Here is a 112975-nt window from a genome sequence, read left to right as displayed (position 1 = left end):
CGCACGGTGCGGATCGGGTCGCGGGCGTTTTCCACCGCAATGGCCTTGCGCAGACGGCGGATGTGGACATCGACCGTGCGCTCCTCGATCTCGCTGCCGGTGCCCCAGACCGCGTCGAGCAACTGGTTGCGGCTGAACACACGGCGCGGGTGTTCCATGAAGAACTTGATCAGGCGGTATTCGGTCGGGCCGATCTGCAACTGGCGGCCGCGTCGTTCCACCCGGTGGGCGACGGGGTCGAGCCTGAGGTCGCCCGCCTCGATCGCCTCGCCGGCCAGGGCAGGGCGCACGCGGCGCAATACGGCCGAAACGCGGGCCAGCAACTCGCGAGGGCTGAAGGGCTTGGTGACATAGTCATCCGCGCCCGTTTCCAGTCCGCGCACCCGGTCATCCTCGCCCTCGCGTGCGGTGAGCATGATGATCGGGACGTGGGCGGTTTCCTTGTTGCGGCGCAGGCGGCGGCAGACCTCGATCCCGCTGATCCCTTCGATCATCCAATCGAGGATGACGAGATCGGGCGTGTCTTCGGCGGCCAGCACCATGGCTTCCTCGCCATCGGGGGTGACGCGCACGTCATAACCCTCGTTCTCGAAGCGGTATTCGAGCAGTTCGGCCAACGCCGTATCATCTTCAACCAGCAGCAGTTTGGGAGCGGACATTCAGCATTTCCTGTCAGGCCGCCGGATTGCGGCTCCTTGGTTCGGCGCTGTCTTATGTCACATTTGCGTCAGGAATGTTTCAACGCTCGATTTCGCTTGGGTAGGAGCCGAGCGCGACGAAGTGGACCATTTCGGCCACGTTGGTGGCATGGTCGCCAATGCGTTCGAGGTTGCGCGCCACGAACAGCAGTTGCGCCGCGCTGCTGATGGTGGCGGGGTTTTCGACCATGTAGCTGACAAGGTTGCGGAAGATGCTGTCGTAGAAGGCATCGACCTTCGCATCCCGCGCGATTACCTCGCGCGCCACGATGGGATCACGCGCGGCATAGGCGGTGAGCACGTCGTGGACCATTTCGGCGGCGACATCGGCCATGGCGGGCAGCAGGGTCAACGGCTCGAACCGGCTGCGGCCCTCGATCCGCCCGGTGCGCTTGGCGATGTTCTTGGCATAGTCGCCGATCCGCTCGACCACGCCGGCGATCTTGAGCGCGGCGATGATTTCGCGCAGGTCATCGGCCATGGGTGCGCGCAGGGCGAGCACGCGGATGGCCATGGCATCGACTTCGGCTTCCAGCGCGTCGAGCTTCTTGTCGCGCTCGACCACTTCACGGGCCAGTTCCTCGTCTCCGGTGACGATGGCCTCCATCGCCTGCTGGATCGCCAGTTCGGCCAGGCCGCCAAGCTCCGCGATCAGGCCGCGCAGGCGGGTGATGTCCTCGTCGAACGCCTTGACCGTATGCTCTGCCATGCCAGTTCCTAACCGTACCTGCCGGTGATGTAATCCTGCGTCCGCTTGAGGCGGGGATTGGTGAATATGTCCGACGTGTGACCATACTCCACCAGGTTGCCGAGGTGGAAGAAGGCCGTCCGCTGCGAAACGCGCGCCGCCTGCTGCATCGAGTGGGTGACGATCACGATGGCATATCTACCACGCAACTCGTCGATTAGTTCCTCGATCTTGGCCGTGGCGATGGGATCGAGCGCCGAACAAGGCTCGTCCATCAGGATGACTTCGGGATCGACCGCGATGGCGCGGGCGATGCAAAGGCGCTGCTGCTGGCCGCCAGACAGGGCCGTGCCTGATTCCTCCAGCCGGTCCTTCACTTCCTCCCACAAGCCCGCGCGGCGCAGGCTTCGCTCGACGATCTCGTCGATTTCGGTCTTGCCCTGGGCCAGGCCGTGGATGCGGGGGCCATAGGCGATGTTGTCGTAAATCGACTTGGGGAAGGGGTTGGGCTTCTGGAACACCATGCCGACCCGCGCGCGCAGTTGCACCACGTCCATGCCCGACTGGTAGATATCCTCGCCGTCCAGCTCGATCACGCCTTCGACCCTGGCCGACGGGATGGTGTCGTTCATGCGGTTGAGAGTACGCAGGAAGGTGGACTTGCCACAACCAGATGGGCCGATGAACGAGGTCACGTGTTCGGCATGGATATCGATCGAGACCTGGTCGATGGCCTTCTTGTCGCCATAGTAGACCGACACGTCGGTTGCCCGGATTTTGGGATCGCTCAGGCCTTCATTGGCGGCGGGGTCGGCCGCGGTCTCGGTCGTCAGCTCTTGCTCGGTCACCATTTCTTCTCGAACCTGTTGCGCAGATAGATGGCGAGGCCATTCATCATGAGGAGGAATACCAATAGCACGATAATCGCCGCGCTGGTGCGTTCAACAAAGCCGCGCGATACCTGGTCGGACCACAGGTAGATCTGCATCGGCAGGACCGTGGCGTTGTCGGTAAAGCCTTCGGGCGGGGAGGAGACAAAGGCGCGCATGCCGATCAGCAGCAGCGGCGCGGTCTCGCCCAGCGCGCGGGCCATGCCGATGATGGTGCCGGTCAGGATGCCGGGCAGTGCCAGTGGCAGGACATGGTGGAATACCACCTGCACCGGCGAGGCACCCACCGCCAACGCACCATCGCGGATCGACGGGGGCACGGCCTTGATGGCGTTGCGGCCGGAAATCACGATCACCGGCATGGTCATCAGCGCCAGGGTCATGCCGCCGATCACCGGCGCTGATCGCAAGCCGGGGAACAGAGTAAGGAACACCGCGAGGCCGAGCAGGCCGAAGATGATCGAAGGCACTGCGGCCAGGTTGTTGATGGACACCTCGATAATGTCGGTCCAGCGGTTCTTGGGCGCGTATTCTTCCAGATAGAGCGCCGCCAGCACCCCGACCGGGAAGGCCAGCAGCAGGGTAACGATCATGGTATAGATCGAGCCCTTGAGCGCCCCCCAGATGCCGACAAGCTGCGAATCGGTGGCGTCGGAGCGGGTGAGGAAGCCCAGGTCCAGCTTGTTCATCAACAGGCCGCGCTGCTCCATTTCGCGGGCCAGCGGTTGCAGGGCGGCCTGCCCGTCGCCCGCAAAGGCCGAGGCGAGGCGGCCGCTGGCGGGCAGGTCGAATGTCGTGCTGGTGCGCAGCAGCGATGGGTCGGCGATGAGCTCGCTCGCCACGTCGCGCCAGGCCAGCGGGTTGACCTGAGCGGCACCTTCCTCGCCAAGCGTCTCTTCGGCAGCGAACTGCACGATTTCGGGCAGGCCCTGGGCCTGCAAGGCCCGCATCTTCGCACCTTCGTTACCGCTGTCGAGCACGGTCAGGCTCATGCGGCTGAAATCGACCGGCACTTCGAACACTGTACGCTGGAAGCCGCCGATCCCGTTCAGCAGCATGGTGCCCAGCAGGAACACCAGCACCAGGATCGAGAAGCCGACCGCGCCGAGGCCCAGCGCCTTGAAACGCCGCTCGGCGGCATAGCGCTTCTTCAAGCGCGCCTCGAACTCGGGGGTGCGGGTGGGGGCGGTTACGGGCTGGGTCATGTCACTCATAAGCCTCCCGGAACCGTTTGACCACGCGGAGCGCAATCACGTTGAGCGCCAGGGTGATGATGAACAGCACGAAGCCGAGGGCAAAGGCGCTGAGCGTGGCGGGTGATTCGAGGCTGGCCTCGCCGGTCAGCATGGCGACGATCTGGAAGGTGACCGTGGTCATTGCCTCGAACGGGTTGGCGGTGAGGTTGGCGGCGGCGCCTGCGGCCATCACCACGATCATCGTTTCGCCGATGGCGCGGCTGACAGCCAGCATGATGCCCGCCACGATGCCGGGCAGGGCGGCGGGGATCAGCACGCGGCGGATCGTCTCGTTCTTGGTGGCGCCCATGGCCAGCGATCCATCGCGCATGGCCTGCGGCACGGCGGTGATCGAATCGTCGGAAATCGAGGAGACCAGCGGGATGATCATGATGCCCATCACCATGCCCGCCGCCAGCGCGCTTTCGGACGAGGCGTTGGAGATGCCGATGGCGACTGCCATGTCGCGGACCGCCGGAGCAACGGTCAGGGCCGCGAAATAGCCGTAAACCACGGTCGGCACGCCAGCCAGGATCTCCAGAGCGGGCTTGACCCACTTGCGCACCTGGGGGTGGGCATACTGGGAAAGGTAGATCGCGCTCATCAGGCCCAGCGGGATGGCCACGATCATGGCGATGATCGCGCCGATGAAGATCGTGCCCCAGAACAGCGGAATCGCGCCGTAGCGGTCTCCGTCCGGGTTCATCGACATCGGATCCGGCCCCCAGTGGGTGCCGAACAGGAAATCTATCGGCGAAACCATGCCGAAGAACCGCACGGTCTCGAACACCAGGGTGAGGAAGATGCCCAGCGTGGTCAGGATCGCCACCAGCGAGGCGACGAACAGCACCGACAACACGCCCTTTTCCACCCGCGAGCGGGCGCCGAAATCGGGCTTCAGGCGCGTGAAGGCCCAGGCTCCGCCGGCCAGGCCAAGCACCAGGGCCACCACCACGCCGATCCAGCCATAGAGCGCCGTCGCCTCGCGGAACGGTTCGACCAGTCCTTGCGCCTCGGGGATCAGCACGCGGTCGGCAAGACCGGCCGCGACATTGCGCGCTTCGTTGATGATCGCATCGCGCTGCATGCCGAATTCCGGCAGCCCGGCAGCTGCAGGGTCCGACAGCACGTGGCTCATGATCAGGTTGCCGGAAATCGCGCTCCAGATGATCGCGAAGACCAGGACCGGCAGGCCGATCCACAGCCCGGCATACCAGGCGTGATAGATCGGTAGCGAGGAGAGCCTGCGCCCGGCAGCATCCTTGCGGAACTGCCAGGCGCGCGCGCGAGCCACCAGCCATCCGGCCAGCCCCAGCCCGATGGCGAGGAGAAGCGGAATGGCTGATGACATGACGGCGGGCTCGGCTCCTATTCGAAATCGGCGGCGGTCATGACCGGAAGCTCGGTCACGGCGGCATTGCTACGCGCCATAACGTCATCCGGATTCACGACAAGGCCGATCTGGGCCAGCGAGCCGTCTCGTCCCCAGCTTTCCGACCAGGCAGCGAGGAATTCACGCAGGCCGGGCACTGCGTCGACATGGGCCTTCTTGACATAGATGAACATCGCCCGCGCACCCGGATAGGCGAACGACGCGAGGTTGTCGTAGGTCGGCTCGATCCCGCCCAGCGGCACGCCGCGCACCCGGTCGAGGTTTTCTTCCAGATAGGAGAAGCCGAACACGCCCACGGCGTTGGGATTGCCCGCGATCTTCTGCACGATCAGGTTGTCCTGCTCGCCCTGGTCGACATAGGGGCCATCGGAGCGCACTTCGGTGCAGACCTGGTCGTGGCGGTCGGCGTCCTGGTCCTTCAAAGTGGCCATCGCCGGATTGGCGTCGCAGCCGGCCATCATGATCAGTTCCTCGAAGCTGTCGCGCGTGCCCGAGGTGGTCGGCGGGCCATAGACGAGGATCGGCAGCGCGGGCAGCGAGGGGTCGACATCAGCCCAGGTGCGCGTCGTCTGTGCCTCGCCATAGGGGTTGGCGGCCATGGCGCGATAGACCATCGCCGGGGTCAGTTGCAGGTCGAGCCCGCCGATGGCCGAGGCCAGCACCACGCCATCCATGCCGATCTGGATTTCGACCACGTCGGTCACGCCATTGGCCTGGCAGCTTTCGAACTCGCTGATCTTCATCCGGCGCGAGGCATTGGCGATGCTGGGCGTCTGCGCGCCGGTGCCGCTGCAGAACAGCGAGATGCCGGCGCCCGTGCCGTTCGATTCGACCAGCGGAGCGGAGAAATCGGGAAAATTGCGGGTGAACGCTTCGGACACCACGGTGGCGAAGGGGTAGACCGTAGACGAACCAACGACATTGATCGTCTGGCTGCCACCGCCACCCGAACCGGAATTGCCGCAAGCGGCCAAAGCCAGAGCGCCGAGAGCGACGGTGGCGAATCTAAGAGCATTGGTCATGGTCGTTTTCCACTTCTCGTATGTGATCGGTAGGGGCGCACTATTACGCAAAGGCGACAGATTGGTGACACGCTCCAGACATCTATCGGTCATAACCGTGTCCGGGGAAAGGGGCAGGGGAAACGCGCGGTCAGAAGTCGATCTGTCCGCGCAGGGCGAGCACGTCGGCCGACCACGAGCGGCTGCCCGAAGGCAGGGGAAGGGCGGCGTCGGCATATTCGAGGTGGCCATAATTGAGTGTCAGCCGGGTATAGTCGGTCGGCACCCAGACAACCGAAGCGAAATAGCCATCCTGGGTACCACCGGTGATCGGCCCGTCGCTGAGGTCGAGATGATCGTAACGCAGGTTAACCTGCCAGGCGCCGGGGCCGCCTTCGTCAATCGGTTTTGCCGGACGGGTGCGATCCCATCTGCCGCCGCGATAGCCGCGCCTGTCACCCGATGTAAGGTAATAGCCAACCTCGACAAAGCCGCCGAAGAATGTGGGATCACCTGTAAACGCTGGAATATCCACGGTCTGCCAGAACGCTTCGCCCGCGGCGTGGAAGCGGCCCGATACCATCGCGGATTCAAGCCCGACGCCGAATTCGCTGTCCGCCGCCATGTTCGGCGTGGCAAGCGGGCGGTGGGGGGTGAAGTTGACCAGCGGACGCTGGCGGTAGCGCACCGTGCCGCCGGTTTCGAGCTGGGCGAGGTGGAGCGATCCGCCGAAATGCAGCTGGGTATCGCCAACCTTTGGCGCAAAAACGACGCGGCCATCGATTGACCAGTTCTTGCCGGGCAGGTCTTCCGAGTTGTCGCTGAAGACGCCCCCCTGCACGATCACATCGCCGCTGCGGTATTGCGCACCAAGGCCCAGGCGTCGCTCGAAGCCGAAAGCATCGGTGAAGGCGGCACGCTCGATGAAGGTGGACCAGCGGCTGCTCGTCAGTTCCTCCATCGACTGGAAATTGTTTTGCTGGCCCGCAGTCAGGGTCAGCCCGCCGTGCTCGTAGCTCAGGATGGCATCGGTAAGCACGGCCGAGTTTCCGGCAAAATCGACCTCGACCTTGTAACCGAAGCCACCGGGAATATCGCCTTCCATGCCGAGCCGGGCGCGCCGGAACGCGCTGCCGAAGCCGTCGGTGCTGGCGATGCCTGCAGGGAAGCTCACCGTGCCGGCATCCATGTTGAGCCGACCGAACGGCTTGAAGGACCAGCCGCCGGATGCCTCAATCTCGGGAGCGCCGTTGAAGCCTATTTCCGCGCTGTCGCCGGAAGCTGCGGGAGCGGGAGCTGGAGTCGCTACCGTTTCCATCCGGTCGAGGCGCGCAGCCATTGCGTCGATCTGCGCCTGCATGGCGGCGATCTGCGCCCGCAAGGCGGCGGCATCGTTGTCTTGCGCCTGGGCGGGAGAAACAATTGCGGTACTGGCGACGAGCGAGGCCAGAAGGAGCTTGTTCATGCGGATAGGTCCGATTCTGTCCTGAATGTGACAACCATTCGACGCCCCTATGACCGCTCCTTTACAGTTTTGTGACGGTATCCACCGTTTTATGACAGCTATGGATGCGCTGGGATCAATCGGCCGGCAGGGCCTAATCTGCCAGGAGGGGAAGCCACACGCTCACCTTGGTGCCAACGCCGGGCTGGCTGGAGATATCCAGCCTGCCGCGATGGCGCTCCACGATATGCTTGACGATGGCGAGGCCAAGCCCGGTCCCGCCAGCCGCGCGGCTGCGACTGGGATCGGTGCGGTAGAACCGCCGGGTGAGATGGGGCAGGTGTTCGGCAGCGATGCCTTCGCCGCGATCCTGCACTGTGAGCAGCGCCATGTCGCGCTCTGCCAGGGATAGCGCCACGGTGACCGGCTTGTCGGCACTGCCGTATTTCAGGGCGTTGTCGACCAGGTTGCGCACCAGCTGTTCCAGCTGGTTCTGGTCCCCGCGCACGATCACTTCGTCGGAAGGTAGTTCGAACTTGACCCGGTTCAGCCGTTCGGCCCCTGCGCCATCGCGCGCCGCCTGGCGCACAGTGTAGCCGAGATCGACCTTCTCGCGTGGCTGGTCGTGCTTCTCCGCCTCGACCCGGCTCAGGCTCATCAGGTCGTCCACCAGCGTTTGCAGCCGCCGCGCTTCACGCAGCACGGTGGCATAGAATTTTTCCGCCTGCTTCGGGGCGATGTCCGAACCGGGCTCGGCCCCCGATTCCACGAGCGTCTCCATATAGCCGATGATCGAGGCCAGCGGGGTGCGCAGCTCGTGGCTGGCATTGGCGACGAAATCTGTATGGGCGCGGCTGACATCGGCTTCCGACGTGCGGTTGATCAGTTCGATCAGGCTGTAGCGCTCGTCGATCCGGTGGCATGACATCTGCCAGTTGCTGCGCGGCCCGGTCAGGCCCTGCACAGTCACGCTGCCACCCTGGGGCCGCGCGAGCAGGTCCACTGCAGCCGGATGGCGCAATGCCACGCGTGCATCCTGCCCCACAACGTGCGCTCCGATCGCCTCGCGTGCGGCCATGTTGGCCACGATGATGCGGTTGCCGTCGGTCATCAGCATGGGCAGGCCCGAATGCTCGATCAGGTCGCGCATGCCCGAACGGGTAAGCTGCACGCCTTCCAGCGCCGGGGTGGCGGGCGGGGGAGGGGCGGGCATGGCAAGCCAGAACGAGGCGCACCATACCAGGGTGACACCGGCGGTGATCGCCAGGTCCACCCCGGAAAGGGCCATCACCAGGCCGGTCACCAGGGCGATGACCAATCCACCGAACGGAATGAAACGCCCCTGCATGGCGCGCAGCCTTAGCCGCAAGATTGCTGCTGCGAAACCGTCAAAAGAAGGTGATTTGAGTTATGGCCGCAGTGTGACCGACCACACGGTGGCTGGTGACCCCTACGGGAATCGAACCCGTGTTTCAGCCGTGAGAGGGCCGCGTCCTGACCGCTAGACGAAGGGGCCGCATGGCCGGCGGCGTGCGCAAAACCGCATGGCCGAATCATTCGCACCGGTGGTGACCCCTACGGGAATCGAACCCGTGTTTCAGCCGTGAAAGGGCCGCGTCCTAACCGCTAGACGAAGGGGCCACTGCGGTGCGAGCGGCGCACTTACGGGCGCTTTGCCAAGCGGTCAAGCCCTGCCGGTACGGGATTTGTGCCGGGACTGCCTACCATCTCCATCAAACCGCCATTAATCGGCCCAGGCGGCGTCTTCCAGGTGCAGCTCCGCGGCAGGGCGCGGGCCCCAGTCGTCGATCTTCGCCCGGCCTGCCAGCCACACCTTGCGGCCACGTGAGCCATGCAGCAGCGCCTGCCCCATGGCGCTCTCTGCCGCGCGAAAGGCGATGGCCTTGAACGAGGCGCCGTCATCGCCCGCCGCGATCAGCCGCAGGTGCGCGTTGCCCACAATATCGGCCTTGACCAGCCGCACCGGCCCCACGGCGATGCGCGGCCCCGGCCAGCCAACGCCGAACGGACCTGCCGCATCGAGCGTCTCGACCAGCGAGGGATTAAGCCCGCGCGGCGCGAGCGACAGGTCGAGCCGCAGCACCTGCCCGGCCGAAGCGCGGGCGACCGGACCGGCGAGGTGGCCTTCAAGCCAGTCCGAAAACGCCTCCAGTTGCGCTTCGTCGATGGTCAGGCCCGCCGCCATGGCATGGCCGCCGCCCGCCACCAGCAGGCCGTTCTCGCGGGCGGCAATGATCGCCGCGCCGAGGTCCACCCCTGCAATCGAGCGGCCTGAGCCTTTGCCTTGGCTAGTCTCGTTATCCAGAGCGATCACCAGCGCCGGCTTGCCGGTCTTTTCCTTGATGCGCCCGGCGACGATGCCGATCACCCCCGGGTGCCAGCCGTGTCCCGCGACGATGTGCACTGCGCGGTTGTGCTGGGCTGCCAGTTGCGCCTCGGCAGCCTCCTGCACTTCGGCCTCGATCGCGCGGCGTTCCTCGTTCAGTTGCGATAGCTGTGCGGCAATGGCCGCTGCCTCGGCGGGATCTTCGGTGGTCAGCAGGCGCACACCCAGCGTCGATTCGCCCACGCGCCCGCCGGCGTTGATGCGCGGCCCCAGGGCAAATCCGCAATCGCTGCAACTCGGCGCACGGGTCAGTCGCGAGGCGTCGATCAGCGCCGACATCCCCACATTGCGGCGGTGCGCCATGACCTTGAGGCCTTGGGCAACGAAGGCGCGGTTGAGCCCGCGGATGGCGGCGACATCGGCCACCGTGCCCAAGGCCACCAGGTCGAGAAGGCTGAACAAGTCAGGTTCTGGCCGGTCGGCAAAAAAGTCCCGCGCCCGCAGCGTCCGCACCACGGCCACGGCGAGCAGGAAGGCCACGCCCACGGCGGCAAGGTGGCCGTGCGATGCGGCAAGGTCGTTCTCGTCGAGTCGGTTGGGATTGACCAGGGCCAGCGCACGCGGAAGTTCGGGCGAACACTTGTGGTGATCGACCACGATCACATCGACCCCGGCATCGTGCGCGGCGGCCAGCGCCTCGTGGGCCATCGCCCCGCAATCGACCGTTACCACGAGGCTGGAACCTTCCTGTCCCAATCTTACGAGTGCCTTACCCGAAGGTCCGTAACCCTCCAGCAACCTGTCTGGTATGTAATGCCCTGCATCATGGCCCAACATTCGCATCAGCCGGATCAGCAGCGCGCTGCTCGTCGCCCCGTCGACATCGTAGTCGCCGTAGATCGTCATCCGTTCGCGGGCGATCACTGCCTGGGCCATGCGCTCGGCGGCCCGGTCCATGTCGCGGAATTCCGACGGGTCGGGCAGGAAACCGCGCAGGCTGGGCTCGCGGTGCAAGGCGAGGTCCGCAGGGGCAACACCGCGCGCCATCAGCAATTGCGCCACGATATCCTCGCCCGAAGCGATTCCGGGGGCGCTGGCGGACAATTCGCCCGATTCGCCAACCCCGGTTGTCAACTGCATATTGCCACCCAGCCACTGCCAGGACTTGCCCGAAAGGGAACAATTGATACCAAGTACAGGGGGGGTGTCGAGCATGACGGAACGATTAGCCGTTGGCGGCGTCTGTGGGAAGGCGTTGCCCGCTCCCTGCGTGATCCGCTACCGGCGGACTGTTCCGAAGTGGTTCCATTTGGAGTGGCCAGCTTGCCTTGTTCGAATTATCGCCTAGGCGGTTATCCAATTGTAAGGAGGACAGGATTTTTCCCGGGACGAGGGGGTATGACGCCATAGGGCTAGCGCATCACCCAGCCGAAAACAGAACGGATCAGATGGTCGTGCTGCTGTTTGCGCCCGGTCACCGTCCCCCCTTGTCTGAAATCCAGTCGCTTTCGGTCGCTCAGGGCCAATTCGCGGTAACGCTGGAAAGCGATGGTCCTGGCCAGGAAATGCGCTGGGCCGAACTTCTGGCGAACGGCCTGACCTTCGATATCGCAGGCCTCGCGCCGGGCAAACCCGGCCCAGGTGTGGCCGATGGACATCTGTTTGGCCTGCCCGAGGGCTTTGATCCGGCAAGCTGCGAGGGCGTGGCCCTGACTCCCGGTCCGCACCTCACCAGCGGCGGCCCGATGGTCCCCGTGCTGCGCTGTCTTGCATGGCTGGCCGCTGAATTGGCCGGGCTGGAGCACCTGCGCGCGATCGTGTGGGGTCCGGCCCGCACGATTTGCGGCCCGGACTATTTCCGCGACGTGGTAACCCGCTGGATCGGCGGCGGAGCGTTTCCCGGGCTCGGCCTCACCGCCCTGCTGCCACAACCCGATGGAGCCATCCTGAGCGAAGGGCTGGCATTGTTCACCGGCCAGGAACTGCGGCTTGAACCGGACCCCGGGCAGGACCAGCAACAGGCGGCCAAGGTAGCCCTGCGTCTGCTCCACTGGCTGGTCGAGAATGGCCGGGTGGACCAGACCATGTCGTTGACCGGACCTAGCGGAGAAACATTGCTACTTGAACCGCGCGCGGAAGCAGGCATTCTCCATGTGTGGAGAGGGTCGCGCTAGCCGGAATTGCCGGCACACCGAAAATCCGGGGCACTGCGCTGCTGCGCGGCAGGTTGCCGTTCCGCTCGGTCAACAAACCGGGCAAGCCCGGCTATCGGACAGGAATGCAGCGTCACCACCTCCTCCCGCGCCAGTTGCTGCTCGATCGCAAGCTGCGCGCGCTGTTCGATGCGGTTGGCTGCGACCTGATCGGGTTCGACGATTTTCGCTGCAACGGCCTGCTGCTGCCCGCGCTGGAGCAGGCAGCGATGGTGCTGGGCCTGCCACTCCACCGCGGGCCGCATCGGCGCTATAACGAGGTCGTGGCCGAGCGCATGGGCCAGATCGAGGCCGGATGGCAGGCGGCGCGCACGCGCTCGCCCGATGTGGCTGCGCAGGAAGTGCTGATGCGAATGCGCCTGCTGCAACGCGCGCTTCGGCGCAGCCTGCTGGCACCGGGCCTTCCGCGAATCAGGCTGAATTCCCGCGATCCGGTGGGCAAGGGCGTGGACTTCAGCGAACTCGACGCCATGGCCGAGACGATCTGGGCAGTAACCGCGCCGCAGGACCCCTAGGCGGCTTCGCGCAGTGCGGTGAAATGGCTCGCCAGTGCCGCGTGCCGGGCATCGCTGTCCATCGTGGCCCGCAACTCGCGTTCGATCCGACGGGCCACATTGCCCAGTTCCGCATCGCCGAAATTGGCCGCCGTGCCGGCCAGCCGGTGGAGGCCGGTTGCGATTGTTTCCCAGTCGGTAAGCGCATCTCGCCTTGCATGTGCGGCTTCGATCAGGTCGAACAGCTCGGCCTTGCGCTGGCGGTAGCGGAAATCGAGCGAATGGATCGTGGCGCTGATGCCTTCGGGCTGGCGCAGCACGTCGCACGGTTCGGGGGTTCGGCTGCCTGGGATGTCAGAGCGCAACTGGTCGGCCAGCACGCGTTCGAGGTCCGCCAGCATAAGCGGCTTGGCCAAGTGGGCCTGCATCCCGGCATCAAGCACCGCAGCGATATCCTCGGGATGGCAGTTGGCGGTCAGTGCGATGATCGCCAGTTTCCCCGGACCAAGGCCGGCCGCCCGCAGCGCCCGCGCCGCCGCAAGTCCGTCCATCATCGGCATCTGCACGTCCATCAGCACCAGTTCGAACGGATGTCCTGCCTCCTGCGCAGCCAGTGCCATATCCACAGCCTCGCGGCCATTGGTTGCAAGCTTCACGTCCAGCCCCAGAGCCCCCGTCATGGCGAGGATCAGTTGCTGGTTGATCGGGTGGTCCTCGGCCACCAGCACCCGGCGGCCGCGTAGCGAGGGTGCCGTTTCGGGCGGGGCAGCGGCTGCAACAGGCGCAGCACTTGCCCGCCCGACATCGCGCAAGGGCAGGCGGATGGCGAACAGGCTGCCTTGTCCGGCAATGGAGTCGACGTCGATCGTGCCGCCCATCAGCCGCACGAGCTGCTGGCAGATTGGCAGGCCCAGGCCGGTCCCGCCATAATGGCGCTCGGCGGTGCCGTGTTCGGGCGGGAAGGGCGTGAACAGGCCTGGCAGGCGCTCGGCAGCGATGCCCCGGCCGGTGTCGCGCACCGTAATCGCCACTTGGTCCGCCGCGAGAGCAAGTCCCACTCTCACATGCCCGCGATCGGTGAATTTGAGAGCATTGCCGATCAGGTTGAGCACAACCTGGCGCAACCGCAGCCGGTCGAGCGCCAGCCGCGCGGGCACCTCGTCCGACAGGTCAAGCGAGAGGTCGAGGCCCTTGGCCGCAGCAATGGGCTGCATCAGGGCGATTGCCTGGCGCAGCTCTTCGGCGAGATCGGTTTCCTCTTCGACCAGCCGGACTTGTCCCGCCTTGATGCGCGAGATGTCGAGCACGTCGTTCAGCAGGCGCAGCATGGCGCGGCCCGAATCGGCGATCAGGCGCACCTGCTGGTGCTGTGATTCGGGCAGGTCAGCCTCCAGCAGCATCTCGGTAAAGCCGATGACCGCGTTCATTGGTGTGCGCAGTTCGTGGCTCATGCCGATCAGGAATGCGCTCCACCGCTCGTCAGCGTCAGCCTCGGCTTGGGGATCGCCGTGGTCCGGTTTCGCGGGCAGCGGGGGCAGGGCAGGGGCCATGCGCGATGCGGTCTGCCGGTGCAGTCGCACCAGCAGCACCGCGAGCACGCCCGCGGTGGCGACAAACAGAAGGTGAAGCGCATAGTGGAGCATAGGGGCCGACCGCAGTTGAAGCTGCCATCGCTGTGCCCCCGATGCCCTTGGTAAAGCGCTTGGCCTGCGCTCCGGAGCTTTACCTATGCAGCAACTACCCGGGCAGACACGCCGTCGGCAGCCGACAGGATTGCCCGCACGCTGGCCGTCGCCACGTCCTCGTCGATCCCCACGCCCCAGGCGCTGCTGCCATCGGGCAGGCGGCATTCGATATAGGCCGCCGCCCGGGCATCTATCCCTGACCCGAGCGCATGTTCGACATAGTCGAGCACTTCGAAATCGAGCGCATAGGCCTCGCGCATGGTCGCCAGGATGGTGGAGAGCAGGCCCTTGCCGCGCCCGGCGATGCGCTGTTCCTCGCCGTCAACCTTGATGGTTCCGGTGAATATGTGCGTCCCGTCGCCCGCCTTGCTTTCCTCGTAATCGACCAGCCGGAAACGCTTCGGCACGTCGCCGATGAAATAGGCCTCGCGGAAGCACCGCCAGATGTCGGCGGCGTTCAACTCGCGCCCCAGGTCATCGGCCATGCGCTGCACGTGGCCGGAAAAATCGGCCTGAAGCTTCTTCGGCAGCTTCAGCCCCTGGTCCTGTTCCAGCACCCAGGCAAAGCCGCCCTTGCCGCTCTGCGAATTGACGCGGATCACAGCCTCGTAGCTGCGCCCCAGGTCGGCCGGATCGATCGGCAGGTAGGGCACGCGCCACAGGTGGTCATTGCGCTGCTGCTGCGCTTCGAAGCCCTTCTTGATTGCGTCCTGGTGGCTGCCCGAAAAGGCCGTGAACACCAGTTCGCCGCCATAGGGGTGGCGCGGGTGGACGGGGATCTGGTTGCAGTATTCGACCGTCTCGATGACCTTGTCGATGTTGCTGAAATCCAGCTCAGGATCCAATCCTTGCGTGTACATGTTCATCGCCATTGTGACGAGGCAGCAGTTGCCGGTGCGTTCGCCATTGCCGAACAGGCAGCCCTCGATCCGGTCTGCGCCAGCCATCAGGCCCAGTTCCGCCGCCGCAACGCCGGTGCCGCGATCGTTGTGGGTGTGGAGCGATATCACCGCCGCCTGCCGGTTGGGCAGGTTGCGGCAGAAATACTCGATCTGGTCGGCATAGATGTTGGGCGTGGCCGCTTCCACCGTGGCCGGCAGGTTGAGGATGATCGGGCTGTCGGCCGTGGGCTGCAACACCTCCATCACCGCTTCGCACACCTCGAGGCTGAAATCGAGCTCGGCGGTGGAGAAGGTTTCCGGACTGTATTCGAACTGCCAGCGGGTGCCGGGGCGCTTGGCCGCTTCGTCACGCAGCAGCTTTGCGCCGGACACGGCGATGGCCTTTACCTCGGCTGGCGTCATGCGGAACACGATTTCGCGCCAGGCGGGGCTCAACGCGTTATAGACGTGGACAATGGCCGAGTGCGCGCCTTCCAGGCTCTCGAAGCTGCGCTTGATCAGGTCTTCGCGCGACTGGGTGAGGACCTGGATTACCACGTCATCAGGCACCTTGCCCGACTGGACGAGGCCGGAGATGAAATCGAATTCGGTCGCGCCCGCGCTGGGGAAACCGACTTCGATCTCCTTTACGCCCACTTCCACCAAGAGGTCGAAGAAGCGGTTTTTCTTCACCCCATCCATCGGGTCGATGATCGACTGGTTGCCATCGCGCAGGTCGGTCGAGAGCCAGCGGGGGGCCTTGGTGATGGTGCGCGAAGGCCATTGCCTATCCTGCAGGGGCACCTGCGGGAAGGCCTGGTATTTTCGGCTCGGATCCTTGAGCATGGACATGGCTTGAAGCCCTTATCGCTTATCGCCCGCGCGGCAAGAGGCGGGCGGAAATTTCAACTGTGGTGCGAAGTGGCCCTTAGGCGGGTTCCGGCGCATTGCCCGCATGGGGCGCGCACGGGAATTGACACGCCTAAGGGCGTGTAAGTCGAAGCAGCGATAGGAGCGCGCGGACTTTCATGGTGGGCACCATATGGGGCCGTGGTTAAGAAAAGTCTAGGCCTGCAAAAAACACGAAGCGCGCGATCTCCGCAGAGACCGCGCGCTCCATTGTCGCATAGCTGAGTGGCGATCAGTTCTTTTCGAAGGCCACGGTGATGTCGAGGGCGATATCATCGCCGATGCCGAAGGGAATGCCCCAGGCCATGTTCCATTCCGAGCGCTTGATCGTGGTCTTGCCGTGGAAGCCCAGGGTTTCCTTCTGGTTCATGCCGTTGGTGCCCATGCCCGACAGTTCGGCCTGGATGGTGACCGGTGCGGTCACACCGTTCAGCGTGAGGTTGCCATCGATGTGCGCGGTGGTCGGTCCGGTCGAGTGGACCGCAGTGGACACGAAGCGGGCGGGCTCGGGGTTGGGGCCGAAGAAATCGGGGGCGCCGCCATCGGCACCGGCGCGATGGAGATGCTCCTTCAGCCCGGCGCTCGGCACGATGACCGAAGCGAGCGGGATGGTCACGTCAACGCTGGACGCGGCAAGGTTGGCGGTGTCGAGCGTGAGGGTGCCCGCCACGTCACCGAAGATGCCGAAATAGTCGTTGAAACCAAGGTGGCTCACGCCCCAGCCGACCATCGAGTGAGCTGCATCGGCGGTATAGGTGCCGCTGGTAGCGTTGGCGGGGTTCAGTGCGGGGGCGGGCGGGCCGCCCTGGGCCTGGAGCGCGCCGACGGAAAGGGTCGCAACGCCGGCTGCTGCGGCGATGGCGAGAAGTGATTTACGCATGTGAGGGGTCTCCCGGTGGTATTGGCTGTGTGTTGACTATGCAAAACTCAGGCGTGCAATGTGGCGATGCACGCAGCCAATGTCCACCGTGAACCGTAATGCCGTGCAGCGGACCGGCGGGGGTAATTGTCGCGAATTGTCGCAACAGCCCCGCCGGTTAGCGCTTAGTTCTTGGCCTGGTCCACCAGCTTGTTGGCCGAAATCCACGGCATCATGGCGCGCAGCTGGGCGCCGGTCTGCTCGATCGGGTGGGCTTCGGCGGCCTTGCGGGCGGCTTTCAGCTCGGGCTGGCCGGCCCGGTTGTCGAGCACGAAGTTCTTCACGAAGCGGCCGCTCTGGATGTCGGCCAGGACGCGCTTCATCTCGGCCTTGGTTTCGGCGGTGATGATGCGCGGGCCGGTGGTGATGTCACCATATTCGGCCGTGTTGCTGATCGAATAGCGCATGTTGGCAATGCCGCCTTCGTACAGCAGGTCCACGATCAGCTTGGTTTCGTGGAGGCACTCGAAATAGGCCATTTCGGGGGCATAACCGGCTTCCACCAGCGTTTCGAACCCGGCCTGGATCAGGTGGGTGATGCCGCCGCACAGCACGGCCTGCTCGCCGAACAGGTCGGTTTCGCACTCTTCCTTGAAATTGGTCTCGATCACGCCCGAACGACCGCCGCCAACGCCGCTGGCATAGGCGAGCGCGATGTCGTGCGCGTTGCCGCTGGCATCCTGGTGGACGGCAATAAGGCAGGGCACGCCGCCACCCTTCACATATTCACCGCGCACCGTGTGGCCGGGGCCCTTGGGGGCGATCATGATCACGTCGATGTCCGATGGCACTTCGATCAGGCCAAAGTGGATGTTGAGGCCGTGGGCAAAGGCGAGCGCCGCGCCCGCCTTCATGTTGCCCTTGATATCGTCGGCCCAAATGGCGGCCTGGTGCTCGTCAGGGGCGAGGATCATGAGGATATCGGCCCAGGCGGCGGCGTCCTTGTTGGACAGTACCTTGAAGCCTGCACCTTCGGCCTTCTTTGCCGAAGCCGAACCGGGACGCAGCGCGATGGCCACTTCCTTCACGCCGCTGTCGCGCAGGTTCTGCGCGTGGGCGTGGCCCTGCGAGCCATAGCCGAGCACGGCAATCTTCTTGTTCACGACCAGGTTCAGGTCGGCATCGGCGTCGTAATACACTTTCATCGGAACGTTCCTGTCTTAAGTTCTCGTCTTCCCCCTTGGCGCGGGGAGTGAAATTCGCGGGGGTGCCTCTAGCGGCATTTACGCCTTGGGGCGAAAATCTTTTTTGAAACTGGTTTACGCGCCCTGCGGCCCGCGCATCATCCCGACCACGCCGGTGCGGCCCACTTCGACCAGCCCCAGTTCGCGCATCAGGGCGACAAAGCTGTCGATCTTCTCGGGCACGCCGGTCAGTTCGAAGATGAAGCTGGAGGTCGTGGTATCGACCACCTTGGCGCGGAACACGTCGGCGATGCGCAGGGCTTCGACGCGGGAATCTCCGGTGCCGGACACCTTGATCAGGGCCAGCTCGCGCTCGACGTGCGGGCCGGACTGGGTGAGGTCGATCACGCGGTGGACGGGCACCAGCCGGTCAAGCTGCGCCTCGATCTGGTCGATCACGTGCGGCGGGCCGTGCGTGACGATGGTGATGCGGCTGACCTTGTGGTTGTCCGATATGTCGGCGACGGTCAGGCTGTCGATATTATAGCCGCGCGCGGTGAACAGCCCGGCGATCTTGGCCAGGATCCCGGCCTCGTTATCGACCGTGATGTTGAGCACGTGGCGCTCGCTCTCGGTTTGCTTGATCTTCATCACACCAGCGCCTTCGCTTCATCATCCAGAGTTCCGGCCACCATGTCGCCGTAGAGCAGCATCTCGGTATGCGCCGCGCCGCTGGGGATCATCGGGAAGCAGTTGGCGTCCTTCGACACCTGGCAATCGACCATAACCGGGCCATCGTGCTCCATCATCGCCTTGATGCCCGCGTCCAGCTCGTCCTCGCAGGTGATGCGGATGCCCTTCCAGCCGTATGCTTCGGCCAGCGCGACGAAATCGGGCAGGCTGTCGGAGTAGGAGTTGGAATAGCGGCTCTCATAGGTCAGTTCCTGCCACTGGCGGACCATGCCCATGTATTCGTTATTGAGGATGAACACCTTGATCGGCAGGCGGAACTGGCTGGCCGTGCCCATCTCCTGGATGTTCATCTGGATCGAGGCTTCGCCTGCAATGTCGATCACCAGCCTGCCGGGATTGCCGAGCTGCGCGCCGATGGCGGCGGGCATGCCATAGCCCATCGTGCCAAGGCCGCCGCTGGTCAGCCAGCGGTTGGGACCGGTGAAGCCGAAATACTGCGCCGCCCACATCTGGTGCTGGCCCACTTCGGTGGTGATGATCGGATCGAGATGGTGCGTCAGCGCGTGGAGCCGCTGGACCGCGTGCTGCGGCATGATCACGCTGTCGCTGGCGGGATAGGCCAGGCTGTCACGCCCGCGCCACTCGCCGATCTGCGCCTTCCAGGCCGAAAGGTCGGCCGCCTTGCGCTTGCCCCATGCCTCGATCAGCTGTTCGAGCACCGTGGCGCAATCGCCGACAATACCCAGATCGACCGGGATCACCTTGTTGATGGAGGAACGGTCGATATCGATGTGGATCTTGGTGGAATGCGGCGAGAACGCATCGAGCCTGCCCGTCACCCGGTCATCGAAACGTGCGCCGATGTTCACCATCACGTCGCACCGGTTCATCGCCATGTTGGCTTCCAGCGTGCCGTGCATCCCCAGCATGCCCAGCCAGTCGTGATGGCCATCGGGGAATGCGCCAAGGCCCATCAGCGTGGAGGTGACGGGCGCGCCCACCAGCGCCTGGAACTGGCGCAGCAGCTCGCTGGCGCGCGGGCCGGAGTTGATGACGCCGCCGCCGGTATAGAAGATCGGGCGCGAGGCACCGGCGATCAGCTCGATTGCTTCGGCGATTTCCTCGGGCGCTGCCACCATGCGCGGGTTGTAGCGGCGCGGACGTTGCACCGGCGCGGCGCTGAACGCGGCCGTGGCGACCTGCACGTTCTTGGGAATGTCGATCACGACCGGGCCGGGGCGGCCGGTGGTGGCGATCTCGAACGCCTCGTCGATGGTCGCGGCAAGGTCGGCCGGGTCTTTCACCAGGTAGTTGTGCTTGCAGCAGTGGCGGGTGATGCCGATGGTGTCGGCTTCCTGGAAGGCATCGGTGCCGATCAGGTTGGTCGCCACCTGACCGGTGATGACCACCATGGGGATCGAATCGAGGAAGGCATCGGCAATGCCGGTGACCGCGTTGGTCGCGCCGGGGCCGCTGGTGACCAGCACCACGCCGGGCTTGCCGGTCGAACGGGCATAGCCTTCGGCCGCATGGGCGGCGCCGGCTTCGTGCCGGACAAGGATGTGGCGCACGCGATCGTCCGAGAACAGCTCGTCATAGATCGGCAGGACCGCTCCGCCCGGATAGCCGAACACGAATTCGACTTCGTGGCGGACCAGCATCTCGCACAATATGGCAGCGCCGCTGCGTTCCCCACTCATTTCCACGCACTCACTTGGCTTACTCCTTCGGAAGGCGGCCCCACTATGAGACAGGATATGTCCTGTCAACCCACAATATCAGAAGAATATTTCAAAGTGAGTGTTGATTGAGACATTTTCTGGCGCGATGCGGAGCCAATCTGCCGGGGGCTGGTGCCGCAGCCAGGTATATTGCCGCTTGGCATAGTTGCGTGTGGCTTGGCTGCCGCTGGCGATACACTCCTCTCTTGACAGTTCCTGGCGCAGCATCGCGGCGATCTCGGCCACCCCGATGGCGCGCATGACAGGGAGGGCGGGGTCGAGATTGCGGGCGAGCAGCGCGGCCACTTCGTCCACCGCGCCCTGATCCAGCATGGCGGCAAACCGCGCGTCGCAGCGGGCATAGAGCGCCTCGCGTTCCGGCAGGAGCACCAGCGGGGCGAGGGTGACCGCGTGGCCGATCCCGCCCTCCAGTTGCTGGTGCCAGTGGCCGAGCGGCTTGCCGGTGGAGCGCACCACTTCCAGCGCGCGAGTGATCCGCTGGCTGTCGGCAGGCGAGAGCAGGGCGGCGCGGTCCGGGTCTTCGGCTTGCAGCGCGGCATAGGCCTGATCGAGGGGCAGGGCGCGCACCTCGGCCCGCACGCCCTCGTCGATGGCGGGCACGGGCGCGATGCCATCGAGCAGCGTGCGGATATAGAGCCCGGTCCCGCCCACGAGGATCGGCACGGCGCCCGTTTCGTGCGCAGCGGCAATTTCCGCCTTGGCCGCCGTGGCCCAGTCCGCCGCCGAGCAGGCCGTGGATCCGTCCCAGGCGCCGAACAGACGATGCGGCATGCCGCGCATTTCTTCCTCGGTCGGGCGGGCGCTCAGCACGGCAAGATCGGCATAGACCTGCGCGCTGTCGGCGTTGATAATCACCGCCTCGCGCCCGACATCGGCCAGCGCCAGCGCCAGCCGCACGGCCAGATCGCTCTTGCCGCTGGCGGTTGGCCCTGCGATGAGCGCCACCTTGTTTTGCGGAGTTCTACCCTTGCTCATTGCCCGCCTGATAGCAGACCCTGCCACACTGGAAACCGCGCTCGAAGCGGCCAGCGCCGAACTTGGTGCTGTAGGCTTGGCCGTAGCCCAGGCCGAGATGCTGGATTTCTGCAGCGACGTGCTCGAACTGTCGATCGTGGGTGATGACATGGCCACCTTGCGCCGCGTGATCGACAGCCATTTCGCCCCGAGCGACGCGATCCTCGCCCGTGCGCCATTCCAGGTGCCGCATGTCTTCGTGTCGGACATGGATTCCACCATGATCGGGCAGGAATGTATCGACGAACTGGCCGACTATGCGGGGATCAAGGACCAGATCGCCGAGATCACCGAACGCGCCATGCAGGGCGAACTCGATTTCGAAAGCGCCTTGCGCGAGCGCGTCGGCCTGCTCGCCGGGCTGGAGGAAGGCGCGATCCGCCGCTGCCTCGATGAACGCATCCGCCCCAATCCCGGCGCGAAAGTGCTGGTCGAAACGCTGAAGAGCCGCGGCTGCAAGACGGTGCTGGTGACCGGCGGATTCCACCACTTCGCCGATGAAGTCGCCGCCCAGATCGGGTTCGAGCGGGTGGCGGGCAACCGGCTTGAGGTCGTTGGCGGCAAGCTGACCGGCGGTCTTGTGGGCGAAGTCTGCGGTAGCGACACCAAGCTGGCCGTCCTGCGCGAAGAACTCGGCCTGCTGGGCGATGAAGCCGTGAGCATGGGCGCGGGCGACGGGGCCAACGATATCCCGATGATCGAGGCGGCCACCTATGGCATTGCCTACTACGCCAAGCCCAAGGCCCGCGCGGCGGCCAATGGCTGGGTGGACCGGGGGAATTTGACCGCGCTGCTCAGGTTGCTGGATGTGCCGGAGAAGGATTGGGTGCGGTAGATAACCCCTCCGCCAGCGCGTGCCGCGCTGCCACCTCCCCATTTGTGCATTCGCAAAAATGGGGAGGAGAAAGTCACCCTTCCATCCACTCCCTGAAGAACGACAGGTTCGCTTCCTTCAACGCATCCAGCTCCACGCCGAACACGCGGGTGCCCCCGGTCGTACCAATCCGCCGCACGCCGCTGGCCGCCGTATCCTCGTTCCGCGTGCCCTTGGCCAATTGGGCCTGGAAGGCCGCCACGTCGGGCACGGTGATGAGATAGCGGCCTTGGTCCTCGCCGAACCACCAGCGGGCGGGGTCATAGTCGGGGTGGTTCTCCACCTCGGCGCCGATGCTGCCCTTCAGCGCCATTTCGGCCAGCGCCACGGCCATGCCGCCGTCGGACACATCGTGCACCGCGTTGACGAGACCCGCCGCGATCAGTTCGCGGATGAATTCGCCGTTGTACTTCTCCAGCGTCAGGTCCACTGGCGGGCAGCGGCCTTCCTCGCGCCCGTGGATCTCGCGCAGCCAGAGCGACCGTCCGACAAGGCTGCGGTGCGGGTTGGGGGTGGCCCACGGTTCCGCGCCGATCAGGTAGATCGCATCGCCCGCCTGCTTGATGCCCATGGTCATCATCTTGGCGTAATCCTCGATTACGCCGACGCCGCCGATGGCGGGGGTGGGGAGGATTGCGCTGCCGCCGCCGGTGGCCTTGCTCTCGTTATACAAACTGACATTGCCCGACACGATCGGGAAGTCGAGCACGCGGCAGGCCTCGCCCATGCCATCCAATGCATGGACCAGCTGGGCCATGATCTCGGGCCGTTGCGGGTTGGCGAAGTTGAGGCAGTTGGTCACCGCCAGCGGTGTTGCACCCACGGCGCAGAGGTTGCGATAGGCTTCGGCAATGGCCTGCATGCCGCCCAGGTACGGATCGGCATAGACGTAGCGCGGGGTGGAATCGGTGGTCATCGCCAGCGCGCGGGTGGTGTCGTGGATGCGCACGACGGCCGCGTCGCCGCCGGTTTGCAGCGTATCGGCGCCCACCTGGCTGTCGTACTGCTCCCAGATCCACTTGCGGCTTGCGAGGTCAGGGCAGGCCATCATCTTGAGCAGGTCCGCGCCGATATCATCGCCGCCGGGGATATTCTCGAGCGGCTTCGTGCCAGCCCAGGCCTTGTATTCTTCACGGCTGAGATAGGGTCGGTCATAGAGCGGCGCATCGGCAGCAAGCGGGCCGAGCGGAATGTCGCACACCACTTCGCCGTTGAACTCCAGCACCATGTGGCCGGTGTCGGTCACTTCGCCGATCACTGCGAAATCGAGCTCCCACTTCCTGAAGATCGCCTCGGCCATGGGTTCCTTGCCGGGCTTCAGCACCATGAGCATCCGCTCCTGGCTTTCGCTCAGCATCATTTCGTATGGCGTCATGCCCTCTTCGCGGCAGGGGACCATGTTCATGTCCAGCCGGATGCCGGCCTTGCCGTTTGTCGCCATCTCAACCGAACTTGAGGTTAACCCCGCAGCGCCCATATCCTGGATCGCCACGATGGCATCGGTCGCCATCAGTTCGAGGCAGGCTTCGATAAGCAGCTTTTCGGTGAACGGATCGCCCACCTGCACGGTGGGGCGCTTGGCATCGGCATCCTCGCCGAAATCGGCGCTGGCCATGGTCGCGCCATGGATCCCGTCGCGCCCGGTCTTGGAGCCGACATAGACGATCGGATTGCCGAGGCCCGTGGCGGCGGAATAAAAGATCTTGTCCTGCTCGGCCACGCCCACGGTCATCGCGTTGACGAGGATATTACCATCGTAAGCGCTGTGGAAATTGGTCTCGCCGCCCACGGTCGGCACGCCCACGCAGTTGCCATAGCCGCCGATGCCCGAAACCACACCCTGCACCAGATGCTTCATCTTGGGATGGTCGGGCCGCCCGAAGCGCAGCGCATTAAGGTTGGCGACAGGCCGCGCGCCCATGGTGAACACGTCGCGCAGGATGCCGCCCACGCCGGTTGCCGCGCCCTGGTAGGGTTCGATGTAGGACGGGTGGTTGTGGCTCTCCATCTTGAAGATGCAGGCGAGCTTCGTGCCGTTCGGCCCTTCGCCGATGTCGATCACGCCGGCGTTCTCGCCCGGACCGCAGATCACCCACGGGGCCTCTGTGGGCAACTTCTTCAGGTGCAGCCGCGATGACTTGTAGCTGCAATGTTCGGACCACATGACCGAGAAGATGCCGAGCTCGACCAGGTTCGGCTCGCGCCCCAGCGCGTGCAGCACGCGGGCATATTCTTCGGAATTGAGGCCGTGCGCCTCGACGACATCGGGTGTGATCTGTGACATGCCCGCCGCCTTAGCGAGGGCGCGCGGGAGTCGCTAGTCCCCCCAGCAGACTGGAGCCTTCACTTTTGCCCCACGCAATTTGGCCATGCTTGACCAAGCGCGCTGGCGCGGCCAAACCGTGCGCCATGAATGAGACGGGGCCAAAAATCGGCGAAATGAGTTTCGAGGACGCCTTGCGTGCGCTCGAGGATGTGGTGCGCAGGCTGGAAAGCGGCGACGTGCCGCTCGACGAATCGATTGCGCTGTACGAGCGCGGCGAGGCGCTGCGGGGCCATTGCCAGGCGCGGCTCGATGCGGCGCAAGCGCGGATCGAGAAGATCGTCGCCGGGCCGGACGGCAAGCCTGCGGGCGCCGTCCCGTTTGACGCGGAATAAGCCGGTGGGACTTGCCCTGGCCGACGACCTGCTTGGCCGCAGCCTGCAACGCGTGCAGCGCGAGGTCGATGCCGCTTTCGATGCCATGCTGCCCGTGCCCGAGGATTCGCGCGCCAAACTGGTCGAGGCCATGCGCTATGCCGCGATCGGCGGCGGCAAGCGGGTGCGGCCGTTCCTGGTGATTACCGTGGCCGAAATGTATGGCTCGTCCCGCAGCGCTGCCGTTCAGGCCGGTTGCGCGATCGAGGCGATCCACGCCTATTCGCTTATCCATGACGACCTGCCGTGCATGGACGATGACCAGATGCGCCACGGCAAGCCCACGGTGCATCTCGCGTTCGGCGAGGCGATTGCCGTGCTGGCGGGCGATTGCCTCCATGCGCTGGCCTTCGACCTGCTCACCAGCCCGGAAGTCGGCAGTGATCCCTTCGTGCGCAGCGAGCTGTGCGGCGCGCTGGCGCGGGCGAGCGGGCACAACGGCATGGCCGGCGGCCAGGTGATGGACATCATGGCGGGCGAGGAAGACTTTGACCTGCGCGCCGTTACCCGCCTGCAGCAGTTGAAAACCGGTGCGCTGCTTATGGCAGCGGTGGAAATGGGCGCGATCCTGGCCAAAGTGCCCGAAGAAGCCCGCGCCCACCTGCGCGCCTTCGCCCGCGACATCGGCCTCGCCTTCCAGATCGCCGACGACCTGCTGGATCATGAAGGCGACGAGGCCAAGGCCGGCAAGGCGCTGCGCAAGGATGCTGAACAGGGCAAGGCGACCTTCGTATCGCTGATGGGTGCCGACAAGGCCCGGGAACAGGCGCGGTTCCTGTCCGAACAGGCCGTGGGCCACCTCGCCAGCCATGGCAAGGAAGCCGACCTGCTGCGCGCGCTGGCGCGGTTTATTGTCGAGCGGGAAGGGTGAGCGTCCAAAGATGACCGACCGCATCGGCCTTTATCCCGGCACCTTCGACCCCTTCACGCTGGGCCATGCCGATATCATGCGGCGCGGGGCCAAGTTGGTGGACCGGCTGATCATCGGCGTGACCACCAATCCCAGCAAGGACCCCATGTTCAGCCATGACGAGCGCATGGCGATGGTGGCGGGCGAAGTGGCGAGGCTTGGGCTGACCAACGTGGAGATCAAGGGCTTCGATGCCCTGCTGATGGACGTGGCCGAGCGCGAGGGCGCAAGCATGATCCTGCGCGGGCTGCGCGCCGTGGCGGACTTTGAATACGAATACCAGATGGCCGGAATGAACCAGCAATTGAATGCCGGGATCGAGACGGTCTTCCTGATGGCCGATATCTCGCTCCAGCCGATCGCCTCAAAGCTGGTTAAGGAAATCGCCTTCTACGGCGGTGACATCGCCCGCTTCGTCAGCCCGCAGGTGCGCGAACTGGTCGTGGCGCGGGTGAACCAGCTAGGCCGCAAGGGCGACGGGCGCTGATCCGGCGTTACTGTGGGGCCAGGTTCCATGTTCATTGAACTGTCAGCCCCGAGGCACTAGGGGACTTTTCCAGTATATCTGCAGGACCGATCCGATTCAGACCATGATCCAGACAATCGTCCAGAAATTCACGCGCTTTTTCGCCGTGTTGTGCCTTATGGCCGCAGGCCTTGCGCTAGCCATGCCCGCGGCTGCCCAGCAGCCGGGCACTCTGGAGCGCGCACAGGAGGCAGAGGCCCATGCCGAGGCCGTGGCCCAGGCCAATGCCCGCATCCCGCTGGCGGCCGATTTCGACATCACACGGGATCCGGACAACATCTGGTATCTCGACCTGTCGAACGGCACCCGCGTGGCAGTCCGCCTGGTCCCGCAATGGGCGCCCAACCATGTCGAGCGGATCAAGACGCTCACCCGCCAGGGGTTCTATAACGGGGTGATCTTCCACCGCGTGATCGATGGCTTCATGGCACAGACCGGCGATCCCACCGGCACCGGACAGGGCGGCTCGCAGCTTCCCGACCTCGCGGCCGAGTTCAACATGCTGCCCCACGTGCGCGGCACTGTATCGATGGCCCGTGCTCAGGCGGAAGACAGCGCCAACAGCCAGTTCTTCATCGTGTTCTATCCGCGCTTTGCGCTGGACCGGAATTACACCAATTTCGGCCGGGTCATTTCAGGCATGGACGGGGTGGATGCCATTGTCCGCGGCGAGCCGCCGGCTAATCCCACGCGCATCATCCAGGCCAGCATCGCTTCGGACAATGTGCCGCAGCTGATGCCGCAGCCCGAACGTCCGACACAGACGATCACCGCCGACATGCTGAGCGCGCCGATCGTCGATTGATGGCGTAAAAGGCTGTCGATCTCTGCTCCGTTCGCATCGAGCGTAGTCGAGATGCCGCGCGCCAGTGTCTCGACTTCGCTCGACACGAACGGATCATGGCGTGATTTATCGAGCTGGAAAGTCTAGCCACTCCCCATGCGCGTTGACCTGTTCGATTTCGACCTCCCGCCCGAACGCATAGCCCTGCGCCCTGTCCGCCCACGCGATGCCGCGCGGATGCTGGTGGTGCGCGGAGGCGATGCGCCATTCGAAGATCGCGGCGTGCGTGACCTGCCGCAGATGCTGCGGGCTGGCGATGTCATGGTGTTCAACGACACCCGCGTGATTCCCGCCCAGCTCGAAGGCACGCGGGGTGAGGCGCGCATCGGCGCCACCCTCCACAAACGGATCGACCTGCGCCGCTGGCAGGCCTTCATCCGCAATGCCAAGCGGGTGCGCGAGGGCGATGAATTGACCTTCCCCGCCGGGGTCAGCGTCATTGCCGAAAAGCGCCACGAAGATGGCAGCTTCACGCTCGTCTTTGCTGGCGACGAGCCGGTGGAAGTTCTGCTTGAGCGGGCGGGGCGGATGCCCTTGCCGCCCTATATCGCCCAGAAGCGCGCCTTGGACGAGGCCGACCGGGCCGATTACCAGACCGTGTTTGCGCGCGAGGATGGCGCTGTTGCCGCGCCCACGGCCTCGCTCCATTTCACGCCGGACCTGCTGGCCGCGCTCGATGCGGCAGGCGTAAAGTGCCATACGCTGACGCTGCATGTTGGGGCGGGCACCTTCCTTCCGGTCAAGGCCGAGGATACCGCTGACCACGCCATGCACGCCGAATTCGGCCGGATCGATGCCGCCACGGCAGAGGCATTGAACGCGGCGCGGGCAGCGGGCGGGCGGATCATCGCGGCGGGCACCACGGCGCTCCGCCTGCTGGAAAGCGCGGCGGACGAGACGGGCACGATCCATCCCTTCGAGGGCGACACCGCCATCTTCATCACGCCGGGCTACCGTTTTTGCGCCGTGGATGGCCTGATGACCAATTTCCACCTGCCCAAATCGACGCTGTTCATGCTGGTCAGCGCGCTGATGGGGCGGGAGCGGATGCAGGCGGCCTATGCTCATGCCGTAGCGCAAGAATACCGCTTCTATTCTTACGGCGATAGTTCGCTGTTATTGCCTGCCGAAGAATAAGTACGCTTGTAAAACCGGTCGGCCGGGCCAATCTCCCGCGCCATGGTCACAGCTATTTCCGATCCGATTCTGGATATCCGCAATCTCACCAAGACCTACAAGGGCGGCAATGTCGCGCTTGGCGGAGTTGACCTGCAAATCCGCAAGGGCGAGATCTTTGCCCTGCTCGGCCCCAACGGTGCGGGCAAGACCACGCTGATCGGTGCGGTCTGCGGGCTGGTGCGGCCGAGCGGCGGGACGATCGAGGCTTTCGGGCTGGATGTCGAGCAGAACTGGCGGCAGGTCCGCCGCCGCATCGGGCTGGTGCCGCAGGAATTAAGTTTCGACATGTTCGACAAGGTGATCCGCCAGGTGCGTTACTCACGCGGGCTGTTCGGTCTGCCGTCGGACGAGGCGCGGATCGAGGAAGTGCTGCGCGCGCTGAGCCTGTGGGACAAGCGCGACGAGCCGATCCGCAAGCTGTCGGGCGGCATGAAGCGCCGGGTGATGATCGCCAAGGCGCTGGCCCACGATCCCGACCTATTGTTCCTCGATGAACCCACCGCCGGCGTTGACGTGGAACTGCGACGCGACATGTGGGAACAGATCGGCGCCCTGCGCGCGCGCGGCGTGACCATCATCCTCACCACCCACTACATTGAGGAAGCCGAGGAAATGGCCGACCGCGTGGGCGTGATCAACAAGGGTCAGATCCTGCTGACCGATGACAAGGCTTCGATCATGGCCCGCCTCGGCCGCACTGAAGCCCATTTCATTCTGGCAGAACCGATGACCGCGATCCCGCCTGCCCTGGCGTACTATCCGCTGACACTGGAGGATGACGGCATGAAGCTGGTCTATCGCGGCGGCGACGGGACGGGCAAGGGCAAGCGCGAGGTGGCAGAGCTGGCGCAGGACCTGACCCGCAACCAGATCGCCTTCACCGGCCTGGAAACTGCCGAATCGACGCTGGAGGAAATCTTCGTCGGCCTCCTCACCCAGCCGGCGGAGGCCGCGGCATGAGCTTGAACCTTGTCGGCGCCTTCGCCATCCTCAAGAACGAACTGCAGCGCTTCTTCCGCACGGTGTTCGGCTCGATCCTGTCGCCGGTACTGACGACATCGCTCTATTTCATTGTGTTCGGCGCGGCGATTGGCGGGCGCATCCAGGAAATCGGCGGGGTGTCCTATGGCGCCTTCATCGTGCCGGGCCTCCTCATGCTTACCCTGCTGTCGGAAAGCACCAGCAACGCCAGCTTCGGCATCTACATGCCCAAGTTCACCGGCGCGATCTACGAGCTGCTGAGCGCTCCTGTCGGCGTGGCCGAGACGCTTATCGGCTTTGTCGGCGCGGCGGTGGCCAAGTCGCTGATCATTTCCGCGATCATCCTGGCGACAGCGCTGCTGTTCGTCGATTACTCCATCGCCCACCCGCTGCTGGCGCTGGGCTATATCATGCTGGTGACGACGGCCTTCAGCCTGTTCGGCTTCATCCTCGGCATATGGGCTGACGGGTTCGAGCGGTTGCAGATCGTGCCCATGCTGATCCTCACCCCTCTGACCTTCCTTGGCGGCACGTTCTATTCGATCGACATGCTGGGCGAGCCGTGGCGCACGGTCGCGCAGTTCAACCCGATCTTCTACCTCATCAACGGCCTCAGGTGGACTTTTACCGGCACCGCCGACGTGCCGATTGGCGTGGCGCTGGGCATGACGCTGGCGTTCGTCGCGGTGTGCATTGCGATTATCGCGTTCATTTTCCGCACGGGGTGGAAGTTGCGCGAATGAGCCGCTAGCGATTGGGCGCATGAGACTTGCCTGCCTCTTGCTGCCTCCGCTGGCGCTCGCTGCAGCCCCCGCTGCTGCCGAACTTCCCGAACCCGTCCGGGCCATGATCGAAGCGGCGATTGCCACCCGCGATCCGGCCAAGGTCAACACCGTGGTCGAGATCGCTCGCCAGACCAACCCGGACGACCACGCCGAAATCGATGCCCTGGCGGACGAGTTCCGCACCGCCCAGGCCGCCCGCGCCGCTGCCGCCGCCGAAGCAGAGCAACTTGCGCTGCGCGAGGCGGGCGTGTTCGACAACTGGAGCGGGCAGGGCCAGATCGGCGCGTTCCAGTCCTCCGGCAACAGCTCGGCCAGCGGGGTTACCTCGCAATTGCAGCTCAAGCGCAGCGGGATCGACTGGGAACACAACCTGCGCGCCTCGGTCGATTTCCGCCGCACCAATGGCCGGACGGACCGCGAGCAGTTCTCCGCCGCCTATGAGCCGCGCTTCCAGATCGACCCGGCCTTCTTCGCCTATGCCCTGGGGCAGGTGGAGAGGAACCGTTTCCAGGGCTTCTCCTCGCGCTATGCGGTGTCGGGCGGGTTGGGCTACAAGGTGCTCGATACTGACGGCCTCAGCCTGGCAGTGCAGGCGGGTCCGGCATGGCGGCAGACCAACCTTGTCAGTGGCCTATCGGAGAATTCCATCGCCGTGCTGGCCGGGCTCGATTTCGACTGGCGCCTGTCGGACAGGATCAAGCTGACGCAGGACACCAATGCCGTGGCCGAAGGCGGCGGGCGGGCGCTGGCGATCATCGACAGCAGCTCCACTTCGCTCAACCTCGTCACCGGCATGGAAGGGCGCATCACCGACAAGCTGACCGCACGGCTGTCCTATACCGTGGAATATGACAGCAACCCGCCTGCCGGCAGCGTCTCGACCGATACGGCCACCCGCTTCACCTTCATCTACGGCTTCTGACCACATGACCACCAAGCCCCGCTTCGCCTTCTCCATCAAGGCGCGCGACGGCGCTGCGCGTACGGGAGAGATCCGGATGCGCCGCGGTACGATCCGCACGCCTGCCTTCATGCCGGTGGGCACGGCGGCCACGGTGAAGGCGATGAAGCCCGAAAGCGTGCGCGCCCTGGGGGCGGACATTATCCTGGGCAACACCTACCACCTGATGCTGCGCCCCGGCGCTGAACGGGTGGCGCGGCTTGGCGGCCTGCACAAGTTCATGAACTGGCACCGCCCGATCCTGACCGATAGCGGCGGCTACCAGGTGATGAGCCTGTCAGACCTCAGGAAACTGACTGAGGAAGGCGTCACCTTCAAAAGCCACATCGACGGCAGCCGCCACCACCTCACTCCCGAACGGTCGATGGAGATCCAGCGCCTGCTCGGCTCCGACATCGTCATGGCGTTTGACGAATGCCCCCGCGCCGACCGTCCGCGCGAGGAAATCGCCGCGAGCATGGAAATGTCGATGCGCTGGGCCAAACGCAGTCGCGACGGGTTCGACAGCGGCGGGGACCACGCCGAGCGCAGCGCCCTGTTCGGCATCCAGCAGGGCGCGCTCGATCGGGACTTGCGGCAGATATCCGCCCAGAAGCTGACCGAGATCGGGTTCGACGGCTATGCCATCGGCGGGCTGGCCGTGGGCGAGGGGCAGGAGGCGATGTTCGCCACCCTCGATTTCGCCCCCGCCATGCTGCCCGACCACGCCCCGCGCTACCTGATGGGCGTGGGCAAGCCCGATGACCTGGTGGGCGCGGTGGAGCGCGGGGTGGACATGTTCGACTGCGTGCTGCCCACCCGCTCGGGCCGCAACCAGCAGGCTTTCACCTGGAACGGCCCGCTCAACCTGCGCAACGCGAAACACGCCGAGGACACCGGACCATTGGACCCGCGCTGCCACTGCCCCACCTGCACCACCTACAGCCGCGCCTACCTCCACCACCTCGGCAAGGCCGGCGAGATCCTCGGCGCCATGCTGCTGACCGAACACAACCTGGCCTTCTACCAGCAGCTGATGCAGGCCATGCGGGAGGCGATCGCAGGCGGGACCTTTGCGGCGTTTGCGGCTGAGTTCCGGCGGGATTACCTGGGTTAGTGCTTCCCCGCCCCTTTGGGGGAGGGGATCGAGGGGAGGGGGCTGGCCGCTTCAGCCGCGCCTGCCGGATAGTCCCCACCCCCAACCCCCTCCCCTAAAGGGGCGGGGGCTTTGGCCTTTCCTACACCCCCCGCACTGTGCTCCACCCCTCGGCACACAGCCATAGCCGAGGGCCAGCCCGTGCTTCCATGCCGCCAGATCATCTCCCGCGTCGTCGTCCCGCGCCTTGCGGGCAGGGGCGGGGCCTGTGTCTCCCGGGGGGTGTCACTTTGTCCGCGGGGGTGATTCTGGGGCGATATCAGCGCTTTGGGGGCGGAAAAGAAGGTGACACCCTGTCACTTGTGTCACCTTTGCGGCGGCCTGCCTCGCACAAAAGAAAAGGGCGGCCCCGCAGGACCGCCCCGTTCGTAACCGGAGGGGAATGTCGCTTAGCGCGAGTAGAATTCCACCACCAGGTTGGGTTCCATGGTCACCGGATAGGGCACCTCGTCCAACTTGGGGACGCGGGTGAAGGTCACCTTGTCGGTGCCATCGACCGAGACATAGTCGGGGATGTCGCGTTCCGGCAGGCTCTGCGCTTCGATGATCAGGGCCATGTTCTTGGCCTTGTCGCCCAGGCTGATCACGTCGCCCACATTGATGCGGCGGCTGGCGATGTTGCACTTCACGCCGTTCACGCGGATGTGGCCGTGGCTGACGACCTGGCGGGCGGCGAACACGGTGGGAGCGAACTTGGCGCGATAGACGACCATGTCCAGGCGGCGTTCGAGCAGGCCGATGAGGTTCTGGCTCGAGTCGCCCTTCATCTTGGTGGCTTCGTCATAGGTGCGGCGGAACTGCTTTTCCGTCACATCGCCGTAGTAGCCCTTCAGCTTCTGCTTGGCGCGAAGCTGCAGGCCGAAGTCCGACATCTTGCCCTTGCGGCGCTGGCCGTGCTGGCCCGGGCCATAGGAGCGCTTGTTCACCGGGGAATTCGGACGGCCCCAGATGTTCTCGCCCATACGGCGGTCGAGTTTGTGCTTGGCGCTGGTGCGCTTCGTCATGGTCTTTCTCCAATCTGCATCGCCATCCACTGTGGTGGCGCTTCAACCCGGTACGCACCACTGCCGCCGATCTGCGACAATGCGGCCACCGCTTCACCGGGGTGCGGGGCCAATCGAAGGTACGCCCCGGAAGGAGCGGACCGACGAAGTGAAGGCGCGCGTTTAGTTGCCGCCATGAGAAAGTCAAGGAGTTAGCGGCTTAGAAACCGCCTGCCGGCGAATTTTGGGCACCTGCGGCAACGGACTGGTTGGCGTCGCGATCCAGGTGGTCAATTCCTCGCCGGGTATCCTCGCTCAGGAGACTCCAGTCCCGGCGTGTGAGGCAGGTGCGGTTGACCCGGGTGCGTGAACCCGTCACAGGCTCGGAGCGACAGACAACCTCGTTCAGATAGCTCTCTTCCTCTTCGCTCTCGCCCTCGTCCGCAGTGGATTGAACCGGTGCCTGATCTACTGGCCCGCGCCCACTGTCACGTTCCTGCGCATATGCGGCAGTCCCCGTGGTTGAGGCAGCAAGAAATGCGATGGTGATAATGCGCTTCATTTGGTTCTCTCCCAACAGATGACCCATGAAAGCACAATTTGGTGCCAAGTCTTCGCCTAATGCCTGAACTTCTCGAGGCAGGTGAGGACACCTCGCAGCGTGCGGATCTCCAGATGGTTCCATCCCGGCTTGGTGAGAACGGTGCGAAGGTTGCGATGGGTGGCTTCGGCGCGATCGGTCACGCGATAGTAGCCGCGAGGTTCAAGCAATCGATTGAAGTGGGCAATTAGGCCCTCCAGCTCCTCCTGCGGTGCTGGGGGCAGGAGCTCCTCCTCGGGCGGCATGGCCAGATCGATACCCTTCGACCACTCATAGGCCATCAGGATCACGGCCTGGGCCAGGTTGAGCGAGGGGAATGCAGGGTTGATCGGCACGGTCACGATCTTGCGGGCCAGGGCCACGTCGTCGGTTTCGAGGCCCGAACGCTCGGGCCCGAACAGGATGGCGCTGCGGCCCTGCTGGGCGTGGACTTCGCGCACTGCCTGGTCGGGCATCACCACCGGCTTGGTGACCCCGCGCTTGCGCACCGTGGTGGCATAGACGTGGGCGCAATCGGCTACGGCTTCGGCGGTACTGGCAAACACCTGCGCGTTCTCCAGCACCATGTCGGCACCCGCAGCGGCGGGGCCGGCCGAGGGATTGGGCCAGCCATCGCGCGGGGCGACGAGGCGCATTTCGCACAGGCCGAAATTGAGCATGGCGCGCGCCGCCTTGCCGATATTCTCGCCCAGTTGCGGGCGCACCAGGACGAATACCGGCGGATTATTCGCTGGCGGCATCGCGCACCTGGCTGGCGAATTCCTCGAAATCGCGCGCCTCGCTGAAATCGCGATAGACCGAGGCGAAGCGGATATAGGCCACGCTGTCAATCTGCCTCAGGCCGTCCATCACCATCTCGCCAATGCGCGAGCTTGGCACTTCGCCTTCACCGGCGGTTTCCACCTGGCGCTGGATGCCCGAGACGAGCTGGTCGATCCGCTCCTGCTCGATCCCACGCTTGCGACATGCAAGGCCGATGGCCTGCTCAATCTTGGCGCGGTCGAAAGGCTCGCGTTTCCCGCCGCTTTTCACCACGGTGACATCGCGCAATTGCACCCGTTCGAACGTAGTGAAGCGCCCGCCGCAGCTTTCGCACTGTCGGCGGCGGCGGATCGCGGTGTTGTCCTCGGTCGGACGCGAATCCTTTACCTGGCTGTCGTCATGGGCGCAGAACGGGCAACGCAATTTAGGGGCGTATCCGTTTGTAGAGCATATAGCCTGCACCCGCGACCAAGCCGAGGCCGAGCGGTATGACCGGCAGGATCCAGCCCGCCACTGCGCCCACGGCGGCACCGGTCAGCACCGGCCTGGTGGAAGGATGGGCCATGCCGTCACGGCCCATTTCCTTCACCTCGGCGACCGCATCCACGAGGATCCGGCTGTCGATGGGTTTTTCATTGGGCTTATCAGGATCGGGCATCGCAATTACCTCCCGGGATAGACGGGGAAAGCCTCGCACAGTTCCGCCACCTGGCGGCGGACACGTTCCTCAAGCTGGGCGTCGCCGTCCTCGCCATTGCGGCTCATACCGTCAACCACTTCGGCAATCAGCTGCCCGATCCTGCGGAATTCAGCCGGGCCAAAGCCGCGCGTCGTGCCTGCCGGGGTGCCGAGGCGGATGCCGGAGGTGACGAACGGCGACCGGGTGTCGAACGGGATGCCGTTCTTGTTACAGGTGAGGAAGGCGCGGTCGAGGCCCTTTTCGGCAGCCTTCCCGGTCACGTCCTTGGGCGTGAGGTCGGCCAGCATCAGGTGGTTGTCCGTTCCGCCCGACACGATGTTTACGCCGCTTTCGGCCAGGCTGGCGGCAAGCGCCTTGGCGTTTTCCACGATTGAGGCGGCATAGGTGCGGAATTCGGGGCGCAGCGCCTCGCCGAATGCCACGGCCTTGCCGGCGATCACGTGCATCAGCGGGCCGCCCTGCATGCCGGGGAACACTGCCATGTTGATTGGCTTCGACAGCGCATCGTCATTCCACAGGATGATGCCCGAACGCGGGCCGCGCAGGCTCTTGTGGGTGGTGCTGGTCACGATGTGGGCATGGGGGAACGGATTGGGATGCGCGCCACCCGCCACCAGGCCGGAGAAGTGCGACATGTCGGCCAGCAGGTAGGCGCCCACTTCGTCGGCAATTTCGCGGAAGGCGGCGAAATCCCACTGGCGGGGATAGGCCGTGGCGCCGGAAATGATCAACTTGGGCTTGTGCTCACGGGCGAGGGCACGGACCTGGTCCATGTCGATCAAGCTGTCTTCGCGCCGCACGCCATAGGGTACGGCGTTGAACCACTTGCCGCTCATGTTGACGGGCGATCCGTGGGTCAGGTGGCCGCCAGAAGCCAGGTCGAGGCCCATGAAGGTGTCGCCGGGGTTGAGCAGGGCGAGAAACACCGCCTGGTTCATCTGGCTGCCGCTGTTGGGCTGGACGTTGGCGTATTGGCAGCCAAACAACTGCTTGGCGCGCTCGATAGCCAGCAGTTCCACTTCGTCGGCATAGTCGCAACCGCCGTAATAGCGCTTGCCCGGATAGCCTTCGGCATACTTGTTGGTGAACACGCTGCCGGTGGCCTGCAACACGGCGGGGCTGGCCACGTTCTCGCTGGCGATGAGTTCGATCCGGTCACGCTGGCGACCCAGTTCGCGACCGATGATGGCGGCGACGGCGGGATCGGCCTGTTCAAGGTCATCCTGCCAGAAGCGGGTCAGTGCGTCGGACGAGGCGGGGCTGGCGACAGAAGACATCAGGCACTTTCCTGCGTGGTGTGAGGGGGCGGGGGGTGGGGGAACCGGGGATGGGTCAGCTTTTCGACGCGCTGTTCGTGGCGGCCGCCAGCGAACTCGGCGACGAGGAAGGTCTGGAGGCAGGTGCGCGCCAGGTCCGGTCCGACCAGGCGCGCGCCCATGGCGATCACGTTGGCGTCATTATGCTCTCGCGCCAGGGCAGCGGAATACGGATCATTGACCAGTGCGCAGCGGGCGGCAGGGTGGCGGTTGACCGCGATGGAGATGCCAATGCCGGAACCGCACAGCGCCACGCCACGCTCGACTTCGCCAGCGGCGATGGCTTCGGCCAGCTTGTAGCCGAAGTCCGGATAATCCACCCGGTCGGCACTCGTCGGGCCGAGGTCGATCACTTCATGCCCCCAGTCGCGCAGGTCCTGCGCCAGTTGGGCTTTCAGGTCGAAGGCGGCATGATCCGAGGCAATTGCAATCTTCATGCGTCGCCACATAGTGATTGCCGGCGCGCTATGCCACAGCAAAAGGACTTTCTTCCCCACAAGTGGGGCTGTCCAAGGCGATCCGGTCAGAACCGGCGGGGCAGCGGTTCTTCCGATGGCCAGAAGCGCTGCATCCGTGCGGGTAGGAACGTGAAGAACGCGTTGATCGCGTGGATCTGGCCGCCCCACACCTTGAATGCTTCGAACGTAACCAGTGCTTCGCCCGGACCATAGGAGCCGGTATCGCCGAAATTCATCCACAGAAGGACGGTGCCGTTTTCCTCGTCGATCGCGACGACGCTGGGGATGATCGACGGGTGGAGCATGATCCCGCCTTCATACATACCGCAGGCCGCAAAAGCGCAGCCTTCGCCTGCAGTTATGACGCCATTTTCCACGCGATAGGTTTCCGGCGCGAACTGTGTTGCGGAATCTATGAAACTCCCCACCCGCAGCCCTTCGACATAGGTCAGGGCCTGCGCAAGCATGGCCTCGCGGGTCATCCGCTGGCCGGCAGGTATCTGATCGTCCAGCCCGCGGACCGGCGTGCCGAGCACGCGGGGCTGGAAGAGGTCGCCAGGCTCCACGGTTTCCACCACGCTTTCGATTCCGGCAATCCGTCCGCCTTCGACATGCAGCGCAACCGAAAGCAGGACCGGCTTGTCATCCTCGCTAAGCTCAACATGGGCAGCAGCGACCTGGCGTGTGGTGTCGAGGTAGTCGTGGCGGAAGGTGCCGCGCCTGGTGTTCCGAGCGAACAGCCCTTCAGCCAGAGCAATCACGCGGGAGTTCTCAGTCACCCGCACATCGGGCGTGACGGGCAGGGTGGAATGATCGCGGGCCAGCACGGCATCGACATAGGTCGTCACGAGGTTGCCAAGACAGGCGCGGTCGCAGTGCTGCGCCGTGGCTGGCGTGGCCATGGACAGCGTTGCGAGCATGGCAATGGTTGCGAAAATTTCGCGGATGCGCGGCATGGCAATCTCCTCCCCAGGAACAATTGCCGCTATCCTAGCTGTCGGAAGCACAAAAGGAAGGCCCGACCGCGAAGCAGCTTGATAGGTCTGCTACTCTGCTGCGCGGCGCTCCAGCACTTCGGTCAGTTCGGCGCGCAGTTCTTCCTGCAATGCCGGAACCTGGCCAAGGTATTCATTGATGAACCCCTGGGAGGCGGCAACCATCGCCGGGTGCGAGTTGACCGCGGCAGTTTTTGCCATGAAGCCGTGCCCTTCGGGCGTTGAGACATAGGCATGGAGCGCCTGCAACTCGGGCAGCGAGAAGCTCTCTGCATAGCCGACAGCCATTCCCTCCATCATGCCATCCATGTGCCCCGTCAAAGTGGCCATGCCCAGGCTCAGGGCTTCGTTCTGGAAGCGGTTGATGATTCCGAAGATTTCCGGATCATCGGCAAGGTCGGGCGTGGCCGCGTTCAACTGGGCAACAACCTGATGCATCACCGCGCCGAACACGTCCATGCGCGTTTCTGGCGGGAAGCCGTATTCGACGATCTGCCTCGCCAGGACAAGCTTTTGCTCTAGAGGTTGGGCGGCATCCTGGGCCATTGCCGGTGCGAAGGCGGTCGTCACAATCTGGCATGACGCCAGGGCGAGGCCCAGTCTCAACATCGAATCCCCCTGCGGTTCGGAAACTTACTGGTCGAGGAAGCTGCGCATCTTGCGCGACCGGCTCGGATGCTTGAGCTTGCGCAGCGCTTTCGCCTCGATCTGGCGGATACGTTCGCGGGTCACGCTGAACTGCTGGCCGACTTCCTCCAGCGTGTGATCGGTGTTCATGCCGATGCCGAAGCGCATGCGCAGCACGCGTTCCTCGCGCGGGGTCAGGCTGGCGAGCACGCGGGTGACCGTTTCGCGCAGGTTCGCCTGGATCGCGGCGTCCACCGGGATCACCGCGTTCTTGTCCTCGATGAAATCGCCGAGGTGCGAATCTTCCTCGTCGCCGATCGGCGTTTCGAGGGAGATCGGTTCCTTGGCGATCTTCATCACCTTGCGGACCTTCTCCAGCGGCATCGACAAGCGCTCGGCCATTTCTTCCGGCGTCGGTTCGCGGCCCTGCTCGTGGAGGAACTGGCGGCTGGTACGCACCAGCTTGTTGATCGTTTCGATCATGTGGACCGGGATGCGTATGGTGCGCGCCTGGTCGGCGATGGAGCGGGTGATCGCCTGGCGGATCCACCAGGTGGCATAGGTGCTGAACTTGTAGCCGCGGCGATACTCGAACTTGTCGACCGCCTTCATAAGGCCGATGTTGCCTTCCTGGATAAGATCCAGGAACTGCAGGCCGCGGTTGGTGTATTTCTTGGCTATCGAGATTACCAGGCGCAGGTTTGCCTCGACCATTTCCTTCTTGGCAATGCGCGCCTCGCGCTCGGCCTTCTGCACCATGTTCACGATGCGGCGGAATTCGTTGAGGCTCATGCCGGTGGCAGAGGCGATGTCGCTGATCTCGGCGCGGATGCGTTCGACCGAATCGGCTTCTTTCTCGGCGAAGGCGGCCCACTTCTTATCCTTGGCCGCCATCTGCGCCAGCCATGCTTCGTCCAGCTCGCGCCCGACATAGCCGTCGAGGAAATCGGCGCGCTTCACCTTGTGGCGTTCGGCCAGGCGCAGCATCTGCCCGCCCAGCGCGGTCAGGCGGCGGTTGAAGGCATAGAGGTTGTCCACCAGGTATTCGATCTTGGTGGCGTGGAACTGCACGCTTTCCACCTCGGCAGTGAGCTGTTCGCGCAGCTCTTCGTACTTGTTTTCCTTGGCCTTGGGGAAGGCATCGCCGCGACCGAGCACGTCCACGCGCTCAAGCTGCAGCTTCTCGAATTTCTTGAACAGGTCAGTGATGCGAGCGAAGGTTTCGAGCGCATCGGGCTTGAGCGCGGCTTCCATCTGGGCGAGGGACATGGTGTTGTCCTCCTCGTCCTCTTCCTCGCGCCGACGGGTAACGGGTTCGCCGTCCTCGTCGAGCTCTTCCTCGGGCTCTTCTTCTTCCTCTTCCTCGCGGATGGTCGGACCGGCAGTGGCTTCGGAGATTTCGCCGTCGTCGTCGTCATCCTCGGCGCCTTCCTCCATCTTTTCGACGGGGGGCTCCTTCGACAGCATGGCGTCAAGATCGAGAATCTCGCGCAGCTGCATCTCGCCGTTGTTGAGCGCTTCGGACCACATGATGATGGCGTGGAAGGTAATCGGGCTTTCGCACAGACCCATGATCATGGTGTCGCGCCCGGCCTCGATCCGCTTGGCGATGGCGATTTCGCCCTCACGGCTGAGCAGTTCGACCGCGCCCATTTCGCGCAGGTACATGCGGACCGGATCGTCGGTCCGTTCGCCCACGCCCACGGTGCGCTTCTTCTCGGGGACGTTCTTGTCCTCGTCAGCCTCGTCTTCGGCCTCTTCCTCGGCGGCGGCTTCGGTAGGATTGCCTTCGCTATCCTCTTCAGCCGCGTCTTCGTCGTTCTCGACGATCTGCACGCCCATTTCGGAAATGGCGGTCTGGATGTCCTCGATCTGGTCGGGGCTCATCTGGTCCGACGGCAGCGCGTCGTTCAACTCGTCGTAGGTGATGTAACCGCGGCGGCGGGCCTTCGCGAGCAGCTTCTTGATCGATGCCTCGTTGAGGTCGATCAGCGGGGCATCGTCGGTCTGGGTGCTGTTGTCTTCGGGCGCCATTAGGCTTCAATCCGTTCCCTGCTCGCCGGAGGAGGAAGAGGTTTCCCCGGCAGAATGTCCATTGCCGGCCGATGTGGCGGCGGCGCGTTTGCGTGCCATTTGCCCGATACGCTCCTCGATTTCCAGCTTTCGTTTGCGCAAGCGTTGCTGCTCGGCAAAAGCGCCTTCCGGATCGGTATCGAAGCGGGCAGTGGCCGCGGTTATAGCGTCTTCCAGCCCGGGTCTTTCCACGAGCAGGGCAATCGCCTCGGCCAGGTCCTCCCTCGCGTCGTCCGGATGGGAACCTTCCAAAAGGAAGGAAAAGCGATTGCTGTCCAGCGGCGGCGGCAGGATGCCTGGCGCGGATATGGGCGTATTTCCCCCCGCTTCAAGGGTTTCGGCGGCATCGAGCAGGAAATCTACTGCCGGGGTGGTCTCCGGCATCACGGAGGACAGTCGTAGCAATTGCTCCGAATGGGCCTCGATCTGGTCGGGATAGCGCACCAGCCCGGCTAGCACGGCCTGGGCCAGCTTGTCGCGAATCTGCGCGCCCGAACGCTTGAGCCGGGCGATCATCTGCGGAGAAAGCGGCGCGGCCTCGGGGCGCATGTCGCGCTTGCCGGGCTTCCACGCGGCCTTGCCCTGGGCGGACTGCTGCCGGGGCTGGAACTCGCGTTTCGGAAAGGCAAAGGCCGAATAGCGATCGAGCAACTCGCGGCGGTAGAGCGCCTTGATGTCCTGGTTCTCTATGGCATCGGCATGGGCCACCAGCCGCTCCTTGAACCCCGCCTTGTCCTCTGGCGAGGTGAGGGGGCTGGCCTCCTGTTCCTGCTCCCACACCAGGTCGAGCAGCGATATCGGACTGGCGAGCAGCGCCTCCATCGCGGGGACACCCTGGTTATTCACTACGTCATCGGGATCGAGCCCCGCGGGGAGCTGCACGATCTGCAGGGAGTGACCGGGCCGCAGCAGGGGCAGGGCGCGCACGGCGGCTTTCATCGCCGCGCGCTTGCCGGCATTGTCGCCGTCGAAGCACAGCAGCGGCTTGTCCACCATGCGCCACAGCAGTTCGACCTGCCGTTCGGTCAGGGCGGTGCCCATTGGGGCCACGGCATCCTCGATCCCCGCGGCGGCCAGGGCGATCACGTCCAGATAGCCTTCGACCACCACGATGCGGCCTGACTTCCTGCTGGCGGGACCGGCGCGGTGCAGGTTGTAGAGCGTGCGACCCTTGTCGAACAAAGGCGTGTCGGGGCTGTTCAAATACTTGGCCACGCCGTCCCGGTCTTCCAGCACGCGGCCTCCAAAGGCGATCACCCGCTCGCGCGCATCTTGGATCGGCAGCATCAGGCGGCCACGGAACCGGTCATAGGTCGGCTTGTCTTCCAACTGGATCAGCAGGCCTGCTTCCACCAGCAGCGGTTCGTCGAACTGGGCGAGGGCAGTCTTCAGGGCGGTGCGATCATCGGGCGCGAAGCCGAAGCCGAACCGTTCAATCGTCCGCTGGTTGAACCCGCGCCGATCGAGGTATCGGCGGGCGACCTCTCCCTTCGGGCTGGCTAGCTGGGCAACAAACCAGTCCTGCGCCGCCTGCATCACATCGTGCAGGCCAGCCCGCTGCTCGGCCGCCTCGGCCTCGCGCGGATCGGCGCGGGGGACTTCCATCCCCGCCTGCGCCGCCAGTTCCTTCACCGCATCCATGAAGCTGAGGCCGCGCTGGTCGGTCATCCAGCTGATCACGTCGCCATGCGCCTGGCAGCCGAAGCAGTGATAGAAGCCCTTCTGGTCGTTGACAGTGAAGCTGGGCGACTTCTCGTTATGGAACGGACAGCACGCCTTCCACTCTCGCCCCGCGCGCGTCAGCTTGACCGTGCGCATGATCACGGTGGACAGCGTGACGCGGGCGCGCAGTTCGTCCAGCCATTGTGGTGAGAGGGCCATGAACTACCCCTTCCACGAATGGCCCCGTTTGATCAAGCAAGCGCCGCCTTCACCAGCCCGCTGGCCTTGCTCATATCGAGCTGCGAGCCATGCCGCGCTTTCAGTTCGGCCATGACCTTGCCCATGTCCTTCACGCTATCGACACCGAGCTCCGCCTTGATCGCCAGAATCGCGGCGGTGGTCGCCTCGTCGCTCATGGTTTGGGGCAGGAATTCCTCGATCACCGCAAGCTCCGCGCGTTCGGCAGCGGCCAGTTCTTCACGGCCGCCCTGTTCATAGAGCGCTATCGATTCGCGGCGCTGCTTGGCCATCTTGCGCAGGACGTCGACCACCAGGTCGTCGTCATTGTCCGGCGCCTTGCCGGTGCGCAGCTCGATATCGCGGTCCTTGATCTTGGCGCCGACCAGGCGGAGCGCGGCGGTGCGGGGCTTGTCGCCCGCCTTCATCGCGGCAATGGTTTCGGCTTTGATCGTATCGCGCAGCATGGTGGCACTTTCCTGTGGATGGTTTCGCGCTCCCCTAGGGAATGGGCGGGGCTGAGGCAAATATAGTTCGCCCAAGCCTTGACGCATCGGCGCGCCAGCTATAGCGGCCACCTCTTAGCACGCATCATCGTTTTACTTGCACACGGGAGACCATCATGGCCTTTTCCGCGCCTTCGCTTGCGCAACCCAAAGGGGCAACCGGTTGTCTCGTATTGGCAGACGGCACGATCGTCTGGGGCAAGGGTTTCGGCGCAGTGGGCCATGCCGTGGGCGAGGTGTGCTTCAACACCGCGATGACGGGGTACCAGGAAGTCCTGACCGACCCCTCCTATGCCGCGCAGATAGTCACCTTCACCTTCCCGCACATCGGCAATGTCGGCACGAACGACGAGGATTTCGAAAGCGCAGTTGAGGGCGCGGTCGGCTGCGTTGTGCGCGAGAAGATCACCCGCAATTCCAACTTCCGCTCCACCCGCGAGTTCGAGGTGTGGATGAAGGACCACGGCAAGATCGGCCTTAGCGGTGTGGACACCCGCGCGCTGACCCGCCGCATCCGCATGCAGGGCGCACCCAATGCGGTGATCGCCCATGCGCCCGATGGCAAGTTCGACCTCGATGCGCTGGTGCAGCGGGCGCAGGAATGGCCCGGGCTGGAAGGCATGGACCTCGCTCAGAAGGTTACGCGTCACAAGCATCATGACTGGGAAGGCGGATCGTGGAAGCTGGGGCAGGGCTATGCCGGCAGCCCGCGCGATGCACGCCCGCACGTCGTCGCCATCGACTATGGAAGCAAGGACAACATTTTCCGCAACCTCGTGGCCGCAGGGGCACGGGTAACGGTGGTCCCGGCCAAGACCGGGCTGGACGAGGTGCTGGCGCTGAAGCCCGATGGCGTGTTCCTGTCCAACGGCCCCGGCGATCCGGCGGCGACGGGGGAATATGCCGTGCCGGTGATCAAGGCGCTGCTCGATATGGACATGCCGATCTTCGGCATCTGCCTCGGCCACCAGATGCTGGCGCTGGCGGCAGGCGGCAAGACGCTGAAAATGCACCAGGGCCACCGCGGCGCCAACCACCCCGTCCAGCGCGTGGGCGAGGGCTGGGGCGAGACTGCGGGTCTGGTCGAGATCACCTCAATGAATCACGGCTTCGCGGTGGACGCCGCATCTCTTCCCGCAGGCGTGGTGGAAACCCACCGCTCGCTGTTCGACGGCAGCAACTGCGGCATCGCGATCAGCGGCAAGCGGGCCTTCGGCGTACAGTACCACCCCGAGGCAAGCCCGGGGCCGCAGGACAGCTTCTACCTGTTCGAGAAGTTTGTGGGGATGTTGGGGAGGGGGGCAAGCTGATGGCTGTTGTTCGCGGGTTTGAACCAAAAGAATTAGACCGCCTCTCGAAACATTCGGACGTTGAAGCAACTATTAGTCTAGTCGAGGCCGACGGTGAGAAGTTCGTCCAAATCGATACCTACGGATCCAAGGATCGGGCGATGCCTGGTAAGGTTTCACAGAGCCTCCGACTTTCGCAAAGCGCCTTTGATCAACTTGTTCAGCTCGGGAAGAGCCATTTCTAATGCCCAAACGCACTGACATCTCCTCGATCCTCGTCATTGGCGCTGGCCCCATCATTATCGGGCAGGCCTGCGAGTTCGACTATTCTGGCACCCAGGCGATCAAGGCGCTGAAGGAGGAGGGCTACCGGGTGATCCTGGTGAACTCCAACCCCGCCACGATCATGACCGATCCGGAATTTGCCGACGCCACCTATATCGAGCCGATCACGCCCGATATCGTGGCCAAGATCATCGCCAAGGAGCGGCCCGATGCGCTGCTGCCCACGATGGGCGGGCAGACCGCGCTGAACTGCGCGCTGGCGCTCGATGCCGATGGCACGCTGGCGAAGTATGGCGTGGAAATGATCGGCGCCAAGGCCGATGCCATCGACAAGGCGGAAAACCGCCAGCGCTTCCGCGAGGCGATGGACAAGATCGGCCTGGAATCTGCGCGCAGCGGCGTGGCGACAACGATTGACGAGGCCTTTGCCATCCTCGAACGCACCGGTCTGCCGTCGATCATCCGCCCCAGCTTCACCATGGGCGGCACCGGCGGAGGCATTGCCTATAACAAGGCGGAATTCGACCAGATCGTGCGCGGCGGCCTCGAGGCCAGCCCCACCACCGAAGTCCTGATCGAGGAATCGCTGTTGGGCTGGAAAGAATTCGAGATGGAGGTGGTCCGCGACAAGAAGGACAACTGCATAATCGTCTGTTCGATCGAGAACGTCGATCCGATGGGCGTCCATACCGGCGATTCCATCACCGTCGCGCCAGCGCTCACGCTGACCGACAAGGAATACCAGATCATGCGCAACGCCAGCATTGCTGTGCTGCGCGAAATCGGCGTGGAAACAGGGGGTTCGAACGTCCAGTTCGCAGTAAATCCCAAGGATGGCCGCCTGATCGTGATCGAGATGAACCCGCGCGTGTCGCGGTCCTCGGCGCTCGCCTCCAAGGCCACCGGCTTCCCCATCGCCCGCGTCGCTGCCAAGCTCGCCGTTGGCTATACGCTGGACGAAATCACCAACGAGATCACCGGCGCGACGCCCGCCTCGTTCGAGCCGACCATCGACTACGTCGTCACCAAGATCCCGCGCTTCGCCTTCGAGAAGTTCAAGGGCGCGAAGGTCGAGCTCAGCACCGCGATGAAGAGCGTGGGCGAAGTCATGGCCATCGGCCGCAACTTCAAGGAATCGCTTCAAAAGGCCCTGCGCGGCCTTGAAACCGGGCTCGACGGGTTCAACCGCATGGTGGCGCTGGAAGGCGCGACGCGGGACGAGATTACCGCCGCGCTCAGCAAGGCCACCCCCGACCGGCTGCTCAACGTGGCCCAGGCCTTCCGCGAAGGCTTCACCGTGGATGAAGTCCACGCGATCACCTTCTACGATCCGTGGTTCCTGCGGCACATCTGCGAAATCATCGACGAGGAGCGGACCATCGGCAAGAATGGCCTGCCCGGCGATGCCGCGGGCCTGCGCCGCCTGAAAGCGATGGGCTTTTCCGACAAGCGCCTTGCCACGCTGGCCGTGCGTTCTGTCCATGTCGCTGGCGGGCTGGGCGAGACCCAGGCCAAGCGTTCGGGCCTGCTCCATGATACCCTGCGCGCCATGGCCGGTGCCACCAGCGAGGACGAAGTGCGCCAGCTGCGCGAAAAGCTGGGCGTGCTGCCGGTGTTCAAGCGCATCGACAGCTGCGCCGCCGAATTCGAGGCGATCACGCCCTATATGTACTCAACCTACGAAGCCCCCAGCTTCGGCGTGGCGGAGAACGAGGCCGATCCCAGCGACCGGCGCAAGATTGTGATCCTGGGCGGCGGGCCGAACCGCATCGGGCAGGGCATCGAATTCGATTACTGCTGCGTCCACGCCTGTTTCGCCCTGGCCGAAGCGGGTTACGAGACCATCATGGTCAACTGCAACCCTGAGACCGTTTCGACCGACTACGACACGAGCGACCGCCTCTATTTCGAGCCGCTGACCGCAGAAGACGTGCTGGAAATCCTGCGTGTCGAAATGTCGAAGGGCGAGCTGGTCGGCGTGATCGTGCAGTTCGGCGGGCAGACTCCGCTGAAGCTGGCCCAGGCGCTGCAGGACGCGGGCATCCCCATCCTCGGCACCTCGCCCGATGCGATCGACCTTGCCGAAGACCGCGAGCGGTTCGCCAAGCTGGTCGACAAGCTCGGCCTCAAACAGCCGATGAACGGCCTGGCCCGCAGCCGTGACGAGGCCGCTGCTGCCGCCGCGCGCATCGGCTATCCGGTCCTTCTGCGCCCGTCATACGTGCTGGGCGGCAGGGCGATGGAAATCGTCGACAGCGAAGCCCAGCTCGATGATTACATCGCCACGGCCGTCAACGTATCGGGCGAAAGCCCCGTGCTGGTGGACCAGTACCTGCGCGATGCCATCGAATGCGATGTCGATGCCCTGTGCGATGGCGATGAAGTGGTGATCGCCGGTGTGATGCAGCACATCGAGGAAGCCGGCGTCCATTCGGGCGACAGCGCCTGCACCCTGCCGCCCTACAGCCTACCGCAGGACATCGTGGACGAGATGGAGCGCCAGGCGGTGCTGCTCGCCAAGGGGCTGGGCGTGCTGGGGCTGATGAACGTGCAGTTCGCGGTGAAGGATGGCGAGGTCTACCTGATCGAGGTGAACCCGCGCGCCAGCCGTACCGTGCCGTTTGTGGCGAAGGCCATCGGCCAGCCGGTCGCAAAGATCGCCAGCCGGGTGATGGCGGGCGAGAAGCTGAACACCTTCCCGCCGTTCAAGCGCAAGCTGCCCTATATGGCGGTAAAGGAAGCCGTGTTCCCCTTCGCCCGCTTCCCTGGCTCCGATCCCGTCCTCACACCGGAAATGAAGAGCACCGGCGAAGTCATGGGGATCGACCGCGATTTTGCCACGGCCTTTACCAAGAGCCAGATCGGCGCAGGCACCGTTCCGCCGCAGGCAGGCAAGCTGTTCGTTTCGGTGAAGGACAGCGACAAGCCGATGATCCTGGAGGCGGTCAAGCTGCTGGTGGCCCATGGCTTCTCCATCGTCGCGACCGGCGGCACGGCCAATTACCTCGGCGAGGCGGGCGTGCCGGTGGACCGGGTGAACAAGGTGGCAGAAGGGCGGCGGCATATCGTGGATATGATTGTCGATGGCGAGATCGCGCTGGTGTTCAACACCACCGAGGGCTGGCAGAGCCATAAGGACAGCCAGTCTATCCGTGCCTCGGCGCTGGAAGCGCGGGTGCCCTACTACACCACGGCGGCCGCCTCGCTGGCCGTAGCCCAGGCGATTGTCACGGTTCGGCCCGCTGATCTTGAAGTCCGATCATTGCAGGACTATTATGCGTAGCTGACAGTTAACGCTCTCCCGGAAAATTGAGCCTCAACAGTGCGCCCTGCGGGGCGGCGGGGTTCCTTTGACGGCAGGCCTAGGAAAGACAGGGAATACGATGGAACGCGTGCCGATGCTGGCGGAAGGATATGAAATCCTGACCAACGCCCTCAATGCCCTTCGCCAGGAACGTCCGACGATTGTCGAGGCAATCGAGGAAGCGCGCGCCCACGGCGACCTGTCGGAAAACGCCGAATACCACGCGGCCAAGGAACGTCAGGGCCAGGTGGAGGCCATGATCGGCGACCTGGAGGACAAGGTCAGCCGCGCCCACATCATCGATCCGTCCACGCTGTCGGGCGACCGGGTCGTGTTTGGTGCCACTGTCACCGTGATGGACGAAGACGACAAGCCGCAGCGCTACCAGATCGTCGGCCAGGCCGAGAGCGACGCCAAGAAGGGGCGCATCTCGTTCGAGAGTCCGCTGGCCCGTGCGCTGATCGGCAAGTCGGTGGGTGACGAGGTCGAAGTAACCGTGCCCTCGGGCGAAAAGTTCTACCTGATCGAGAAGGTCGAATTCATCTGAGGGCCTTGGGGGGGGTCAGCCTCCCAATTCAGGCCCCCAGCGACGGCTCCAGCAGCCGGTGCAGGTGGACGATCACGTACTTCATTTCCGCGTCATCAACGGTGCGCTGCGCCCAGGCGCGCCATGCCTCCTCTGCCTCGGCATAGGAGGCGTAGAAGCCGACCACGTGGAGATCCTTCAGGTCCTGGAATTCGGTACCCTGCGGATCGACGACCCGTCCGCCCATAACCAGGTGAAGGAGCTGTTTCGCCATGTGCGCTCGCCTTTCATGCGTAAAACCAGTTTCGACTGCTACTTAGGCGAAACAGGTTACGCTGCAAGTGCGAAAAAATCAGTGGCGGCTGATAGTGCGGGCTATCGAGCGGCCAATCTCGCGCGCCGAGATACGGGCGGATTCGGCAGTTTCACTGGCGCTGTGGCCCAGCTTGTCAGCCGCTTCATGCGCCCGGTCGCCCATTTCATGCGCCAGTTCCGATCCGGCATCGCGCGCACGCGAGGCGGACTCCATCACCTGATGGGCGAAGGCCACCGCCATTTCGCTACCGATGGCAGCCAGTCCTGCCGCCCGCGCGCCGGCATAACGCCCCGCCTTGCGGGTAGGCGAATTGCGGAACATCGCGGAAATCAGCACGCCGATGGCGATCCCGCCGGCAATCGTTGCGACCGGGTGTTCCTTGGCAAAAGCGGTAAACTCGTCCTTTGCGGCGGCGGCCTTTTCGCCCAGCTTGTCGGTCAGCGTCATGCCTTCGCGTTCCTGGTTGCGAGCCTGCGCCGTAGTGATGCGGTCCTTGATGTCCGCGCGCTTGTCCTGATTGTTGCCGCTCATCGTAATGTGTCCTGCAAATAAAGTGTCAGTCTTGTTTGAAAATGTCCGGTAGCCACGAGGGTTCCGAGGGGGATTTCTCGTCGTGGTCGAGCATCCCTGCAATCACTTCTCCCAGCTCGTCGCGATAGATCCACAGGGCGAGGGCCGCCGCAGCCAGGGTCACGCCGCCAGCCAGTTTGCCGCGGTGTTCGCTCGCCAGATCTGCCGCCTCTGCGCCGATTGTCTTGAGCCAATGGCCGCCGGTTTCGGCAGCGCGGGAAGCGACAGGCTTTTTTTCCACGCCCGCCTTGAGTAGTTCGACATCGGTAGTGACGACTTGCCGCGCGGCATCACGCATGAGGCGATCCTGCAGCAAGCGGTGTTTCATCGGTGCCATGGTGTCAGCCTTCCTCGCCCGGAAGGTCCGGATCATCGGTGCCTGTTTCGTTGATGGCATCCATCATGTCACTCCACGCCGTTCCGGCGCGCCTCACCGCCAGATAGGCGGCAAGGAACAAGCCGCCTGCAACAATGGCAGTCGAACCCCAGGCTGTGACAAGCGGGGTAAGGGCAATGATCAGCCCAACTGTCAGGCCCACCATGGCAAATAACGCAAATACGGCTCCAACCGCGCCCATCAGGATCGTGCGCTTGAAGCTGCCGACAACGAAGGCGGCGCGCGTCTTCTGGTAGGTCAGTTCCGCGTCGAGCCAGGTCCGCGCGTCGAACAGCAGGTCTTCAAGGTCGTCGAGCAGCGATCGGGTGCTTTCCATCTCGCGCTGTTCGGCCAACCCCTCCGCACCGTCATCGGCAGGAGTGGCGGGCGGTGTTTCCTCCCGCAACATGCCTTACCCCCTTAACGGCGGAAGATGCGCGAGATGATATACCCGGCGAGCACCGCGATACCGACCGATTTGCCCGGGTTCTGGCGGACATATTCGCGGGCATCCTCGCCCAGGTCTTCCACGCTCTTGCCTTGCAGGGTCGATGCGGTGTCCGACAGCGAACGCGAGGCATTGCGGGCATAGTCACCATACTTCTGGCCCAGCTTCTCGTCGATGGCGGGGGCGTTTTCCTCGACCACGCGGCTGAGGCTGACCAGGGCCTCACCAGCCTTGTTCTTGCCTTCTGCAGCGAGCTCGGCTGCCTTGACGCGGGCTTCGGCGGCCCAGTCCTCGCTCTTGGCGCGGGCGTCGTCGGCATAGGTGGTGGCGCGACCCGTGGCCTCGGTTTTCAAGGCTGCGGCGCCAGCCTTGGCCTCTTCCAGCGCGGCGTTGAACCGGCTGCGCGCTTCGGACCTAGGGGAAGTGTTACTGGTGGTCGCGCTGGTGGCAGAAGCGGCCTTCGCGGCGCGCGGCTTGCTGGTCCTGGGCTTGGCGGTATTGTCGGCCATGAAAGTTGTTCCCTCTGCATTGGCGGCGGGCGACGGGCCTGCCTGCGTTTGATTTCCCAACGCGGCTTGCACCTGTCCGTTCCCCGGAATAGGAGGCCGCTTACCCTCGATATCGGGGGTGTTATGCCACTTTACAACACGTCCTGCCATATGGAGCTGCAGCATGACCGCCATCATCGACATCCACGGCCGCGAAATCCTCGACAGCCGGGGCAACCCCACGGTGGAGGTGGATGTGCTGCTGGAAGACGGCAGCTTCGGCCGGGCCGCCGTTCCCTCTGGCGCCAGCACCGGCGCGCACGAAGCGGTGGAACTGCGCGATGGCGACAAGGCGCGCTATATGGGCAAGGGCGTGCTCCAGGCAGTCGATGCGGTGAACGGTCCGATCAGCGACGCCTTGCTGGGCTATGATGCCGAAGACCAGCGCGATATCGACGGCATCATGCTGGCGCTGGATGACACCGCCAACAAGAGCAACCTTGGCGCCAATGCGATCCTGGGCACGAGCCTGGCGGTTGCCAAGGCGGCGGCGAGCGCGCGCGGACTGCCGCTCTATGCCTATGTCGGCGGGGTTTCGGCCCATGTCCTGCCGGTGCCGATGATGAACATCATCAACGGCGGCGAACACGCCGACAATCCGATCGACATCCAGGAATTCATGATCATGCCGGTGGGCGCCGATACCCTGGCAGAAGGCGTGCGCTGGGGGGCGGAGATATTCCACACTCTGAAGAAGGGCCTGGCCGAAAAGGGCCTGTCCACCTCTGTCGGCGATGAAGGCGGCTTTGCGCCCAACCTTGCCAGCACCCGCGATGCGCTGGATTTCATCATGGCCAGCATCGAACGCGCCGGTTTCCGTCCGGGCGAGGACGTGCTGCTGGCGCTCGACTGCGCCGCCACCGAATACTTCGCCGATGGCCGCTATGACATGGCGGGCGAGGGCACTTCACTGAGCCCGACTGAAATGACCGATTACCTGGCAGACCTGTGCGCCACCTATCCGATCCGCTCGATCGAGGATGGCATGTCGGAAGACGATTTCGAAGGCTGGAAGCTGCTCACCGACAAGATCGGCAACACGGTGCAACTGGTGGGCGATGATCTGTTCGTCACCAATCCCAAGCGCCTCGCCATGGGGATCGACAAGGGGCTGGCCAATTCGCTGCTGGTCAAGGTCAACCAGATCGGCACCCTGACCGAAACCCTGCAGGCGGTCGATATCGCCCACCGCGCAGGCTACACCAGCGTGATGAGCCACCGTTCGGGCGAGACCGAGGATGCAACCATCGCCGACCTCGCGGTCGCCACAAACTGCGGCCAGATCAAGACAGGTTCGCTTGCCCGCTCCGACCGGCTCGCCAAGTACAATCAGTTGATCCGCATCGAGGAAGAGCTGGGCGCCAGCGCCGTCTATGCCGGGCGGGCCTGTTTCGGCCGGGTGCGTTAAGCGACGGGCGCGCGGCTAGTTGTCGCGCGCCATTTCCTGTTCCACCTCACGTTCGATCGCAGGTTCGACCTGCTCCATCTTTTCCATCACCCGCCGGTTCTTGGGGCTGAGCAGGAATTGCCAAACGCCCCAGGCGTTGATGGCGAGCAGGATCACGTTCATCGCGGCAATCGGCATGGCGTCGGATGTCAGGCCCGAGACGATCCACGTCACTGCCACGGCGCAGAACAGCACAAACCCCCATCCGGTAACGCGGCGGCCAAGGTCGGCGGCGATTAATCCAGCGGCCAGCATCGTGCCCACGGCGGCGATCCATTCGAGCGGCCCGTTCATGGCGGGCTAGACGCGCCGGATACCCTTCCGGTTCCCGCAGGTCAGCCGCGCAAGGGAAGTATCAGGCAAACTTCTCCCGCAAGGCCAACAGCGCCATCGCCGCTTCTGCAGCGCCCGCGCCCTTGTTCCCCTGCTGGGGATCGGCGCGATAGATCGCCTGGGCCTCGTTCTCGGTGGTGAGAATGCCGTTGCCGACAGCAAGGCCATCCATCGTCAGCGCCATCAGACCGCGCGCAGATTCGCCCGCCACGATCTCGAAATGATAGGTCTCGCCCCGGATGACCACGCCAAGCGCGACAAACCCGTCATAGCGGCCGCTCTCCGCCGCCGTGGCGATCGCGCCCGGCAGTTCGAGCGCGCCGGGCACGGTCAGCAGGTCCACGCTGTGACCCGCTGCCTCCAGCGCACCACGCGCACCCGCTATCAGCATATCATTGAGATGGGCGTAGAAGCGCGCTTCCACGATCAGGAACTTGGCCATCAATTCTGTCCTTCAGGAGTAATCGGGCACTCGCCCACAATCGACAGGCCATAGCCTTCGAGGCCGACCAGTGAATGGCGTGTATTGGTAAGCAGGATCATGTCGCGCACGCCCAGCTCGGCCAGGATCTGGGCGCCAACGCCATAGTCGCGTTGCTCATTGGGCTGGGCATCGTCGTTTGGGTTGACCGACAGCGGCTTTCCCTTCTGGCCCTGGATTGCGCGACTGGCGAAGTCGGGCATGGGCCGGTTGATCAGCACCACTACGCCAGCGCCTTCGGCAGCGATGGATTGCATCGCGCCTGCCAGCAGTCCCTGGCGGTCGGTATCCTGGGCGAAAACGTCGTCGAAAATCGACAGGGCGTGCATACGGACGAGGGTGGGGCGGGCAGGGTCGATATGGCCCTTCACCAGCGCCATGGTCTCGCCCTTGGTGGCCTTGTTCCAGAAGCTGATTGCCCGCCATTCACCGCCCCAGCGGCTCCGGAAGCGGGTGTCCTCGCGCATTTCGACCAGGTGATCGTTCTGGCGGCGATAGGCGATCAGGTCGCGGATCGTGCCGATCTTGAGGCCGTGCTTGCGGCCAAAGCGGATCAGGTCATCGAAGCGGGCCATGGAGCCATCCTCGTTCATGATCTCGCAGATCACGCCCGAGGGGTTGAGGCCGGCGAGGCGCGAGATATCTACCGCAGCCTCGGTGTGTCCGGCGCGTATCAGCACGCCGCCTTCGCGGGCAACCAGCGGGAATACGTGACCGGGGGTGACGATATCGTCGGCACCTTTTGAGGCGTCGATGGCGACTGAAATTGTGCGCGCACGGTCTGCCGCGCTGATTCCGGTGGTCACGCCCTGGCGCGCCTCGATTGCCACGGTAAAGGCCGTTTCGTGGCGGGTGCGATTCTTGCGGCTCATCAGGTCCAGGCCCAGCGCCTCCACGCGGGCGCGGGTGAGGGCGAGGCAGATCAGGCCGCGGCCGTGGGTGGCCATGAAATTGATCGCATCGGGCGTAGCCATCTGCGCGGGCACGATGAGGTCACCCTCGTTCTCGCGGTCCTCGTCATCCACCAGGATGAACATGCGCCCGTTGCGCGCCTCGTCGATGATTTCCTCGATCCCGACGAGGACCGGGCGGTCGTCATTCTCGGCGAGGAAGCGGTCAAGCTTGGCGAGGGTTTCGGCGGTGGGGTTCCAGCTTTCTGCAGTACAATCCCGCAAGCTGTTTACGTGAAGGCCGGCGCCACGCGCAAGCCCGGCGCGGGTCATCTTGCCGGCATCTATGACTTCGCGCACGCGAATGATGGTCTGATCGTTCATGCGAATCGCATTATCACATTATAATGTGATCACAAGAGGTGAGTTCACATTGGTGGCTGGCAATCATTGTACTTGAAAGCGCAGGCGGCTCACCGCATGGACGGTTCGATGGTCGATCACAATGAAATCCCGCAGGACCGCGATGCGCTGCTGACCGCCTTTCGCGATGCAATGCGCCATGTGGCGGCCACGGTCTATGCCATCACGACAATCCATGCGGGCCAGCGCTATGGCATCCTGGCGACCGCTGTCAGCTCGTTAAGTTTCGATCCGCCTTCACTGCTGGTCTGCATCAACCGCGCCGCCTCGTTGCATGGGCCTTTGTTGGCCGAGCAGCGGTTCGGTGTGAACGTGCTGGGACTGGGCAACCGCGACGTGGCAGAACACTTCATGTCGCCTTCCGCCACGGACCGCTTTTCCCTCGGCGCATGGGAGGAACTGGCGGGGGTGCCAGTGCTCGCCACCGCACAATCGAGCTTCGCCTGCAGCCTCGTCCACGCGCACGATTTCGGCACCCATTCAATCTTCATCGGAGAACTGCTGGCCGCCCACCACCGGCAGGATGCCACCCCGCTGACCTATTTTGACCGCAACTATATCGATATCAGCGAGGCGCCGGGCCGCTAAGTTAGCCGTCAATCGGCAAAAGGCTGGTCGCGCAGCGCGATCAGGTGTCCGGCCGCCGAAAGCTGGTCATAGCCGGACAGGTATTGCGCGATTTCCTGTTCCATCTGTTCGGCCCGCTCGTTCCGGCCTGGGTAAATCCGGCTGCGGACGAGCCCGCTGCCGAGGACGCGCCCTGCATCGGACTGCCAGAACTGAGGAGCGATTGCCGGATCGTACCCGGCATTGGCCAGCAGGTGGACAGACAACAGATCCGCCTCGATCTCGGCCAGGCGTGACAGGCGGCGGTTGCGCCCGAACTGGCGCGCCAGTCCATCGGCTACCCCTGCTTCCGACAGACGCCGCCGGTGTTCCAGCACGACGTGGGCCAGCTCGTGCGCAAAGACCACTGCCAACCCGGCATCGTTTAGTCGCGCGACGAGGCCATAGCTCAACTGGATCACCCGCCCGTCGGACCGCGCTGTAGAGTCCTCGTCCGCCAGCACCTCGACCAGTGCGCGACAGCCGGATGGTGCTTGCAGTGTCGCAGTCAGGATGGAGCCCGCGCGCAGGTAACGCAGGTCGATCGGGCCGGAATTGGAAGCGACCAGTTCGAACACCGCATCGCGCCGGGGGAAGCCCGGTGCCGCCTCAACCTCGTCGATCACTGTCCCATCGACCGCCAGCAGTGCATCGCCCGCCCGCAATCCGGCGGAGGCAGCGGACGAACCGGGCACGATCTGCGCCACTTCGACCGGCCCTTGTGCAAAGGCGCCGGGCAAGGGCGCGCCATACTGGTCGGCACTGTGGAGGATCATGCCCGTCAGAGGCATGGTCTGGCGGCACAGGCAGACATTGGCTCCCATGATGCGTTCTGCCAAGCGGGCAAGCCGCAGGTCCTGTTCCCACAGCGCGGCCTGGGCTTCACTGGCCTGCGCCTGTGTGGCCGTCGGAAGCAGCGGCGCGGAGAGGGCGAGGAGGAGAGCATGGCGGATCACAACCATGTGATGGGCACTGTGCGCCGCCCGATCAAGCACTTGCCGCATGTCGCCGTCCGATAGCGGATGTCCTGTTAGGATTTATGCGGTAAGGGCGGGGCCGTTCGGACAGGCGACGGGATTGCACGAAACTATGCGCTATCTGGTAACAGGCGTGGCAGGGTTCATCGGGGCGGCAGTGGCTGATGCCCTGCTAGCGCGCGGTGACAGCGTGCTGGGGATCGACAGCCTGAACGACTACTACCCCGTCTCGCTGAAGGAAGACCGTCTCGCCCGGGTCGCTGCGAGAGGCGGCGGGCGGTTCGTCTTCACCAAGGTGGACTTTGCTGATCATGCCGCGCTCGATGCCGTGCTGTCTGGCGAGCAGTTCGAGCGCATCGTCCACCTGGGTGCGCAACCGGGCGTACGCTATTCGATCGAGAACCCGCGGGCCTATATCGAATCCAATGTAAGCGGCCATCTCAACCTCCTTGAAGTGGCGCGCCACAGGCAGGTGGAACATATGGTCTATGCCAGTTCCAGTTCGGTCTACGGCGGAGCGGACAAGGTGCCGTTTGCGGTCGAAGACCGGGTGGACCATCCGCTGTCACTCTATGCCGCCACCAAGAAGGCGGACGAACTGATGAGCGAGACCTACGCCCATCTCTACCGCCTGCCGCTGACGGGCCTGCGTTTCTTCACCGTTTACGGCCCTTGGGGGCGGCCCGACATGATGGTGTGGATGTTCACCCACAAGATACTCACCGGACAGCCTATCGCGGTGTTCAACCATGGCGAGGTCTGGCGCGATTTCACCTATATTGATGACATCGTGGCGGGCATTCTCGCCGCCCTCGACCATCCCCCGGCTGACGACGGCGCGCCCAAGGCGGGCGGCAGCATCACGCCTCATGCCCTTTACAACATCGGCAACCACCGGTGCGAGAAGCTGACCGACGTGATCGCCGTTCTCGAACAGGCCTGCGGTCGCAAGGCCGAGATGAACTTCCTGCCGATGCAGGCCGGAGACGTGCCGCGCACCTTTGCCGATATCGACGCGATCCGCCGCGACCTTGGTTATGAGCCGACTACCAGTGTGGATGTCGGCATCCCGCGCTTTGTCGAATGGTACCGCGCCTACGCCGATCTCTGACCAACCAGCCCGAACACTTCCGGCCCCACTTCGCTCCAGTCTCGCGCTCCCAGCATGGCCATGGTGCGCGAGACCTCGGCCTGCAGCAATTCTAGCGCGCGGGTGACGCCCGCTTCGCCCGCCGCCGCCAGGCCATAGAGCGTAGCGCGACCGACCATCACCACATCCGCACCAAGCGCCCGCGCCTTAACTACATCGCTGCCACGCCGCACGCCGCTGTCGAAGAACACGGTCAATTTGCCGCCCACCGCCTCAACAATGCCCGGCAAGGCATCGATTGCCGCAATCGAGCCATCGAGCGAGCGCGCGCCGTGGTTCGATACAACGATCCCGTCTGCCCCCAGCGCCAGCGCCTGCCGCGCGTCATCAGGGTGCATGATCCCCTTCAGCACCAGCTTGCCCGGCCACAAGTCGCGCAAGCGGCTGATCCCTGCTGCATCGAGATCGTCCTGCTTGAAATGCGCGCCCGGCTTGGCACCCTTGGCCATCGAATGCTTGAGGCCCGGCGGAAGATTCGCCTGCGTGGGCATCCCGCCATCCTGCAACAGATAGCGGCCCACCACGCCTGCCAGCCAGCGCGGGTGCAGCAGCATGTCGGGCACGTTCTTGCGGTTGGGCTTGATCGGCATGCCATAACCGTTGTGATACAGATATTCGCGGTTGGGCATGACAGGCAGGTCGAGCGTCACGAACAGCGCTTCGCAGCCCAGCCCGTGGGCGCGACGAACCACGTCATAGGACAGGTCGCGATCACGCCACATATAGAGCTGGAACCACTGCCGCCCGCCACCGGCCACCACATCCTCCACATCCATCGTCCCCGCGCTGGAGATGGTGAAGGGCACGCCCGCCTTCGCTGCTGCACGGGCAAGGTGCAGGTCACCCTTGTGCCAGATCAGACCCGCCGCGCCGGTGGGTGCAATGGCGAGGGGGAGCGGCACCGCCTGCCCGAAGATGCTGGACGACATGTCGATCGCATCGACCTTGCGCAGCACGCGCGGCACGAAGGTGAGCGCGTCGAGCGCGGCGCGATTGCGATCCATGCAGCGCTCATCCTCTACCCCGCGCTCCATATATTCCCATACGCCATGCGGCAGCCGCGCCCGCGCCTTGTCGCGCAGGTCGGCGATGTTCCAGCATCCGAGGGTGGGGTCGGCCAAGAGCCTAGCCGCGTCCGAGGAAGGGCAGCTTGTTCTGCACCATCAGGGCTTCGTAGAAATTGAGGTGATCGGGCATGTCGCACATGTGGACGATAATGCCTGCTGCCTCTTCCGGCGTGGCGGCGAAGTTTTCCGGCAGCTTGACCGATCCGGGCATGATCTCGGTCGCCACGATACCGGGGTGGAAGATCGATACGGCGATATTGTCGTTCCGCCCGTCCAGCGCCAGCGCATGTGTCAGGCCAGCCAGGCCGAATTTGCTGGCGGTATAGCTCGGGCACTCGTTGCGCGGCACCTTGGCGGAGATGGACCCCACATTGACGATCCGCCCGTGGCCGCCTGTCTTGAACAGCGGCCAGGCGTGCTTGGCGCACAGGAACGCGCTGGTCAGATTGGTCGTGATCACATTGTTCCAGTGATCGAGCGTGGTCTGGTCCACCGGCGAATTTTCGGCAATGCCGGCATTGTTGATCAGCACGTCCACCGTGCCAAACCGGGCGACAGCCTGGGCGAACAGGTTCTCAACCGCAGCCTCGTCGGTCACGTCGGTCGCCACGGCCAGGGCCTCGCCGCCGTTCGCCTCGATCTGGGCGACAAGGTCCGCCAGCCGTTCCGCGCGCCTTGCTGCCAGCACGACCTTGGCCCCGCGCGCGACGAACTCCACCGCGCAGGCCTTACCGATGCCCGAGCTCGCCCCGGTGACCACGACGACACGCCCTTCAAGAATGCTCAAAATCCGGCTCCCTCATCCGATTGTTTGGGCTGGTCTAGCGGCCTGCGCGACGAAGCGGAACAGCCAATTTCGCAAGCATGACCAGCGGACAAAGGTGACACAAGTGACACTCTGTCACTTTCGATTCTAGCCCTATAATTCATTGTTTCCAATCCTTTGTGTCCCGGTGGACAAAGTGACACCTGCCCGGGAGAACATCGCCAGTTTGACCGCGGGTGACGCGAACGTCGGGCATTCCCGCCTTGTCCGAAGGCTAGGGCGTGACGTCTGTTGTAGGAAAGAGGTGAAGCGCCGCGCGGCTACATCAGCCACAGGCCGCCCAGCAGGCCAAGGCTGGCAAGCGACAGCAGGATCGCGATCAGGTTGATCTGGATCGCCGGCACCGGCTTTGCCCGGTGGGCTGACATGCGGCGCAAAACCGCGGCAGACTTTCCCCGCGCCAACCAGAAGATCAGCACGCCCACGGCGATGAAGCATGATGCCAGCGCCTTGGGTAGCCAGGCCGGCTCCAGGCGCGAGAACAGGGCGTTGAAGCCGATCCCGATGCCGACTGCAGCCAGGCCGGTGCGCATCCACCCGGCATAGGTCCGCTCGTTGGCCATAATTGTCCGATCCTCGGCCCAGTCGGTACGCTCTTCGGCCCAGTCGGTGCGATCCTGGGCGAGGCCGTTGGTGTCTGGATCATCGCTCTCGCCCTTGCGGGGTTCGTCACCGGTCGTGTCGCGTTCTGTCATGGCCGCCCGTCCGCTTCCGTCCGTTCGCGTCTGGCACATGTCGCGGTAATGGGGTTGGGAAACATCATTCGATCCGGTGGCTGTGGCGGAACCGGGCGTAGCGGTTGAGCAGGTCGTTGATGATCTGGTCCTGGGTGAACCCGGTGACATCGTGCGGCGGGTTGGCTTCGGATGTGTGCGCCATGGCCCGGTAATGGCGCTGTTCGCCGCGACCAGACTTGCGGGTCTCGGCCCACATGAAGCTGGCGGCCAGGAAGCTGCGGGAGCGGACGGCGTAGCTGAAAGCGCCGCGTTCGCCATGCGGAATGGTCAGGTCCAGGCGGTCGGCCTCCACGGCCAATTCGGGGGCAAAACCGCTTTCCCTCATCCGCTCCGCCACGGCTTCGAGCGCGGGCCGCGCCGTATCGCCGATGAAGCTGGCAATCTGTTCGGCGGTGTAGTGATGGACCAGCGAGGTAAGGCGTTGGTGCCAACCAAGTTCGGGATCCGCAGCGGCGATCGTCGCTCCCGACAGGTCGATGGCTGAGCCGGAGGCCTCCATTTGCAATGCCCGCAGCAGGCCGAAGCAGATGAATATCATGATCACGGCAAAGGGCAGCGCACTGGCGATGGCGGCGGTCTGCAAGGCTTCCAGCCCGCCAGCCAACAGCAGCACTCCTGCAATCGTACCGGCGCTGATGGCCCAGAAGATGCGCTGCCATACCGGTGTATCCACGGCAGCCCCGGACGTGATCGTATCGATCACCAGGGCGCCCGAATCCGCCGAGGTCACAAAAAAGGTGATGATCAACAAAGTGGCGATAAGCGATGTGATGGCGCCCAGGGGCAGCGCCTCCAGCGTTGCGAACAGGGCCACCGGAAGGTTGTTGAGCGCAGTCTCGGCAATCGGCGCCACGCCGCCCATGTCCAGCCAGATGGCCGTGTTGCCGAATACTGTCATCCACAGGAAGCTGAACAGGACCGGCACCAGGAGAACTCCACTGATGAATTCGCGGATCGTGCGTCCGCGCGAGATGCGGGCAATGAACATGCCCACGAACGGCGACCAGGCGATCCACCAGCCCCAGTAGAACAGGGTCCAGCTGCCCAGCCACGGGTTCGGCTCGTAGGCATAGAGGCGGAAGGTCCGCTGGATCAGTGAATCAAGATAGGCGCCGATGTTCTGCAGGTAAGCATCGAGCAGGAAGATCGTCGGCCCGGCCACCAGCACGAAAACCAGCAGCAGGACAGCCAGGATGATGTTGAGCTCGGACAGCCGCTTCACACCCCGGTCCAGCCCCAGGAAGACCGACACGGTGGCAATGCCGGTTATGCCCGCGATCAGCAGCAGCTGGTTGGAAACGGCAATGGGTAGCCCGAACAGGTAATTGAACCCGGCATTGACCTGCAGCACGCCGAGGCCAAGCGAGGTGGCGACCCCGAACATCGTGCCGATGACAGCGAAGATATCGACCGAGTGTCCGATCGGGCCATAGATCCTGCGCCCGATCAGCGGGAACAGCGGCGAACGCAGCGCCAGTGGCAGCCCGCGGCGAAACGAGAAATAGGCCAGCGCCAGGCCGACCACGATATAGATGGCCCAGGCGTGCAGGCCCCAGTGGAGGAAAGTCAGCACCATCGCCTGCCGGGCAGCCTCCACCGTCCCTGATTCGCCCACCGGCGGTGCGGCATAGTGCTGGATCGGCTCGGCCACGCCGAAGAACACAAGGCCAATACCCATTCCGGCGCTGAACAGCATGGCGAACCATGACAGGTAACTGTAATCGGGCTCACTATCGTCCGGCCCCAGTTTGATCTCGCCATGGCGGCTGAGCATCAGGTAGATGACGAAGAAGAGGAACCCGGCAACAGCGCCGACATAGAACCAGCCGAAATCGGCCACGATAAAGGCCTGGACCTGCGCAAACAGCATGGCGGCCTGTTCGGCAAACAGCGCTCCCAGCACCGCAAAGGTGAAAATCAGACCGGCCGATATGAAGAAGACAGGCGGATTGACCTGGATCCTCGCCGACTTCCGGGGAGGGCGCGCTTCATTCAAGAGCGGATCGGGCAATTCATCTTCCTGCAAGGGGGCATTATGCCTGTCCGAACGCAAGGGGTCCAGAACGGTTGCAAGAAAGATTGAGCGCTACCAGGCGCTGGAAATGATGGAATGGGAAAGGGTGGTGGACGCACTAGGGCTCGAACCTAGGACCCGCTGATTAAGAGACAAATTTAGCCCCCTATCGCCGCCTAACTAATCAAAACGTCTTTAGCGCCGTATCCTACTGAAATAGGCGCTATTGCGGCTGTTGTTATGCTCTGATACTAACGCCGGGTAACGGGCCAAAACGCCTGAATGTGTTACCCCAGCGTTACCCCAGAGGAGCATTTGACTATGGCGCGCGGCTTTACGACCAAGGGCGTTGAGGCAATCAAGCCTGACCCTGGCAGGCGGATTGAACTGCCGGACCCGGCGCTATCGGGCCTGTATATCGTGGTGCAGCCGGGCGGCGCTAAGAGCTGGGCCTTGCGCTATCGGTTCGCAGGCAAGCCCGCCAAGCTGACCTTGGGGCGCTGGCCTGTCATGGGTGTAGGCGATGCCCGCGCAGCCGCTACTGATGCGCTCCAAGCGGTCGAGCATGGCCACAATCCGGCAATAGCAAAGAAGGCCGCCAAGGCTGATATGCGCGAGGCGCAGCTTACCGAACGAGACAAGGTGAAAACGCTGGTCGAGCAATTCGACAAGCGCCACTTGTCCAAGCTGCGCAGCGGGGCAGGAGTGCGGCGCGCATTAGATCAATCCATTGTCGCCAAATGGGGCGACCGCGACATTCACGAAATCACGAAGCGCGATGTTATCGACCTGCTGGACGGGATTGCGGATAGCGGGCGTGTCACCACGGCAAATCGCGTGCGGGCCTATGCGAGCAAGTTTTTCAACTGGTGTGTGGAGCGCGACATTCTTGCCATCAATCCCGCTGCCAGCGTGAAGCCGGTGGCGAAGGAGGTTGCCCGCGACCGCGTGTTGACAGACGACGAAATCCGCTGGTTCTGGCAAGCCTGCGAAAAGGCGGGCTATCCATGGGGGCCATTCGGGAAGCTGTCATTGCTGACAGGCCAGCGGCGGCAGGAGGTTGCCGCAATGCCTTATGCCGAGATTGAGGGCGATCTGTGGAGCTTGCCAGCCGATAGGGTGAAGAATGGGCGGGCGCATGACGTGCCGCTTTCCACTGCCGCGCTGGAAGTGCTGGCCAGTGTTCCGCGTGTTGGAGGCAGTGGCCTTGTGTTCACCACCACCGGCAAGACGCCAGTGTCTGGATTTGCAAAGGGGCTGGCCAGCCTGAAAGACAAGATGACAGAGGGTGCCGCAATGGACCGCAAGGGGTCTGTCGAGATACCGCACTGGACCTTCCACGATCTGCGGCGGACGGCAGCAACAGGAATGGCGCGGCTGGCAATTCCAGTGCGCGTGACGGAAGCCTGTCTCAATCATGTTTCCGGGACCGCTGCCGGGATTGTATCGGTGTATCAACGCCACGATTATGCGCCGGAAAAGCGGCAGGCGATGGAAGCTTGGGGCCGGTTCGTGATGGAGCTTGTCGAAGGCAAGCCGGACAATGTTGTGCGGCTGGCGGAGGCGGGGTGATGGCGATTGATATTTCACAAATCATCGGCCCCAACGCCGTATCAGCCCATAAAGCAATAAAAGCCGCTAAAAGTGGCGACCCGAGTATTTTGGCCGAACGCCTGCGCGATCCAGCCGTGGCGTTGTTCGAATTCGAACGAGATTGGCTAGCTAATGAGATACTTGGCGAAAACGTGAAGCCCGCCAAGCGTCCAAAAGACCCGCCGGATTTGAAGCTGGCCAAGGCGATAAGGACTTACGCCACGTTCTGTAAGCATATGCGGCTGCTGGCGGACAAGGGCGACCGGATGAGGACGTGCGCCATTAACGATACCGCCAAGGAGATAGGTTGCGGTGCACGAACCGTTAGCGACCGGGTGAAGTATATGGAGCAGAAGGCATTCTCTAGCCATCGCGACGCAGCCAAAGCCATGTTTATGACCGATGACGAATTTGACGCCTACATAGCGGAAATAAACTCCGACGCTTAATTGCTGAAAAGTCGTCGTGCAATCCTGTGCGGGGTGCTCTTAATAGGAGGTCTCTCAAGTTGTAACGGAGACCCAGACATGCCCAACAAGTTAATAACTGCCGCGAACGCTCGTGAGCTTCTAGGCGGTATCAGCGCGATGACAGAATGGCGGTATCAGCGCGACGAAACGCTGAACCTTCCTCGCCCTGTCAAAATTCGTAACCGCAATTTCTATCGTGAAGCCGAAATCCTCGAATGGATCAATTCGCGCGAGGTGGCGGCATGAAGACCGTTCATCTTTGGCGAAATCTCGATGGCAGCGGATACTGGTATATCGAGACCGATGGCCAGGAAGGCGTTCGCCTTTTCTTCGAGACTTATGCCGGAGCGCGACAAACTGCCATGCACGAGGCGGTGCTGCTAGGCTGTCGTATTTCGTATCATGCTGAAATCTAAAGAAAGAAACGCCCGCGAGACGTTGGCGCGTCTGCGGGCGGGGAATTATCATGTCCGAAAACCATACCCAAGCTGCGCCGGAAATTCAAGGCGAAGATGACCTTTCCGGCCTCCATGAATACCTCCGAGAGCGTGGCGAAAGTGCCCGTGCGGAAGTCGCCAGATGGAATGCGCTCATTGAAGCGTGGCGCAACAAGCATGGCGACAAGCCATTGCAGCGAAAGGCGTTCGAGAAGCATCCTGCCGCTGAAATGCTCGCCAGTATCTTTGAGCAATCCAAAATCGTGGAGCATGAAGGCGCTCTGCACCTTGCGGCGTTCGCATTGGCTGCCAGCAATGAGGGCCTGCGCGAGTGCATTGATGCAATGCCGCAATTCGCGGCGCAGTTGTTCGATGTCGCGCACCTCTCTGCCGATCCTGCCGCAAGCTATGCGAAAGGCCGCACATGGGGGCTGATGGCGCAGGTCTGCGGCCTGTTGCTGGAACTCCGAACCGCTACCAGCGAGCAAATCCACGGCCTGCCTGTGGCCGATATTCCCGGCTGCATTCTCGCGCGCACTGCCGATGTTCGGGAAAGCGGCGACAATGCTTGATGATGATATTTCCGAGTGGGAAGCGCTAGATGCTGCCGCTGAGGCTGAAGCGCGCCAGAAGAAGACTGAGGGGGGCAAGGCAAAGGCTGCGCCCGGTGCGGGAGAGAAGACGGAGAGGCCGAAATTCACCTTCACACATGTCGCTGATCTGGTGGCGAAGGCGCCCGAATTTCACATTCACAAGTGGGTCGAGACGGAGGCCCTTGGATTCATTGTCGGCGCGCCCGGTTCGTTCAAGTCGTTCTTCGCGCTAGCCATGGCGTTATGCGTGGCGTCCGGGACGCCATTCTACGGGGCGCGAGTAAGACAGGGCACTGTCTTCTATATCGCAGCCGAGGGCCATAATGGCCTCGCGAACCGCGTTGACGCATGGGCGCGCAAAAATGGCATCGACCGCTCCAAGGTGAGGGTTTTTACCTCTGATCGTGGCGCACGGTTTCTCGACAAGGTGAACGCGGCGGATGTGACCGCTGCCATTCGTGAGCTTGTCGCAATCCATGGGCCACCATCTTTGATCGTCGTGGATACATTAGCGCGCAACCTTGGTCCCGGTGATGAGAATGCCACTTCGGACATGAACGACTTCATCGCGGCGATGGATGACCTGCGGGGCAACTGGCCCGGATGCACCATCATCGTTGCGCATCATACCGGATGGGACGCGAAACGCCGTGGCCGTGGTTCATCGGCGGCATTTGGGGCGATGGATTTTGAGTATATCCTCGAACGCAAGGATAAGTTTTCGCCCGTCTGCGTCATAAACACCAAGATGAAAGAAGCTGCCGAACGCGCGGATGAGTGGTTTGCGTTGGAAGTGATCGACTTGGGCTTTGTGGATGAGGATGGCGAGCCGGTAACGTCCGGCGTCCTTATGCCAGCCGAGGTCGGCAACAGCGGCGATGCGCCAGCCAAGCTGAATAAGGGCACCCGGCTGGCTCGCGATACTTTCATTGAGGCGGCAGCGGCTCATGGCGTCTTTGACCCAGACACGGGCTTTCAGGGCCTCAATATAGAGGATTGGCGCACCGCCTTCTATACCAAGCATATAGGGGGCAAGCCCGGCACAGAGCGGACGGCCTTCAATCGTGGCGCGGCGGCATTGATGAAAGCGGGGGTGCTGACCCGCGAGGGTGACGTCTATTCAACTGCTAATGCGGAAGTAAAGATTACCATCGCCATGCAGCGTGACAAGCGTGACGTCACGTGACAAAGCTCAAATTGTCACGCGGTGTATGGCGTGACGTGACGTGACACACCCCTTTAGGGGTGTCACGCTGTCACGCACCTGATTTTCCTGAATAGAATATTTCGGTGCATCTATTCGTTACTGATAGTTACGGAATGTGATACTTACCCACTATTGCCCATGATGCTATATTGTCGGCATGACATTTACTGCCGTCAATGCTCGACTACTCGCCAAGTATGGCGGCGATGTTGTGTTGTCGCGGTTTATGCCGGGTGCGCCGCCGGTCAATGAATGGGACCCACCTAATCCCCCGGTGGAAATTTCCGAAACCCTGCGGTTCATTGCCACTGCTGCCGAGACGGAGCTTGTCGCTGCATCCATGGTGCAGGTCGATGACCTGTTAGGCGTGCTGGCAGCGCCAGTGACGGAAGAGCTCAACCCGCCGCTGCCTGCCGATACGATCAGCGTGGGCAGTGAGAGCTACACCATCCTGTCGGCATCGGCGGTTCATTCGCGACCCGGCGGGGCGCTGCATTTCGCAGTGCAAGCGCGGGCATGAGCAGAGCAGCCGGGGCGGCAGATTTGGTCCCAATGCCGGGCACATCGTGGGAGGGGGATAACGCCGAGGGGCGGGCTGTTCCTTTCTCTCTCCCTGAAAAAAATTCCGGGACTGCCGAAACCGTCATTGAATTTTTGGGCACTTTGAAGGTGCCGGAAGGCCCCAAAGCCGGGCAGCCATTGAAGCTGGCAGAGTATCAGCGCCAGTTTATCCGGGGCGCTTTTGTAGCGGGTGTCATGGTTGCCTGCCTCTCAATCGGTCGCGGCAATGCCAAGACCGCTTTGGCCGCTGGCGTTGCGCTGGGCAGCGTCATGGGCGTTTGGGATACGCAGCCGCACCGGGAGATTATCCTCGCAGCCCGGAACCGCGATCAAGCCCGCACGGCATTTCAGTTTGTTGTCGGCTTCATTGAGGGCCTGCCGGATGCCGAGCAGGATCTGTTTATCATCCGGCGCGGGGCAAAGCTCGAAGTCGAATATAAGGCCAATGGCGGCGGCCTGATCCGCGTCATTCCTGCCGATGGCAAGTCGATCCTGGGCGGTGCTCCTACGCTCGCAATTTTGGACGAACGGGCCGCATGGGAGCGCGACAAAGGCGACGCGCTGGAAAATGCCATTCTGTCCGGCTTGGGCAAGCGCGACGGCAAGGCGCTCATTATCTCCACGTCCGCCCCCGATGATGCGAACACATTTAGCCGCTGGCTCGATGAACCGCCACCGGGCAGCTATGTGCAAGAACATCGGCCTGCATTCGGCTTGCCTGCGGACGATCTGGAAAGCCTGCTTATAGCCAATCCGGGGGCTGCCGAAGGCATCGGAGCAAGTGCCGATTGGCTGGTGGCGCAGGCACGGCGGGCGATAGCGCGCGGCGGTTCTGCCCTATCCAGCTTCCGCAACCTTAACCGCAATGAGCGTGTATCGAGCGAAGACCGTTCGGTGCTGGTGACGGTTGATGAATGGCTGTCGGCAGAGGTTGCGCCGGACGATCTGCCAGCCCGCGAAGGCATTTGCATTTGCGGCACCGATCTGGGCGGAAGCCGGTCAATGTCCGCTGTCGCCTTTTACTGGCCGGAAACCGGACGATTGGAGGCGCTGGGCACCTTCCCTGCGAAGCCGGGCCTTGCCGATCGTGGCGCGTCCGATGGTGTTGGCGGGCGCTATGTCGAAATGCAGGAACGCGGCGAATTGTCCGTCATGGGCGAGAATACCGTTCCGGCTGGCCGATGGCTGGCCGAAGTGGTGCGCCAGCTTGATGGCATCACGCCAGCCTGCATTGTTGGCGACCGGTTCCGCCATGCCGAATTTGTCGAAGCAATGGAAAAGGCCGGGCTGGGCCGCGTGCCTTTCATCTGGCGCGGGTTCGGCTGGAAAGACGGCGCAGAGGATATTGAGCGTTTCCGGCGGGCGCTGTTCGATGGCGAAGTTAAGACCGTGCCTAGCCTGTTGCTGCGCTCTGCCTTTGCGGATGCAATCACGCTGGTCGATCCGGCAGGCAATCACAAGCTGGCGAAGGCGCGTTCGCTGGGCCGCATTGATGCAGCCGCTGCCGCCGTGCTGGCGATTGCCGAAGGTGCTCGGCGCATTGCGCGTCCCTCCAAGCAAGCGCGGGTGCCAGTATGGGCATAAAGCGCGAAACCGGGCGGGCCGGTGCCAGTGTCTATCGCTCGATGCGGTGGAAGGGGCTGCGCCTTGCCGCCAAGCGGCGCGATGGCTGGGCTTGTGTCCAATGCGGGGCGCAGGGCGCGCGGCTCGATGTCGATCATATCAGACCTATTCGCACGCACCCGGAATTGGCGTTCGAACTCGCCAATTTGCAGACGCTTTGCGTCACTCATCATTCGGAAAAGACGAAGCGCGAATTGCAGCGTCGAACCGAAACCGGACCCGAGCGTCTCGCGTGGCGCATTTTCACGCGCGAACTGACCTCCAATCCCCTTCGACCTTTAATTGAACTGGAAATTTAACATGCTCGAATCTGTAAAAATCCAGCGGCGCCAGTCCGAAATTCGTTCGGAACTGTCCGCTCTTGCTGGCAAGTCCGATGCGACCGAAGACGAACTGCGCACTATCGATACGCTCGATGGCGAGTATCGCAGCAATGAGACCCGCTACCGTGCGGCGCTGATTGCCGAGGATGGCGAACGGCGCGAGGCCGGGGCCGAACTGGAAACCCGCTCTGATCGTGAATGGTCCGATCTGGTGCAGAGCTTTGAGGTGCGGCAGGCCGTGCTGGCGATTGCCGAAGGCCGGGCACTGTCGGGCCGCACTGCCGAGGTTGTGCAGGAGCTGCGCAGCGCGGGCGGCTATCGCGGCGTTCCGGTGCCGCTGATGGCGCTCGAAACGCGCGCCGGTGAGACAATTGCCAGCGGCACGCCGGATCCGATCCAGCCGCGCCCGATTATCGATCGGCTGTTTCCCGGCAGTGTTGCGGCGCAAATGGGCGCGCAGCTCATCCAGATTGGCAGCGGCGCGGTGGAATGGCCTGTCACCACGTCCAGCGTGACCGCTGGCTGGGCAAATGGCGAGCTTGCCAATGTGCCGGGGCCGACCACCTATGCCACCACCGACAAGGCTTTGAAGCCCGAACAGACGCTGGGCATTCATATGCGGGTTAGCCGCAAGGCCATGCTGCAATCGGGTGATGCGCTGGAGCAAGCCATTCGCCGCGATATGAATGGCACCATGGCCGCCGAACTGGACAAGGCCATTTTCCTGGGCACCGGTGCCGCCGGGCAGCCGCTGGGCATCATTCCCGGCGTTGCGACCTATGGCATTTCCTCCACCGACGCCGGCGGCATCGCATCATGGGCGGCGCTACGCGCGGCTGTGGTGCGGTTTATGACTGCCAACGCTGCCAACGGACCTGCCGCCGTCAAGGCGCTGGTGCGGCCGGAACTGTGGAACGCGATGGACGATACCGAAGCGTTCGAGGGAACCGGCGTCACCGAATGGGACCGGTTCGTGAAAAACATTCCGGCTCCGACCATGACCACCAATGCGCTGGCCGCCCCGTCCGGCGATCCGCTGGAAACGCAAGTGCTGCTGACCACTAGCGCAGGCGGCGTGCCACCTGTCTTTGTCGGCCTTTGGGGCGCGGTGGACCTTATCCGCGATCCCTACAGCGATGCGCAATCGGGCGGCCTTCGCCTGACCGCTCTGACCACGGCGGACGTTACCGTGGCGCGCGGCGCGCAGATTGAGCTTGTGACCGGGCTTGAACTGGAAGCGGGCGCATGACGATTGCCCCCATCTTTGATGCGGGGCTGGAACTGCGGGCGGCGGGTGATGGCACTCGCCGCCTGAAAGGCAGCTTCCCGTATAGAAAGCGCGCCGTGCTCGATGCTGGCGGCAACGGGCGCAGGCCGAAGAAAGAGGAATTTGCCCCCAAGGCGTTTTCCTTCGCTGTGGACGATCCTGACCGCGAGATTCATTTGCTCATCGGCCATTCGTTCGACCGGCCACTGGCATCGCGCAAGGCTGGCACGTTGCTATTGCAGGATAGCGAGGCGGCGCTGGGCTTTGAGGCGATCCTTACGCCGGACATTCAACGCACGTCATGGGCGCAGGACTTTATGGCCGCCTTCGCTGCTGGCCTGATTAGCGGTATCAGTCCGGGTTTCAGGGTTGCGCCTCCCGAGGCCGTCAACAAGCCGGAAGAAACAAACGAGGAAGACCCGGCGGAAGGCAACGCGCTCATTCGCACGATCTTTGCCGCCGTGCTGTTTGAATTGTCCATGGTGACGCGGCCCGCATACGGCGAAACGGAAGCGGACCTGCGCAGCCTGCAATTCGATCCGGTGCTCCGCAAGGGCATCATTCACCCGCTGAGCAGGTGGCGGGCATGAAGGCCGAGATTAGTGCGATCACGCAAGCCGAAGCGCCCCCTGCCGCCTATGCGCCGGTTGACGGCGTGACCGGCGATCTGCTGGCAACCTGCTGGCAGCGAATCGAGCATTACATTGCGCAGCGTTTTGGCAGCCGGGAGGTTGTCTGGACGTTGGTCTCTTGCGGTGGCGAGTGGCAGCCGCCGCTAGGGCCAGTCACCGACATTTCCGACGCATTCCGATGGCAATATGGTGCCTGGCAGTCCGCCACCATTGAAAGCGGCCCGTTCGGCCTGCTGCTGCCAGCGGGCCACGTCCAGATTGCGGCGTCCGTGGGCACCGAAGCGCTGGACCTGCCTGCCAGCGTGGAAAAGGCAGTGCAGCGGTTGGCGGCATATCTCGAAGCGGAAAGCGCCGTTCCTGTCGGTGCCCGCTCATACCGGGCAAGCGTGGGCCAGCTTTCCGAAAGCATTTCAGCGGACCCGGCGCACGCGGCCAAGGCCCTGCAAAACAGCGGTGCAGCCGATTTGCTGCGCTCATATCGGAAGGCGATCTAATGGGCTTGTGGCAGCGCCTTATCGGCAGGGGTGAAACCCGTTCGGCATCGGGCACCGGTTACACCTCGCAAATCATGGCAGCCCGGCAGGCATATATCGCCGGGCGCACCGGGCTGGGCGAACTTACCGCCACCGTGCAGACCTGTGTGAGCCTGTGGGAGGCGGGCCTGTCGCTTGCGGACGTGCAGGGCACCGACCTGCTAACCCGGTTCGATATGGGGATTGCGGCGCGGGCCATGGCACTGCGCGGCGAAGCGGTTTTCCTGATCCGGGATAGGTTGATCCCGATTATTGATTGGGACCTATCGACCCGCGACGGCATCCCGCGTGCCTATCGCCTGTCCATTCCAGAGATTGGCGGCGGGCGTTCCGAAACCGCGCTGGCAGCCGAGGTGCTGCATTTCAGGATAGCGCCTGATCCCGGCGCACCGTGGGCGGGGCAGGCACCATTGCGGCGCTCGCAATTGACGGCGGGCCTTTTGCATACGCTGGAAGCGGCCTTGGCCGAGGTTTACGAGAATGCCCCGCTGGGCAGCCAAGTGGTGCCATTCCCTGAAAGCCCGGACGTTGACCTAGAAACGCTCGGCCATGGTTTCCGGGGCCGCCGTGGGCGCGTCATGTTGCGCGAGAGCGTGAACGTAACGGCAGCCGGTGGACCCGGACCGGCGCAGGACTGGCGACCGCAAGACGTGACCCCGAACCTTCAAGGCTCGATGGCCGTGCAATCGCTGCAAGAGGCGCGAGGCGCGATCTTTGCTGCCTTTGGCATCCTGCCAGCCATGTTTGCCACGAATGCGCAGGGGCCGCTTGTGCGCGAAGCGCAGCGGCATCTTGCGCAATGGATATTGCAGCCCATGGCGCAGGTGATGGCAGAGGAATGCACCGCCAAGCTGGCAAGTCCGGTGACAATCGACGTGGTGCGACCTGCGCAGGCATTCGATGCAGGCGGCAGGGCAAGGGCGTTCGGTGCGATGGTAATGGCCCTTACGCAAGCGAAGGAAGCCGGACTGGACCCGCAAGCGGTGGAGGATTCGCTGTCGTTTATCGACTGGGCAGATTAGGACGTGCTTATCAGGCTGAGGCGATTTTCTTTCTTAGTCTAGACAACCGTTTTTCAAAATCATTCGCCCATCCTTGAGACTGCCCCAACACGCACAGGTCTATTGCAGAATGAAAATCCTTCTGCTTCTCGTATATTATTGCGAGTTGTTCATATCCGGTATGGTGCGGAATGTAATTGTCTTCCAAGAGAAACTGGCGCGCTACATCTTCTGCAATTCCGATCTGCTCCTTACATGCCTCTATGGCGGACTGGAGGGCACCATCCAATTCGCTTCGCCACCGATAGTAAAAGCGTATGCGCTCCATGCAGTCAAAGTGATAACGGATCAACGAGAGGCTGCTAATAGGACAGCTCTGCGCTTTATCCATAAACTTAAGGGCTATCTCAAATCCTGACGGATTATTGAACCACATAGCTGTGCTAGAAAGGAAATATCTAGCGCTCCCAAAACTGGGATATCCGGTTGTTAAGGGCGAGGCAGCGCTATCAGAAAAGAACGGATTGTATTCCTCCAAAACGCGCGTTCTCTGATCGGCGGTAAAGGTTTTATTCCACCAATCCCATAATCCAAATAGACCGAGTGCGCCTTCACCCGAAATCTGTGACTGCGCATCTGTGTTTGCCATGGCCTTCACCCCCGCTGGAGAGAATGAGGCAATGGCGGCTGCCAAACAAGGCTTTCTCGAATACCTGCGGCAAACTCTTTGTTACCCTAAGTGTTACCCCAACGAAAAACCCCGCCGGTCGGGCGGGGCTAAATCTCGTCTAAGTGACTGAATTATTTGGTGGACGCACTAGGGCTCGAACCTAGGACCCGCTGATTAAGAGTCAGCTGCTCTACCAACTGAGCTATGCGTCCACTCTGGCGAAGGCCAGGCCCGAAATTTGCCGGTACGGCGAATCATCGGGAGGCGCTCATATAGCGGAAGTTTCGCGGCTGAAAAGGGCTTCATCCGCCTATATTCCGCCAAGGCTTCAATAGTCGGGCGTACCTGCCGCGCGGGTCCAGCGTTCGACCATCATCAGGGTGCCGATGCAGATCATATTGGTCATCATCGACGATCCGCCGTGGCTCATGAAGGGCAGGGGAATACCCACCACCGGGGCCAGACCCATGACCATCATCAGGTTTACCGCGACATAGAAGAAGATCGTCGCGGTCATCCCTCCGGCCAGCAGGCGGCTGAAGCGGTCGGGCGCGTTGCGCGCCACGGTGAGGCCCCAGCGCAGCACGATGCCGAATACCAGCAGCACGAACAGTCCGCCCAGGAGGCCCCATTCCTCGGCCATGGTGGCAAAGACGAAATCGGTGTGCGGTTCGGGCAGGTAATCGAGGTGGCTCTGCGATCCCTCGCCGAAACCCTTGCCGCTGATCCCGCCCGATCCGATGGCGATCTTCGACTGGGTGATGTGATAGCCCGAGCCCAGCGGATCACTCTCGGGATCAAGGAATGTGGTAACACGCCGCTGCTGGTAATCTTGCAGGGCGAAGAAATAGGCTAGCGGCGCGGCTATTGCTGCAGCGATTGCCCCGCCTGCGAACCAGCGAAGCGGTATGCCCGCCAGGAACAGCACCACGGCTCCGCCGAAGCCGATCGCCAGGGCCGTGCCGAGGTCGGGCTGCAACAGGACCATCGCCATCGGCACGAGCATCAACCCCAGCGGCACCACCAGCGCGCGCGAATGGGCGATCATCCCGATGGGCATGGTGTGGAAGTAGCTGGCCAGCACCAGCACGATGGTCGGCTTCATCAGTTCGCTCGGCTGGAGGCGCAGGAAGCCCAGTTCCAGCCAGCGCTGGCTGCCCCCGCCCACCTGGCCCATTACTTCAACCGCCACCAGCAGCAGCAGCACGCCGCCATATGCCAGAAAGGCGCCGTCCATCACCAGCTTGCGCGGCATGCGCGAGATGACCAGAGCCATGGCGAGGAACACCCCGAAGCGGATCAGGTGCGACGCGGCATAAGTCGAGAAATCGCCACCCGCTGCCGATTGGAGCACCGCAGCGCCGAACAGCACCAGCAGCGTCAGGGGGCCGAGCATGATCCACGGAAGCTCGGCCAGTGGGGCGGGCAGGGTTAGGCCGCGCCTCATGTGGCTAGAGCCTCGCCAGCGGCTGGATCGGCTTCCGGTGCACTCGCCGCGGCGCGGGCCTCGGCATCGACCGGGCGCAACCCGGTGTTGGGAGGCCGGGGAGTGGGGGCAATCTGGATTCCTGCGGCAGCAGACGCATACTGGGCATAGGTCTTTGCAAGACGTTCCTGCGCCGTCCCACCCCATCCGGCTTCTAGCGCGTGCAGCACATCCAGGCCCTTCTGGGGATCGAACAGATAGGTCAGCACGTCGCGCGCCACCGGCGCCGCCGCGACCGAGCCGCCGAGGCCGTGTTCGATGACCACGGCGCCAGCATATTTGGGCCGGTCAACCGGAGCAAAGAATACGAACAGGCCATGGTCGCGGAAGCGCCACGGCACGCCCATGCCACCGCGTCCGCCGCTGCCAAGGCCGCGTACCTGTGCCGTACCGGTCTTGCCGCCCATCAGGATGTCAGGGAACGGAAGGCGGCTGCGCCCGGCCGTCCCCGCGCCGTTCACCACTTCCGACATGGCCAGGCGGATCGTCTCGAAATGGGCGGGATCGAAAGAGAAGCGGCCCGGCTCCGGTCCTTCACCCAGGACCAGCCGGGGGCGGATATGCTTGCCCGAAGCGAGGCACGCCGACATCACGGCAAGCTGCAGTGGACTGGCGATCATGTAGCCTTGCCCGATCACGGCATTGAGCGAATCCGAATGAGTCCACTGCTGCTCGAACCGGCGCATCTTCCAAGCGGCGTCGGGAACGGTGCCGTAGCTCTGACTGGCAACCGGAAGCTCGTAACGCTCCCCCAGGCCCAGGCTGCGGCCCATTGCCGCGATGATCTCGTAGCCGTGGCGATGGGCCATCGCGTAGAAATAGGTGTTGCAGCTGCGCGCAATCGCGGTGTGCATGGTCATCGGGCCGTGGCGGCCAAGGCAGCGGAATACGCGGTTGCCGAGCCGGTAGCCGCCGGGACAATTGACGGTTTCCTGCGGATCGATCCCGGCCTCCAGCAGCGCCATGCCGGCCATCGGCTTGAGTGTCGAGCCGGGTGGATAGAGGCCGCTCAGCACCTTGTTGCGCAAGGGAACCCGCTCGTCTTCGCGCAGCATCTGGTATTCGACCCGGCCGATCCCTTCGGAGAAACTGTTCGGATCGAAGCTGGGCATCGACGCCGCGCACAACAGGTCGCCGGTCTCGCAGTCGATTACCACGGCCGAACCGGACTCCAGGCCGAGACGGCGCGCGGCATAGTCCTGCAAGGGGCCATCGATAGTTAGCTGGACCGGGTTCCCCTGGATATCCTCGCGCGTTTCCAGGTCGCGCACGATGCGTCCGCGGGCCGTCACTTCGACCCGGCGTGCGCCCGGTTGACCCCGCAGCACTTGCTCGAACTGCTTTTCGACGCCGTCCTTGCCCAGCTTGAAGCCGGGCGTCAGCAGCAGGGGGACCGGCTCCAGGTCGAACTCCTCGCGGTTGGCCGCGCCGACATAACCGAGCAGGTGGCCGACCGCCGGTCCGGTGGGATAGTAACGTGAATAGCCCCGCTGCGGAATGACCCCGGGCAGTTCGGGCAGGCGGACCGACACCGCGGCAAAACTGTCGTAGTCCAGCCCGCTGGCGACGGGCACGGCGCTAAAACCGCGCGCTTCCTCCAGCCGGTCGTGCAGATCCTGGCGCTCGGCCGGAGTGAAAGCCAGGACATCGCCCAGGATGCGGACCGTGCCGTCGATGTCCTCCAGCCGCTCGGGGATGATATCGACGCGGAAATCGGCCCGGTTGGATGCCAGAGGCGATCCTTCGCGATCGAGGATCCAGCCGCGGCGCGGCGGGATGAGCGACAGGTTCACCCGATTGCTCTCCGCCTCCATGCGGTACTTCTCGTTCTCGGCCACGGCAATATAGCCCATCCGTGCCGCTAGCAGCAGGCCCACGCCGGCCTGCGCCGCCCCGATCACGAAAGTGCGGCGGTCGAAGGTCTGCTTCAGTGCGTTAGACGATACCGCCTTTTCCATTGCCTATCCGATGCGCCGCACGCGCAGCAGGCGCACGCGGTCGAGTACTGTTACCAGACTTGCAACAATGGGAAACAGCACGATCGAGAGCAAGAGCTGCGGCAGGACAAGGCCAAGCTGCATGACGGAAATCTGCGCGCCCGAAAGTAGCGCCGCCAGCGACAGATAGGCCGCCAGGATAGCCGCAGTGGTCAGCCAGTTCTGCCAGAAATTGCGCCACGGAAAGCGCGCTTCCAGCAGGTCCAGCCCGATCAGGATGAGCGAAAACAGCATGATCCCGCTGCCGAATGGCTGACCGGAAAACAGATCGTCGAACAGGCCGAAGGGAAAGCCCGCCCACAACGGCAGCAGGCCGGGCCGCAACAGCCGCCAGGCGATCAGGATCAGCAGGCCGAAGGGCGGCAGCACCGGGGCAGGGGCAATCACCGGCAGCATGGGGGTAAGCGATCCCAAGAGGATCGTCAGGCACGGCACACCATAGACCAGCACCGGCGAATGGTCGCGGTTGATCTTCTTGCCATAGGCATCGCTGCGGGATCGCGGGTTGAGCTGCTCCATCACCCGGCGCTCACTGCGTTACGCCTTCGGGCGGAAGCTCTTCTGCCGCCTGTTCGAGCACTTCACGCTGCCAGATCGGTTCGACGATAACCAGGTCGGTTGCCGCCGGATTGCTCAGCAACTGGCCAATGGCTCCATCGTCTGTCACGCGGGTGACCATGGCCACTGCCACGCCGGGCCGGAACATACCGCCCGCGCCCGAGGTCACGAACACATCGCCTTCTACCAGCGGATTGATGCCCAGGTTGATCAGCCGGATGCGCAGCGACCCGTCGGCGCGCCCCTCGGCAAAGGCCACCACGTCATCCGTCGCGCGGCGAACGGGAACCATGCTTTCGCTATCGGTCAGCAGCAGCACCCGGCTGGTGTTGGCGCCGGTTTCCAGCACCCGGCCTACCAGCCCCATCGGCGACGTGACCGGCATGCCGTTGGTCACCCCGTCGTTGCGCCCCGCCGAGATGAAGGCAAAGCGCCGGGCAGAAGATGACGATGAACCGATCAGCCGGGCAATCGCCACGCGGCCTGTTTCACCTCGCGCCAGTCCCAGTGTGGCCTTCAGGCGCTCGTTCTCCTGCCGCACGGCTTCGGCCTCGGCCAGGCGAACGCGGGCCACGGCAATTTCGCGCTCCAGTTCGGCATTGCGGCTGCCGGCGTCATAGTATCCGGCCACGGCATCGAATACCGACCGGGTCTGTACGCGGGTGGCAGCACCAGCCTGTCCGGCGGGGGCGGCAAGGTCGGTAGCCATCATTCGCAGGCCCTGGAAGGTCTGCGGGCTCCACAGCGAAAGGGCGAGCAACAGCACGCCGACCAGCGCGCCGGACCCGGCCAGCACATAGCCGGCGAACAGCCCGAGCTGCGCCCGTTTGTTGGAACCGGATCTGTGTGCCGCAGGCGGCGCCATAACCGCCTATCCCTCCCTTGGTAGCTGCAGGATCAGGCGGTCATCAACACGCCGCGGTACATCGGATCCTCCATCGCCCGGCCGGTGCCCATGGCGACGCAGGTGAGCGGGTCTTCCGCAATCGAAACCGGCAGGCCAGTCTCTTCCATCAGGTGTTTGTCCAGCCCGCGGATCAGCGCGCCGCCGCCGGTCAGGACGATGCCCTGGTCAACAATGTCCGCCGCCAGTTCGGGCGCGGTGTTTTCCAGCGCGATGCGCACGCCTTCCACGATGGCGCCGATCGGTTCGGACAGCGCCTCGGCGATGTGGGCCTGGTTGATCAGGATTTCCTTAGGCACGCCGTTGACGAGGTCGCGGCCCTTGATGGTGATCTGCTCGCCAACGCCATCTTCCGGCACGGTCGCGCAGCCATAGTCCTTCTTGATCCGTTCTGCCGTGGATTCGCCGATCAGCAGGTTGTGGTGGCGACGGACATAGGACACGATCGCCTCGTCCATCTTGTCGCCGCCGGTGCGGACCGAGGTGGTATAGGCCAGGCCGCGCAGTGACAGCACGGCAACTTCGGTCGTGCCGCCGCCGATATCGACGACCATCGAGCCGATCGCCTCGGTAACCGGCATGTCCGCGCCGATAGCCGCGGCCATGGGTTCGAGGATCAGGTACACTTCGGATGCGCCGGCATTGCTGGCCGCATCGCGGATTGCGCGCCGTTCCACCGAGGTCGAGCCCGAGGGCACGCAAATGGTGATTTCCGGATAGCGCAGCAGGGTCCGCTTGCCGTGAACCTTGCGGATGAATTCCTTGATCATCTCCTCTGCCACGTCGAGATCGGCGATCACGCCATCGCGCAGCGGGCGGATCGCCTCGATGTTGTCGGGCGTCTTGCCCATCATCAGTTTGGCATCTTCGCCCACGGCCTTCACCCGCTTGATCCCGTTGATCGTTTCGATGGCCACCACGGAAGGTTCGTTCAGCACGATCCCGCGATCCTGCACATAGACCAGCGTGTTCGCCGTGCCGAGGTCGATCGCCATGTTCTGCGATCCGAACTTGAAGAATTTGGAGAAGAAGGAACCCATCGAAAAATCCGTATGTTACTGCGTAGTCCGGCGGACAATTCCGCCTTAGCGCAGCGCCTGGTTGCTGCCTGATTGCTGGAAGGTTGCGCTTTGTAGCGCGGCCTGCGCTGAAAGGCCAAAATTTTGTGCGGACAAGCAGGCGATTTTTGCACCGTTCGCCTCGAATAATCGGGCACTCACCGCTAGGACGCTTCCATGCCGCAAATCCGCCGCCTTCCCGAGACGCTGATCAACCGCATTGCCGCAGGCGAAGTGGTCGAACGTCCGGCCTCTGCGCTGAAGGAACTGGTTGAAAACGCCATCGATGCCGGGGCCACCCGGATCGCGGTTTCGCTGGTCGACGGCGGGCTGACGCGGATCGAAGTAACGGACGACGGCTGTGGCATGGATCCCGCCCAGATGGAGCTGGCGCTGGAGCGCCATGCCACTTCGAAGCTGCCCGATGAAGCCATCGAGCAGGTCGCCACGCTCGGTTTCCGGGGCGAGGCCTTGCCGAGCATTGCCAGCGTCTCGCGCCTGACACTGGAATCCAGGCCCGGGGGTGCCGACCAGGGCTGGCGGCGCGTAGTTGATCATGGAGCCTTGGTGGAGGAAGGCCCAGCCGCCCTGCCGCCCGGCACCCGCGTGCGAATGGAGCAATTGTTTGCCCGCATTCCCGCCCGTCGAAAGTTCCTGCGCACCGACCGCAGCGAATATGCTGCCTGCCTCGACGTGGTCCGACGCCTTGCCATGGCGCGGCCCGATGTTGCCTTCACGCTCGACCATGGCGAGCGGCGGGTGCTGCAACTGCAGGCCGGGCAAAGCGTGGAGGAGCGCGTGGCCCAGGTTGTGGCCCGCGAGCTGGCGGGCAACGGCGTGGTGCTCGATATGGCGCGCGATGAAATGCGCCTCACCGGCGTGGCGGGCCTGCCGACCTACAACCGCGGCGTGGCCGATCACCAGTACCTGTTCGTCAATGGCCGCCCGGTGAAGGACCGTTTGCTGACCGGTGCGGTGCGCGGGGCCTATGCCGACATGCTGGCGCGCGACCGGCACGCGGTGCTGGCGCTCTTCCTCGACCTGCCCGGCGAGGATGTCGATGTGAACGTCCATCCGGCGAAAACCGAGGTGCGCTTCCGCGACAGCGCGGCGGTTCGGGGATTCATCGTGTCGGGTCTGCGTCAGGCGCTCTCGACCGGCGACCGGCGCAGTGCCCAGGCGCCCGACGGCGCGGCCATGGGGCGCTGGCAGGTTGAACCGCCTGCTCCGGAAGCTGCCCTGCGCTCGATCTTCGAGGGGCGCGACTGGTCGGCGCCACAGGCGCGGGTGGGGGACACTTCGCAATCATGGCGCGGACCCGATCGTGACGGTCTCGCCCTGCCACAAGGCCGTGCCGAACAGGCCGAGCCGCTTTCCGCCGATGCTATCGATCACCCGCTCGGCGTGGCGCGGGGGCAGGTGGCCAATACCTATATCGTGGCCGAAGCCGCCGATGGCCTGGTGATCGTGGACCAGCACGCCGCACACGAGCGCATCGTGCTGGAACGGCTGCGCGCCGCCGGAACGGCCGATACCGTTGCCGCCAGCCAGGCCCTGCTAATGCCCGACGTGGTCGAGCTTGACGAAACATCTTGCGACCGGCTGGAAGGGCAGGCGGACCACTTCGCCCGGCTCGGCCTGGTGGTGGAGAGGTTCGGCCCTGCCGCCATGCTGGTCCGCGCCATGCCTGCCGCGCTCCAAGGGGCCGATAGCCAGGTGCTGCTGCGTGACCTCGCCGACGATCTTGCCAGCCACGGCGATGCCTTGCTGCTGGGCGAGAAGATCGAACATGTGCTAGCTACGATGGCGTGCCATGGATCGGTTCGGGCAGGTCGTGCGTTGGGGGTGGCGGAGATGAACGCTCTACTGCGAGAAATGGAACGAACTCCGCGATCCGGGCAATGCAACCACGGAAGGCCGACTTGGGTGAAACTGTCGATGGCCGATGTCGAAAAACTGTTCGGGAGGCACTGATGCGAATTGCTTTGTGGATGGTGCCGCCCCTGCTGCTGGCTGGTTGCGCCGAGGAAATTTCCCCGCAGGAGCAGGAGATGCGCGATGCCCAGGCCGTCGCTGCGCTCGAACGCGCCAATTCCGTGCAGCCTCCGCTGACCGAAGTTGTGCCCGAGACAATCGAGGCCGAGGACGTGGAGCGGTATGACATCAAGGGGGCGTCATGCTCCTATGCGCCGGGCACCAGCCTGGGCGTGCGGGTGGTGGCGCGGCAGGCCGATGCCTTCATGAAGGTCGATGGGGAAGTGCTGCGCTTCGCTTCCGATCCGGGCGCCCGGGCCCTGCCGATGGAAACGCGATCGCTATACAACGGCCGGAGCTACTCGCTGCGGCTGGAACTGGCGAACGAGGATGCAGCACCGGCGGCTGGAACACGGATGGAAGGCACGATCACCCTGCGCGACCGGTGGGAAAGGGTGGTTTACAGTGGCAGCGGCCAGGTGACTTGCACCTCGGGCCGTGCGGAACCCGAACTGGAGACTGAAACAGAAGACCTTAGCGAAGCCGTTTGACGTAAACCGCGTCGTCGCGTCGCTCGACCTGGAACTGCTGGCCGCAGGCTTCGATCAGGTCCACCAGCCGCCGGTAGCCAAAATTGCGCACATCGAAGCTGGACCGGTTGTTGGCGATCTTGCCCATCTCGCCCAGCTGGGCAAAGCCCTGCGCATCGCGGCGCGAGGCTTTCCATGCCGCACCCAGCAGGTCGATCACTTCCTGGTCCACCGGGGTCTTCGCGCTCGGCTTTCGACGGCTTGAGCGCGGGGCCTCGTTTTCCTCCTCGCCGTCCGTTTCGACCTCTTCGTTCGACGAGGCCGAGGCGATCAGCGCGTCCACTTCGATGAAGCGGGTGCAGGCGGTGCGGAAGGCTTCGGGAGTCTTGCTGTCACCGAAACCATAAACGGTGATCCCGTCCTGCCTGAGGCGGGTGGCCAGCGGGGTGAAATCGCTGTCCGAACTCATGATCCCGAACCCGTCCACCTTGCCATCGTAGAGTAGGTCGATGGCATCGATCGTCATCGCCATGTCGGTGGCATTCTTGCCGCGCGTCATGTCGAACTGCTGCACCGGCTGCAGGCCATAGCGGTGGGTGTGCTTGCTCCAGTTGGTGAGGCCGGGCTTGGCCCAGTTGCCATAAGCGCGGCGGATATTGACCTGCCCCAGTTCGGCCAGCACCGTCAGTACCGGGTCGATCCCTTCGGCCTTCACGTTATCCGCGTCGATCAGCAGGGCGATGTTTTTCAGGCGATTGTCCATCGCGCCTTCATGGCGGGCAGATTCTCTCTGCGCAAGTCAGGCGGCGGGCTGGAAGTCCCCGGTTTCTTCGTCGAGCAAGTGGAGCAGGCCGTCCGAAATGGCGAAGAAAGCGCCGGTCAGTTTCAAATCGCCGCGACCTTCCTTGGCCTGGACGCAGGGGAATGTGCGCAGGTTTGCCAGGCTGACCTTCACGCCCGCCTGTTCCATCGCGCGTTCTGCCGGACGACCGCTGGTGCCATGTTCAGCGGCCACCTGCTCGCGGGCTTCATCCAGCAGGCTGATCCAGTCGGCGACGAAGCCGCCGCGCCCTGGCTCGCAACCCAGCATCGATTGCGTCAGAGCCGCCTGGCAACCGCCGCACATGGCATGGCCCAGGACCACGATCTGGCTGACTCGCAGGAACTGCACGGCAAATTCCAGTGCCGCCGACACGCCGTGGTGGCCCGGTGTTTCCTCGAACGGCGGAACCAGCGCGGCGACATTGCGCACCACGAAGATCTCGCCCGGGTTGACGTCGAAGATTTGCGAAGGATCGACCCTGCTGTCTGAACAGGCGATCACCATGACCTTGGGCTGCTGGCCGATGCTCAGTGTTTCCCACCGCTCGCGTTCGGGCTGCCAGCCGTGGTCGCGGAAGCGGCGATAGCCATCGAGCAGGTATTCGAGACCAGGGGAATCGTCATCTATTGCTTTGGACATGGGCGCCCATTTGCCCCGCGCCATTGCCTCTGGCAAGGCACGGCCCTAAGTGGACCGGCATGAACGACCTCTCATCCGCACCGCGGCAGCGCAAGCCTGACTGGATTCGCGTGAAGGCCCCGGTCAGCAAGGGCTATCACGAGACGCGGCAGATGATGCGCGATCTCAACCTCAATACCGTGTGTGAAGAGGCGGCCTGTCCGAACATCGGCGAATGCTGGTCGAAGAAGCACGCCACGGTGATGATCCTGGGCGATGTCTGCACTCGGGCCTGCGCCTTTTGTAATGTCAAAACCGGCATGCCGCGCAAGGTCGATCCGCTGGAGCCCGAACACGTTGCCACGGCAGCGGCGAAAATGGGCCTGGAACACATCGTCATCACCAGTGTGGATCGCGATGACCTGCCGGATGGCGGGGCGGGGCAGTTCGTCAAGGTGATCGAGGCGATCCGGCGCGAGGCTCCCGGCACCACGATCGAGATCCTGACGCCCGATTTCCGCGGCCGCATGCGCGAGGCTGTGGAGGCAATTTGTGCTGCCGGACCCGATGTTTATAACCACAACCTTGAAACTGTGCCAAGGCTTTACCCGACGATCCGGCCCGGTGCGCGCTATTACAACTCGCTGCGGCTGCTGGAAGAGGTCAAGCGCCACAATCCACTGATCTTCACCAAGTCGGGCGTGATGCTGGGGCTGGGCGAGGAGCGGCTTGAAGTCCACCAGGTAATGGACGACATGCGCTGCGCCGATGTCGATTTCATCACCATGGGCCAGTACCTGCAACCCACGCCAAAGCACACGCCGGTGATGGATTTCGTCACCCCGCAGGTGTTCGATGCCTATGGCGCGGTGGCGCGAGCCAAGGGTTTCCTGCAGGTCGCCGCAACGCCGCTGACCCGTTCCAGCTATCACGCGGGCGACGATTTCGCCCAGATGAAAGCCGCGCGCGAAGCGAAGCTGGCCCAACGAACGGCAAAGCAGTCCAGCTGATGCCGGCAATCCGCGAAATCCGTCACCTGCCCTATACGGCAGAGCAGATGTTCGACCTGGTGGCCGATGTTGGCTCCTACCCTGAATTCCTGCCCTGGGTTGTCGCCACCCGCGTGCGCAACCGCACGGACGAGGCGCTGGAAGCCGACATGCTGGTGGGGTTCAAGGCCATCCGCGAGAAGTTCACCAGCCGGGTCGAATTGAACCGGCCCAGTGCCTTGTGGGTCCATTACATTGATGGCCCCTTGCGCGATCTCGATAACCGCTGGACTTTCACCCCTGCCGACGATGGCGGTTGCGAGATTACCTTCGCCGTGGATTTCGCCTTCAAGAACATGATGTTCGAGGCACTGGCGGGGCAATATATCGACCGCGCCTTCCGCAAGATGGTGGCCGCGTTCGAGGAACGGGCGCAGGAGCTTTACGGCAGCAACAGTTCCAGCGCGCACAGCGTGGCCTGAAGCCTGACGCCCGACCGGGTGGTTTCGGCAAATACCCGGTTCTCGGCAGTCGGCTTGTCCTCCCCGCGCACCAGCCGCGCGAAGACCACGGTGCCCACCGGCTTTTCCTCAGTTCCCCCATCAGGCCCGGCAACGCCGCTGATCGCCACGGCCACGTCGGCATCGGGGCAGCGGGCCAGAGCCCCCTGGGCCATGGCATAGACGCAGGCGACCGAGACTGCGCCGAAGGTTTCGATGATGTCATCCGACACGCCGAGGCAGTCGTGCTTGGCCTTGTTGGAATAGGTGACATAGCCCCGGTCGAGCACGGCGGAACTGCCGGGAACCTCGGTCAGTGCGGCGGCGACAAGGCCCCCGGTGCAGCTTTCCGCCAGCACGATGCGCCGCCCCGCCGCGCGGTTCTCCTCCACCACGCGGGCGGCGAGTTCGACAATTTCGGCGGGGAGGACATCGGGCATTAGCGGGCGGCTCCATATGGTGTGGCAGCATCGGCCTCGCGCGCCTGGACATAGGCATAGGCTGCCAGGTCGGCGAGGTTTTCGGGCGGCAGCGGTTCGAGCAGGGCCAGCACGCGATCAATCCGTTCGCACTGGTCGGCCTCGACCCGGGTGGTGACCATGCCGGCGACCATCTCGTTGACGAAGGGGCGCAGCGAATCCGCCGGCATTCCGGCCAGCACCTCGCCCATCGCCGGATTGCCGCGGGCAGCAACCCGCGCGATCATCCGCCCGGCAGCGGGCCAGGCCGCTTCGGACGTCTGCGTCAGGCGACGGTGCAGGGCATCGCCGCTGCGGTACATATAGGCATCGGCATCCAGCACAGTGTTGCACTTGGTCTGGAGGCTGCGGAAGGCGGTGGGCATGGCGAGGCGGGCGAGGGTAGCCATTTCATCTTCGCTGAGATCGACCCCGGCAGGAAGCTGGGCCGCTGCCGGAACAGCAGAAACGGCGGCGATACAGGCCAGCGGAGCGGCAAGAAGCATTTTCAAACGCATCGAAGGATCCTTCAGTTGGCCACCAGAGTCGCGACGGCCTGGGCCGCTATACCTTCGCCGCGTCCGGTGAAGCCGAGCATTTCGGTGGTGGTGGCCTTTATATTGACCTGTTCCGCCTGAACCCCCAGCAACATGGCCACGTTCCCGCGCATGGCATCGCGGTGCGGCCCGATCTTCGGCGCCTCGCAGATCAGCGTGATATCAACATTCCCGATCCGGTAGCCGCGCATGGCTGCCAGAGCCACGGCATGTTCGACGAATTTCGCCGAGGGCGCGCCGCGCCATTGCGGATCGCTGGGCGGGAAATGCTGGCCAATATCGCCTTCACCCGCTGCACCCAGGATCGCATCGACCAGCGCATGGAGCGCCACGTCGGCATCGGAATGGCCGACCAGCCCCCTGTCATGCGCGATCTTCACGCCGCACAGCCACAGTTCCTCGCCTGCGCCAAGGCGGTGGACATCGAAACCTGTTCCTGTGCGGATCATCTGGGCCTCTTGCAGGAAGTCTGTGGCAAAAGTGAGCTTGTGCAGCCGTTCGTCGCCTTCCACCAGCGTCACCGTCAGACCAGCCGCTTGCGCAACCTGCGCATCGTCGCCCGCCTCAAGGGGGCCCTGCCAGCCACGGTGGGCGGCAAGGATTGCCTGATATCCGAAGCATTGCGGTGTCTGCACACGCCGCAGTGCCCCTCGATCGGCTTTGTCCTCCATGAAGGAGCCGCGAGCGCTGATCATCGAATCCACTACCGGCAACACGGGAATCGAGCCGGGGGCATCGCGCAAGGCCTCGACCAGTCGCTCGATCACTTCGGGCGGACAGTCTGGCCTCGCCGCATCGTGGATGAGGACCACATCAGGTGCCGCCAGTTCCAGAGCAAGGAGCGCAGCGCGAACCGATTCCTGCCGCGTTTGCCCCCCGGTCACCAGCACGAACGGCTCCAATCCCGCCAGCATCTCCGCTACAAGTTCGTCGGCTCCCTCTGGGGTGGCGACGCACAGCAGCTCCACACCGCCCGCCCGCAGGCTTTCCGCTGCATGGCGCAGTACCGGCTTGCCGCGCCACAGGGCAAACTGCTTGGGCAGCGGCTGCCCGGCGCGCAGGCCCTGTCCGGCAGCGACGATGATCGCGGCCAGCCGGGTCGTGCCGTGGGTTGGGGCTTGCGACATAGGCTCGCCCGCTAGACGCTTGCGGCCACCCTCGCAATCCACTATGCGCTGCCCAATATTTAGGCACATCATGACACAGACCCCGCTTCCTCTCCCTCCGGCGCTGACGCCCATTGCCATCGGTCCGGTGGAAATCGCCTGTCCGGTCGTGCTCGCGCCGATGACCGGGGTGACCGACCTGCCGTTCCGCCGCCTGGTGCGCAGCTTTGGTTCCGGTCTCAACGTGACCGAGATGATCGCCAGCGAGGCGGCGATCCGCGAAACCCGCCAGTCGGTCCAGAAGGCCGAATGGGACCAGATCGAAGATCCGGTGTCGATGCAGCTAGTCGGCTGCGACCCGCATTCCATGGCCGAAGCCGCCAAAATGCAGGAGCAGAACGGCGCGGCGATCATCGACATCAACTTCGGCTGCCCGGTGCGCAAGGTTACCGGCCAGTTCGCCGGCAGCGCGCTGATGCGGGAAGTGCCACTGGCGGTGAAGCTGATGGTAGCGACGGTGAAGGCTGTGTCCGTGCCCGTCACCGTCAAGATGCGGATGGGCTGGGACCACGACTGTCTCAACGCGCCGGAACTGGCGAAAATCGCCGAAGACCTCGGCGTCAAGATGATCACCGTCCACGGCCGAACCCGCAACCAGATGTACAAAGGCAGCGCTGACTGGGCCTTCGTGCGCAAGGTGAAGGATGCCGTGTCGATCCCCGTCATCGTCAACGGCGATATCTGTACCATAGACGATGCGGCAAAGGCGCTGGAGCAATCGGGCGCCGATGGCCTGATGATCGGGCGCGGGGCCTATGGCCGACCGTGGCTGCTGGCGCAGGTCATGCACTGGTGGCGCACCGGCACCATGCTGGATGCACCCGGGTATGACCAGCAGTACGAGGTACTGACCAGTCACTACCGCGCCATGCTGGACCATTATGGCGAATTCAGCGGCACCAAGATCGCCCGCAAGCACTTGGGCTGGTACACCAAGGGGATGCACGGCTCTGCCGATTTCCGCAACAAAGCCAATTTTATCGACGATCCCAAAGTCGTGCTGGACGAGATCGAGCGGTTCTATACCCCGTTCCTGCGGCGCCAGGCTGCGTGACAAAATCCGGCGGGGCCATTCCGGCGGGCGAGGCCATACCGGGGGCGGCTGACCAGATCGCCGGGCTGACCTTTGCCATGATGGTGGTATCGCCGGACCTCGTGGTCCACTCGGTCAATCCCGCTGCGGAAAGCCTGCTCGGACGCAGCGCCAAGCGATTGGTCGGGCGCGATGCCACAACCATCCTCGATTTCGGCGAACCGCATATCGGCGAGCGGATGCGGCGCGGCGAGGAGCAACTGATCGCCCGCGGCCTGCCGATGAAGGTTGGAGACAAAAACGTGTCGATCAACCTCACCATCTCGCCCTTGCAGACTCATCCGGGCTGGCGGGTGGTGACGCTGTCCGACAGTGGGCAGGGCGAGCGGTTCGGCGACGAGGAACGGCGCACCTCCCTGCGTGGACCCGCCGTGCTGGCGCACGAGATCAAGAACCCGCTGGCCGCCATCCGTGGTGCGGCGCAACTGGTGGCCCGCCAGATCGACGACAAGCACCGCCACCTGACCAGCCTTATCACCGACGAGGTGGACCGCATCGCCCAACTCATCGACCGGATGCAGCGCCTCGGCCGTGAACGCAGCGAGCCGGTGGGGCCGCTGAACCTCCACGAAGCGATCCACCGCGCGCTCGACACGGTGCGCGCCGCATCCGACCATCCGATCCGCATCCGCGAGGAGTTCGACCCCTCGCTGCCACCGGTCCTCGCCAACGAGGGCGCGCTGGTGCAGGTGCTGATCAACCTGCTGGCCAATGCCCGCGATGCCTGCGCAGGGCGGCAGGATCCGCAGGTGATCATCCGCACCCGGTTCGTCAGCGGGCTGGTGATGAACGTTATCCGCCTTGGCCGCCCGGTGAAGCTGCCCATCGAAATACAGGTGAGCGACAACGGCCCGGGTATCGATCCCATGGTCGAAGCCAATATGTTCGAGCCCTTCGTCTCCTCCAAGCCCAACGGGCAGGGGCTGGGGCTGGCGCTGGTGCAGAAGCTGGTGCGCGACATGGACGGGCGCATCAGCCACGAGCGTGAGGATTCGACCAGCGAAGCCGGAAGCTGGACGCATTTTCGCGTGCACCTGCCGATGGCGAAATAGGGGACGGCGATAATGGCGAGACGCGCACTGCTGGTCGAAGACGACGCCTCCATCGCGATGGTCATCACCGCCGCGCTGGAGGACGAGGCCTTCACCGTCGATCGCTGCGACCGGATTACCGACCGTGACCGGCTGCTGGCGGTCAATGACTATGACGTGATGCTGACCGACGTGATCCTGCTCGATGGCGACGGGATCGAAACGCTGGGCAAGGTGACCACCGCCCACCCGGCCATGCCGATCATCATCCTGTCGGCGCAGAATACCCTCGATACGGCGGTTCGTGCCAGCGATACCGGTGCCTTCGAGTATTTCCCCAAGCCGTTCGACCTCGATGAACTGGTGCGCGCGGCGTGCCAGGCGGCGGATTCGCATGGCGACGCGGGCGAGGAGGAAGCCGATCCGGGCGAGGGCTTGCCGCTGATCGGGCGCAGCCAGCCGATGCAGGACGTCTATCGCATGATCACGCGCGTCCTGCGCAATGACCTCACCGTGCTGATCCTGGGCGAAAGCGGCACCGGCAAGGAGCTGGTGGCCGAAGCGATCCACCAGCTCGGTTCTCGCAGATCAGGCCCGTTCGTGGCGGTCAACACCGCCGCCATCCCGCGCGAGCTGATCGAAAGCGAGCTGTTCGGCCACGAGAAGGGGGCCTTCACCGGCGCCACCAGCCGCAATATCGGCAAGTTCGAGCAGGCCAATGAGGGCACCCTGTTCCTCGACGAAATCGGCGACATGCCGCCCGAAGCCCAGACCCGCCTCCTGCGTGCGCTGCAATCGGGGCGGATCCGGCGCGTTGGCGGTGAGCAGGAAATCGCCATCGACGTGCGCATCATCGCTGCCACCAACCGCAACCTGGAACCCATGATCGCCGCCGGATCGTTTCGCGAAGACTTGTTCTACCGCCTCAACGTGGTGCCGATCCAGTTGCCGCCGCTGCGGGACCGGACGGGTGATATCGAACCCCTGGCCCGCCATTTCCTGCGTCGCGCGGTCAAGGAAGGCCTGCCGCAGCGCCGTCTGTCGAAAGCGGCGGCCGACATGCTGTCGCGCCAGCCGTGGCGCGGAAACGTTCGCGAATTGCGCAATTTCATGTTCCGCGCCGCCCTGCTGGCGCGCGAGGAGGAGATCGACACCGGCACGATCGAGACCCTCCTTAACAGTGCTTCTGTGGAGAATGCCGTCACGATCGATGGCAATATCGACGCATTGGTTGCTGCCTGGCTGCCAGGTGCGGGCCTGCCCGATGGCGATCTGTACCACCGCGCGCTGGCCGTGCTGGAAAGGCCCTTGTTCGAATACGCGCTGTCGCGAACCGGCGGCAACCAGCTGCGCGCGGCGCAACTGCTCGGCATCAACCGCAACACTCTCAGGAAGCGCCTGGGCGAGCTGGACATCGACCCTGAACGCTTCTCATCGTGACAAGTTCGGTCACTCGTCACAAAAGCCTTGCGTGAAGGCAACACTGGCGTTGTAAGCTTGCAACGTGAGTCTGTCCGAGCCCCAAGCCCGAAACGAACATGTGGCACGCCGCCTTCCACGCTGGTGGCGGCGTTCGCAGCTGACGGCGCGGCGGGTCAACCTGTTCGCCTGGCTCGAAGCGCTTTGTGCAATTGCGCTGGTGACCATGCTCACCATTTCGTACCTGTCGCTGTCGGGGATGGACGATCCCAGCGAAATGGTGCCTTCGGCCCAGGCCGCCGCCATGCTGGTGGGCACACTGATCCCAGCGCTCGGCCTGATCGTGCTGTGGGGCCGGCGCATCGCCATCAGGCGTGCAGGGGGCACCACGGCGCGGCTGCACGTCAACCTGGTGTTCTTCTTCTCGCTGATCGCGGCCATTCCTACCTTGTTCGTCGCGGTGTTCGCCTCGCTGCTGTTCCAGTCCGGCGTGGAATTCTGGTTTTCCGACCAGCAACGCGGCATCCTGGAAAATGCCAATTCTTTGGCGCGCGGCTACTATGACGAAAACCAGCGGGACGTGGGCGACAATACCGTGACGATGGCCAGCGACCTGCGTTTCGTGCTGGAGCGGGTACCGATGTCTGGCCCGGAGTTCATCGATAATTACTTCCTGCAGACATACAACCGTGGGCTCCGCGAAAGCGCAATCCTGGCGCAGGCCTCGGACGGGCAGATGCGCATTGTTGCCATGGTCGATCCGGACGACGACACGACGCGCGAACGCATCTCGTCTGGTGCCCTTACCCGGTTACAAGCGGGCGAGCTCGTGGTGACCGATGCGACTGCGGAGCGGACGGAAGCGGTAACCGTGCTGGATGAGGAGGCAGGCCTCTATCTTTACGCCGCTCGAAATTCGGACCCGGAAGCCGTGGCCCAATGGGAGCGGGCGCAAAGCGTCGTCGCTTCCTATGCCGATCTGACCCAGCGCGCCCGCGTGCTGCAACTGCGCTTCAACCTGTCCCTGTTCGGCATCGCGCTAGCACTGGTCGGGCTGTCGGTCTGGGCGGCGCTGCGCTTTGCCGACCGGCAGGTGAAGCCGCTGGCCGAACTGGTCAATGTCGCGCGCGAAATCGGCGCAGGCAACTATGCCACGCGCGTGACGGGCCGCACCGGGCCTGACGAGATCGGCCTGCTCAACCGTGCCTTCAACCGGATGAGCGCGCAGATCGAAACACAGACCGCCGCGCTCATCGGGGCCAACCGCCAGCTGGGCGAACGGCGCGCCTTTATCGAGGCCGTGCTGCAATCCATCACCGCCGGGATTGTCTCCATCGATCGCGAGGGCAGGGTGCTGCTGATGAACAGCTCGGCCCAGACCCTGTTGTTGGCCGAACCGGGCCCTACTCCAGTCGGCGAGGCCCTGCAGGAAATATCGCCTGAACTGAGCGCTTTCCTCGCCAGGGAGACCGAGAGCGGGCTGGTGCAGTACAGCAAGGAGGGCGAGCTGCTGACACTGGCGGTCAAGGTCTCTCCGGCGGCTGAGGGCCGGGTGATTACCTTTGAGGACATCACCCGCCAGCTGCTCGACCAGCGGCAGGCCGCCTGGTCCGACGTCGCCCGCCGCATCGCCCACGAGATCAAGAACCCGCTCACCCCGATCCAGCTTGCCGCCGACCGGTTGAAGCGCCGCTATGGCAAGCAGATCGAAAAGGATGCCGAGCTGTTCGACGAACTGACCGGCACGATCATCCGGCAGGTAGGTGATTTGCGCAAGATGGTGGACGAATTCTCCAGCTTCGCCCGTCTGCCCAAGCCGGTGTTTCGGCAGGAAGACGCAGTAGATCTGGTGCGCCAGGCCCTGTTCCTGCAGGAGGTGGCCAACCCGCAGATCACCTATGCCTTCAGCGCCGCGCCCGATGTGCCTCGCATCGAATGCGATCGCCACCAGTTCGGCCAAGCCATGACCAACGTGCTCAAGAACGCCGCCGAAGCCATCGAGGCCCGTCAGCGCGATGCCGAGCCCGACTATCGCGGGCGGGTCGGCGTGTCGGTGACCGCCGATGACCGGCAGCTTTGCGTGCGCGTATCGGACAACGGCATCGGCCTTCCCGGCGGCAACGAGAACATCATGGAACCCTATGTCACCACCCGCGAGAAGGGCACGGGCCTTGGCCTCGCGATCGTCAAGAAGATCGTCGAGGAGCATGGCGGCGAGCTCGCCTTCCAGCCAGCGGACGAGGGCGGGGCCGTGGCCACAATGCGCTTCGCCTTTCATCCCGGCCGCCTCGAAAGCGGAACCCAGGGTGACAGCGAGGCGGCAGAATGAAACTGGAGTACACGTAAAATGGCCATCGATATCCTCGTAGTCGATGACGAGCCCGACATCCGCGACCTTGTGGCCGGGGTGTTGAGCGATGAAGGCTATGAATGCCGCACCGCCGGTGACAGCACCAGCGCGCTCGAACTGTTCGACCAGCGCCGCCCCAGCGTGGTGCTGCTGGATGTTTGGCTCCACGGCAGCCCGATGGACGGGCTGGAAGTGCTCGACGCTATCAAGGCGCGCGAGCCCGAAGTGCCGGTCATCATCTTTTCGGGCCACGGCAATATCGACACGGCCGTTTCTGCGGTCAGCCGCGGAGCGATGGATTTCATCGAAAAACCGTTCGAGGCAGAGCGGCTGATCCACCTTGTCGAACGCGCCACCGAAACCGAACGGCTGCGGCGTGAGAACGCCCGGCTGCGCGAGGGGATCGCCGCGTCGGACGAATTCACCGGCAATTCCAACATTATCAACCAGGTCCGCGCCACCTTGAAGCGGGTCGCCAATACCGGCAGCCGGGTGCTGATCACCGGCCCTGGCGGATCGGGCAAGGAAGTCGCCGCGCGTCTGCTCCACACCTGGAGCCCGCGCGCTGCCAATGCTTTCGTCACGGTCAATTCCGCCCGCATCACGCCCGAACGCTTCGAGCAGGAGCTGTTCGGCGAGGAGGCCGACGGCAAGCTGGTGCGGCCCGGCCTGCTGGAAATGGCCGACGGCGGCACGCTTTACCTCGATGAAGTGGCCGACATGCCGATCAACACCCAGGCTCGCATCCTGCGAGTGCTGACCGACCAGAGCTTCGTGCGGGTCGGCGGAACCAGGCAGGTGGGGGTGGACGTGCGCGTGGTGTCCTCCTCGGCCCGCGACCTGGAAGTGGAGATCACGGAAAAGCGCTTCCGCGAAGACCTGTTCTACCGCCTCAACGTGGTGCCGATTGCCATCCCATCGCTGGCCGACCGGCGCGACGATATCCCCGCGCTGGCCGACCATTTCTTCACCCGCCACGCGCGTGAACAGGGCCTGCGTCCGCCAACCGTCTCGCCCGAGGCCCTGGCGGCCATGCAGGCTTATGATTGGCCGGGCAACGTGCGCCAGTTGCGCAACGTGGTCGAACGCACGGTCATCCTCGCCCCGCGCGAGAAGTTCGAACGGATCGATCCCGACATGTTGCCGCCCGAAGTGGTCGGGGGACCGAGTGACAGCGGCGGCGGGATATCCGCGCTGATGGGCGTGCCCCTGCGCGAGGCGCGCGAGAGCTTCGAGCGCGAATACCTGCGCATCCAGATCCGGCGTTTTTCCGGAAACATTTCCAAGACTGCCGGTTTTATCGGGATGGAGCGCTCGGCCCTCCACCGGAAGCTCAAGATACTGGGAATGGGCGAGCGCAAGGAAGATGCGGACAGCGATGAATAATCGGCGTAGATAGTTTCCTAGGAAGCCATTCCGGGCAGCTTCCCGATTCTCTTCCCAGGCTTCTGCCTGGAAGTGGATCGACCGAACCCGGAACGACAACCGGTTACCGTGTGTTTGTAACATTCGGCGGCCAGAACGCGGGAGCGGCAAGCTCTCGCCAAAAAGAACAGGAGTCACCCAGAGATGACCAGAACTACACTAACCCCGCGCGCCCGGCCCAAGAGCGAGACGCCCGAGCCCCCTCCGGCTTCGGTGCCTGCTGCCACCAACGGCAAGCCGGGTAACCTCCAGGACCAGTTCCTAAATTTCCTGCGCCGCGAGAAGATCGCCGTCACCATGTTCCTGGTGAAGGGCGTGAAGCTGCAGGGCATTGTCACCTGGTTCGACAATTTCTCCATCCTGTTGAGGCGCGATGGCCAGTCGCAACTGGTTTATAAGCACGCCATCTCCACCATCATGCCGGGCCAGCCGGTCGATGCCGCGCAGTTTGCCGTCGGCGAAAGCGGGCGCAAGCAGCGGCTGTTGCAGGACATCTTCCTCACCCGAGTGCGCGAGGCCGAAGTGCAGGTTACGATGTTCCTCGTCAACGGCGTGATGCTGCAGGGCCGGATCGCCAGCTTCGACCAGTTCTGCATGCTGCTGGAGCGTGACGGTTTTGTGCAGCTGGCCTACAAGCATGCGGTATCGACCATCCAGCCGGCCAGCCACGTGGACCTGTCGGGCGATTTCGATGATGAAGGCGACACACCCTGATATTCGGTAATGACGATATCGAAGGCGAGGTCACCCGCGGTGCGCGGGCCCTCGTCGTTTGCCCCGACATCCGCCGCGACCGTTCGGCCCACGATCCCGAAGTCCGGCTGGAGGAGGCGAGGGGGCTTGCCCTCGCCATCGGTATCGTCGTCGCGGAAAGCTACATCCTCCCGATCCGCGACCGCAAGCCGGGCACCCTGTTCGGCGAAGGCCAGATCGAGCGGATGCAGGTCGATTGCGAACTGCACGAGGTTGATCTCGTCATTATCGACGGCGCGCTATCGCCGATCCAGCAGCGCAACCTCGAAGAAAAGCTCAAGCGCAAGGTGATCGACCGCACCGGCCTGATCCTCGAGATTTTCGGCGAACGGGCGGTGACGGCGGAAGGCCGGTTGCAGGTGGAACTGGCCCACCTCGATTACCAGCAGAGCCGCCTAGTGCGCAGCTGGACCCACCTTGAACGCCAGCGCGGCGGCTTCGGCTTCCTCGGCGGTCCGGGCGAAACACAGATCGAGGCTGACCGCCGCCTGATCCGTGGCCGCATGGCCAAACTGCGCCGCGAGTTGGAGCAGGTCCGCAAGACGCGCGAACTGCACCGCAAGCGGCGGGGAAGGGCGCCCTGGCCGGTGATCGCCCTGGTCGGCTATACCAATGCTGGCAAGAGCACGCTGTTCAACCGCATCACCGGGGCCGACGTGATGGCGGAAGACCTGCTGTTCGCCACTCTCGATCCTACCATGCGGGCAATCACACTTCCGGGCGTGGACAAAGCGATCCTGAGCGACACGGTGGGGTTCATTTCCGACCTGCCAACGCAGCTGGTGGCCGCATTCCGCGCCACGCTGGAGGAAGTGACCGCCGCCGATATCATTCTCCACGTCCGCGATATCGCCAATCCCGACACGACCATGCAGAAAAGCGAAGTGCTTGGCGTGCTGGAAGACCTGGAAGTACTCGGCGAGAAGGCCAGCGAAAGCCCGATCCCCATTCTTGAGGTGTGGAACAAGTTGGACCTGCTCGATCCGGAGCGGCAGGCGGAACTGGAACCCCTGGCCGAAGCCGATCCCGATGTGGTGGCCATTTCGGCCGTCACCGGCTTCGGTGTCGATGTGCTGCTGCAGCACCTGGGCGAAGTGCTCACTAAGGGTGCCCGCCGGCACAGCATCGCTGTTCCCGCGCAGGACGGACAGCGCATCGCCTGGCTCTATGCCCACGGCGAAGTCCTCTCCGACGAAGATGGCGGGGAGGGCGACGATGGGCCCTTGCGGATGATCGACGTGCGGCTGAGCGAGAAGGACTTCGGTCGCTTCGCCATGATGGCCGGCTAGCAAGGCCATGATGGAGGGGATTACAACGGGTTACGAGGAGCGGTTCGACTTTCCGACGCATTTCGGGCCGCCTCGCACGACTTACCTCCTGGCATCGGTGCCGCGATCGGGAAGCACGTGGTTGAGCCACGTCCTGTGGGCCACCGGCTGCCTTGGCGCGCCGCTGGAATATGTGAACTTCGAACCGGGCGGTCCCTATGGCTTTGCGGCCAACGATGCCGCGAAGCAAACGGCCTTGTGGCGGCGCGCCATGGCGACGCGGACCTCGCCCAACGGGGTGTTCGGCCTCAAGACCTTCCCGGCGCAGCTCCACCACGTGCAGCAGGATAATCCGGCGCTGGTGGACGAAGTCATGCGCTTCATGCTGGGAAACCAGTCCGACCGCAAGGTGGTGCAATTGCGCCGCAGTAACCGCGACGCCCACGCAATTTCCTATGCCCGAGCCATGCTGCGGGGTATCTGGCGGGCCGAGCAGGAGGAGCAGGGTGGGGCAACCGAGCCAGAATATTCAGCGCTGGCGGTGGAGCGCGCCGCTCATCTGATCGACCTGCAAGAGCGCGCCTGGCAGGATATGTGCCGTGACCTGCGGATCGAGCCGCTGCTGCTTTGGTTCGAGGATGCCGTGGCCGACCCGGCGGGGGTTGCAGGACAGGTGGCGGACTATCTCGGCGTGGCGCTCGATCCGTCGGCGAGGGTGTATGTTCCGGCAATCCGCCAGCAATCGCGCGAGGGCGCGCGGATCTGGGCGGAGCAGCACGCAGCTCGCTAGCTTTCGCTCCGCTTCACCTGCTGCCACAGCGCTTCCTGCGCATCGAGATCGAGGCTGGTGAAATTGTCCGCCAGGGCCTCCATCGCCCGGTAACGCCGCTCGAATTTTTCATTGGCGGCGCGCAGAGCTTCTTCCGGCGAGATACCATGGGCGCGCACCAGGTTGACGGCGGCGAAAAGGAGGTCACCGGCTTCCTCGCCCTTGTCCCCAGGGGCAGCTTCGGCGAGCTCGGCCATTTCCTCGACCAACTTGTCAGCCGGCCCCTGGGTGTCGGGCCAGTCGAACCCGTCGCGCGCGGCACGCTTTTGCAGTTTTTCGGCGCGGAGCAAGGCAGGCAGAGCCTGTGCCACGCCGTCCATAGCGCTGCGGGCGCCAGCCTGTTCGCGTTCGGCAGCTTTTAGGTCTTCCCACCGCGCCGTGGTCATGTTGCCCGATTGCTCGCCGAAAATGTGCGGGTGGCGGGCTTCCATCTTGTCACCGATCGCTGTGGCCACGTCATCGAAAGCGAATAGGCCGGCTTCTTCGGCCATGCGTGCATGGAACACGACCTGGAGTAGCAAGTCGCCCAATTCTCCGCGCAGGTCCGCCATGTCATCGCGCGCGATGGCATCGGCGACTTCGTAGGCCTCCTCGATGGTATAGGGCGCGATGGTGGCGAAGGTCTGCGCCTTGTCCCAGTCGCAACCGGTTGCGGGATCGCGCAGGCGGGCCATGATCGAGAGGAGGCGGTCTGTCTGGCTGGTCATGTTGGGATGATAATATATATTATGTTAAGTGGTTGAGCACTCGTAATAGGGAGCCCCCTCTCGGCCATCAGACGAACGCGCTCGCGATCAGGCCTGCAAGTAGGAATATCCCGGCCCACGCCAGCGCGAACACCAGGGTCTTCTTCCCGCCGATGTTATGCGAACGATAGGCGCTGAGAATCAGGACCAGTGCGCCGGCCGCCCATATCAACTGCACCCAGCCATATCCGCTCATGCCATCAACTCCATCCCGTCGAACCCGACCAGAACATCCTTGGGAACTTCGGCCGTCAGGCTGGCAAAGTCCATGCTCTTGTCGAGATGCGTCAGCACGGTCTTCTTGGCACGGCAACGCCGTGCGAACTCCAGCGACATCGCCAGGTGCGCATGGGTCGGATGTGGTTCGGCGCGCAGGCAATCGGTGACGAGAATATCGACGCGGTCGAACAGGTCGACCATGTCGTCGGTAATCTCGCTGAAGTCAGTCGCGTAACCGATTGATTTTCCATCTGCTTCGAACCGGTATGCCGTGCTGTTGATCGGTCCGTGCGGCATGTCCGTCCAGTCTATCCCGAAGCCTGATTGGATGCGCACTTTCTCCAGCGTGCTGAGATCCACGATGGTCGGATAGCCATATTGCCCACTGAACACATAGTCGAACCGGCTCCGCAGCTTGCGGCAGGTATATTCCGAGGCAAATCCCGGAATTGCGGCGGCCCTGCCATAACGCAGCGGCCTGAGGTCATCGATACCGTGGCAGTGATCGGCATGGTCGTGGGTCCAGAACACGGCGTCGATCCGGTCGATCCGGTTCGCGAGCAATTGCTGGCGCAGGTCGGTCGAGGTATCGACCAGCAAGCGCTGTCCGGCGGAGCTTTCCACAACGATGGACACGCGGGTGCGCCGGTTCCTTGGCTCATCCGGATCGCAGTCGCCCCAATCGTTGCCGATCCGCGGCACACCGGTCGAAGTGCCGGAACCCAGGACGATCAGCTTCACGCAGTCGCCTTGTCAAACAGGGCGTAGAAGTTGCGCGTGGTTGCCTCGGCCAGGGCTTCCACGCTTGTCCCGCGGAGGTCCGCCACGAATTCGGCGGTATTGCGCACAAAGGCCGGCTCACAGGTCTTGCCGCGATGCGGGACCGGCGCGAGGAACGGGCTGTCGGTTTCCACCAGTATCCGGTCTTCCGGAATTTCCTTCGTGAATTCCTGCAGTTCGCGGGCATTCTTGAAAGTGACTATGCCGGAGATCGATATCGTCAGGCCAAGCTCCAGCACCTTGCGGCCGAATTCGGGCGAGGCGGTGAAGCAGTGGATCAACGCGGGGAAAGACCCCTTCCCCATCTCGTCGGCCAGGATCGAGGCCGTATCCTCGTCTGCATCGCGGGTATGGATGATGAGCGGCAGGCCGGTCTCGCGCGAGACCTCGATATGGGTGCGAAACAGCGCCTGTTGCACGGCGCGGTCGCTCTTGTCGTAATAGTAGTCGAGGCCCGTTTCACCGATTGCGACGACGCGCGGATGCTCGGCCGCTTCCAGCAGCGCTCCCTTCCCCAGGTCTGCGTGGTGGTCTGCCTCATGCGGGTGGATGCCGATCGAGGCCCAGACATCGGGCTCACGCTCCGCCGTGGCGACGATGTCGGCCCATTCGCTCTGCCGGGTGGAGATGTTGAGGAAGGCGGTCACCCCTGCCGCGCGGGCATTGCCCAGCACCTCGCCCTGCCGCTCGGCGAGTCCCTTGTAGTTCAGGTGGCAGTGGCTATCGACCAGCATCAGGCGGGCGCGCCTTCACCCTCGGCCAGTTCGAGCCGGGGGAACAGGCCTTCAGGCTTGGCGAGGCCGAAACCGCTCTCGATCAGTGGCGAATACCAGTGCGAACCGATGGCATCGGGATTGCGCAGTTCCGGCGCGATACCCATGGCATCAAGGAGCTTCGCCATTGATCCAGGCATGACGGGCTGCACGGCCACGGCCAGTTGCGCAATGCAGATGTAGAGCGTGCCGAGCACGGTACACATCCGCTGTTCGTCGGTCTTGCGCAAGGCCCAGGGTGCCTGGGCATCGATGTAGGCGTTGCAGGCAAAGACCGCGCCCATCCATGCCTCAAGCGCCTGGGCAAAGGCGAGGTCGGCATAGGCGGCGGGCATTTCGCTGCGGACCACGCGGTCGACATGGGCGAACAGGGCCTCATCCTCCGGCGTGTGGCCGGTGATGCCAGGCAGGTTACCGTCGCAGTTCTTGAACACCTGCGACAAGGTCCGCTGGGCAAGGTTGCCGAAGCTGTTGGCAAGTTCGGAATTCGACCTGTTAACAATAGCTTCCGGCGAATAGCTGCCATCCTGCCCGAAGGTGAAATCGCGCAGCAGGAAGTAGCGTAGATTGTCCACCCCGAAGCGGTCGGCCAGCTCTGCCGGATCGGTGACATTGCCGAGCGATTTGGATTCCTTCTGTCCGCGGTTGAGGAGGAAACCGTGGCCGAACACCTTCTTCGGCACGTCCAGCTTCGCGCTCATCAGGAAGGCTGGCCAATAGACCGCGTGGAAGCGCACGATGTCCTTGCCGATCAGGTGCAGGTCGGCCGGCCAGAATTTCGCCATGTCGCCGTCCATATCCGGATAACCGAGGCCGGTGATGTAGTTCGTCAGGGCATCGACCCAGACATACATCACGTGGTTTTCGGCACCCGGAACCTTGACCCCCCAGTCGAAACTGGTGCGGCTGACCGACAGATCGCGCAGCCCGCCCTCGACGAATTTTACCACTTCGTTGCGGCGGCTCTCGGGCTGCAGGAAGTCGGGGTTATTACGGTACAGGGCGAGCAGCGGCTCCTGGTAGGCGGACAGGCGGAAGAACCAGCTTTCCTCCACCGTCCACTCGACTGGCGTGCCCTGCGGCGATAACTTTTCCCCGGCCTCACCGTCCACCAGTTCGCTGGCGTCGTAATAGGCCTCGTCGCGCACCGAGTACCAGCCTTCGTAGCGGTCGAGATAGAGGTCGCCATTGGCCTCCATTGCCCGCCACAGCGCCTGGCTGGAGGTGTGATGTTCCGCCTGTGTTGTTCGGATGAAGCGATCATACGAAATATCGAGTTTGTCGAACAGCTCGCGGAAATGGGCTGACATTTCATCTGCCAGCGCGCGCGGGGTGATGCCGAGGTCGCGCGCCTTCTGTGCCATTTTCAGGCCATGTTCGTCAGTCCCGGTCTGGAACCTGACATCGCGTCCCTGCATCCGGTGGAACCGCGCCAGCACGTCGGCGGCAATCGTTTCGTAGGCGTGGCCGATATGCGGCTTGCCGTTGGGATAGTGGATCGCGGTGGTAAGGTAAAAGGGGTCAGCCATGGGCTGGTTCCCTAGAGGCGGCCAGACGGGTGAGCAAGGTGCCTATTTCCAGCACCAGTAGCCCGGCATCGAAATTGGCGGTCGGCACCTCGGCAGTCAGGCGGGCAAGTTCGGCGTGGGTTTCGACCACGCCGGGGATCGATGCGGCGGAAATGTCCTGCAACGCGCCAGCGGCAATGGCGCGGGCCAGTTCCACCGCGGCCATCTGCTTGCGCCGGTCGGGCCGCGCGCCCATGGCCTCGGCCAGCCTGCCGCGCAGGATGAAGCCGGGATCGCCCCTGACCGCGATATCCTGCATCAGCCGGTGCAGCACCTTGAGATCGAGTTCCACGAAATCGAGCGCCGCGCCCGGCGATCCCCCTGCCGCCATGATCGCGGCGGCCCGTGTTGCGCTATCGGCCGACGGCACCTCGCGCTGCAGTATAGCGTCGATTGCGCCATCCTCGATGCGGGCGAAGCGCAGCAGCCGACAGCGTGAGCGGATCGTGGCCAGCAGGCGGCCCGGACGGTGGGCGACCAGCATGAAATGCGTACCGACCGGAGGCTCCTCCAGGCTTTTGAGCAGGGCATTGGCCGCGCCCTTTTCCAGATCGTCGGCCGGATCGATGATGATGACACGCCTCGCCCCCAGTGTGGGCCGCGTATGCAGCCGCAGTTGCATGGCGCGGATCTGATCGACCGAGATGCTCCGCTTCAGGGCGAAAGGCTTGCCATCGTCGCGCTTCTTCTCATCGTCCTTGGAGGCCGGAAGGTGGCTGAGCACGATCACGTCAGGGTGTTCGCCGGGCGGCTGCGGGACACCGGGCTCGGCCACCAGCTCGCGGGCTGCGGCCATGGCGAAGCTCGCCTTGCCGATGCCGCGCTGGCCCGCCAGGATCCAGCCGTGGTGCATCCGTGGCCCGGCCATGGCGGCGTGCCACTGGGCCCAGGCATCCTGATGGCCATCCAGCATCATGCTTCACCGCCAAGGCGCTGGCTTACGGCGTGCAGCACCTGCAAGTGGACGCTGGCCGCATCGACCGATCCGTCGATCCGGGCAAAGCGTTCAGGCTCCTCAGCCGCGATGGCGGCAAATCGTCGGGCGACCTTGGCGTGAAACGCTGCGTCCCGGCCACCGATCCGGTCGCTGTCCTCGCCATCGCGCAGGGCGATGCGGCGCGCTGCTTCTTCGGGCGGCAGTTCGACCAGCAAGGTCAGGTCGGGCATGAACCCGCCACTGCCTACGCCATGCAGCGCTATGATCGTCTCGTCTGGCAGCCCCCCTTCCCCGCCCTGATAGGCGCGGGTGGAATCGATGAACCGGTCGCAGATAACCCATGCCCCGCGCTCAACGGCCGGACGGATCAATTGCGCCACATGGTCGGCCCGCGCCGCGGCGAACAGCAGGGCTTCGGCCGGAAGGTTCCAGTCTGTCCCGTCGGTGGCGAGCAGGAGCTGGCGGATCGCTTCTGCCCCCGGCGTTCCGCCTGGTTCCCGCGTGACGACCACTTCAAAGCCCTGCTCCCGCAAGGCCTCGGCCAGTAGCCGGGCCTGGGTGGATTTGCCCGCGCCCTCGCCGCCTTCGAACGTGATGAAATGGCCAGCCATCAGGTGATGAACCCGGCAAGGCCGTTGACGATCCGCCGGAAGAAACCTGCCTGCCCAACAGCTTCTGTCGCCGCCAGGGGCACGTCGAAGGCCGCCTGGCCCTCAATCTCGACATGCAGGACGGCTACCTCGTCTCCCTCGGCGATCGGGGCCAACAGGGGCCCGTTGTAGCGGATCGACATCTGCTTCACGCGTGCACCCCCGACCGGCAAGGCAAGGTTGACACCCCGCGGCGCACGCAGGTCCACATGCAGCGCATCGCCATTTTGCACCCTCGCCCGCCCGACCACGGTTCCCGGTGGAGCAAGCTCGCGTGTCGCGAAGCTGGAAAAGCCCCATTCGAGCAAGGCCCGCGCCGCCTGGTCCCGCGCATCGCCACTCGGGGCGCCTGCCAGCACCATGATCAGCCGCCGACCGTCGCGCTCGCCCGATCCGAGAAATGTGAAGCCGGCTTCGTTGGTATAGCCGGTTTTCATGCCGTCAGCGCCCTGCACCCGCCCGGTAACGGGATCGTGGTTCTGCTGGGTGATATTGCGCCACGTCATCGTGCGATGGCCGAAATAGCGCCGGTAAAGACCGGGATAGCGGGTGACGACTGCTTCGCCCAATCGGGCCAGATCATGGGCGGTGGTGAAGGTGCGGCCGTGATCGGGATAGCCGTTGGCCGATCCGAAATGGGTATCGCGCATGCCCAGGTCCGCCGCATTGGCATTCATCAGGTCAAGCCATGACTGGACCGACCCGGTCGATGCCAGGGCCAGGGCCACGCTGGCATCGTTACCAGATACCGAAGTCGCGCCCAGCAAGATCTCGCCCAGGGTCGGCCGTTCGCCCGCTTTCAGGAACATGGTCGAGCCCACGCCAGACCATTCCTTTTCCAGCTCGGGCGAAATCTCGTACCGGGTGTTCGGCGATATGCGCCCCTCGGCCATCAGGCGGAAGGCGGTGTAGGTGGTCATCACCTTGACCACCGAGGCAGGCATGAAGCGGCGGGCCGGTTCGCGGGCGAACAGTTCCTGTCCGGTGCTGAGATCCACCAGCAGGGCGACGGGAATCTCCGGCGGAACGGGCGCGGTTGCCGCCTGCGCGGCGGGAACCTGCAACAGCAGGGCGCCCAAAAACAATCGGGCAAGCAACACTGTGACTTTCCGCAGATGATCCAAGCTTGCTCCCCGCATGGCCGCGACGGACCGGCAGGGATTACCGGGCTCAACCGCTGGTCAGGATTCGGGCATCGCTATAACCCGCCGCCCGCACATTGGCGAGCGAGGCCTCGGCCTCTCCACGGGTTCTGTAGGGACCGGTGCGGACGCGGTAGAGATCGCCGAACGGTACCACATGGCCGCCCAGCGCGCTGGCGGCGCGGTTGGCCCGTTCTTCCGAGGAAAACGCGGCGGCCTGGATTTCGAATCCGCCAGTGATCGGGGTGACGACCTCGGCCAGTGCCGGTTCTGGCGCAAGTTCTGGTGAAGGCTCCGATTCAAGGGCTGGTTCCGGCTCGATAGCTGCCAGTTCGACCAGTTCGCTGGAGAAGGCCCGTTCGAAGCTGGGTGCTGCTGCTGCCGGTTCGACCTCGGCCAGCGGGGCAAGTGGCAATTCTTCGACCGGCGGCAGTTCCACCGCCGTTTCCGGCATGGCGCGGGCGTGGAGGCTGGCTGAACCTTCCGCCGGAAGGCGGCGACGCAGGACCTCGACCAGGCCCATCGGTGTATCCATCCTCACCGGTGCCGCCTGGCGATCGCGCAGCAGGGCGCGGTGCGCTTCGGGCGCGTTGACCCGCCGCACGCGGACCGGCGTATCGGGCGTGGCGCCAATCTGCTCCATCGCCGCGGGCGACAGGGCTAGCAGGTGGTTTGAATCCATCGGCCCGCGCTGTTCCACCCGGACGAGAATCGTGCGGCCGGTTTCCAGCGAGGTCACTTCGACATAGCTGGGGAACGGCAGGGTGTGGTGCGCCGCGGAGAAGCCCGTCCCGGACCCGGCGGCGAGATAGCCGACCTCGTCATAATTCATCACGTCGGCCGGGCGATAGGTGGTTCCGTCCACCAGATAGGGATCACCAATGGTGACCGGATAGTCGGCCTGAGGCCCGTTGACGGCAATCCCCGCCGGAGCAATCGTAGCCGACGGCGCGCCGCCGCCAACCACGCCACAAGCTGCCAGCGCCGTAGTGCTGGCGAGAATTATGCAGAGGCGGCCAATACGTCCCTGGGCCCGACCCTGTCTGCTGTCACCGCGAAATCTCATCTGCCAGAAGCCCCACACTCATCGCGTAGTAATTCGAGCAGTTATATTCGAGGATAACCCTATAATTCTGGGTTAAGAGGTAGCCGGGATTCGCCGCGCCATCGGGTTCGAACAGCGTGGCCATCACATCATCACCGATGTTTCCGCGCGGTTCCACGCCCATGGCTCGCCATTCGCGCACCGTCATCCAGCGGCTCATCCGGCCATGGACGCGGGGGCAAACCGGTGGCACGACATCGTTAACGATGGCATTGCGATCGACCGAATTGGGGACGAAGGCCCTCACCCCCCAAGGCTCCCCCGTGCGCCATCCGGCATCGCGGAAATAGTTGGCAATGGAGTGGAGCGTGTCGGCGTCGGAGTTCCAGATATCCTTGTCACCATCGCCGTCTCCGTCCTTGGCGAGGCGCAGGTAAACGCTGGGAAGAAACTGCGGATTGCCGAAGGCGCCGGCATGGCTTCCCACCAGATCACTGCGCGGGACACCCTGTTCAACCATTTGCAGCACGGCGAACAGCTCAGGCTCGAACAGGTCGCGGCGGCGCCCTTCCCAGGCCAGGGTGGCCAGCGCCTGCGGCAGGTCGAACCCGCCCTTTACCGCGCCATAGGCCGTCTCGTGGCCCCAGATGGCCAGCATGATTTCAGCAGGTACGCCATATTCCCGCTCCACCGCGGTGACCAGCGGCCCGACGCGGCGCATGGCTGCCACCCCGCCGTTGATCCGAGACTGGGTGTTGTGGCGGTTGATATAGGCCGCCATCGAAGGAAAGCCGGTGCTGGTCGTGGCGCCGGATGAAACATTCTCCCGATCCAGGTCGATCACCCGCTGGCTGACGGTAAGGCCGCCCAGCACGCGGTCGATAGTGGCCTGGCTGATGCCATCGGCCCGGGCGCGCGATGCGACCGACTCAAGATAGCTGGCAAAGCTGCCCTGCTGTGCATGGGCAGCCGGACCGAGGCAAAGGGCGGCTGCTGCAAGCATCGCGGTGCGAAATGGGCGGGAAAATCTCATGCGCGCACAGTGCCATGCAAAAGCGCGGCAGGGAATCCCCCGCCGCGCCTTTTTGCGTCGAATGGTTGAGCTATCCGGTCGAGACCTGCTCAGTCGAGATCGGGCTGCATGTCGGGATTGCGCTCCAGCATCTCGCTGAAGGGTCCGAAGCCGCAGTTTTCCTCGCCCTGGCAGTTGGTGACCGTGTGGATATAGCGCAGCTTGCCGTCCTCGATGCGGAAAGTGTGGCTGTCGGGACGCTCATTGGTTCCCATCTTGAGCAGCACGTTCACTGCGCCAAGGGCTTCGTCCACCACATATATCCGATCGACCATCGCCACGCCCTCGGGCACGCCGACATTGCAGGTGTCGGTCGGCTGGTTGCGGCCGGTATAGATCCCGCCTTCGAGCCTGGCGCAGGGCGTGCCCCATGGCACTTCGGTGGTGGGGTCGCTGAACAGGTCGAGATAGGCATCGGCCGCCGCGATCAGTTCGGCGCGGGTGCTGCGCTGGCCTTCGGGAATCTCGCTCCAGTCCTCGCGGCTGGCGTAATAGGCGGTGCGCTCGGCATCGAACAGCCAGTCACCTTCGCGCGTGGTGATGTTGTTGAACGGGCCCACGCCAAAGAAGCCGTTGCCGATCTGGGTGGCCAGCACCTCCCATTCGTCGCCAGCCTTGGTCACGGCCTGGACATAGACACGGCAGCTCGTGGTGTCCTGCAGCGCCATATGCCACACGACTTCGCGCGGATGGTCGAGGAAGCCACCAAGCGAGCGGCGGCGGAAGTTCTCGTTGTAATCGACCCATTCGCCGAGGTTCATGGTCATCATCGTGCCCTGTTCGAGCGCGGCGATCCAGCTATCGACGATGCCTTGCGTCAGGGCACGATCACACCCGGCCTGGGCGGCGGCAGGGGTGGAAAAGGCGAAGGCCGCAGTGGCGGCCAGGGCGGATATCAGCTTGCGCTTCATGGTGGTTATCGATCCTTGTTTACAGGTTCAGAGGGGGTGATCAGGTTCAGTTGGCAAGTTCGGGTTGCATGGCGGGATTGCCCTCGAGCATTTCGGCAAACGGCGGAAATCCGCAGTTCTCCACGCCCTGGCAATTGGTAATGGTGTGGACATAGCGGATCAGGCCGTTCTCGATGCGGAAAATGTGCGCATCAGGCAAGTCCTCCGGTCCGCCGAAGCGCAGCCGCACGGCCACGCCGCCGATCGCTTCGTCCACGATATAGTCTCGCTCGACCAGTTCCACTCCGCTCGGTACGCCGACATCGCAGCTGTCGGTCGGCAATCCGCGGCCGGTGTAGATACCGCCCTCGAGCCGTGCGCAGGGCACGCCCCAGGCGACTTCGACCGAGGGATCGTTGAACTTGTCGAGGTAGGTATCCGCAACGGCGATAATTTCGGCGCGGGTGTTACGATGCCCCTCGGGGATTTCGCTCCAGTCTTCGCTTTGCGCATATTCCAGCATCTTGGCCGCATCGAACAGCCAGTCGCCCGTGGTGCTGGTGACAACGTCATAGCGGTTGACCAGGCCCCCGCGCGTGGAAATCTTGGTGCCCAGGACCCAGGGGCTTTCCGCGTCATCGACGATCAGCTCGACAAAGATCGTGCAGGTATGGGTGTCCAGGAATGCGCGATACCAGTCCACCTCGTGCGGTGTGGCCAGCACCCCGCCGTGGGTCATCGAGGACAGGGCATAGTTTTCGCGGTACTGGACCCATTCGCCCATCGGCACGCGGAACCCTTCGCCGGCGGTTTGCGCTTCGACATAGGTATCGGCCAGTCGATGCAATTGCGCCCGATCGCACTGCCCTTGGGCCATGGCGGGACTGGCAAGAGCGGCGGCAGCAAATCCCAGTGCTGTGAGAATGGTCCGGTGAAGTGCCATAGGTTGCGTCCTCTCCCTGCCCGCTGCGCGGATCATTGGACAGTGTTAACCCAAGGCATGGCCCATGTCACCCACGTCGCTTTGGACTGGTGACAGACCGGGATTTCCAAGCTAGCGAGCGGCCAGAGGACAGGTGGCCGAGTGGTTTAAGGCAGCGGTCTTGAAAACCGCCGTGGGTGCAAGCCCACCGTGGGTTCGAATCCCACCCTGTCCGCCAGTCACGCAATCTTATGGAGCAAAAAAACCAATTCCCGCTCAGTCGGCTGGACGTTGGATGGGCCGCTCAGATTGGTCACTGGTAGCTGGCAATGCCCCGTCGGATGCAGGCGCTGGGGACGCGGATGGGAGAGCGGCCTGTCTAGCCGGCAAAGTTTCAGGATCGCCAGGGGTTATCGTTGGCTCCGGAACTGGCGCATCAGATTCAATCTGATCTGCACTTGTTGAGACCTCGATTTCGATCTGCCTCAAGCTTTCTTTGGCGCTCTCATTGTGAAAGCCGATCGCATAGAAGACCGGATCCAGGAGCAGGAGAAGGACGAACGCACCAAAGGCCCGAAGCAAGTGTTCATGGGTCACTTTGATGTAGGTCACCTTGAGATTGACCGCGTCCCTTGACCTCCGAGATGCGAGCAGGGTGCTTCGAGCTAGCTTCTGCAATGGCCGGGGAGATCGCCAAGCTGACGCGACCTCGACTTCTCCGATTCGCTGAAATCCCGATACTCGCAACGTGCGAAAGGCGTGATAACCAGCTGCAGCAACGTAGACGACGGCCGCTGCCAAGACTCCAAGCTTAAGCCATGCTGGAGCAGGTCCGGACTTGTTCTCCCAAGTGGCAGCTTGGAGTGTAATGACCAGAGGGACGAAAGCAGCCAAGACGGCCAAGTAGGTGGTCGCCTTGGATTCTGAGACTCTTACGCGCTCCATTTCCGCCGCAGCTACGCGTTGTGACTGATCAAGCGCGCCCTGCTCGTCGGTGCCAAAACGAGCAGCAGCAATCGTTGCTACGTCAGCACGCAAACTCGTCGCCCGATCAGCCCTCTCCTGATCTGTCAGCGGTTCAATGTATGGAAACAGCCTGTCCGCCCATTTTTTCCAGTTCATGCGATAAGCGCCTCAACGATAGCGGAGCTGATGGGGGCACCTGTCCTTTGTTCAATCCATGCCCATTGCCCATTGGGATTGGCCTCCAGAAACCAGTGGGCACCATCTGGATCTTCCACGAGATCAATCGCTGAATAGCGCAGTCCCAGCGCCTTGGTGATGCTTATGCAGGCGGCCTGCACGGACGGTGGCAGCGTGACTGTCCGATGCTCAAGGTCGGTCCTAACCCCCTTTCGCCAGTCGATCGTCGTTTCGTCCCACTCCTGTGAATGAATGCCGGTTGCGAACACATGTTCGTCCACCACAATGACACGCACATCACGTGCCTTTGGGATTTCCTGCTGGAAGATCACGGGCGCCAACTCGATGCCGGCGCTGTCATCTCGGGTAAGGCGGCCTACACGCGAGGTGAAGATAACCCTGCCGGTCTCACCCTCGTCGATCAAGGCATGACGTAATGGCTTTGCAACACAAGCGTGGCGCGCAGTGAAGGCAATTGCACTGTTCTGGTCGTTGGTAACGTTGGTCGCTGGGATATGGAATCCAGATTTCCGGGCCAGCGAGAGCTGTCTGGGCTTATCCTCGGCTCTAAGGATGGAGAATGGGCAGTTCAGCCAGCGACCATCCAGGGCATTCCATAAGGTTCTCAGGACCGCTGACCACTCAGCCTGCAGATAATCGGCGGTCGACTGGCGATGACCATCGAAGCGGGGCGGTTGGGGTCTACGGTAGTAGGCAGCCTTGACATCGCTGATGTTGATCGCCCGCCCGTGCCTTTCAAGCCGAAGCCTTGCCGGATCTCCATCCTGCATCTCCATCCGGTATGTCCCAATATCCTCAACATTCAGCCGGAAAAGGGGGATTCCCCTGTGCTCCATCTCGCGAACGATGAAGTCCGTGGTCACATCCCTCTTGTTCGTAGCCAGCAAGATCATTCAATGACCCCAGTCACAGAACGCCGTCGATCTGGTCATCCGCTTCCTGCTGGACGTCCGTCTTGGTCTGGATTTCGGGCAATCCGAGAGACGCATCCTGATCGTCGGTTTCCTGCCTAACCCGGGTGTAGGTCGAGGTTTCCATCATTGCCCCACGGTTCTGGTCGTCGTCGTCGGCTTCTACATGGGTCATGGTCTTCGACTGGGTAGCCGCGATCACATCGGGAGCGACTTCGATGATTGGCTGCGGGCCCTCATCGGTATCGACGACCCAGAGCTGCCTCTCCTCGCAGTAGCGACCGCCCATTTCGAGACCATCGCAGCTACGGTCCGTCGCAAATCGCAACAGAAACGGGTCAGATACCTTTTCCATCATAGCCACTTCGCACACTCCCCATTTGTTGCTCAATCAAAGCAAACCGTAATATCGCTCAAAGAATTCCGTCAGCTTTTCCATGACCGACCGCTTCCGCGATGCATGCTCCCCGCCTTTAGCGAATCGCGACACCGCCGGCATGATCTTCGTGATTGCCACGCCAGACGTGGGGATGGCGCCGTCGCGGAAGGCGTTGTCGATGAAGCCCCGAGTCTCGTCCCCATTTAGCCCTTCACCGGCAATGATCTGTTCCAGCTCTTCGGTCTTGCGCCCGGCAAGGAACGCCTGCCACTGGGCATCGACCTTCGATTTGGCGGATACGGAAGCGACGAATTGCTCGATCAGATCCTTCTTGTTCCGCAGCGATGGGCTTGAATTGATAGCCCGCTCGATCGTCGCCAGGATCTCCTTGTCCTCGCCAGACCCCTTGGCGGCGAGGTAGCGCTCGACCAGCAGCAGGATGTAATCGACGTTGATCTCGACCTGTTTAACGAGCTCGATTTCGAATACGATATCATCGTTGATGGTTTCGCGATCGGCCTCCGAGGTGCGGCGGAAATCGGCGTAGAAATTGAGATAGAGGCTCAGGTAATCCTGAAACTCGCGCTGGCTAAGGATCTCGTTGCCGGCAAAGTCATCGAACGCCGTCAGGATGTTCTTGAGCCGCAGGATCGCTCCAAACAGCTTGATGAAGGCCTTCTGGGCAGTTTCCCCTACGATTGACTGCCCTAGCGGGAAATCGGTTCTCAGCGCATCTACGAGACGTTCGTATTCGTCGTAATACTCGGCATAGGGCTTGAGAAGGACAATGCCCTTGGCATCCTTGTTGCCGAACAGAGCGAGGGCGTCGTTGGTCTCATCCTCGAGATCACGGAAGGATACGATGTTCCCGTAGGTCTTGACCGAATTGAGGATCCGGTTCGTGCGCGAATAAGCCTGGATCAGGCCATGGGCGCGCAGGTTCTTGTCCACCCAAAGGGTGTTGAGGGTAGTGGCGTCGAACCCGGTCAGGAACATGTTGACCACCACGACCATATCCAGTTCGCGCGCCTTCAGCCGCAGCGACAGATCCTTGTAGTAGTTCTGGAACTTGTCCGCCGAGGTGTCGAAGCTGGTGGAGAACAAGGCGTTGTAGTCCTGGATCGCGCCCTCAAGAAAATCGCGCGAACTCTGGTCCAGACCCGTTGTTTCGAACTCCTCCTCCCCCAGCAGGCCATCTTCGTCGTCCTCGTTGGCGGCAAAGCTGTAGATCAGGCCGACTTTCAGTTGCTGCGCTGCAGGTAGCGATTGCTGCTGGCGCTTGAACTCCGCGTAATAGCGCTTGGCGGCATCGATGGAGGCCGTAGCAAGGATCGAATTGAAGCCCGACAGTCGCTTTCCATCATGGCGGTAGGAGGTGGAGCGCCGCGTCTTCTGGTCGTAATGCTCACGGATATACTCCACGACCCCAGCAATGCGCTCAGGCGCCAGCAGGGCTCGCTCGGTATCGATCGCCGGGACCTTCTTGTCCTTGATCGCCCCACCGGCCTTGATCGTGTTGATGTAATCGATGCGGAACGGCAGCACGTTCTTGTCATTGATCGCGTCGACGATTGTGTAGGTATGCAGCCGGTCTCCAAACGCCTGTGCGGTGGTGCGGCGATTAGGATTGCCGGCGCTGCCGGAATTCTCGGCAAAGATCGGCGTGCCGGTGAAGCCGAACAGGTGGTAGCGCTTGAACGACCGCGTGATCTCGGCGTGCATATCGCCGAATTGGCTGCGATGGCATTCGTCAAAAATGACGACCACATGGGCATCGTAAATCGGATGCTTCTTGTTGGTGGCCACGAAGCGCGAAAGCTTCTGGATCGTTGTGATGATGATACGCGCTGACGGATCGGCCAGCTGCTTTTGCAGCACGGCGGTCGACGTATTTGAATTGGCGGCGCCCTTTTCGAACCGCTCGTATTCGCGCATCGTCTGGTAATCGAGATCCTTGCGATCAACGACGAACAGCACCTTGTCGACTCCGGCGAAGTCCCGGGCAAGGAGCGCCGTCTTGAAGCTGGTAAGCGTCTTGCCGCTGCCGGTCGTATGCCAGATGTAGCCGCCTGCGCTGGCGGTCCCCAGCTGGTTGTAATTGGTCGAAGTGCCGATGCGCAGCATGATCTGCTCGGCGGCCACGATCTGGTAGGGCCGCATAACCAGCAGCTTGCGGCCAACATCGAACACGCAATATCGGGTCAGGACATTGAGCAGGGTGTGCTTGGCGAAAAAGGTCCGCGTGAACCCGACGAGGTCTGTGATCGGCCTGTTCTGGGCATCCGCCCACCAACTGGTGAAAGCAAAGCTGTTCGAGGTAGTCTGCTTTGACCGCTTGCTGCGCTGCTCGGCAAGGTGACCGTCGCGCACCGTGTTGCTGTAGTATTTGGTCAGGGTGCCATTGCTGATAACGAACAGCTGCACGTATTCGAACAGGCCCGAACCTGCCCAGAAGCTGTCCCGCTGGTAGCGGTTGATCTGGTTGAACGCCTCCCGGATATCGACACCGCGGCGCTTGAGTTCGATGTGCACCATCGGCAGGCCGTTGACGAGGATCGTCACGTCATAGCGGTTGGTGCGCGCCCTGGCCTTGTCGCCATTGGCGATCTCATACTGGTTGATGACCTGCAGGCTGTTGTTGTGGATGTTCGCCTTGTCGATCAGGTAGATGTTCTTGATGCTGCCATCGTCCCGCTTGAGCAGCTGGACGTGGTTCTCCTGGATACGGGCAGTCTTCTCAATGATCCCGTCGTTGGCGCTGGCGATGCAGGTGATGAAGAAGCGCTGCCACTCGGCATCGGAGAACTGGACCTTGTTCAGCCGCTCCAGTTGCGTGCGCAGGTTGGCGATCAGTTCAGCTTCCGAAGTGAAGGTCAGGTAATTGTAGGCCTGAGCCTGCAACTGCTTGATCAGCGCCTTTTCAAGTCCGTCTTCCGACTGGTAGCCAGCATCGCGCACGCCCGCCGTTTCGGGGACAAACTCGCTGACGACCGTGCTTTCGCTCGACTGAGCGATCGGGTGGTAGTGAAACGGATGCTGTCCCTCGGTCATGCTGCTTCCTGGAAGGTGAGCAGCCGATCGCGGTAATGCTCGTATTGGCGCCGCCGGGCGTTGATTTCGGCGGGAAGGCCGGTCGATAGGTTGCCTGTCAGCTCGTCGAACCTGTCGAGAATAGCGACAATGCGCTCCTGTTCTTCGAGCGGAGGCACGGGAATATTGATCTTCGCCATGCTCTCACCGGAAATCCGACGAACCTTCGTGCCTGTAACGTGCCGCTTCTTCTGTG

114 protein-coding genes and 4 tRNA genes (2 of these 118 cut by a window edge) are annotated in these 112975 nt (G+C 63.6%); 44 read left to right on the top strand and 74 right to left on the bottom strand.

What is annotated here, in order from left to right; genetic code table 11:
• The 12 genes from phoB to M3P36_RS08980 all read right to left on the bottom strand — a co-directional run.
• Nucleotides 1-659, bottom strand: the 5' portion of a protein-coding gene (phoB, locus tag M3P36_RS09035; RefSeq protein ID WP_249702928.1) for a phosphate regulon transcriptional regulator PhoB. 31 nt of this gene lie to the left of the window's left edge; only the first 659 of its 690 coding nucleotides appear in the window; its start codon is at nucleotides 657-659; its stop codon lies off the left edge, out of view.
• Between the two features lie 79 nt (nucleotides 660-738).
• The gene (gene phoU, locus M3P36_RS09030; protein WP_249702927.1) at nucleotides 739-1407 is read right to left on the bottom strand and encodes a phosphate signaling complex protein PhoU; all 669 of its coding nucleotides are present in this window, start codon (nucleotides 1405-1407) and stop codon (nucleotides 739-741) included.
• 8 nt (nucleotides 1408-1415) lie between these two features.
• On the bottom strand, nucleotides 1416-2234 hold the full coding sequence (gene pstB / locus M3P36_RS09025; protein ID WP_502798373.1) for a phosphate ABC transporter ATP-binding protein PstB: 819 nt from the start codon (nucleotides 2232-2234) through the stop codon (nucleotides 1416-1418).
• The gene (gene pstA / locus M3P36_RS09020; RefSeq protein ID WP_249702925.1) at nucleotides 2231-3490 is read right to left on the bottom strand and encodes a phosphate ABC transporter permease PstA; all 1260 of its coding nucleotides are present in this window, start codon (nucleotides 3488-3490) and stop codon (nucleotides 2231-2233) included. Before pstA ends, pstB begins: the two co-directional genes overlap by 4 nt.
• Complete coding sequence (pstC, locus tag M3P36_RS09015) at nucleotides 3483-4862, bottom strand: phosphate ABC transporter permease subunit PstC (protein WP_249702924.1); 1380 nt, start codon at nucleotides 4860-4862, stop codon at nucleotides 3483-3485. Before pstC ends, pstA begins: the two co-directional genes overlap by 8 nt.
• A 17-nt stretch (nucleotides 4863-4879) precedes the next feature.
• Nucleotides 4880-5926 (bottom strand): substrate-binding domain-containing protein, encoded by a 1047-nt coding sequence (locus M3P36_RS09010; RefSeq protein WP_249702923.1) that lies wholly within the window; start codon nucleotides 5924-5926, stop codon nucleotides 4880-4882.
• Nucleotides 5927-6056: 130 nt separating this feature from the next.
• Nucleotides 6057-7370 (bottom strand): OprO/OprP family phosphate-selective porin, encoded by a 1314-nt coding sequence (locus tag M3P36_RS09005; protein ID WP_249702922.1) that lies wholly within the window; start codon nucleotides 7368-7370, stop codon nucleotides 6057-6059.
• Between the two features lie 133 nt (nucleotides 7371-7503).
• On the bottom strand, nucleotides 7504-8697 hold the full coding sequence (locus M3P36_RS09000) for a sensor histidine kinase (protein WP_249702921.1): 1194 nt from the start codon (nucleotides 8695-8697) through the stop codon (nucleotides 7504-7506).
• Between the two features lie 93 nt (nucleotides 8698-8790).
• A tRNA-Glu gene (locus tag M3P36_RS08995) sits at nucleotides 8791-8865 on the bottom strand.
• Between the two features lie 50 nt (nucleotides 8866-8915).
• Nucleotides 8916-8990 (bottom strand) — tRNA-Glu (locus tag M3P36_RS08990).
• Nucleotides 8991-9093: 103 nt separating this feature from the next.
• Nucleotides 9094-10911: a single-stranded-DNA-specific exonuclease RecJ gene (gene recJ, locus M3P36_RS08985; protein ID WP_249702920.1), complete on the bottom strand. Its 1818-nt coding sequence runs from the start codon at nucleotides 10909-10911 to the stop codon at nucleotides 9094-9096.
• Between the two features lie 197 nt (nucleotides 10912-11108).
• Nucleotides 11109-11354: a hypothetical protein gene (locus M3P36_RS08980; protein WP_249702919.1), complete on the bottom strand. Its 246-nt coding sequence runs from the start codon at nucleotides 11352-11354 to the stop codon at nucleotides 11109-11111.
• Here M3P36_RS08980 and M3P36_RS08975 point away from each other — a divergent pair.
• Together M3P36_RS08975 and M3P36_RS08970 are read left to right on the top strand one after the other, a co-directional pair.
• On the top strand, nucleotides 11340-11870 hold the full coding sequence (locus M3P36_RS08975; RefSeq protein ID WP_249702918.1) for a hypothetical protein: 531 nt from the start codon (nucleotides 11340-11342) through the stop codon (nucleotides 11868-11870). The two genes, M3P36_RS08980 and M3P36_RS08975, sit on opposite strands and share 15 nt — an antisense overlap.
• Entirely contained in the window at nucleotides 11852-12424 is a 573-nt protein-coding gene (locus M3P36_RS08970; protein WP_249702917.1) for an AHH domain-containing protein, read from the top strand. Before M3P36_RS08975 ends, M3P36_RS08970 begins: the two co-directional genes overlap by 19 nt.
• Here the strand turns inward: M3P36_RS08970 and M3P36_RS08965 are convergent.
• The 7 genes from M3P36_RS08965 to miaA all read right to left on the bottom strand — a co-directional run bounded on the left by M3P36_RS08965 (nucleotide 12421) and on the right by miaA (nucleotide 21331).
• Nucleotides 12421-14046 carry an ATP-binding protein gene (locus M3P36_RS08965; protein ID WP_249702916.1) on the bottom strand — a complete coding sequence of 542 codons (1626 nt, stop codon included), beginning with the start codon at nucleotides 14044-14046 and terminating at the stop codon, nucleotides 12421-12423. The two genes, M3P36_RS08970 and M3P36_RS08965, sit on opposite strands and share 4 nt — an antisense overlap.
• Before the next feature lie 83 nt (nucleotides 14047-14129).
• The gene (gene leuA, locus M3P36_RS08960; RefSeq protein WP_249702915.1) at nucleotides 14130-15821 is read right to left on the bottom strand and encodes a 2-isopropylmalate synthase; all 1692 of its coding nucleotides are present in this window, start codon (nucleotides 15819-15821) and stop codon (nucleotides 14130-14132) included.
• Nucleotides 15822-16110: 289 nt separating this feature from the next.
• On the bottom strand, nucleotides 16111-16758 hold the full coding sequence (locus M3P36_RS08955) for a YceI family protein (protein ID WP_249702914.1): 648 nt from the start codon (nucleotides 16756-16758) through the stop codon (nucleotides 16111-16113).
• A gap of 164 nt (nucleotides 16759-16922) precedes the next feature.
• The gene (ilvC, locus tag M3P36_RS08950) at nucleotides 16923-17942 is read right to left on the bottom strand and encodes a ketol-acid reductoisomerase (RefSeq protein ID WP_249702913.1); all 1020 of its coding nucleotides are present in this window, start codon (nucleotides 17940-17942) and stop codon (nucleotides 16923-16925) included.
• 114 nt (nucleotides 17943-18056) lie between these two features.
• Entirely contained in the window at nucleotides 18057-18572 is a 516-nt protein-coding gene (ilvN, locus tag M3P36_RS08945; protein ID WP_249702912.1) for an acetolactate synthase small subunit, read from the bottom strand.
• Nucleotides 18572-20314, bottom strand: a complete 1743-nt coding sequence (ilvB, locus tag M3P36_RS08940; protein ID WP_249702911.1) for a biosynthetic-type acetolactate synthase large subunit — start codon at nucleotides 20312-20314, stop codon at nucleotides 18572-18574. The genes ilvN and ilvB overlap by 1 nt, the downstream gene beginning before the upstream one ends.
• 78 nt (nucleotides 20315-20392) lie before the next feature.
• Nucleotides 20393-21331 (bottom strand): tRNA (adenosine(37)-N6)-dimethylallyltransferase MiaA, encoded by a 939-nt coding sequence (miaA, locus tag M3P36_RS08935; RefSeq protein WP_249702910.1) that lies wholly within the window; start codon nucleotides 21329-21331, stop codon nucleotides 20393-20395.
• Between miaA and serB the strand changes: the two genes are divergently transcribed.
• Nucleotides 21324-22205 (top strand): phosphoserine phosphatase SerB, encoded by an 882-nt coding sequence (serB, locus tag M3P36_RS08930; RefSeq protein WP_249702909.1) that lies wholly within the window; start codon nucleotides 21324-21326, stop codon nucleotides 22203-22205. The genes miaA and serB overlap by 8 nt on opposite strands.
• Before the next feature lie 73 nt (nucleotides 22206-22278).
• On the opposite strand, the gene purL is transcribed toward serB, so the two are convergent.
• Nucleotides 22279-24528: a phosphoribosylformylglycinamidine synthase subunit PurL gene (purL, locus tag M3P36_RS08925; protein WP_249702908.1), complete on the bottom strand. Its 2250-nt coding sequence runs from the start codon at nucleotides 24526-24528 to the stop codon at nucleotides 22279-22281.
• A gap of 125 nt (nucleotides 24529-24653) precedes the next feature.
• Between purL and M3P36_RS08920 the strand changes: the two genes are divergently transcribed.
• The 9 genes from M3P36_RS08920 to tgt all read left to right on the top strand — a co-directional run bounded on the left by M3P36_RS08920 (nucleotide 24654) and on the right by tgt (nucleotide 32223).
• Entirely contained in the window at nucleotides 24654-24902 is a 249-nt protein-coding gene (locus M3P36_RS08920; protein WP_249702907.1) for an exodeoxyribonuclease VII small subunit, read from the top strand.
• 4 nt (nucleotides 24903-24906) lie between these two features.
• Nucleotides 24907-25812: a polyprenyl synthetase family protein gene (locus tag M3P36_RS08915; protein ID WP_249702906.1), complete on the top strand. Its 906-nt coding sequence runs from the start codon at nucleotides 24907-24909 to the stop codon at nucleotides 25810-25812.
• Nucleotides 25813-25822: 10 nt separating this feature from the next.
• On the top strand, nucleotides 25823-26338 hold the full coding sequence (gene coaD, locus M3P36_RS08910; RefSeq protein ID WP_249702905.1) for a pantetheine-phosphate adenylyltransferase: 516 nt from the start codon (nucleotides 25823-25825) through the stop codon (nucleotides 26336-26338).
• 103 nt (nucleotides 26339-26441) lie between these two features.
• Complete coding sequence (locus M3P36_RS08905; RefSeq protein ID WP_249702904.1) at nucleotides 26442-27182, top strand: peptidylprolyl isomerase; 741 nt, start codon at nucleotides 26442-26444, stop codon at nucleotides 27180-27182.
• Nucleotides 27183-27317: 135 nt separating this feature from the next.
• Nucleotides 27318-28358: a tRNA preQ1(34) S-adenosylmethionine ribosyltransferase-isomerase QueA gene (queA, locus tag M3P36_RS08900; RefSeq protein ID WP_249702903.1), complete on the top strand. Its 1041-nt coding sequence runs from the start codon at nucleotides 27318-27320 to the stop codon at nucleotides 28356-28358.
• 42 nt (nucleotides 28359-28400) lie between these two features.
• On the top strand, nucleotides 28401-29360 hold the full coding sequence (locus tag M3P36_RS08895; RefSeq protein ID WP_249702902.1) for an ABC transporter ATP-binding protein: 960 nt from the start codon (nucleotides 28401-28403) through the stop codon (nucleotides 29358-29360).
• Entirely contained in the window at nucleotides 29357-30124 is a 768-nt protein-coding gene (locus M3P36_RS08890; protein ID WP_249702901.1) for an ABC transporter permease, read from the top strand. Before M3P36_RS08895 ends, M3P36_RS08890 begins: the two co-directional genes overlap by 4 nt.
• 19 nt (nucleotides 30125-30143) lie before the next feature.
• On the top strand, nucleotides 30144-31088 hold the full coding sequence (locus M3P36_RS08885) for a DUF481 domain-containing protein (protein WP_249702900.1): 945 nt from the start codon (nucleotides 30144-30146) through the stop codon (nucleotides 31086-31088).
• 4 nt (nucleotides 31089-31092) lie between these two features.
• Nucleotides 31093-32223, top strand: a complete 1131-nt coding sequence (tgt, locus tag M3P36_RS08880) for a tRNA guanosine(34) transglycosylase Tgt (protein ID WP_249702899.1) — start codon at nucleotides 31093-31095, stop codon at nucleotides 32221-32223.
• Between the two features lie 428 nt (nucleotides 32224-32651).
• Here the strand turns inward: tgt and rpsD are convergent, their stop codons facing one another.
• The 12 genes from rpsD to M3P36_RS08820 all read right to left on the bottom strand — a co-directional run bounded on the left by rpsD (nucleotide 32652) and on the right by M3P36_RS08820 (nucleotide 43143).
• Nucleotides 32652-33266, bottom strand: coding sequence for a 30S ribosomal protein S4 (rpsD, locus tag M3P36_RS08875; RefSeq protein WP_249702898.1), 615 nt, complete (start codon nucleotides 33264-33266; stop codon nucleotides 32652-32654).
• Nucleotides 33267-33465: 199 nt separating this feature from the next.
• Nucleotides 33466-33807 carry a hypothetical protein gene (locus M3P36_RS08870; protein WP_249702897.1) on the bottom strand — a complete coding sequence of 114 codons (342 nt, stop codon included), beginning with the start codon at nucleotides 33805-33807 and terminating at the stop codon, nucleotides 33466-33468.
• A 56-nt stretch (nucleotides 33808-33863) separates the two neighbouring features.
• Nucleotides 33864-34586, bottom strand: coding sequence for an RNA methyltransferase (locus M3P36_RS08865; RefSeq protein WP_249702896.1), 723 nt, complete (start codon nucleotides 34584-34586; stop codon nucleotides 33864-33866).
• Nucleotides 34570-35031 carry a transcriptional regulator NrdR gene (nrdR, locus tag M3P36_RS08860; RefSeq protein WP_249702895.1) on the bottom strand — a complete coding sequence of 154 codons (462 nt, stop codon included), beginning with the start codon at nucleotides 35029-35031 and terminating at the stop codon, nucleotides 34570-34572. The genes M3P36_RS08865 and nrdR overlap by 17 nt, the downstream gene beginning before the upstream one ends.
• Before the next feature lies 1 nt (nucleotide 35032).
• Nucleotides 35033-35266: a hypothetical protein gene (locus M3P36_RS08855; RefSeq protein ID WP_249702894.1), complete on the bottom strand. Its 234-nt coding sequence runs from the start codon at nucleotides 35264-35266 to the stop codon at nucleotides 35033-35035.
• Between the two features lie 5 nt (nucleotides 35267-35271).
• A complete protein-coding gene (gene glyA / locus M3P36_RS08850; protein ID WP_249702893.1) occupies nucleotides 35272-36585 on the bottom strand; it encodes a serine hydroxymethyltransferase in 1314 nt (437 codons plus the stop codon).
• Nucleotides 36585-37061, bottom strand: coding sequence for a ribose 5-phosphate isomerase B (gene rpiB / locus M3P36_RS08845; protein WP_249702892.1), 477 nt, complete (start codon nucleotides 37059-37061; stop codon nucleotides 36585-36587). Before rpiB ends, glyA begins: the two co-directional genes overlap by 1 nt.
• Nucleotides 37062-37147: 86 nt before the next feature.
• Nucleotides 37148-38038, bottom strand: a complete 891-nt coding sequence (locus tag M3P36_RS08840; protein WP_249702891.1) for a DUF8021 domain-containing protein — start codon at nucleotides 38036-38038, stop codon at nucleotides 37148-37150.
• 90 nt (nucleotides 38039-38128) lie between these two features.
• Nucleotides 38129-38686, bottom strand: coding sequence for a DUF2059 domain-containing protein (locus tag M3P36_RS08835; protein ID WP_249702890.1), 558 nt, complete (start codon nucleotides 38684-38686; stop codon nucleotides 38129-38131).
• 24 nt (nucleotides 38687-38710) lie between these two features.
• Nucleotides 38711-40738 carry an RNA polymerase sigma factor RpoD gene (gene rpoD, locus M3P36_RS08830; protein WP_249702889.1) on the bottom strand — a complete coding sequence of 676 codons (2028 nt, stop codon included), beginning with the start codon at nucleotides 40736-40738 and terminating at the stop codon, nucleotides 38711-38713.
• Nucleotides 40739-40744: 6 nt separating this feature from the next.
• Nucleotides 40745-42658, bottom strand: a complete 1914-nt coding sequence (dnaG, locus tag M3P36_RS08825) for a DNA primase (RefSeq protein WP_249702888.1) — start codon at nucleotides 42656-42658, stop codon at nucleotides 40745-40747.
• A 32-nt stretch (nucleotides 42659-42690) separates the two neighbouring features.
• Nucleotides 42691-43143 carry a GatB/YqeY domain-containing protein gene (locus M3P36_RS08820; protein WP_249702887.1) on the bottom strand — a complete coding sequence of 151 codons (453 nt, stop codon included), beginning with the start codon at nucleotides 43141-43143 and terminating at the stop codon, nucleotides 42691-42693.
• A 155-nt stretch (nucleotides 43144-43298) separates the two neighbouring features.
• Here M3P36_RS08820 and carA point away from each other — a divergent pair, with 155 nt between their 5' ends.
• The 3 genes from carA (at nucleotide 43299) to greA (ending at nucleotide 48607) form a co-directional block, all read left to right on the top strand.
• Entirely contained in the window at nucleotides 43299-44492 is a 1194-nt protein-coding gene (gene carA, locus M3P36_RS08815; protein WP_249702886.1) for a glutamine-hydrolyzing carbamoyl-phosphate synthase small subunit, read from the top strand.
• Between the two features lie 223 nt (nucleotides 44493-44715).
• Nucleotides 44716-48039 carry a carbamoyl-phosphate synthase large subunit gene (gene carB / locus M3P36_RS08810; protein WP_249702885.1) on the top strand — a complete coding sequence of 1108 codons (3324 nt, stop codon included), beginning with the start codon at nucleotides 44716-44718 and terminating at the stop codon, nucleotides 48037-48039.
• Between the two features lie 100 nt (nucleotides 48040-48139).
• The gene (gene greA / locus M3P36_RS08805; protein WP_249702884.1) at nucleotides 48140-48607 is read left to right on the top strand and encodes a transcription elongation factor GreA; all 468 of its coding nucleotides are present in this window, start codon (nucleotides 48140-48142) and stop codon (nucleotides 48605-48607) included.
• Nucleotides 48608-48635: 28 nt separating this feature from the next.
• Here the strand turns inward: greA and M3P36_RS08800 are convergent, their stop codons facing one another.
• From M3P36_RS08800 to M3P36_RS08780, 5 genes are all read right to left on the bottom strand, one after another.
• Nucleotides 48636-48860 (bottom strand): DUF4170 domain-containing protein, encoded by a 225-nt coding sequence (locus M3P36_RS08800; protein ID WP_249702883.1) that lies wholly within the window; start codon nucleotides 48858-48860, stop codon nucleotides 48636-48638.
• 78 nt (nucleotides 48861-48938) lie between these two features.
• Entirely contained in the window at nucleotides 48939-49433 is a 495-nt protein-coding gene (locus M3P36_RS08795; RefSeq protein WP_249702882.1) for a hypothetical protein, read from the bottom strand.
• A 25-nt stretch (nucleotides 49434-49458) separates the two neighbouring features.
• Nucleotides 49459-49809 (bottom strand): hypothetical protein, encoded by a 351-nt coding sequence (locus M3P36_RS08790; RefSeq protein WP_249702881.1) that lies wholly within the window; start codon nucleotides 49807-49809, stop codon nucleotides 49459-49461.
• 4 nt (nucleotides 49810-49813) lie between these two features.
• Nucleotides 49814-50257 (bottom strand): phage holin family protein, encoded by a 444-nt coding sequence (locus M3P36_RS08785; protein WP_249702880.1) that lies wholly within the window; start codon nucleotides 50255-50257, stop codon nucleotides 49814-49816.
• Between the two features lie 11 nt (nucleotides 50258-50268).
• The gene (locus M3P36_RS08780) at nucleotides 50269-50805 is read right to left on the bottom strand and encodes a hypothetical protein (RefSeq protein ID WP_249702879.1); all 537 of its coding nucleotides are present in this window, start codon (nucleotides 50803-50805) and stop codon (nucleotides 50269-50271) included.
• A 163-nt stretch (nucleotides 50806-50968) separates the two neighbouring features.
• Here M3P36_RS08780 and eno point away from each other — a divergent pair, with 163 nt between their 5' ends.
• Entirely contained in the window at nucleotides 50969-52252 is a 1284-nt protein-coding gene (gene eno / locus M3P36_RS08775) for a phosphopyruvate hydratase (protein WP_249702878.1), read from the top strand.
• A gap of 15 nt (nucleotides 52253-52267) precedes the next feature.
• Here eno and M3P36_RS08770 read toward each other — a convergent pair whose 3' ends face one another.
• The 3 genes from M3P36_RS08770 to ribB all read right to left on the bottom strand — a co-directional run bounded on the left by M3P36_RS08770 (nucleotide 52268) and on the right by ribB (nucleotide 54379).
• Complete coding sequence (locus M3P36_RS08770) at nucleotides 52268-52585, bottom strand: hypothetical protein (protein WP_249702877.1); 318 nt, start codon at nucleotides 52583-52585, stop codon at nucleotides 52268-52270.
• Nucleotides 52586-52646: 61 nt separating this feature from the next.
• Nucleotides 52647-53066 (bottom strand): 6,7-dimethyl-8-ribityllumazine synthase, encoded by a 420-nt coding sequence (ribH, locus tag M3P36_RS08765; RefSeq protein WP_249702876.1) that lies wholly within the window; start codon nucleotides 53064-53066, stop codon nucleotides 52647-52649.
• Complete coding sequence (gene ribB, locus M3P36_RS08760) at nucleotides 53066-54379, bottom strand: 3,4-dihydroxy-2-butanone-4-phosphate synthase (RefSeq protein WP_249702875.1); 1314 nt, start codon at nucleotides 54377-54379, stop codon at nucleotides 53066-53068. Before ribB ends, ribH begins: the two co-directional genes overlap by 1 nt.
• Nucleotides 54380-54487: 108 nt before the next feature.
• Between ribB and M3P36_RS08755 the strand changes: the two genes are divergently transcribed.
• Nucleotides 54488-55006: a flavin reductase family protein gene (locus tag M3P36_RS08755; protein ID WP_249702874.1), complete on the top strand. Its 519-nt coding sequence runs from the start codon at nucleotides 54488-54490 to the stop codon at nucleotides 55004-55006.
• An 8-nt stretch (nucleotides 55007-55014) separates the two neighbouring features.
• On the opposite strand, the gene M3P36_RS08750 is transcribed toward M3P36_RS08755, so the two are convergent.
• Entirely contained in the window at nucleotides 55015-55980 is a 966-nt protein-coding gene (locus M3P36_RS08750; RefSeq protein WP_249702873.1) for a M48 family metalloprotease, read from the bottom strand.
• A 133-nt stretch (nucleotides 55981-56113) separates the two neighbouring features.
• Between M3P36_RS08750 and M3P36_RS08745 the strand changes: the two genes are divergently transcribed.
• Entirely contained in the window at nucleotides 56114-57112 is a 999-nt protein-coding gene (locus M3P36_RS08745) for an NAD-dependent epimerase/dehydratase family protein (RefSeq protein WP_249702964.1), read from the top strand.
• On the opposite strand, the gene M3P36_RS08740 is transcribed toward M3P36_RS08745, so the two are convergent.
• The 4 genes from M3P36_RS08740 to M3P36_RS08725 all read right to left on the bottom strand — a co-directional run bounded on the left by M3P36_RS08740 (nucleotide 57097) and on the right by M3P36_RS08725 (nucleotide 61834).
• On the bottom strand, nucleotides 57097-58272 hold the full coding sequence (locus tag M3P36_RS08740; RefSeq protein WP_249702872.1) for an alpha-hydroxy acid oxidase: 1176 nt from the start codon (nucleotides 58270-58272) through the stop codon (nucleotides 57097-57099). The genes M3P36_RS08745 and M3P36_RS08740 overlap by 16 nt on opposite strands.
• Before the next feature lie 4 nt (nucleotides 58273-58276).
• Nucleotides 58277-59005 carry an SDR family oxidoreductase gene (locus M3P36_RS08735; RefSeq protein WP_249702871.1) on the bottom strand — a complete coding sequence of 243 codons (729 nt, stop codon included), beginning with the start codon at nucleotides 59003-59005 and terminating at the stop codon, nucleotides 58277-58279.
• A gap of 299 nt (nucleotides 59006-59304) precedes the next feature.
• On the bottom strand, nucleotides 59305-59739 hold the full coding sequence (locus tag M3P36_RS08730) for a YidH family protein (RefSeq protein ID WP_249702870.1): 435 nt from the start codon (nucleotides 59737-59739) through the stop codon (nucleotides 59305-59307).
• Between the two features lie 64 nt (nucleotides 59740-59803).
• A complete protein-coding gene (locus M3P36_RS08725; protein ID WP_502798371.1) occupies nucleotides 59804-61834 on the bottom strand; it encodes a BCCT family transporter in 2031 nt (676 codons plus the stop codon).
• 282 nt (nucleotides 61835-62116) lie between these two features.
• Between M3P36_RS08725 and M3P36_RS08720 the strand changes: the two genes are divergently transcribed.
• From M3P36_RS08720 to M3P36_RS08660, 13 genes are all read left to right on the top strand, one after another.
• A complete protein-coding gene (locus M3P36_RS08720; RefSeq protein WP_249702869.1) occupies nucleotides 62117-63367 on the top strand; it encodes a tyrosine-type recombinase/integrase in 1251 nt (416 codons plus the stop codon).
• Nucleotides 63367-63837, top strand: a complete 471-nt coding sequence (locus M3P36_RS08715; protein WP_249702868.1) for a hypothetical protein — start codon at nucleotides 63367-63369, stop codon at nucleotides 63835-63837. The genes M3P36_RS08720 and M3P36_RS08715 overlap by 1 nt, the downstream gene beginning before the upstream one ends.
• A 78-nt stretch (nucleotides 63838-63915) precedes the next feature.
• The gene (locus M3P36_RS08710) at nucleotides 63916-64104 is read left to right on the top strand and encodes a helix-turn-helix transcriptional regulator (protein WP_249702867.1); all 189 of its coding nucleotides are present in this window, start codon (nucleotides 63916-63918) and stop codon (nucleotides 64102-64104) included.
• A complete protein-coding gene (locus M3P36_RS08705; protein WP_249702866.1) occupies nucleotides 64101-64274 on the top strand; it encodes a hypothetical protein in 174 nt (57 codons plus the stop codon). Before M3P36_RS08710 ends, M3P36_RS08705 begins: the two co-directional genes overlap by 4 nt.
• A gap of 50 nt (nucleotides 64275-64324) precedes the next feature.
• Nucleotides 64325-64867: a hypothetical protein gene (locus M3P36_RS08700; protein WP_249702865.1), complete on the top strand. Its 543-nt coding sequence runs from the start codon at nucleotides 64325-64327 to the stop codon at nucleotides 64865-64867.
• Nucleotides 64860-66074, top strand: a complete 1215-nt coding sequence (locus M3P36_RS08695) for an AAA family ATPase (RefSeq protein WP_249702864.1) — start codon at nucleotides 64860-64862, stop codon at nucleotides 66072-66074. Before M3P36_RS08700 ends, M3P36_RS08695 begins: the two co-directional genes overlap by 8 nt.
• Nucleotides 66075-66252: 178 nt before the next feature.
• Nucleotides 66253-66615, top strand: a complete 363-nt coding sequence (locus M3P36_RS08690; RefSeq protein ID WP_249702863.1) for a hypothetical protein — start codon at nucleotides 66253-66255, stop codon at nucleotides 66613-66615.
• Nucleotides 66616-66794: 179 nt separating this feature from the next.
• On the top strand, nucleotides 66795-68240 hold the full coding sequence (locus tag M3P36_RS08685; RefSeq protein WP_249702862.1) for a terminase large subunit domain-containing protein: 1446 nt from the start codon (nucleotides 66795-66797) through the stop codon (nucleotides 68238-68240).
• Nucleotides 68231-68578 (top strand): HNH endonuclease, encoded by a 348-nt coding sequence (locus M3P36_RS08680; RefSeq protein ID WP_249702861.1) that lies wholly within the window; start codon nucleotides 68231-68233, stop codon nucleotides 68576-68578. Before M3P36_RS08685 ends, M3P36_RS08680 begins: the two co-directional genes overlap by 10 nt.
• A gap of 1 nt (nucleotide 68579) precedes the next feature.
• Nucleotides 68580-69851: a phage major capsid protein gene (locus tag M3P36_RS08675; RefSeq protein WP_249702860.1), complete on the top strand. Its 1272-nt coding sequence runs from the start codon at nucleotides 68580-68582 to the stop codon at nucleotides 69849-69851.
• A 95-nt stretch (nucleotides 69852-69946) separates the two neighbouring features.
• On the top strand, nucleotides 69947-70459 hold the full coding sequence (locus tag M3P36_RS08670; RefSeq protein WP_249702859.1) for an HK97 family phage prohead protease: 513 nt from the start codon (nucleotides 69947-69949) through the stop codon (nucleotides 70457-70459).
• Nucleotides 70456-70995 (top strand): hypothetical protein, encoded by a 540-nt coding sequence (locus M3P36_RS08665; RefSeq protein WP_249702858.1) that lies wholly within the window; start codon nucleotides 70456-70458, stop codon nucleotides 70993-70995. Before M3P36_RS08670 ends, M3P36_RS08665 begins: the two co-directional genes overlap by 4 nt.
• 5 nt (nucleotides 70996-71000) lie before the next feature.
• Complete coding sequence (locus M3P36_RS08660) at nucleotides 71001-72056, top strand: phage portal protein (RefSeq protein WP_249702857.1); 1056 nt, start codon at nucleotides 71001-71003, stop codon at nucleotides 72054-72056.
• A gap of 10 nt (nucleotides 72057-72066) precedes the next feature.
• Here the strand turns inward: M3P36_RS08660 and M3P36_RS08655 are convergent, their stop codons facing one another.
• The 7 genes from M3P36_RS08655 to M3P36_RS08625 all read right to left on the bottom strand — a co-directional run bounded on the left by M3P36_RS08655 (nucleotide 72067) and on the right by M3P36_RS08625 (nucleotide 78690).
• The gene (locus tag M3P36_RS08655) at nucleotides 72067-72729 is read right to left on the bottom strand and encodes a hypothetical protein (protein ID WP_249702856.1); all 663 of its coding nucleotides are present in this window, start codon (nucleotides 72727-72729) and stop codon (nucleotides 72067-72069) included.
• A 112-nt stretch (nucleotides 72730-72841) separates the two neighbouring features.
• Nucleotides 72842-72917 (bottom strand) — tRNA-Lys (locus M3P36_RS08650).
• A 116-nt stretch (nucleotides 72918-73033) separates the two neighbouring features.
• Nucleotides 73034-74152, bottom strand: a complete 1119-nt coding sequence (gene rodA / locus M3P36_RS08645) for a rod shape-determining protein RodA (RefSeq protein WP_249702855.1) — start codon at nucleotides 74150-74152, stop codon at nucleotides 73034-73036.
• A complete protein-coding gene (gene mrdA, locus M3P36_RS08640) occupies nucleotides 74149-76149 on the bottom strand; it encodes a penicillin-binding protein 2 (protein ID WP_249702854.1) in 2001 nt (666 codons plus the stop codon). The genes rodA and mrdA overlap by 4 nt, the downstream gene beginning before the upstream one ends.
• Nucleotides 76150-76152: 3 nt before the next feature.
• Entirely contained in the window at nucleotides 76153-76707 is a 555-nt protein-coding gene (gene mreD, locus M3P36_RS08635) for a rod shape-determining protein MreD (protein WP_249702853.1), read from the bottom strand.
• Nucleotides 76708-76717: 10 nt separating this feature from the next.
• Nucleotides 76718-77611, bottom strand: coding sequence for a rod shape-determining protein MreC (gene mreC / locus M3P36_RS08630; protein ID WP_249702852.1), 894 nt, complete (start codon nucleotides 77609-77611; stop codon nucleotides 76718-76720).
• Nucleotides 77612-77643: 32 nt separating this feature from the next.
• Nucleotides 77644-78690, bottom strand: a complete 1047-nt coding sequence (locus tag M3P36_RS08625; RefSeq protein WP_249702851.1) for a rod shape-determining protein — start codon at nucleotides 78688-78690, stop codon at nucleotides 77644-77646.
• A gap of 195 nt (nucleotides 78691-78885) precedes the next feature.
• Here M3P36_RS08625 and mutL point away from each other — a divergent pair, with 195 nt between their 5' ends.
• Together mutL and M3P36_RS08615 are read left to right on the top strand one after the other, a co-directional pair.
• Complete coding sequence (mutL, locus tag M3P36_RS08620; RefSeq protein WP_249702850.1) at nucleotides 78886-80682, top strand: DNA mismatch repair endonuclease MutL; 1797 nt, start codon at nucleotides 78886-78888, stop codon at nucleotides 80680-80682.
• Nucleotides 80682-81233, top strand: coding sequence for a hypothetical protein (locus M3P36_RS08615; protein ID WP_249702849.1), 552 nt, complete (start codon nucleotides 80682-80684; stop codon nucleotides 81231-81233). Before mutL ends, M3P36_RS08615 begins: the two co-directional genes overlap by 1 nt.
• On the opposite strand, the gene M3P36_RS08610 is transcribed toward M3P36_RS08615, so the two are convergent.
• A complete protein-coding gene (locus tag M3P36_RS08610) occupies nucleotides 81217-81975 on the bottom strand; it encodes an NYN domain-containing protein (protein ID WP_249702848.1) in 759 nt (252 codons plus the stop codon). The genes M3P36_RS08615 and M3P36_RS08610 overlap by 17 nt on opposite strands.
• A gap of 36 nt (nucleotides 81976-82011) precedes the next feature.
• Nucleotides 82012-82674 (bottom strand): carbonic anhydrase, encoded by a 663-nt coding sequence (locus tag M3P36_RS08605; RefSeq protein WP_249702847.1) that lies wholly within the window; start codon nucleotides 82672-82674, stop codon nucleotides 82012-82014.
• A 59-nt stretch (nucleotides 82675-82733) separates the two neighbouring features.
• Here M3P36_RS08605 and lipA point away from each other — a divergent pair, with 59 nt between their 5' ends.
• Nucleotides 82734-83663, top strand: coding sequence for a lipoyl synthase (gene lipA, locus M3P36_RS08600; RefSeq protein ID WP_249702846.1), 930 nt, complete (start codon nucleotides 82734-82736; stop codon nucleotides 83661-83663).
• A complete protein-coding gene (locus M3P36_RS08595) occupies nucleotides 83663-84124 on the top strand; it encodes a type II toxin-antitoxin system RatA family toxin (RefSeq protein WP_249702845.1) in 462 nt (153 codons plus the stop codon). Before lipA ends, M3P36_RS08595 begins: the two co-directional genes overlap by 1 nt.
• Here M3P36_RS08595 and M3P36_RS08590 read toward each other — a convergent pair.
• The 3 genes from M3P36_RS08590 to M3P36_RS08580 are packed head-to-tail and all read right to left on the bottom strand — an operon-like array spanning nucleotide 84085 to nucleotide 86284.
• Nucleotides 84085-84582, bottom strand: a complete 498-nt coding sequence (locus M3P36_RS08590) for a CinA family protein (protein ID WP_249702844.1) — start codon at nucleotides 84580-84582, stop codon at nucleotides 84085-84087. The two genes, M3P36_RS08595 and M3P36_RS08590, sit on opposite strands and share 40 nt — an antisense overlap.
• On the bottom strand, nucleotides 84582-85118 hold the full coding sequence (locus M3P36_RS08585; protein ID WP_249702843.1) for a hypothetical protein: 537 nt from the start codon (nucleotides 85116-85118) through the stop codon (nucleotides 84582-84584). The genes M3P36_RS08590 and M3P36_RS08585 overlap by 1 nt, the downstream gene beginning before the upstream one ends.
• 11 nt (nucleotides 85119-85129) lie before the next feature.
• Entirely contained in the window at nucleotides 85130-86284 is a 1155-nt protein-coding gene (locus M3P36_RS08580; RefSeq protein WP_249702842.1) for a bifunctional 2-C-methyl-D-erythritol 4-phosphate cytidylyltransferase/2-C-methyl-D-erythritol 2,4-cyclodiphosphate synthase, read from the bottom strand.
• A 70-nt stretch (nucleotides 86285-86354) separates the two neighbouring features.
• Here M3P36_RS08580 and dusB point away from each other — a divergent pair, with 70 nt between their 5' ends.
• The 8 genes from dusB (at nucleotide 86355) to M3P36_RS08540 (ending at nucleotide 96452) form a co-directional block, all read left to right on the top strand.
• The gene (gene dusB, locus M3P36_RS08575; protein WP_249702841.1) at nucleotides 86355-87377 is read left to right on the top strand and encodes a tRNA dihydrouridine synthase DusB; all 1023 of its coding nucleotides are present in this window, start codon (nucleotides 86355-86357) and stop codon (nucleotides 87375-87377) included.
• Nucleotides 87374-88468 (top strand): two-component system sensor histidine kinase NtrB, encoded by a 1095-nt coding sequence (locus M3P36_RS08570; RefSeq protein WP_249702840.1) that lies wholly within the window; start codon nucleotides 87374-87376, stop codon nucleotides 88466-88468. The genes dusB and M3P36_RS08570 overlap by 4 nt, the downstream gene beginning before the upstream one ends.
• Nucleotides 88469-88480: 12 nt before the next feature.
• Nucleotides 88481-89887, top strand: coding sequence for a sigma-54-dependent transcriptional regulator (locus tag M3P36_RS08565; RefSeq protein ID WP_249702839.1), 1407 nt, complete (start codon nucleotides 88481-88483; stop codon nucleotides 89885-89887).
• 100 nt (nucleotides 89888-89987) lie between these two features.
• Complete coding sequence (locus M3P36_RS08560) at nucleotides 89988-92195, top strand: sensor histidine kinase (RefSeq protein ID WP_249702838.1); 2208 nt, start codon at nucleotides 89988-89990, stop codon at nucleotides 92193-92195.
• Nucleotides 92196-92213: 18 nt separating this feature from the next.
• Nucleotides 92214-93602, top strand: coding sequence for a nitrogen assimilation response regulator NtrX (gene ntrX / locus M3P36_RS08555; protein WP_249702837.1), 1389 nt, complete (start codon nucleotides 92214-92216; stop codon nucleotides 93600-93602).
• Between the two features lie 183 nt (nucleotides 93603-93785).
• Nucleotides 93786-94355 carry an RNA chaperone Hfq gene (gene hfq / locus M3P36_RS08550; protein ID WP_249702836.1) on the top strand — a complete coding sequence of 190 codons (570 nt, stop codon included), beginning with the start codon at nucleotides 93786-93788 and terminating at the stop codon, nucleotides 94353-94355.
• Complete coding sequence (gene hflX, locus M3P36_RS08545) at nucleotides 94355-95683, top strand: GTPase HflX (protein ID WP_349630561.1); 1329 nt, start codon at nucleotides 94355-94357, stop codon at nucleotides 95681-95683. The genes hfq and hflX overlap by 1 nt, the downstream gene beginning before the upstream one ends.
• 7 nt (nucleotides 95684-95690) lie before the next feature.
• Nucleotides 95691-96452: a Stf0 family sulfotransferase gene (locus M3P36_RS08540; protein WP_349630560.1), complete on the top strand. Its 762-nt coding sequence runs from the start codon at nucleotides 95691-95693 to the stop codon at nucleotides 96450-96452.
• Here the strand turns inward: M3P36_RS08540 and mazG are convergent.
• The 12 genes from mazG to M3P36_RS08480 all read right to left on the bottom strand — a co-directional run bounded on the left by mazG (nucleotide 96449) and on the right by M3P36_RS08480 (nucleotide 107256).
• On the bottom strand, nucleotides 96449-97198 hold the full coding sequence (mazG, locus tag M3P36_RS08535; RefSeq protein WP_249702834.1) for a nucleoside triphosphate pyrophosphohydrolase: 750 nt from the start codon (nucleotides 97196-97198) through the stop codon (nucleotides 96449-96451). The genes M3P36_RS08540 and mazG overlap by 4 nt on opposite strands.
• A gap of 67 nt (nucleotides 97199-97265) precedes the next feature.
• Nucleotides 97266-97433, bottom strand: a complete 168-nt coding sequence (locus tag M3P36_RS08530) for a hypothetical protein (RefSeq protein WP_249702833.1) — start codon at nucleotides 97431-97433, stop codon at nucleotides 97266-97268.
• On the bottom strand, nucleotides 97430-98197 hold the full coding sequence (locus tag M3P36_RS08525; RefSeq protein ID WP_249702832.1) for an MBL fold metallo-hydrolase: 768 nt from the start codon (nucleotides 98195-98197) through the stop codon (nucleotides 97430-97432). The genes M3P36_RS08530 and M3P36_RS08525 overlap by 4 nt, the downstream gene beginning before the upstream one ends.
• Nucleotides 98194-98970 (bottom strand): TatD family hydrolase, encoded by a 777-nt coding sequence (locus tag M3P36_RS08520; protein ID WP_249702831.1) that lies wholly within the window; start codon nucleotides 98968-98970, stop codon nucleotides 98194-98196. The genes M3P36_RS08525 and M3P36_RS08520 overlap by 4 nt, the downstream gene beginning before the upstream one ends.
• Nucleotides 98970-100538, bottom strand: coding sequence for a methionine--tRNA ligase (gene metG, locus M3P36_RS08515; RefSeq protein WP_249702830.1), 1569 nt, complete (start codon nucleotides 100536-100538; stop codon nucleotides 98970-98972). The genes M3P36_RS08520 and metG overlap by 1 nt, the downstream gene beginning before the upstream one ends.
• Nucleotides 100531-101493 carry a DNA polymerase III subunit delta' gene (locus M3P36_RS08510; RefSeq protein ID WP_249702829.1) on the bottom strand — a complete coding sequence of 321 codons (963 nt, stop codon included), beginning with the start codon at nucleotides 101491-101493 and terminating at the stop codon, nucleotides 100531-100533. The genes metG and M3P36_RS08510 overlap by 8 nt, the downstream gene beginning before the upstream one ends.
• Nucleotides 101490-102128, bottom strand: a complete 639-nt coding sequence (gene tmk, locus M3P36_RS08505; protein WP_249702961.1) for a dTMP kinase — start codon at nucleotides 102126-102128, stop codon at nucleotides 101490-101492. Before tmk ends, M3P36_RS08510 begins: the two co-directional genes overlap by 4 nt.
• A complete protein-coding gene (locus M3P36_RS08500) occupies nucleotides 102125-103243 on the bottom strand; it encodes a D-alanyl-D-alanine carboxypeptidase family protein (protein WP_249702828.1) in 1119 nt (372 codons plus the stop codon). Before M3P36_RS08500 ends, tmk begins: the two co-directional genes overlap by 4 nt.
• A 91-nt stretch (nucleotides 103244-103334) precedes the next feature.
• Entirely contained in the window at nucleotides 103335-104372 is a 1038-nt protein-coding gene (locus M3P36_RS08495; protein ID WP_249702827.1) for an SPOR domain-containing protein, read from the bottom strand.
• A complete protein-coding gene (locus M3P36_RS08490) occupies nucleotides 104356-105384 on the bottom strand; it encodes a lytic murein transglycosylase (protein ID WP_249702826.1) in 1029 nt (342 codons plus the stop codon). Before M3P36_RS08490 ends, M3P36_RS08495 begins: the two co-directional genes overlap by 17 nt.
• An 89-nt stretch (nucleotides 105385-105473) precedes the next feature.
• A complete protein-coding gene (locus M3P36_RS08485; RefSeq protein WP_249702825.1) occupies nucleotides 105474-106334 on the bottom strand; it encodes a DUF8021 domain-containing protein in 861 nt (286 codons plus the stop codon).
• Nucleotides 106335-106380: 46 nt separating this feature from the next.
• Nucleotides 106381-107256 (bottom strand): DUF8021 domain-containing protein, encoded by an 876-nt coding sequence (locus tag M3P36_RS08480; protein WP_249702824.1) that lies wholly within the window; start codon nucleotides 107254-107256, stop codon nucleotides 106381-106383.
• 127 nt (nucleotides 107257-107383) lie between these two features.
• Here M3P36_RS08480 and M3P36_RS08475 point away from each other — a divergent pair.
• Nucleotides 107384-107473, top strand: a tRNA-Ser gene (locus tag M3P36_RS08475).
• Between the two features lie 38 nt (nucleotides 107474-107511).
• Here M3P36_RS08475 and M3P36_RS08470 read toward each other — a convergent pair.
• The 5 genes in view from M3P36_RS08470 to M3P36_RS08450 are tightly spaced (at most 33 nt apart) and all read right to left on the bottom strand, a layout consistent with a single transcriptional unit that may run on beyond the window.
• On the bottom strand, nucleotides 107512-108357 hold the full coding sequence (locus M3P36_RS08470) for a hypothetical protein (RefSeq protein ID WP_249702823.1): 846 nt from the start codon (nucleotides 108355-108357) through the stop codon (nucleotides 107512-107514).
• Nucleotides 108354-109292: an MvdC/MvdD family ATP grasp protein gene (locus tag M3P36_RS08465; RefSeq protein ID WP_249702822.1), complete on the bottom strand. Its 939-nt coding sequence runs from the start codon at nucleotides 109290-109292 to the stop codon at nucleotides 108354-108356. Before M3P36_RS08465 ends, M3P36_RS08470 begins: the two co-directional genes overlap by 4 nt.
• Nucleotides 109293-109305: 13 nt before the next feature.
• On the bottom strand, nucleotides 109306-109668 hold the full coding sequence (locus M3P36_RS08460; protein WP_249702821.1) for a hypothetical protein: 363 nt from the start codon (nucleotides 109666-109668) through the stop codon (nucleotides 109306-109308).
• A 33-nt stretch (nucleotides 109669-109701) separates the two neighbouring features.
• Nucleotides 109702-112740: a type I restriction endonuclease subunit R gene (locus M3P36_RS08455; protein WP_249702820.1), complete on the bottom strand. Its 3039-nt coding sequence runs from the start codon at nucleotides 112738-112740 to the stop codon at nucleotides 109702-109704.
• Nucleotides 112737-112975, bottom strand: the 3' end of a protein-coding gene (locus M3P36_RS08450; RefSeq protein ID WP_249702819.1) for a restriction endonuclease subunit S. It continues 343 nt past the right edge of the window; 239 of the gene's 582 nt are visible here — the last part of the coding sequence; its start codon lies beyond the right edge, outside the window — the gene reads right to left on this strand; it ends in the stop codon at nucleotides 112737-112739. The genes M3P36_RS08455 and M3P36_RS08450 overlap by 4 nt, the downstream gene beginning before the upstream one ends.

It is taken from the genome of Altererythrobacter sp. KTW20L (genome assembly GCF_023501975.1).
Taxonomy (GTDB): domain Bacteria; phylum Pseudomonadota; class Alphaproteobacteria; order Sphingomonadales; family Sphingomonadaceae; genus Alteraurantiacibacter.
Note: the sequence above shows the minus strand (reverse complement) of the source record. Positions and strands in the feature narration are given on the sequence as shown.

Coding starts and splice junctions, on each gene's coding strand:
- M3P36_RS08755 (WP_249702874.1), top strand. CDS start 54,488: ATGGTCGATCACAATGAAATCCCGCAGGACCGCGATGCGCTGCTGACC.
- M3P36_RS08895 (WP_249702902.1), top strand. CDS start 28,401: ATGGTCACAGCTATTTCCGATCCGATTCTGGATATCCGCAATCTCACC.
- lipA (WP_249702846.1), top strand. CDS start 82,734: ATGAACGACCTCTCATCCGCACCGCGGCAGCGCAAGCCTGACTGGATT.
- M3P36_RS08595 (WP_249702845.1), top strand. CDS start 83,663: ATGCCGGCAATCCGCGAAATCCGTCACCTGCCCTATACGGCAGAGCAG.
- tgt (WP_249702899.1), top strand. CDS start 31,093: ATGACCACCAAGCCCCGCTTCGCCTTCTCCATCAAGGCGCGCGACGGC.
- rpiB (WP_249702892.1), bottom strand. CDS start 37,061: ATGAAGATTGCAATTGCCTCGGATCATGCCGCCTTCGACCTGAAAGCC.
- mrdA (WP_249702854.1), bottom strand. CDS start 76,149: ATGGAAAAGGCGGTATCGTCTAACGCACTGAAGCAGACCTTCGACCGC.
- M3P36_RS08480 (WP_249702824.1), bottom strand. CDS start 107,256: ATGGCACTTCACCGGACCATTCTCACAGCACTGGGATTTGCTGCCGCC.
- M3P36_RS08855 (WP_249702894.1), bottom strand. CDS start 35,266: ATGCCCGATCCTGATAAGCCCAATGAAAAACCCATCGACAGCCGGATC.
- M3P36_RS08955 (WP_249702914.1), bottom strand. CDS start 16,758: ATGCGTAAATCACTTCTCGCCATCGCCGCAGCAGCCGGCGTTGCGACC.
- M3P36_RS08565 (WP_249702839.1), top strand. CDS start 88,481: ATGGCGAGACGCGCACTGCTGGTCGAAGACGACGCCTCCATCGCGATG.
- M3P36_RS08920 (WP_249702907.1), top strand. CDS start 24,654: ATGAATGAGACGGGGCCAAAAATCGGCGAAATGAGTTTCGAGGACGCC.
- M3P36_RS08885 (WP_249702900.1), top strand. CDS start 30,144: ATGAGACTTGCCTGCCTCTTGCTGCCTCCGCTGGCGCTCGCTGCAGCC.
- M3P36_RS08780 (WP_249702879.1), bottom strand. CDS start 50,805: ATGGCCGACAATACCGCCAAGCCCAGGACCAGCAAGCCGCGCGCCGCG.
- pstC (WP_249702924.1), bottom strand. CDS start 4,862: ATGTCATCAGCCATTCCGCTTCTCCTCGCCATCGGGCTGGGGCTGGCC.
- mreD (WP_249702853.1), bottom strand. CDS start 76,707: ATGGAGCAGCTCAACCCGCGATCCCGCAGCGATGCCTATGGCAAGAAG.
- M3P36_RS08585 (WP_249702843.1), bottom strand. CDS start 85,118: ATGCGTTTGAAAATGCTTCTTGCCGCTCCGCTGGCCTGTATCGCCGCC.
- M3P36_RS08465 (WP_249702822.1), bottom strand. CDS start 109,292: ATGATCTTGCTGGCTACGAACAAGAGGGATGTGACCACGGACTTCATC.
- M3P36_RS08490 (WP_249702826.1), bottom strand. CDS start 105,384: ATGAGATTTTCCCGCCCATTTCGCACCGCGATGCTTGCAGCAGCCGCC.
- carA (WP_249702886.1), top strand. CDS start 43,299: ATGGCCTTTTCCGCGCCTTCGCTTGCGCAACCCAAAGGGGCAACCGGT.
- rpsD (WP_249702898.1), bottom strand. CDS start 33,266: ATGACGAAGCGCACCAGCGCCAAGCACAAACTCGACCGCCGTATGGGC.
- M3P36_RS09000 (WP_249702921.1), bottom strand. CDS start 8,697: ATGCAGGGGCGTTTCATTCCGTTCGGTGGATTGGTCATCGCCCTGGTG.
- M3P36_RS08890 (WP_249702901.1), top strand. CDS start 29,357: ATGAGCTTGAACCTTGTCGGCGCCTTCGCCATCCTCAAGAACGAACTG.
- M3P36_RS08665 (WP_249702858.1), top strand. CDS start 70,456: ATGAAGGCCGAGATTAGTGCGATCACGCAAGCCGAAGCGCCCCCTGCC.
- M3P36_RS08730 (WP_249702870.1), bottom strand. CDS start 59,739: ATGACAGAACGCGACACGACCGGTGACGAACCCCGCAAGGGCGAGAGC.
- M3P36_RS08540 (WP_349630560.1), top strand. CDS start 95,691: ATGATGGAGGGGATTACAACGGGTTACGAGGAGCGGTTCGACTTTCCG.
- M3P36_RS08795 (WP_249702882.1), bottom strand. CDS start 49,433: ATGAGCGGCAACAATCAGGACAAGCGCGCGGACATCAAGGACCGCATC.
- M3P36_RS08715 (WP_249702868.1), top strand. CDS start 63,367: ATGGCGATTGATATTTCACAAATCATCGGCCCCAACGCCGTATCAGCC.
- dusB (WP_249702841.1), top strand. CDS start 86,355: ATGACACAGACCCCGCTTCCTCTCCCTCCGGCGCTGACGCCCATTGCC.
- M3P36_RS08820 (WP_249702887.1), bottom strand. CDS start 43,143: ATGCTGCGCGATACGATCAAAGCCGAAACCATTGCCGCGATGAAGGCG.
- purL (WP_249702908.1), bottom strand. CDS start 24,528: ATGTCACAGATCACACCCGATGTCGTCGAGGCGCACGGCCTCAATTCC.
- ilvC (WP_249702913.1), bottom strand. CDS start 17,942: ATGAAAGTGTATTACGACGCCGATGCCGACCTGAACCTGGTCGTGAAC.
- glyA (WP_249702893.1), bottom strand. CDS start 36,585: ATGTCTTCTGTCGCCAGCCCCGCCTCGTCCGACGCACTGACCCGCTTC.
- mreC (WP_249702852.1), bottom strand. CDS start 77,611: ATGGCGCCGCCTGCGGCACACAGATCCGGTTCCAACAAACGGGCGCAG.
- M3P36_RS08870 (WP_249702897.1), bottom strand. CDS start 33,807: ATGAAGCGCATTATCACCATCGCATTTCTTGCTGCCTCAACCACGGGG.
- coaD (WP_249702905.1), top strand. CDS start 25,823: ATGACCGACCGCATCGGCCTTTATCCCGGCACCTTCGACCCCTTCACG.
- M3P36_RS08710 (WP_249702867.1), top strand. CDS start 63,916: ATGCCCAACAAGTTAATAACTGCCGCGAACGCTCGTGAGCTTCTAGGC.
- eno (WP_249702878.1), top strand. CDS start 50,969: ATGACCGCCATCATCGACATCCACGGCCGCGAAATCCTCGACAGCCGG.
- phoU (WP_249702927.1), bottom strand. CDS start 1,407: ATGGCAGAGCATACGGTCAAGGCGTTCGACGAGGACATCACCCGCCTG.
- M3P36_RS08485 (WP_249702825.1), bottom strand. CDS start 106,334: ATGAAGCGCAAGCTGATATCCGCCCTGGCCGCCACTGCGGCCTTCGCC.
- M3P36_RS08965 (WP_249702916.1), bottom strand. CDS start 14,046: ATGCTCCACTATGCGCTTCACCTTCTGTTTGTCGCCACCGCGGGCGTG.
- ilvN (WP_249702912.1), bottom strand. CDS start 18,572: ATGAAGATCAAGCAAACCGAGAGCGAGCGCCACGTGCTCAACATCACG.
- M3P36_RS08675 (WP_249702860.1), top strand. CDS start 68,580: ATGCTCGAATCTGTAAAAATCCAGCGGCGCCAGTCCGAAATTCGTTCG.
- M3P36_RS08510 (WP_249702829.1), bottom strand. CDS start 101,493: ATGATGCTGGATGGCCATCAGGATGCCTGGGCCCAGTGGCACGCCGCC.
- ribH (WP_249702876.1), bottom strand. CDS start 53,066: ATGGCCAAGTTCCTGATCGTGGAAGCGCGCTTCTACGCCCATCTCAAT.
- mutL (WP_249702850.1), top strand. CDS start 78,886: ATGCCGCAAATCCGCCGCCTTCCCGAGACGCTGATCAACCGCATTGCC.
- M3P36_RS08455 (WP_249702820.1), bottom strand. CDS start 112,740: ATGACCGAGGGACAGCATCCGTTTCACTACCACCCGATCGCTCAGTCG.
- M3P36_RS08530 (WP_249702833.1), bottom strand. CDS start 97,433: ATGAGCGGATATGGCTGGGTGCAGTTGATATGGGCGGCCGGCGCACTG.
- metG (WP_249702830.1), bottom strand. CDS start 100,538: ATGGCTGACCCCTTTTACCTTACCACCGCGATCCACTATCCCAACGGC.
- M3P36_RS08615 (WP_249702849.1), top strand. CDS start 80,682: ATGCGAATTGCTTTGTGGATGGTGCCGCCCCTGCTGCTGGCTGGTTGC.
- M3P36_RS08865 (WP_249702896.1), bottom strand. CDS start 34,586: ATGCCGCCAGCGAATAATCCGCCGGTATTCGTCCTGGTGCGCCCGCAA.
- M3P36_RS08460 (WP_249702821.1), bottom strand. CDS start 109,668: ATGATGGAAAAGGTATCTGACCCGTTTCTGTTGCGATTTGCGACGGAC.
- rpoD (WP_249702889.1), bottom strand. CDS start 40,738: ATGGCGCCCGAAGACAACAGCACCCAGACCGACGATGCCCCGCTGATC.
- M3P36_RS08835 (WP_249702890.1), bottom strand. CDS start 38,686: ATGTTGAGACTGGGCCTCGCCCTGGCGTCATGCCAGATTGTGACGACC.
- M3P36_RS08705 (WP_249702866.1), top strand. CDS start 64,101: ATGAAGACCGTTCATCTTTGGCGAAATCTCGATGGCAGCGGATACTGG.
- M3P36_RS09005 (WP_249702922.1), bottom strand. CDS start 7,370: ATGAACAAGCTCCTTCTGGCCTCGCTCGTCGCCAGTACCGCAATTGTT.
- M3P36_RS08610 (WP_249702848.1), bottom strand. CDS start 81,975: ATGGACAATCGCCTGAAAAACATCGCCCTGCTGATCGACGCGGATAAC.
- M3P36_RS08520 (WP_249702831.1), bottom strand. CDS start 98,970: ATGCTGGTCGATAGCCACTGCCACCTGAACTACAAGGGACTCGCCGAG.
- M3P36_RS08800 (WP_249702883.1), bottom strand. CDS start 48,860: ATGGCGAAACAGCTCCTTCACCTGGTTATGGGCGGACGGGTCGTCGAT.
- M3P36_RS08580 (WP_249702842.1), bottom strand. CDS start 86,284: ATGTCGCAAGCCCCAACCCACGGCACGACCCGGCTGGCCGCGATCATC.
- ntrX (WP_249702837.1), top strand. CDS start 92,214: ATGGCCATCGATATCCTCGTAGTCGATGACGAGCCCGACATCCGCGAC.
- M3P36_RS08790 (WP_249702881.1), bottom strand. CDS start 49,809: ATGGCACCGATGAAACACCGCTTGCTGCAGGATCGCCTCATGCGTGAT.
- M3P36_RS08690 (WP_249702863.1), top strand. CDS start 66,253: ATGACATTTACTGCCGTCAATGCTCGACTACTCGCCAAGTATGGCGGC.
- leuA (WP_249702915.1), bottom strand. CDS start 15,821: ATGTCCATGCTCAAGGATCCGAGCCGAAAATACCAGGCCTTCCCGCAG.
- M3P36_RS09010 (WP_249702923.1), bottom strand. CDS start 5,926: ATGACCAATGCTCTTAGATTCGCCACCGTCGCTCTCGGCGCTCTGGCT.
- M3P36_RS08680 (WP_249702861.1), top strand. CDS start 68,231: ATGGGCATAAAGCGCGAAACCGGGCGGGCCGGTGCCAGTGTCTATCGC.
- M3P36_RS08695 (WP_249702864.1), top strand. CDS start 64,860: ATGCTTGATGATGATATTTCCGAGTGGGAAGCGCTAGATGCTGCCGCT.
- recJ (WP_249702920.1), bottom strand. CDS start 10,911: ATGCTCGACACCCCCCCTGTACTTGGTATCAATTGTTCCCTTTCGGGC.
- hfq (WP_249702836.1), top strand. CDS start 93,786: ATGACCAGAACTACACTAACCCCGCGCGCCCGGCCCAAGAGCGAGACG.
- M3P36_RS08745 (WP_249702964.1), top strand. CDS start 56,114: ATGCGCTATCTGGTAACAGGCGTGGCAGGGTTCATCGGGGCGGCAGTG.
- M3P36_RS08605 (WP_249702847.1), bottom strand. CDS start 82,674: ATGTCCAAAGCAATAGATGACGATTCCCCTGGTCTCGAATACCTGCTC.
- M3P36_RS08470 (WP_249702823.1), bottom strand. CDS start 108,357: ATGAACTGGAAAAAATGGGCGGACAGGCTGTTTCCATACATTGAACCG.
- M3P36_RS08770 (WP_249702877.1), bottom strand. CDS start 52,585: ATGAACGGGCCGCTCGAATGGATCGCCGCCGTGGGCACGATGCTGGCC.
- mazG (WP_249702834.1), bottom strand. CDS start 97,198: ATGACCAGCCAGACAGACCGCCTCCTCTCGATCATGGCCCGCCTGCGC.
- M3P36_RS08980 (WP_249702919.1), bottom strand. CDS start 11,354: ATGTCCATCGGCCACACCTGGGCCGGGTTTGCCCGGCGCGAGGCCTGC.
- M3P36_RS08495 (WP_249702827.1), bottom strand. CDS start 104,372: ATGAGATTTCGCGGTGACAGCAGACAGGGTCGGGCCCAGGGACGTATT.
- ilvB (WP_249702911.1), bottom strand. CDS start 20,314: ATGAGTGGGGAACGCAGCGGCGCTGCCATATTGTGCGAGATGCTGGTC.
- rodA (WP_249702855.1), bottom strand. CDS start 74,152: ATGAGGCGCGGCCTAACCCTGCCCGCCCCACTGGCCGAGCTTCCGTGG.
- greA (WP_249702884.1), top strand. CDS start 48,140: ATGGAACGCGTGCCGATGCTGGCGGAAGGATATGAAATCCTGACCAAC.
- ribB (WP_249702875.1), bottom strand. CDS start 54,379: ATGAACGATCAGACCATCATTCGCGTGCGCGAAGTCATAGATGCCGGC.
- dnaG (WP_249702888.1), bottom strand. CDS start 42,658: ATGGCCCTCTCACCACAATGGCTGGACGAACTGCGCGCCCGCGTCACG.
- M3P36_RS08700 (WP_249702865.1), top strand. CDS start 64,325: ATGTCCGAAAACCATACCCAAGCTGCGCCGGAAATTCAAGGCGAAGAT.
- M3P36_RS08625 (WP_249702851.1), bottom strand. CDS start 78,690: ATGGGTTCCTTCTTCTCCAAATTCTTCAAGTTCGGATCGCAGAACATG.
- carB (WP_249702885.1), top strand. CDS start 44,716: ATGCCCAAACGCACTGACATCTCCTCGATCCTCGTCATTGGCGCTGGC.
- M3P36_RS08720 (WP_249702869.1), top strand. CDS start 62,117: ATGGCGCGCGGCTTTACGACCAAGGGCGTTGAGGCAATCAAGCCTGAC.
- M3P36_RS08785 (WP_249702880.1), bottom strand. CDS start 50,257: ATGTTGCGGGAGGAAACACCGCCCGCCACTCCTGCCGATGACGGTGCG.
- M3P36_RS08840 (WP_249702891.1), bottom strand. CDS start 38,038: ATGCCGCGCATCCGCGAAATTTTCGCAACCATTGCCATGCTCGCAACG.
- pstA (WP_249702925.1), bottom strand. CDS start 3,490: ATGAGTGACATGACCCAGCCCGTAACCGCCCCCACCCGCACCCCCGAG.
- queA (WP_249702903.1), top strand. CDS start 27,318: ATGCGCGTTGACCTGTTCGATTTCGACCTCCCGCCCGAACGCATAGCC.
- M3P36_RS08905 (WP_249702904.1), top strand. CDS start 26,442: ATGATCCAGACAATCGTCCAGAAATTCACGCGCTTTTTCGCCGTGTTG.
- M3P36_RS08590 (WP_249702844.1), bottom strand. CDS start 84,582: ATGCCCGATGTCCTCCCCGCCGAAATTGTCGAACTCGCCGCCCGCGTG.
- miaA (WP_249702910.1), bottom strand. CDS start 21,331: ATGAGCAAGGGTAGAACTCCGCAAAACAAGGTGGCGCTCATCGCAGGG.